Origin of the sequence: Neptunicoccus cionae (genome assembly GCF_014643735.1) — a bacterium.
In the GTDB taxonomy this organism is placed as follows: Bacteria; Pseudomonadota; Alphaproteobacteria; order Rhodobacterales; family Rhodobacteraceae; genus Amylibacter; species Amylibacter cionae.
Genome location: NZ_BMKA01000001.1, coordinates 745,706 through 861,048 on the forward strand (window position 1 = coordinate 745,706; position 115,343 = coordinate 861,048).

General features: G+C 56.7%; 90 protein-coding genes and 2 tRNA genes (2 of these 92 running past the window's edge). 58 read left to right on the forward strand and 34 right to left on the reverse strand.

What is annotated here, in order from left to right; genetic code table 11:
* Window positions 1-1,064, forward strand: partial view of a calcium-binding protein gene (locus IEX10_RS03315; protein WP_188670868.1) — the 3' portion only. Its footprint begins 271 nt before the window's first position; 1,064 of the gene's 1,335 nt are visible here — the last part of the coding sequence; its start codon lies off the left edge, out of view; it ends in the stop codon at window positions 1,062-1,064.
* 700 nt (window positions 1,065-1,764) lie between these two features.
* Window positions 1,765-2,418 carry a hypothetical protein gene (locus IEX10_RS03320; RefSeq protein ID WP_188670870.1) on the forward strand — a complete coding sequence of 218 codons (654 nt, stop codon included), beginning with the start codon at window positions 1,765-1,767 and terminating at the stop codon, window positions 2,416-2,418.
* Window positions 2,419-2,719: 301 nt separating this feature from the next.
* On the opposite strand, the gene IEX10_RS03325 is transcribed toward IEX10_RS03320, so the two are convergent.
* Window positions 2,720-2,796: transfer RNA gene (locus IEX10_RS03325), tRNA-Arg, on the reverse strand.
* Window positions 2,797-2,898: 102 nt separating this feature from the next.
* A complete protein-coding gene (locus IEX10_RS03330) occupies window positions 2,899-3,495 on the reverse strand; it encodes a response regulator transcription factor (RefSeq protein ID WP_188670872.1) in 597 nt (198 codons plus the stop codon).
* Between the two features lie 52 nt (window positions 3,496-3,547).
* On the opposite strand from IEX10_RS03330, the gene IEX10_RS03335 reads away from it, so the two are divergent.
* Both IEX10_RS03335 and IEX10_RS20090 read left to right on the forward strand, forming a co-directional pair.
* A complete protein-coding gene (locus IEX10_RS03335) occupies window positions 3,548-5,545 on the forward strand; it encodes a sensor histidine kinase (RefSeq protein WP_188670874.1) in 1,998 nt (665 codons plus the stop codon).
* A gap of 135 nt (window positions 5,546-5,680) precedes the next feature.
* Entirely contained in the window at window positions 5,681-10,372 is a 4,692-nt protein-coding gene (locus IEX10_RS20090) for a M10 family metallopeptidase C-terminal domain-containing protein (RefSeq protein WP_188670875.1), read from the forward strand.
* A gap of 272 nt (window positions 10,373-10,644) precedes the next feature.
* On the opposite strand, the gene IEX10_RS03345 is transcribed toward IEX10_RS20090, so the two are convergent.
* On the reverse strand, window positions 10,645-11,376 hold the full coding sequence (locus IEX10_RS03345) for a FadR/GntR family transcriptional regulator (protein ID WP_188670878.1): 732 nt from the start codon (window positions 11,374-11,376) through the stop codon (window positions 10,645-10,647).
* 296 nt (window positions 11,377-11,672) lie between these two features.
* Here IEX10_RS03345 and IEX10_RS03350 point away from each other — a divergent pair, with 296 nt between their 5' ends.
* From IEX10_RS03350 to acuI, 3 genes are read left to right on the forward strand one after another with little or no spacing between them, the layout of a single operon-like run.
* Window positions 11,673-12,179 (forward strand): DinB family protein, encoded by a 507-nt coding sequence (locus IEX10_RS03350; protein ID WP_229678410.1) that lies wholly within the window; start codon window positions 11,673-11,675, stop codon window positions 12,177-12,179.
* The gene (locus tag IEX10_RS03355) at window positions 12,179-13,282 is read left to right on the forward strand and encodes a dimethylsulfoniopropionate demethylase (protein ID WP_188670880.1); all 1,104 of its coding nucleotides are present in this window, start codon (window positions 12,179-12,181) and stop codon (window positions 13,280-13,282) included. Before IEX10_RS03350 ends, IEX10_RS03355 begins: the two co-directional genes overlap by 1 nt.
* Before the next feature lie 13 nt (window positions 13,283-13,295).
* Window positions 13,296-14,285: an acrylyl-CoA reductase (NADPH) gene (acuI, locus tag IEX10_RS03360; protein ID WP_188670882.1), complete on the forward strand. Its 990-nt coding sequence runs from the start codon at window positions 13,296-13,298 to the stop codon at window positions 14,283-14,285.
* Window positions 14,286-14,351: 66 nt separating this feature from the next.
* On the opposite strand, the gene IEX10_RS03365 is transcribed toward acuI, so the two are convergent.
* The gene (locus IEX10_RS03365) at window positions 14,352-14,729 is read right to left on the reverse strand and encodes a VOC family protein (protein WP_188670884.1); all 378 of its coding nucleotides are present in this window, start codon (window positions 14,727-14,729) and stop codon (window positions 14,352-14,354) included.
* A gap of 144 nt (window positions 14,730-14,873) precedes the next feature.
* On the opposite strand from IEX10_RS03365, the gene IEX10_RS03370 reads away from it, so the two are divergent.
* From IEX10_RS03370 to IEX10_RS03400, 7 genes are all read left to right on the forward strand, one after another.
* Window positions 14,874-16,097 carry an aminotransferase class V-fold PLP-dependent enzyme gene (locus IEX10_RS03370; RefSeq protein ID WP_188670887.1) on the forward strand — a complete coding sequence of 408 codons (1,224 nt, stop codon included), beginning with the start codon at window positions 14,874-14,876 and terminating at the stop codon, window positions 16,095-16,097.
* 34 nt (window positions 16,098-16,131) lie between these two features.
* Window positions 16,132-17,556, forward strand: a complete 1,425-nt coding sequence (locus IEX10_RS03375) for a cryptochrome/photolyase family protein (protein WP_188670889.1) — start codon at window positions 16,132-16,134, stop codon at window positions 17,554-17,556.
* 73 nt (window positions 17,557-17,629) lie between these two features.
* Complete coding sequence (locus IEX10_RS03380) at window positions 17,630-18,841, forward strand: SAM-dependent methyltransferase (protein ID WP_188670890.1); 1,212 nt, start codon at window positions 17,630-17,632, stop codon at window positions 18,839-18,841.
* Window positions 18,842-18,859: 18 nt separating this feature from the next.
* The gene (locus IEX10_RS03385) at window positions 18,860-19,300 is read left to right on the forward strand and encodes a TrgA family protein (RefSeq protein WP_188670892.1); all 441 of its coding nucleotides are present in this window, start codon (window positions 18,860-18,862) and stop codon (window positions 19,298-19,300) included.
* Between the two features lie 21 nt (window positions 19,301-19,321).
* Window positions 19,322-20,383 (forward strand): NUDIX domain-containing protein, encoded by a 1,062-nt coding sequence (locus IEX10_RS03390; protein ID WP_188670894.1) that lies wholly within the window; start codon window positions 19,322-19,324, stop codon window positions 20,381-20,383.
* Window positions 20,384-20,437: 54 nt separating this feature from the next.
* Window positions 20,438-21,472, forward strand: coding sequence for a cysteine synthase A (locus tag IEX10_RS03395; protein ID WP_188670896.1), 1,035 nt, complete (start codon window positions 20,438-20,440; stop codon window positions 21,470-21,472).
* 7 nt (window positions 21,473-21,479) lie between these two features.
* Entirely contained in the window at window positions 21,480-23,969 is a 2,490-nt protein-coding gene (locus IEX10_RS03400; RefSeq protein WP_188670898.1) for a DUF3772 domain-containing protein, read from the forward strand.
* On the opposite strand, the gene IEX10_RS03405 is transcribed toward IEX10_RS03400, so the two are convergent.
* The 3 genes from IEX10_RS03405 to IEX10_RS03415 all read right to left on the reverse strand — a co-directional run bounded on the left by IEX10_RS03405 (window position 23,966) and on the right by IEX10_RS03415 (window position 28,148).
* On the reverse strand, window positions 23,966-25,378 hold the full coding sequence (locus tag IEX10_RS03405; RefSeq protein WP_188670900.1) for a helix-turn-helix domain-containing protein: 1,413 nt from the start codon (window positions 25,376-25,378) through the stop codon (window positions 23,966-23,968). The genes IEX10_RS03400 and IEX10_RS03405 overlap by 4 nt on opposite strands.
* Before the next feature lie 73 nt (window positions 25,379-25,451).
* Complete coding sequence (locus tag IEX10_RS03410) at window positions 25,452-26,672, reverse strand: multidrug effflux MFS transporter (protein WP_229678411.1); 1,221 nt, start codon at window positions 26,670-26,672, stop codon at window positions 25,452-25,454.
* A 210-nt stretch (window positions 26,673-26,882) separates the two neighbouring features.
* Window positions 26,883-28,148, reverse strand: a complete 1,266-nt coding sequence (locus tag IEX10_RS03415) for a M10 family metallopeptidase (RefSeq protein ID WP_188670902.1) — start codon at window positions 28,146-28,148, stop codon at window positions 26,883-26,885.
* A 284-nt stretch (window positions 28,149-28,432) separates the two neighbouring features.
* On the opposite strand from IEX10_RS03415, the gene IEX10_RS03420 reads away from it, so the two are divergent.
* The 6 genes from IEX10_RS03420 (at window position 28,433) to IEX10_RS03440 (ending at window position 33,624) form a co-directional block, all read left to right on the forward strand.
* Window positions 28,433-29,917 carry an acyl-CoA carboxylase subunit beta gene (locus tag IEX10_RS03420; RefSeq protein ID WP_373287421.1) on the forward strand — a complete coding sequence of 495 codons (1,485 nt, stop codon included), beginning with the start codon at window positions 28,433-28,435 and terminating at the stop codon, window positions 29,915-29,917.
* A 12-nt stretch (window positions 29,918-29,929) separates the two neighbouring features.
* Window positions 29,930-30,361 carry a DUF6497 family protein gene (locus IEX10_RS03425; protein ID WP_188670906.1) on the forward strand — a complete coding sequence of 144 codons (432 nt, stop codon included), beginning with the start codon at window positions 29,930-29,932 and terminating at the stop codon, window positions 30,359-30,361.
* A gap of 193 nt (window positions 30,362-30,554) precedes the next feature.
* Window positions 30,555-30,677: a hypothetical protein gene (locus tag IEX10_RS20095; RefSeq protein ID WP_268237025.1), complete on the forward strand. Its 123-nt coding sequence runs from the start codon at window positions 30,555-30,557 to the stop codon at window positions 30,675-30,677.
* 72 nt (window positions 30,678-30,749) lie between these two features.
* A complete protein-coding gene (locus IEX10_RS03430; RefSeq protein ID WP_188670908.1) occupies window positions 30,750-31,115 on the forward strand; it encodes a hypothetical protein in 366 nt (121 codons plus the stop codon).
* Window positions 31,116-31,266: 151 nt separating this feature from the next.
* Window positions 31,267-31,482, forward strand: a complete 216-nt coding sequence (locus IEX10_RS03435; protein WP_101656568.1) for a YMGG-like glycine zipper-containing protein — start codon at window positions 31,267-31,269, stop codon at window positions 31,480-31,482.
* A gap of 141 nt (window positions 31,483-31,623) precedes the next feature.
* A complete protein-coding gene (locus IEX10_RS03440) occupies window positions 31,624-33,624 on the forward strand; it encodes an acetyl-CoA carboxylase biotin carboxylase subunit (RefSeq protein ID WP_188670910.1) in 2,001 nt (666 codons plus the stop codon).
* A 100-nt stretch (window positions 33,625-33,724) separates the two neighbouring features.
* Here IEX10_RS03440 and IEX10_RS03445 read toward each other — a convergent pair whose 3' ends face one another.
* A complete protein-coding gene (locus IEX10_RS03445) occupies window positions 33,725-34,129 on the reverse strand; it encodes a DUF4174 domain-containing protein (protein WP_188670912.1) in 405 nt (134 codons plus the stop codon).
* Between the two features lie 78 nt (window positions 34,130-34,207).
* Here IEX10_RS03445 and IEX10_RS03450 point away from each other — a divergent pair, with 78 nt between their 5' ends.
* From IEX10_RS03450 to IEX10_RS03480, 7 genes are all read left to right on the forward strand, one after another.
* A complete protein-coding gene (locus tag IEX10_RS03450) occupies window positions 34,208-35,785 on the forward strand; it encodes a DUF8728 domain-containing protein (RefSeq protein WP_188670914.1) in 1,578 nt (525 codons plus the stop codon).
* Between the two features lie 61 nt (window positions 35,786-35,846).
* The gene (gene scpA / locus IEX10_RS03455) at window positions 35,847-37,976 is read left to right on the forward strand and encodes a methylmalonyl-CoA mutase (RefSeq protein ID WP_188670916.1); all 2,130 of its coding nucleotides are present in this window, start codon (window positions 35,847-35,849) and stop codon (window positions 37,974-37,976) included.
* Between the two features lie 9 nt (window positions 37,977-37,985).
* A complete protein-coding gene (locus tag IEX10_RS03460; protein ID WP_188670918.1) occupies window positions 37,986-40,253 on the forward strand; it encodes an NADP-dependent malic enzyme in 2,268 nt (755 codons plus the stop codon).
* A 24-nt stretch (window positions 40,254-40,277) separates the two neighbouring features.
* Window positions 40,278-42,167 carry a propionyl-CoA synthetase gene (locus IEX10_RS03465; RefSeq protein WP_188670920.1) on the forward strand — a complete coding sequence of 630 codons (1,890 nt, stop codon included), beginning with the start codon at window positions 40,278-40,280 and terminating at the stop codon, window positions 42,165-42,167.
* 151 nt (window positions 42,168-42,318) lie between these two features.
* On the forward strand, window positions 42,319-43,665 hold the full coding sequence (locus IEX10_RS03470) for a sigma-54-dependent transcriptional regulator (protein ID WP_188670922.1): 1,347 nt from the start codon (window positions 42,319-42,321) through the stop codon (window positions 43,663-43,665).
* A 280-nt stretch (window positions 43,666-43,945) separates the two neighbouring features.
* Window positions 43,946-45,178, forward strand: coding sequence for an SPOR domain-containing protein (locus IEX10_RS03475; RefSeq protein WP_188670924.1), 1,233 nt, complete (start codon window positions 43,946-43,948; stop codon window positions 45,176-45,178).
* Between the two features lie 89 nt (window positions 45,179-45,267).
* Window positions 45,268-46,602, forward strand: a complete 1,335-nt coding sequence (locus IEX10_RS03480; RefSeq protein ID WP_188670926.1) for an 8-oxoguanine deaminase — start codon at window positions 45,268-45,270, stop codon at window positions 46,600-46,602.
* Here the strand turns inward: IEX10_RS03480 and guaD are convergent.
* Genes guaD through IEX10_RS03495 form a run of 3 tightly spaced genes read right to left on the reverse strand, consistent with a single transcriptional unit; the run spans window position 46,599 to window position 49,648 of the window.
* Window positions 46,599-47,894 (reverse strand): guanine deaminase, encoded by a 1,296-nt coding sequence (gene guaD, locus IEX10_RS03485; protein WP_188670928.1) that lies wholly within the window; start codon window positions 47,892-47,894, stop codon window positions 46,599-46,601. The genes IEX10_RS03480 and guaD overlap by 4 nt on opposite strands.
* Complete coding sequence (locus IEX10_RS03490) at window positions 47,881-48,270, reverse strand: DUF6165 family protein (protein WP_188670930.1); 390 nt, start codon at window positions 48,268-48,270, stop codon at window positions 47,881-47,883. The genes guaD and IEX10_RS03490 overlap by 14 nt, the downstream gene beginning before the upstream one ends.
* Window positions 48,263-49,648 carry a tetratricopeptide repeat protein gene (locus tag IEX10_RS03495; RefSeq protein WP_188670932.1) on the reverse strand — a complete coding sequence of 462 codons (1,386 nt, stop codon included), beginning with the start codon at window positions 49,646-49,648 and terminating at the stop codon, window positions 48,263-48,265. The genes IEX10_RS03490 and IEX10_RS03495 overlap by 8 nt, the downstream gene beginning before the upstream one ends.
* 148 nt (window positions 49,649-49,796) lie before the next feature.
* On the opposite strand from IEX10_RS03495, the gene mgtE reads away from it, so the two are divergent.
* Window positions 49,797-51,194, forward strand: coding sequence for a magnesium transporter (gene mgtE / locus IEX10_RS03500; RefSeq protein WP_188670934.1), 1,398 nt, complete (start codon window positions 49,797-49,799; stop codon window positions 51,192-51,194).
* Window positions 51,195-51,280: 86 nt separating this feature from the next.
* On the opposite strand, the gene IEX10_RS03505 is transcribed toward mgtE, so the two are convergent.
* From IEX10_RS03505 to rlmB, 5 genes are all read right to left on the reverse strand, one after another.
* Window positions 51,281-54,007, reverse strand: coding sequence for a hypothetical protein (locus tag IEX10_RS03505; protein WP_188670936.1), 2,727 nt, complete (start codon window positions 54,005-54,007; stop codon window positions 51,281-51,283).
* A 339-nt stretch (window positions 54,008-54,346) separates the two neighbouring features.
* Window positions 54,347-55,642 (reverse strand): O-acetylhomoserine aminocarboxypropyltransferase/cysteine synthase family protein, encoded by a 1,296-nt coding sequence (locus tag IEX10_RS03510; RefSeq protein ID WP_188670937.1) that lies wholly within the window; start codon window positions 55,640-55,642, stop codon window positions 54,347-54,349.
* 54 nt (window positions 55,643-55,696) lie between these two features.
* Window positions 55,697-56,173: a CoA-binding protein gene (locus IEX10_RS03515; RefSeq protein WP_188670939.1), complete on the reverse strand. Its 477-nt coding sequence runs from the start codon at window positions 56,171-56,173 to the stop codon at window positions 55,697-55,699.
* A 316-nt stretch (window positions 56,174-56,489) separates the two neighbouring features.
* Window positions 56,490-56,948, reverse strand: coding sequence for a YHS domain-containing (seleno)protein (locus tag IEX10_RS03520; RefSeq protein WP_188670942.1), 459 nt, complete (start codon window positions 56,946-56,948; stop codon window positions 56,490-56,492).
* A 129-nt stretch (window positions 56,949-57,077) separates the two neighbouring features.
* On the reverse strand, window positions 57,078-57,869 hold the full coding sequence (gene rlmB, locus IEX10_RS03525) for a 23S rRNA (guanosine(2251)-2'-O)-methyltransferase RlmB (RefSeq protein ID WP_188670943.1): 792 nt from the start codon (window positions 57,867-57,869) through the stop codon (window positions 57,078-57,080).
* A 143-nt stretch (window positions 57,870-58,012) separates the two neighbouring features.
* Between rlmB and IEX10_RS03530 the strand changes: the two genes are divergently transcribed.
* Window positions 58,013-58,096, forward strand: a tRNA-Tyr gene (locus tag IEX10_RS03530).
* A gap of 16 nt (window positions 58,097-58,112) precedes the next feature.
* On the opposite strand, the gene IEX10_RS03535 is transcribed toward IEX10_RS03530, so the two are convergent.
* From IEX10_RS03535 to IEX10_RS03545, 3 genes are all read right to left on the reverse strand, one after another.
* Window positions 58,113-58,580: a DUF305 domain-containing protein gene (locus tag IEX10_RS03535; protein WP_188670945.1), complete on the reverse strand. Its 468-nt coding sequence runs from the start codon at window positions 58,578-58,580 to the stop codon at window positions 58,113-58,115.
* Between the two features lie 85 nt (window positions 58,581-58,665).
* Complete coding sequence (locus tag IEX10_RS03540) at window positions 58,666-59,520, reverse strand: fumarylacetoacetate hydrolase family protein (protein ID WP_188670947.1); 855 nt, start codon at window positions 59,518-59,520, stop codon at window positions 58,666-58,668.
* A gap of 313 nt (window positions 59,521-59,833) precedes the next feature.
* Window positions 59,834-61,204 carry an aspartate aminotransferase family protein gene (locus tag IEX10_RS03545; RefSeq protein WP_188670949.1) on the reverse strand — a complete coding sequence of 457 codons (1,371 nt, stop codon included), beginning with the start codon at window positions 61,202-61,204 and terminating at the stop codon, window positions 59,834-59,836.
* Between the two features lie 103 nt (window positions 61,205-61,307).
* On the opposite strand from IEX10_RS03545, the gene IEX10_RS03550 reads away from it, so the two are divergent.
* The gene (locus IEX10_RS03550; protein WP_188670951.1) at window positions 61,308-61,787 is read left to right on the forward strand and encodes an Lrp/AsnC family transcriptional regulator; all 480 of its coding nucleotides are present in this window, start codon (window positions 61,308-61,310) and stop codon (window positions 61,785-61,787) included.
* A 6-nt stretch (window positions 61,788-61,793) separates the two neighbouring features.
* Here IEX10_RS03550 and IEX10_RS03555 read toward each other — a convergent pair whose 3' ends face one another.
* Window positions 61,794-62,900 carry a mandelate racemase/muconate lactonizing enzyme family protein gene (locus tag IEX10_RS03555; protein ID WP_188670953.1) on the reverse strand — a complete coding sequence of 369 codons (1,107 nt, stop codon included), beginning with the start codon at window positions 62,898-62,900 and terminating at the stop codon, window positions 61,794-61,796.
* 117 nt (window positions 62,901-63,017) lie between these two features.
* Between IEX10_RS03555 and pdxR the strand changes: the two genes are divergently transcribed.
* The 17 genes from pdxR (at window position 63,018) to IEX10_RS03640 (ending at window position 86,069) form a co-directional block, all read left to right on the forward strand.
* Complete coding sequence (gene pdxR / locus IEX10_RS03560) at window positions 63,018-64,499, forward strand: MocR-like pyridoxine biosynthesis transcription factor PdxR (protein WP_188670955.1); 1,482 nt, start codon at window positions 63,018-63,020, stop codon at window positions 64,497-64,499.
* Between the two features lie 127 nt (window positions 64,500-64,626).
* Window positions 64,627-65,703 (forward strand): extracellular solute-binding protein, encoded by a 1,077-nt coding sequence (locus IEX10_RS03565; RefSeq protein ID WP_188670956.1) that lies wholly within the window; start codon window positions 64,627-64,629, stop codon window positions 65,701-65,703.
* Between the two features lie 84 nt (window positions 65,704-65,787).
* A complete protein-coding gene (locus IEX10_RS03570; RefSeq protein WP_188670958.1) occupies window positions 65,788-66,918 on the forward strand; it encodes an ABC transporter ATP-binding protein in 1,131 nt (376 codons plus the stop codon).
* 9 nt (window positions 66,919-66,927) lie between these two features.
* Window positions 66,928-67,794 (forward strand): ABC transporter permease, encoded by an 867-nt coding sequence (locus tag IEX10_RS03575; RefSeq protein ID WP_188670960.1) that lies wholly within the window; start codon window positions 66,928-66,930, stop codon window positions 67,792-67,794.
* Window positions 67,795-67,810: 16 nt separating this feature from the next.
* Window positions 67,811-68,671, forward strand: a complete 861-nt coding sequence (locus IEX10_RS03580) for an ABC transporter permease (RefSeq protein ID WP_188670962.1) — start codon at window positions 67,811-67,813, stop codon at window positions 68,669-68,671.
* Window positions 68,672-68,683: 12 nt separating this feature from the next.
* The gene (locus IEX10_RS03585; RefSeq protein WP_188670964.1) at window positions 68,684-70,300 is read left to right on the forward strand and encodes a GMC family oxidoreductase; all 1,617 of its coding nucleotides are present in this window, start codon (window positions 68,684-68,686) and stop codon (window positions 70,298-70,300) included.
* A gap of 13 nt (window positions 70,301-70,313) precedes the next feature.
* A complete protein-coding gene (locus IEX10_RS03590) occupies window positions 70,314-71,600 on the forward strand; it encodes an NAD(P)/FAD-dependent oxidoreductase (RefSeq protein WP_188670967.1) in 1,287 nt (428 codons plus the stop codon).
* 123 nt (window positions 71,601-71,723) lie between these two features.
* A complete protein-coding gene (locus IEX10_RS03595) occupies window positions 71,724-72,884 on the forward strand; it encodes an HPP family protein (RefSeq protein ID WP_188670969.1) in 1,161 nt (386 codons plus the stop codon).
* A gap of 198 nt (window positions 72,885-73,082) precedes the next feature.
* Entirely contained in the window at window positions 73,083-74,894 is a 1,812-nt protein-coding gene (locus tag IEX10_RS03600; RefSeq protein WP_188670971.1) for an autotransporter assembly complex protein TamA, read from the forward strand.
* Window positions 74,891-78,565, forward strand: a complete 3,675-nt coding sequence (locus IEX10_RS03605) for a translocation/assembly module TamB domain-containing protein (protein ID WP_188670972.1) — start codon at window positions 74,891-74,893, stop codon at window positions 78,563-78,565. The genes IEX10_RS03600 and IEX10_RS03605 overlap by 4 nt, the downstream gene beginning before the upstream one ends.
* A 162-nt stretch (window positions 78,566-78,727) precedes the next feature.
* Entirely contained in the window at window positions 78,728-79,363 is a 636-nt protein-coding gene (locus IEX10_RS03610; RefSeq protein WP_229678412.1) for a helix-turn-helix domain-containing protein, read from the forward strand.
* Between the two features lie 73 nt (window positions 79,364-79,436).
* On the forward strand, window positions 79,437-81,026 hold the full coding sequence (locus tag IEX10_RS03615) for an ABC transporter substrate-binding protein (RefSeq protein ID WP_188670974.1): 1,590 nt from the start codon (window positions 79,437-79,439) through the stop codon (window positions 81,024-81,026).
* Between the two features lie 75 nt (window positions 81,027-81,101).
* The gene (locus IEX10_RS03620) at window positions 81,102-82,211 is read left to right on the forward strand and encodes a M24 family metallopeptidase (RefSeq protein WP_188670976.1); all 1,110 of its coding nucleotides are present in this window, start codon (window positions 81,102-81,104) and stop codon (window positions 82,209-82,211) included.
* A complete protein-coding gene (locus IEX10_RS03625; protein ID WP_188670978.1) occupies window positions 82,205-83,212 on the forward strand; it encodes an ABC transporter permease subunit in 1,008 nt (335 codons plus the stop codon). Before IEX10_RS03620 ends, IEX10_RS03625 begins: the two co-directional genes overlap by 7 nt.
* The gene (locus tag IEX10_RS03630) at window positions 83,212-84,123 is read left to right on the forward strand and encodes an ABC transporter permease subunit (RefSeq protein WP_188670980.1); all 912 of its coding nucleotides are present in this window, start codon (window positions 83,212-83,214) and stop codon (window positions 84,121-84,123) included. The genes IEX10_RS03625 and IEX10_RS03630 overlap by 1 nt, the downstream gene beginning before the upstream one ends.
* A gap of 3 nt (window positions 84,124-84,126) precedes the next feature.
* Entirely contained in the window at window positions 84,127-85,104 is a 978-nt protein-coding gene (locus IEX10_RS03635; protein ID WP_188670982.1) for an ABC transporter ATP-binding protein, read from the forward strand.
* On the forward strand, window positions 85,101-86,069 hold the full coding sequence (locus tag IEX10_RS03640; protein WP_188670984.1) for an ABC transporter ATP-binding protein: 969 nt from the start codon (window positions 85,101-85,103) through the stop codon (window positions 86,067-86,069). The genes IEX10_RS03635 and IEX10_RS03640 overlap by 4 nt, the downstream gene beginning before the upstream one ends.
* A 24-nt stretch (window positions 86,070-86,093) precedes the next feature.
* On the opposite strand, the gene IEX10_RS03645 is transcribed toward IEX10_RS03640, so the two are convergent.
* Complete coding sequence (locus IEX10_RS03645; protein ID WP_188670986.1) at window positions 86,094-86,378, reverse strand: hypothetical protein; 285 nt, start codon at window positions 86,376-86,378, stop codon at window positions 86,094-86,096.
* Here IEX10_RS03645 and IEX10_RS03650 point away from each other — a divergent pair.
* Genes IEX10_RS03650 through IEX10_RS03660 form a run of 4 tightly spaced genes read left to right on the forward strand, consistent with a single transcriptional unit; the run spans window position 86,357 to window position 96,401 of the window.
* Window positions 86,357-88,924 carry a type I polyketide synthase gene (locus tag IEX10_RS03650; protein WP_188670988.1) on the forward strand — a complete coding sequence of 856 codons (2,568 nt, stop codon included), beginning with the start codon at window positions 86,357-86,359 and terminating at the stop codon, window positions 88,922-88,924. The two genes, IEX10_RS03645 and IEX10_RS03650, sit on opposite strands and share 22 nt — an antisense overlap.
* Window positions 88,914-89,510 (forward strand): acyl carrier protein, encoded by a 597-nt coding sequence (locus IEX10_RS19945; RefSeq protein WP_229678413.1) that lies wholly within the window; start codon window positions 88,914-88,916, stop codon window positions 89,508-89,510. Before IEX10_RS03650 ends, IEX10_RS19945 begins: the two co-directional genes overlap by 11 nt.
* Window positions 89,398-93,672, forward strand: coding sequence for a non-ribosomal peptide synthetase (locus IEX10_RS03655; RefSeq protein WP_229678429.1), 4,275 nt, complete (start codon window positions 89,398-89,400; stop codon window positions 93,670-93,672). Before IEX10_RS19945 ends, IEX10_RS03655 begins: the two co-directional genes overlap by 113 nt.
* Complete coding sequence (locus IEX10_RS03660) at window positions 93,669-96,401, forward strand: condensation domain-containing protein (RefSeq protein ID WP_188670992.1); 2,733 nt, start codon at window positions 93,669-93,671, stop codon at window positions 96,399-96,401. The genes IEX10_RS03655 and IEX10_RS03660 overlap by 4 nt, the downstream gene beginning before the upstream one ends.
* A 29-nt stretch (window positions 96,402-96,430) precedes the next feature.
* On the opposite strand, the gene IEX10_RS03665 is transcribed toward IEX10_RS03660, so the two are convergent.
* Window positions 96,431-97,087 carry a 4'-phosphopantetheinyl transferase family protein gene (locus tag IEX10_RS03665; RefSeq protein ID WP_188670994.1) on the reverse strand — a complete coding sequence of 219 codons (657 nt, stop codon included), beginning with the start codon at window positions 97,085-97,087 and terminating at the stop codon, window positions 96,431-96,433.
* Between the two features lie 83 nt (window positions 97,088-97,170).
* Between IEX10_RS03665 and IEX10_RS03670 the strand changes: the two genes are divergently transcribed.
* Window positions 97,171-98,973 (forward strand): CocE/NonD family hydrolase, encoded by a 1,803-nt coding sequence (locus tag IEX10_RS03670; protein WP_188670996.1) that lies wholly within the window; start codon window positions 97,171-97,173, stop codon window positions 98,971-98,973.
* A gap of 6 nt (window positions 98,974-98,979) precedes the next feature.
* Here the strand turns inward: IEX10_RS03670 and IEX10_RS03675 are convergent, their stop codons facing one another.
* From IEX10_RS03675 to IEX10_RS03720, 10 genes are all read right to left on the reverse strand, one after another.
* Window positions 98,980-100,191: a glycosyltransferase gene (locus IEX10_RS03675; RefSeq protein ID WP_188670998.1), complete on the reverse strand. Its 1,212-nt coding sequence runs from the start codon at window positions 100,189-100,191 to the stop codon at window positions 98,980-98,982.
* On the reverse strand, window positions 100,181-100,996 hold the full coding sequence (locus tag IEX10_RS03680; protein WP_188671000.1) for a CpsD/CapB family tyrosine-protein kinase: 816 nt from the start codon (window positions 100,994-100,996) through the stop codon (window positions 100,181-100,183). The genes IEX10_RS03675 and IEX10_RS03680 overlap by 11 nt, the downstream gene beginning before the upstream one ends.
* On the reverse strand, window positions 100,966-101,208 hold the full coding sequence (locus IEX10_RS03685) for a GNVR domain-containing protein (protein ID WP_188671002.1): 243 nt from the start codon (window positions 101,206-101,208) through the stop codon (window positions 100,966-100,968). Before IEX10_RS03685 ends, IEX10_RS03680 begins: the two co-directional genes overlap by 31 nt.
* Window positions 101,205-102,131 carry a GumC family protein gene (locus IEX10_RS03690; protein ID WP_188671004.1) on the reverse strand — a complete coding sequence of 309 codons (927 nt, stop codon included), beginning with the start codon at window positions 102,129-102,131 and terminating at the stop codon, window positions 101,205-101,207. Before IEX10_RS03690 ends, IEX10_RS03685 begins: the two co-directional genes overlap by 4 nt.
* 284 nt (window positions 102,132-102,415) lie before the next feature.
* A complete protein-coding gene (locus tag IEX10_RS03695) occupies window positions 102,416-102,577 on the reverse strand; it encodes a hypothetical protein (protein WP_188671006.1) in 162 nt (53 codons plus the stop codon).
* A gap of 167 nt (window positions 102,578-102,744) precedes the next feature.
* Window positions 102,745-103,287: a hypothetical protein gene (locus tag IEX10_RS03700; protein ID WP_188671007.1), complete on the reverse strand. Its 543-nt coding sequence runs from the start codon at window positions 103,285-103,287 to the stop codon at window positions 102,745-102,747.
* A 5-nt stretch (window positions 103,288-103,292) separates the two neighbouring features.
* Entirely contained in the window at window positions 103,293-103,793 is a 501-nt protein-coding gene (locus tag IEX10_RS03705; protein ID WP_229678414.1) for a glycosyltransferase, read from the reverse strand.
* Complete coding sequence (locus IEX10_RS03710) at window positions 103,780-104,523, reverse strand: hypothetical protein (protein ID WP_188671011.1); 744 nt, start codon at window positions 104,521-104,523, stop codon at window positions 103,780-103,782. Before IEX10_RS03710 ends, IEX10_RS03705 begins: the two co-directional genes overlap by 14 nt.
* A gap of 113 nt (window positions 104,524-104,636) precedes the next feature.
* On the reverse strand, window positions 104,637-105,680 hold the full coding sequence (locus tag IEX10_RS03715) for a hypothetical protein (protein ID WP_188671013.1): 1,044 nt from the start codon (window positions 105,678-105,680) through the stop codon (window positions 104,637-104,639).
* 16 nt (window positions 105,681-105,696) lie between these two features.
* Window positions 105,697-106,269 carry a hypothetical protein gene (locus IEX10_RS03720; protein WP_188671015.1) on the reverse strand — a complete coding sequence of 191 codons (573 nt, stop codon included), beginning with the start codon at window positions 106,267-106,269 and terminating at the stop codon, window positions 105,697-105,699.
* Window positions 106,270-106,629: 360 nt separating this feature from the next.
* Between IEX10_RS03720 and IEX10_RS03725 the strand changes: the two genes are divergently transcribed.
* From IEX10_RS03725 to IEX10_RS03740, 4 genes are all read left to right on the forward strand, one after another.
* On the forward strand, window positions 106,630-108,984 hold the full coding sequence (locus tag IEX10_RS03725; protein WP_188671017.1) for a hypothetical protein: 2,355 nt from the start codon (window positions 106,630-106,632) through the stop codon (window positions 108,982-108,984).
* A 97-nt stretch (window positions 108,985-109,081) separates the two neighbouring features.
* Entirely contained in the window at window positions 109,082-109,900 is an 819-nt protein-coding gene (locus IEX10_RS03730) for a lytic murein transglycosylase (protein WP_188671019.1), read from the forward strand.
* An 86-nt stretch (window positions 109,901-109,986) separates the two neighbouring features.
* Complete coding sequence (gene ilvA / locus IEX10_RS03735) at window positions 109,987-111,234, forward strand: threonine ammonia-lyase IlvA (RefSeq protein WP_188671021.1); 1,248 nt, start codon at window positions 109,987-109,989, stop codon at window positions 111,232-111,234.
* A gap of 277 nt (window positions 111,235-111,511) precedes the next feature.
* Window positions 111,512-112,543, forward strand: a complete 1,032-nt coding sequence (locus tag IEX10_RS03740) for a histidine kinase dimerization/phosphoacceptor domain -containing protein (protein ID WP_188671023.1) — start codon at window positions 111,512-111,514, stop codon at window positions 112,541-112,543.
* 101 nt (window positions 112,544-112,644) lie between these two features.
* Here IEX10_RS03740 and IEX10_RS03745 read toward each other — a convergent pair whose 3' ends face one another.
* Window positions 112,645-112,854 (reverse strand): cold-shock protein, encoded by a 210-nt coding sequence (locus IEX10_RS03745; protein ID WP_101656517.1) that lies wholly within the window; start codon window positions 112,852-112,854, stop codon window positions 112,645-112,647.
* Between the two features lie 298 nt (window positions 112,855-113,152).
* Here IEX10_RS03745 and IEX10_RS03750 point away from each other — a divergent pair, with 298 nt between their 5' ends.
* Window positions 113,153-113,689, forward strand: coding sequence for a DUF992 domain-containing protein (locus tag IEX10_RS03750; RefSeq protein ID WP_188671025.1), 537 nt, complete (start codon window positions 113,153-113,155; stop codon window positions 113,687-113,689).
* A 189-nt stretch (window positions 113,690-113,878) separates the two neighbouring features.
* Window positions 113,879-115,039, forward strand: coding sequence for an acyl-CoA dehydrogenase family protein (locus IEX10_RS03755; RefSeq protein WP_188671027.1), 1,161 nt, complete (start codon window positions 113,879-113,881; stop codon window positions 115,037-115,039).
* Between the two features lie 69 nt (window positions 115,040-115,108).
* Here IEX10_RS03755 and IEX10_RS03760 read toward each other — a convergent pair whose 3' ends face one another.
* Window positions 115,109-115,343, reverse strand: the end of a protein-coding gene (locus IEX10_RS03760) for a M24 family metallopeptidase (protein ID WP_188671029.1). Its footprint extends 932 nt past the window's final position; only the last 235 of its 1,167 coding nucleotides appear in the window; its start codon lies off the right edge, out of view — the gene reads right to left on this strand; its stop codon occupies window positions 115,109-115,111.

Consider the following 115,343-nt stretch of genomic DNA (forward strand, 5'->3'; position numbering starts at 1 on the left):
AGAGTTCGAAAGTTGTGCTGGATGGCACGCAGGTCGACTACATTGAAGGCTGGGGCGGGGTGCATGACATCACGCTCGGGGATCAGCGCACCCGGTTAGTGAAGTTAGGGGGGGATGAGGTCAAAGTCACGCTCTCTGGCAGGATCGATACCCTTGATCTGGGAGGTGTTGATAACACCGTTACCATGAACGGTGACTCAGATATAAATTTCGCAAGGGTCTACACAGAAACCGGATTATCCAAGTTTAACATAAATGACGGCGGCGACATGCGTGTTCTTACCGCCAACGGTGGCGATGTAGAAATCAATATGGAGGGATCAGGTCGTATTCGAACCATCGAAGCTTTTGAGGGCACATTGGATATGACAACGGACGAGCGTTATGTCGCAAATCTGTTTGCATACGATTCTGTTTCCGTGATCCACATCGGCGCTGGTGGAATAGGGGCCGTGCAAATCGGCTCAGGCTCGGCCATGTCTCACGTCATTACCGCGCAAGGCCATATTAGCAATCTAGAATTCTTTGACGATGATGCGGTGAAAATGACCTTGGGTGACGGCGGCGCGGGAACCCTGCGGACAGCAAATGGCAATGATAAAGTTGTCGGCGGCAGCGGGTATATCGAGTTGATAAACACGCGCGATGGGAATGACGTTGTTGTGACAGGTAGCGGATATGTGGAAACGATCCGCACAGGCGAAGGCCGCGACAAGGTCAAACTGAACGGGGATACCGGTAGCATTAAACTTGGCGGTGGAAACGATAAGTTTTTCGGTGGATCCGGCGATGACTGGGTCATTGGTGGTGCTGGCAATGACCTGATGAAGGGCGGCGGCGGCGGAGATTACTTTGTATTTGGTGATGGCAGCGGCAACGACAAGCTGCGCGCGTTCAAAAGCGGCGATGATCTGATGTTAATCGCAGATCACGAAGGCGGGTTTGACACGCTTTCCATTGAGAAAGTCGGCAAACACAAAGTGATCGAGTATGACGGCGGCACGATCAAATTGCTCAAGCTTGGGAAAGCCGACATAGACGTCGACGATTTTTCGTTTATTTAAAGCGGCAATCTGGCGGCTTAGTGCCCTCTCTGACGAACCTGTTCGGACCCTATTTGCGGTTTCAGTGCAGTCTTTGCCTGAGATCTTGAAGGGTCCGTTCCCGGACGATATCGAACTGTTTGGATGTTATCGCCTTAAACTACCTAGTAAGGTGTTTAGGAGTATAGGGGTTGTTCACAGCGCTGGGTTGAAGGCGATTGTGCAATCTCATGCGCCGCTACTGTTATTTTGAAATTCACTTTTAGTTTGTTGGATTCAAACACAGGACTATTGGGAAGTTATGAAAACAAACGAAGACGTGAGCGATATTTTAGTGGATAATGACCTTCGAACCTTCAGAAGTGAACGTGGCTATGCGGCTTACCCCGGGTTTCGATAAGGACTATAATAGCTCCGGTGACGAGGCGGGCACCGTCACCATTGAACATGATCGCCCATTCTTTAGAGGCAATTCGAATTATATCGCATGGAAGCCAAAGAGTTAGATGAATGCAAAAGCGTTCATTTGATGGGTTTGCACAAATGGTAGCAATGTCCTAGGTATCTGACAATTGTTCAGACTAAAAAACCGTTCGCAAACTGACCGTGGAGTTATAGAAAAACTCGCAAATGAAGTGGTCACACTTAATCAGATAGTTTTTCGGCTTAGCTAAGCTGTACTAACTTTCAATCAACTCACTCAAAACGCATCGGATCGCTCATGAGAAAAGGCTACGAAGAAATCCTTCACAACGCAGCGCAGGAAGTTGATTATGTCGCGGACTTTTTAGAGGAACTTACTTTGGTTGAAGAAACTCGGAAACTGTGGCGCGCTTGGTCAGGAATTCTTGACCACTACGCGAAAGCGGTCTCTGCTATGCGGCGTGCGACCGACCAAGGCAAATCAAAAGGTTGGTCCGATAAATTTCTAGCCGATCAGAAAAACGATCCTGTTCTTCAATATGCGTTTCAGTCAAGGGATCATGCATCCCACGTTTTCGAAGGTAAAAGAGAAGCGAACCCACGGACGGTTTCTGTGGGGGGGCTAGTTTCCCTATCTGGGAATTCGAGCGTGACCCTTTCAAACAATGTTATGGTGGGGGCGGATGGGAGCACACGTAAGCTTCCCGATGGCACTCTGGACACGAAAGACGGGCGGTATGTGGGAGGTTCTATCCCTAAATGGGCCGTAAATGAGCGAGAGCATTTTGTGATATTAAAAGATGTGAAGACGCGGAGTGGTGTTTGGTCCATCCCAAATCCAAGCACGCATCCGTCAAAGCAGGCGATAGAAATTGCTGAACATATCAATGACTGGCTGAAAGCAAAGCTGAGTGAGGCCAACGAAATAGCGAAGTTGGAAAAACCAAGATAACAAGAGATTGTTTTTCTGCTAAGCTTTCATTTTTCACTAATGGTTGTGAACGACCATTCTAGCTGAACCATCGCGTCTGCTTAGGGCTGCGAGCGGCCGTGATCGCGAATCCCTTTCGCCTAGGTTCAAGGGCTACCTTAAGGTCGCAGCGCTGAGTGCAATCAAAAAAAACTTCCCCATCCAATCCGAAGAAACTAGAAAATTTATTTCATGATACCAATCGCTGGTAACATTTGCCGAACTGGTGGTTAACCGGCCAAAATTCCCGCTCACTCGAAACCCACCAAGTCATTGATTTTAATGGTGCACCCGACACGATTCGAACGTGTGGCCTCTGCCTTCGGAGGGCAGCGCTCTATCCAGCTGAGCTACGGGTGCCTGAGGTGGGGGTATAGGGGGTTCTGATCGCAGGTTCAATTGGGTTTTTCAGGGTTTGCCGGTTTTTTTGTTTGAGGCATATACACAGGCAAGGCAGGTGCCTCAAATGTCGATCAGACCTTCCCGCACAGCGCGGATTAGCAGGCTAGCGGTGGAGTTGACGCCGAGTTTTCGCATTAGAGCAGTTCGGTGGCTGTCCACAGTTTTGGGGCTGATATTCAGACGTTCGGCGGATTTGGCGTTGGTCAGACCCATTGCGATGCACTTTAGGACCTCTGTTTCCCGATTGGAGAGTCCTTTCGAAACATACGCCTTGCCTAACTGAAGCTCGGTCACGGGGCATGCAGCGAACTCTCCAGCCAGAACGCGCTTGAAACCGGCGCAGAGCAGGGCCGGATCGGTGCTTTTTTGGAACAACCCGTGCACACCGGCATCGCGGAGCCGATGCAAAAGATCAACGCTAGGCGATCCCGTGACCAGCGCCGTTCGCGTGCCGGGCGACCAGCGGGACACCTCTAGAAAAACCTCTAGCCCGTTAGCGTCTGGCATTGCGTAATCCAGCACTAGAAGGTCAGGAGCCAGTTTTCGCGCCAATCCTATCGCTTCAAGCCCACTTGTACTGGTGCCTACAACTTCAAAACTTTTATGATCATGCAACACTTGCACCAGACCACCCACAGTGATCGCATGATCGTCCACAATGAGAACTCTACTGGCTATAATCTTAAGGTTTCCCTAATCTGGGCCTATTATGGCCGGAAAAAACTATCGATTTTTTAGTATTCTTTGCTTGATCTTATCCTGCCTTTTTGCAGGTTCTATTGCTACAGCCGAGCCTAGCAAGCCTTTCCTGCTTTCAAAAGCCCCTTTGGAGGCGGCAATGGTAGGGCATGTCGATTATTATCTGGACCACGCCAGGGTCTTAGGGATCGCCGAGGTGACAAGCGATCCTGTGCAAGGAGCATTTGAACCTTTAAAATCCAAAACGGCGGAGTTCGGTTACACAAAAGCTGCGATTTGGTTGCGATTCAGTGTTAAATCCTTGCCGGGTGCACCACAGGATTGGAGGTTGCATTTTCGAGAGAATTTTCTTCAAGTATTGGAAATGTATCAACTTTCCCCCCAAGGAAAGCCCGTCGTGCTGGAGCGGCATCGACCGGATTCGCCATTCTCAGATCGCTCAATTCGATACCCGGAACTGGTCGTCGCATTTGATATTCCACAAGGAGAAACCCATCAATTTTATCTAAAGTATCGCTCTGGCGGATCAAGTCAGCTTTCGTTCACAATTCGATCCCAGCAAGAATTCGATACTCTCGCAGCGCGAAAAACTGCCAAGAATTTTATCTATTATGGCATGCTGTTGTTGCTGATCCTGATCGCATTCGCGGCCTTTTTTGCCACGCATCAGGTGATTTTCGCTGCTTACAGCACCTTCGCGACGTTCGGGTTGCTATTCATCATGCACGCAGACGGGAATGCCTTTCAGTATCTTTGGCCGAGTTTACCTTTATTTAACGGGTACTCCTCTATCCTGCTTGGGACGGGCTTGATCGCTTCTGGTGCCAATTTCACGCGGCTTTTCCTGTCGACCCGTGATCACCATCCGTGGTTGGACAAAGTTCTGCTTGCGTTAATTTTCGGCGTTCTGGCCCTCGTCGTGTCAACTGTCGTGGTGGATACACAGCCGGTGAAAAAGTTACTGGTGTTATTGGCGCTTTGCGCTGCAATCCTGTTCACCCTGTCCGGTGTGATAGCAGCGCGCAAACGGTTTAAGGAGGTCCGTTTTTTTGCAATAGCCTGGTTCGGGGCTGTTATTTCCAGCGGAATTATGACGTCTCGTCACTGGTTCGGGATAGAAATTTCGGAGGAAGTGCAATTCGATAGCATGCGCATCGTTTTTGTCATGGACGCGGCCCTGATGGGGGCGGCAATTCTGGACCGGTTTAATCAGTTGCGGCAAGCCCGTGCAGACGCGCTGCAGCTAAGCCTGAGCGAGGCTGAAAGGAACCTGAAAATTTCCCGTCGGTTGCGTGATCTTGAGACCCGTTACGCGATGGCGCTAAAATTCGCGGAAAGCTCTAACCAGCGGATCGCGGACACGGTACATGACATAAGGCAACCACTCCACGCGCTGCGTTTGAACATTCAACAGATGGTGGACGGGCAGGGCCGGGGCGCGCGGCGTGATACAGCTGGCCAGATTGAAGAGACATTTACCTACCTAGAAGAACTTGTGTCACAAAAGTTGAACATTAGCGTTGAGGAATGGGAGTTGGATGCTTCCAAACCGAAGCAAGAAACTGTTGCAATAGGGGAGGTCCTACGCAATGTGCATGAAATGTTTGCGCCGGATGCGGCTGCCAAGGGCGTTTCTCTTCGCTCTGTGCCAAGCCAAGCCCAGGTCGTGCTGCCACCGCTTGATTTGATGCGCATTGTGACAAACCTCGTATCTAATGGTATAAAGTACACTCCGAAAGGTAAGGTGCTTTTCGGGGTGCGGCGGCACAAAAGTGCTTTGTGGTTGCACGTATACGACAGGGGCAGCGGCCTGTCGCCAGAGGCGTTGAACCACATGAGGCTGCGCGCGGTGCGTGGAGATACAGCCATGAGTACTGAAGGGCACGGATTGGGGCTGTCTATCGTGCAATCGCTGGTCGAAAAGCACGGTTTGCGCTTGCGGACACGCCTTTTGAAGGGTGGCGGAAGTTGCGTTTCGGTCCTGCTGGAGCTCGCGCACATGCAATAAACTGCGAAAAATGGGGTGATCACCTGATACACGCCGAACTCGTTTAAGGTTAACCTAAGGGAAGGTGCGAAATTTCTGTGCCGGATTTTAGCTATTTAAACGGGGCATTGGCCCAAACGTATTAGGAGATGACCGATGGGTGCCGGAGCAGAGCTATTCGCCTTTGACGAAAATTTGGAAGAAACCCGGAAAAACGTGATCGAGGCCCGCTCTGAGGTGCGTGAAATCCGGAAGGATGTAAAACTCGCGCGGCAAGCGTTGGAATACGCGACTAAAATCGAAAAACAGGCGGATGATTTCGGCAAGCAAGTGGATGCCATGCTTTTGTCCGTCAAGATCATGGGTAATGCGGGGCCGCTGAAGTCGGTTGCCAAAGTCGCCAAAATTGTTTTGGAAAAAGTGAAATCGGTTTCAGACAAGCTGGAAGATAAAGCCCGTGATCTGCGGATCAAGATCGAAGACGGCGAGTATATCGAAAAACTCAAGAACGCGGAAAAGAAGCTCTCAGCACTTGAGACAAAGATGCTTAACGTGGCGATCAAAGTCTATGAGGTAGAGGCCTCCACAGCTGAGATGATCGACACCTTTGAAACAGTAGACGAGGTGGACGGGCCGGAATATGACACGCTCAAGCCGCTGTCGGACACTGCGGAGGTGTTTGTCGAACCGCTCAACGACGTGCTTGAGACGCTGAACGGAACTTATAACAGCTTGAAGGACGAATTGGACAATTTTACCACAGCGTTCAAGGTGGGGGGACTGAACGCATTGGTGGCTGTGGCAGGGAAGTTCCAGCAGGTTGCCGACAGCCTTTCGTTCCTAAAAAAACCGTTAGAGATCGTGTATTCCAAGTTGAAACCGATCGAACCTATCCTTGATGCAATAGGCTTTATTTTCAAGATCACGGTAGAGCCAGTGCTCAACTGGATTATGGACAAGACGGGCATTAACACATTGCTGGAAAAACTGGCTGACAAGATCTCCTCGGCATTGCCGGACGCGGATGCCTTGAACGGGTTAGAAGCCAAGATTGACGCTGTTTTTGAAAAGTTCGGAGAGCTTGGTAATCTGGTCACGCTGGACGGTTGGGATCTGGATCTGGACGGTTTTCTGGATGATTTTATCTCTCGCGTATTTGACGAATTTGGCAATGATCCGTCCGACCGCCTGATCCTTGGGACCGAAGGCGCGGATGATTTGCATGGCACGGACTCCGCGGATGTAATCAATGCGCGCGCTGGGAATGACACGGTGACAGCGGGTGCCGGGAACGATCTGATATTCGCTACACAGGGCAACGATACAATTTATGGAGGCGCCGGAGACAAGGACAGCCTGCGCTTTTCCGGTGGGCTGTCTGAATATTCCTTTTTCAGCACCGAGGATGGTGCAGGCATCGTCTTTTTCCATCAAAACCCTGCGAACGCGTATCTGACGCATGGTTACGAAACCGTTTATGGTGTGGAAGATTTTTATTTCGGGCTCGACCATTTCACCTTCACCGAGCTGATTGAGAACGTAAAAGTCGCAGAAAACGCGTTGTTGGAAGGTACTCCGGAGAACGATTTCCTGTACGGCGGCCGTTTTTCGACAACGATTTACGGATTTGAAAAGGACGACCGTATCACCGGTTCCGCCTTTGTTGATACGCTTTATGGTGGCCTTGGCGATGACGTTTTTGTTGCGAGCGGCGGGGCGGATCAGGTCTTTGGCGGCGCAGGCAATGATACATGGCTATTTGCTGTTGATCCAGATGGCAGTTCCACTGTTGTTGCCGATCTGGCCGAAGGCACCGCCTGGGACGGGCGCGCCCATGACACGTTAACTGGGATCGAAAACATCATTATGCGGGATTCTCGTACTGTCCGTCTGCGCGGCGACGAACTCGACAACCGTTTGGTTGGCAATGACGGTGATGACTACATTGATGGAAGAGAAGGGGATGACCGTATTTTCGGCGGCGACGGTAAGGACGTGCTGGTCGGCGGTCTTGGCCAGGACAGCCTTTTCGGAGGGGAGCATTTTGACCAATTGGTGGGCGGTGGCACACCGGTTGACGGACAGGGCGATTTCTTTGATGGCGGAGAAGGCAACGACTGGCTGACCTACACTCCAACGGCGATCCGGTATGGATCATTCGAGCGCGTGGACCCCCAGCCTGATACCGGTAGCTTGCGGATATACGGGGGAGAAGGACGGGTGGAGCATCTGGACACAGATGGCAGCCTTCTGGCATTCGATACATTTGTAAGCATTTCCAAAGTGACCGGGGGCGCGCAGGCTGATACACTTTACGGAGCATCGAGCCCTGACAATATGAGCGTTCAAATCGACGGGGGCGGGGGCGACGATGTTCTTTTCTCCAACGGTGCGCCGCTGGTTGCTGGCGGTGACGGGGATGATCTGATCCAGCTGACCATGCCTGATACCATCTATAACGGCACCAACTTTGATGGGGGCAGGGGATATGACACCCTGGACACCCGCATGTTGGACGAGGTGCGGTTTTACCTGCGCAAGGTCGGTTCTATCGGCTCTAGTTTCCGTGGTTTTGATGCCTCGGAAAGCAGTGAGTTGGGGGTAGAGGACGATCTGGCGGAAACCTATGCTTCCCAGTTGTTTAGTGGCACATTCAACGGGATTGAACGTCTGTACCTCGGCGATTTCGCGGATGAAGTGCAGCTGCTGGGCAACGAACGGATGACGATCTATGGCGGGGGTGGGAACGACATTTTAATCCGTGATCCTTCGACGGATGGATCAACCTTCGGCGTGCTTTATGGCGGCGCTGGCGACGATTACATGCGCCTTCGGGATTACGGCTACTTGTTTGGCGGCGGGGGTAAAGACACGATGGTGATTGCCTCCGGTGGCAGCGGCAATGACATGACGGTCGATGGCGGTGCGGATGATGACCTTATTCAGATCCAGCGCTTTCGGGGCGATATTCTGGGCGGCGACGGTTACGATCGCATGCACTTTGATCTGAGCAGCCATTCCACCGCGCCGCGTATCGTGAACGTCGATCTAGAAGCTGGAACGGTTCTCGCTGAAGGCGGAAGCAATGAGATCACGGCCACGGTTTCGGGCGTTGAGGAACTGATTGGGAATGATTTCGCCGACCGTTCCGACCGGTTTTATGGCACCTCCGGATCTGAACGGTTTGTCGGGCTTGACGGGAGCGACCTGCTCGACGGGCGTGGGGGTAACGACCAGCTTTTCGGCGGGTTAGGGATTGACCGGCTTTATGGCGGGGACGGGGATGACCTGCTGCACGGGGGCGGCGGGAATGATACGCTTTACGGCGGGGGCGGACGGGATACGGCGTCCTATGATACGGCCGTGCCGGACACGACGTCGGGGGATGTGAAAGCAGCCAATTTCGGTGCAATTACCGCCAATTTGGTGGATGGCACTGTGTCCGGGGCCCACGGCACCGACAGGCTTTTCGAGATCGAAAACCTGATTGGCACCAACCTTGGGGATACGATCACCGGTTCAGAGGAAAGCAACGGCTTCACTGGCGGCAATGGCGATGATTTGCTCTATGGTGCCGGGGGCGATGATATACTGAACGTCGGGCTGGGCAATGACACTGCCTATGGTGGCGCGGGCGACGATGTCTTCACGCTTGATGGTGGGAATAACAGCTTTTACGGTGGCGCAGGGGAAGACACGCTTGAATTGGGTTCGAATTCCGGCAGCATCCGGCTGACATTTGCTAGCGAAACATACGAGGCGATCCTGCGCGCCGACGTTCCGGTCTGGCAGGATACTGGCAGTAGCGAGCCGCGGATTTATAACGGAGTATCCCTGACACCGCAGGACATTCTGGAAACCGGCCATCCCTTTGCGAATGAAGCCGGTGATCTGACACGGGTGTTGCCCGCGCTCGACGAAGCAGAATCCGGCGCCTTCCAGATCAGGTTGGACAATATGCTCGTCCCTGCGGTGGACGGCGTGTTCCAAAGTATCGAGGCTGTCACAGGTGGCACTGGCAGAATCATCCTGGACCTGTGGCGGGCGGAGAGTGTTCAGACCTATGACGGGAGCGCAGGGCGCAAAGATACTCTCGATTTTGGCGCGTTCGAGACGGGACTATCCTATGATATGCGCAGCGGCGAGTCCGATAGCGCCTATCTGGCGGGGGATAAGCTGTCCGGCATCGACATAGTGAAGGGCAGCGGTTTTGCGGATCAATTCACCGGCGATCTCAGGGGGAATGAAATTTACGGGCGCGGTGGTGCGGATGTGCTTTTGGGGCTGAACGGTAAGGACGCGCTGTTTGGCAATGGCGGTGATGACAATCTGAGCGCTGGAAAAGGCAACGATCTGCTGCGCGGTGGCGGTGGTCGAGATGAACTGTCGGGCGGGAAAGGCGCGGATGTTCTGCGCGGAGAGAAGGGCCGCGATATGCTATTGGGCAACGGTGGCGCTGATCTTCTTGTCGGTGGCACCGGGGGGGACAAACTGCAAGGTGGGCTTGGGAAAGATGTTCTGATCGGCGGACTGGGGCGCGATGTGATGAGCGGTGGCAAGGGTGCGGATATATTCGCGTTCAAAGATATCGCGGACACCACGACATCTGCTGTGGATAAAATCACCGACTTCGGGCGCGGTCAGGATAGGATTGACCTCTCCGGGCTCGATGGCAGTTTTAACTTCCTTGGTAAGTCGGATTTTACCGGAAGGGCGCAAGAGGTGAATTTCTCAAGAAGCGACGGAGATTTGATTGTGAAGATCGACGCGGACGGGGACGGGGCGGCGGATATGAAGCTTGTCCTTGCCGGTTTTTCTGGATTGAACGGCGGGGACTTCATCCTTTAGTCCCTGTTACTAAAATTTGTATCTAAGTTCATGTACAGCCCTCTGATCGCTTGGTCAGGGGGCTTTGCTATGTCGGCATTCTGCCGCAGATGCGCTCTGACCCGGGGGGAAGTTACCAACTCCTTAATCCAGAAGCTTCATATTTGAAGCTTGATATAAGACGCATCTTATAAGACGCTTCATATATGCAGGGTGATAATTTCCGAGCACCTGCAAACGCAGTGAAAAAATAGAAGATTTTATGAGCCGTCACCTAACTTGGCGTATATTCGTTAACCGGTCTTGCAGCGCATGCGCGCCACTTCGCGGGCCAGCTCCAACGTGTGATCGGCCAGCTGCTCCAGCACTGCTTGGGTTGTCGCGTCGTCCTGCGCCTCTAACGCATCGGCGATCCGCGTGTGCAGCTCGACAATCTTCTCCCGTTTGCGTGCTGTAAAGGTGATCATATTCATCAACGGTTCAATCGCCTCGACTGCGCCAGCCAGTTGATAGGACATCACCGGATTGCCCGCTGCATCCACCAACGCGCGGTGAAAGGCCACGTCCGAGGCGCAAAAGCCCTCGTCGCTCAGACCAGGCTGGGATTGACGGTGGATTTCGGCCCGCATCGCTGCCAGTTGATCCGGTGTGCGGCGCTGGGCGGCAAGGGCAACACAGGCCTGCTCCATCGCAAACCGTGCTTCGCAAGCGGTTTCAAAGCTCACAGCGTTCATTGAAAGCAGCAGCGTAGAGGTCGTGATTTGCTGTCCATAGGCGTCTTCAAAGCTTAGCCGGTTCACAAAGGCCCCGCCGGATGCACCGCGCTGTGTGCGGATCAAGTTTTGTGCCGCCAACCGCTTCAAGGCTTCACGGACGGTCGGGCGCGAGACTTGAAATTGTTCGCATAAATCGCTCTCTGAAGGCAGGCGCTGGTCTACGATCAAGCTGCCCTCCATAATGCCATCCCGAATGGCCTGCGCAATCTGTGCTGAAAGTTCCTGTGCCTGGTCCAGTTCGTACTTCATCGCTTGCCTGTTTTCGCCTTTGTCCGATTGTCGGAATTAATTGTCTGACATATGGAGAAATTAATTGTCAGACATTTAAAACTCCCGTAGACGCAATGTACCCGAAAGCCGCGGTTTCACAAGGGTGGAGCAGCCAAATCCAGTCAGCAGGTGCGATGTGTTCGATCTTTTCCATCATCTGATCCGTCCGATCCATCGGCTGTTATTAAACGCGGCGAAGCCGCTCGGCGGTGTTCCGGTCCGTACTTACAATCCATGCAACCTATGACAGGTTTTTTCGTTCGGGGAGGGACGATATGGTAATGACAGTAGACTGGCTGCGCATGATGGCGCGCTATAATGAATGGCAGAATGGCTGGATGGTTCCGGCTGCTGCCACGCTGACAGATGCGCAGCGGCTGCAGGATCGGGGTGCGTTCTTCGGCTCGATCAGCGCTACGCTTTGTCATATTCTTTGGGCGGATACCCTTTGGATGTCCCGCTTTGACGGCGGGGCAGGTCCCACAGTGCCGGGCGCGCAAAGCACCGAATACCACAAGGATTGGGACAGCTTTTGCACGCAACGCAAACTGACGGACCAACGTATCGTGGATTGGGTCGCGGGCCTTTCGGACGGCGATATGTCTGGCTCCATCACGTGGTTCTCCGGTTTAAAGCAATCGGATATCTCGCAAGCTAAATCCCTGATTTACACCCATCTGTTCAACCACCAGACCCACCACCGCGGACAGGTGCACGCCATGCTGACCCAAGCTGGTGTGAAAACCGCTGATACAGATCTCGTCTTTATGGAGTCCGCCTAATGGCCCTATTGTCCCAATCCCGCCGCCTGCGTCGCACACCGTTTTCCGAAGGTGTCGAGGCCGCCGGTGTCAAAGCCTATACCATCTATAACCACATGCTGTTGCCCACGGTGTTCCGCTCGGTCACAGAAGATTACCACCACCTTAAGTCCGCCGTGCAAATCTGGGATGTGGCCTGTGAACGGCAGGTGGAACTGCGTGGTCCGGATGCGGCGCGGTTGATGCAGATGTTGACGCCCCGCGACCTGCGCACCATGAAGGAAGGCCAGTGTTTCTATGTGCCGATCGTGGATGAAACCGGCGGTATGCTGAACGATCCGGTGGCGGTAAAACTGGCCGAGGACCGCTGGTGGATTTCCATTGCCGACAGCGATCTTCTTTACTGGGTTAAGGGAATTGCGAACGGCTGGCGGCTGGATGTTCTGGTGGATGAACCGGATGTATCACCACTCGCCGTTCAGGGGCCGAAGGCGGACGAATTGATGGCGCGGGTCTTTGGGGACAGCGTTAAAGATGTGCGCTTCTTCCGCTATGGATTGTTCGAGTTTCAGGGCCGCAAGTTGGTAGTGGCGCGGTCCGGTTATTCCAAACAGGGGGGCTATGAAATCTATGTTGAAGGCAGCGACATCGGCATGCCGTTGTGGAACGCGCTGATGGAAGCGGGGCGCGATCTTGACGTGCACGCCGGATGCCCCAACCTCATTGAACGGATCGAAAGCGGGCTTCTGTCCTATGGCAATGACATGACGGATGACAACACACCCCATGAATGCGGGCTGGGACGGTTCTGCGATACCCATGACGCCATCGGTTGCATCGGGCGGGACGCGCTGCTGCGAGTGGCTAAAGAAGGGCCAGTGCAGCAGATACGCCCCATGGCGATAGAAGGCGCTGCGGTTCCAGGTTGTGATCGCTGGTGGCCGCTGCTGGCCGGAGAGAAAAGGGTCGGTCGGGTGTCCTCGGCTGCTTGGTCGCCGGATTTTGAGACGAACGTGGCCATTGCAATGGTGCGAATGACCCATTGGGACGCGGGCACTGCGCTGCGCGTCCAGACACCGGACGGGATGCGCGATGCAACCGTTCTGGAAGGTTTCTGGAATTAAAGAGGAGAATGATATGTTCAATGCACTGATCGTGGAAAAAGACGACGAGGGTAAAACCTCTGCCTCGGTACAACAAATCGGCGAAGACCGTCTGCCTGATGGCGAAGTCACCGTTGCGGTGGAATATTCCACTGTGAATTACAAGGATGGTTTGTGTCTTGGGCCGGGCGGGGGGCTGGTACGGAATTACCCGCATATTCCGGGCATCGACTTTGCCGGTACTGTCGAATCCTCGGATGATCCCCGCTACAAGGCTGGCGACAAGGTGGTTTTGACCGGTTGGCGCGTCGGTGAAGCTCATTGGGGCGGATATTCCCAGAAGGCCCGCGTCAAGGCGGATTGGCTGGTGCCATTGCCTGACGGGTTGGATGCAAAACAGGCTATGGCCGTCGGGACTGCGGGTTTCACTGCTATGCTGTCTGTTATGGCGCTGGAAGACCACGGTCTGACGCCGGGCAATGGTCCGGTTCTGGTAACGGGTGCTGCCGGTGGCGTGGGTTCTGTTGCGACAGCAATCCTTGCCAACCTCGGCTATGAGGTCGCGGCGGTTACGGGGCGTCCTGAAACCGAGGATTACCTTAAATCCCTTGGTGCGACCCAGATCGTCCCGCGTGCGGAATTGAACGAAACCACCAAACGCCCGCTTGAAGGCGAAACATGGTCCGGTTGTGTAGATGCGGTGGGCGGCGAAATGCTGGCGCGCGTACTGGGCCAGATGAAATACGGTGCGTCTGTTGCGGCGGTCGGTCTGGCGGGGGGCGCGAAACTGCCAGCCACGGTGATTCCGTTCCTGCTGCGCGGTGTGAACCTGCTTGGCATCGACAGCGTGATGCAGCCCTATGACAACCGCCTGCGCGCATGGGAGCGGGTGGCCAAAGACCTGCCGATGGACAAACTCGAAGCGATGATCCAGCCGGCAACTCTGTCCGATCTGCCCCAACTGGGCGAGGATATCCTCAAAGGTCAAGTTAAAGGCCGTGTTCTGGTTGACGTGAACGGCTGATCCGGAACAACAGTTCCATGATCGCAAAGCAATGGCCCCGTCGCATCTGACGGGGCCATTGGCGTTTTAGAGGCGCTCGAACATGCCGACAGAATTTCCGTCAGGGTCAAGCGTATAGGCAAAGCGGCCTGCGGGGATGGTGATCGGCTCTGACAGGACCTGACCGCCAGCCTCTGCCACGCGGCCCAGTGTTTGTTCCAGCCCGCCCTTCACAGCAAGATGGATCGTCGGGCCTGTGCCCCTTGGCGCTGGGGTTCCCGGATAAATGTGTCCGCTTGCCGCCGGTCCGTCGGCATCAACCGGAAAGGTGGCGGTGGGGTTTGGACCGGACTCGTCCAGCGTAAGATCGACCCCTGTGACGGCGCCGTAGTATTTTATCGCGCGGTCCATATCGGTGGTGGGAATTTCGGCCCAGACGAGCGCGTTTTCTGTAGTGGATGACATGGCAATTTCTCCTGTGTTTAATTGCTGGGTTAAGCATAGACCCATGCTCCTGACAGCAAGCGGCAACAACTTCGACGCGGTTCCAGCTTGACCCGCTGCACGGTCTACGGCACTGCTAAGGCTAAGGAATTTGGGAGCAAAAATATGACCTTGGACAATGATTTTATCCGCAGCCAGTTTCCGGCTTTTTCACAAGCCGCACTGGACGGGCAGGCTTTTTTTGAGAACGCGGGCGGGTCTTATACTTGCGGTCAGGTGATCGACCGGCTGACCCGATTTTATACTGAACGCAAAGTCCAGCCTTACGGCCCATACGAGGCTTCTGAACTGGCCGGAGCCGAGATGGACGAGGCTCGAAAACGTCTTGCCGGTATACTCGGGGTGGCCACGCATGAGCTGTCTTTTGGTCCGTCCACCACGCAGAATACCTATGTGTTGGCGCAGGCCTTTGGTCAATGGCTGAAGGAAGGGGATGCGATCATCGTCACCAATCAGGACCACGAGGCCAACACTGGTCCTTGGCGCCGTCTGGCCGATCGCGGAATTGAGGTGCGCGAATGGTGCGTTGACAGCGAAACCGGATCTTTGTCGTTGGACGATCTGGGCGCGCTTCTTGATGATAAGGTCAAACTGCTGTGCTTTCCTCATTGTTCAAACGTGGTTGGGGAAATCAATCCGGTGCGCGAAATCTGCGCAATCGCACGGGATGCTGGGATTTACACCTGCGTGGACGGGGTCAGCTATGCGCCCCACGGCCTGCCTAATGTCGGGGCGCTCGGGCCGGATGTCTATCTGTTCTCCAGCTACAAAACCTACGGTCCCCATCAAGGGATTATGGTGATGCGCGAAGGTCTGGGAATGGAGCTGCCCAATCAGGCCCACTATTTCAACGCAGATGTGCTGTACAAACGGTTCACGCCATCAGGACCGGACCACGCCCAAGTGGCGGCCTGTGCAGGGATCGCGGATTACATTGATGCGGTCTACGCCCATCACGGCGGTGTTGATGCCCGCGCTGCGACACGGGGCGAAGCCGTGCATGATCTGATGCGCAATTACGAAAGCGAGTTGTTGCAACCGCTTCTGGATTATTTGGGCGACAAGAACTCTGTACGTCTGATTGGCCCGCGCAACGCCTCGGCCAAGGCGCCGACGGTGGCGATGCGTTCACACAAAAGCGGGCTGCAACTTGCTGAAGAACTCGCCCCGATGGGTATCAACGCAGGCGGCGGCGATTTCTACGGCGTGCGCTGTTTGAAGGGGCTTGGAATTGATCCCGAACACGGCGTTTTGCGGGTCAGTTTCGTCCATTACACCTCAAAAGCCGAAGTCGATAAATTGATTGACGCTTTGGACCGCGTTTTGTGATCCATTTAGCAGGAATAAGCGTATTGTTTCTGCTATGAAAAAACCTGCTCCTACTCTGTGGTGGGTCAGACGCGATTTCCGTCTGGCCGACAACCCTGCGCTGGCCCATGCGATTGCATCGGGCGGGCCGGTCGTGCCTGTGTTCATCCATGACGATAGCGTCGCCAATCTGGGGGCCGCGCCGAAATGGCGGCTCGGGCTTGGGTTGGAAGCGCTCGCCGCCTCGCTGGAGGATGCGGGCAGCCGTCTGATCCTGCGCAAAGGGGATGCGCTGGACGTGCTGCGAGACCTTATTGCCCAAACCGGTGCAAAGTCCGTCACATGGTCCCACGCCTATGTTCCTGATGCGATCGAGCGGGATACCAAGGTTAAGGCAGCTTTAACAGATGACGGGATCGCCGCAGAAAGCTGCGCGGGGCATTTGCTGTTTGAACCGTGGCAGGTCGAGACAAAAGCTGGCGGATTTTACAAGGTCTACACCCCATTCTGGCGCGCCGCGCGGGATATTCCAGTGGCGGCCTGTCTGCCAGCTCCAACAGAAATAGCTGCCCCGCAGGACTGGCCCCACAGCGATAACCTTGCAGATTGGAAGCTGGGGGAAGCAATGAGCCGCGGCGCTGATGTAGTTCGCGCTTACGCCTGCGTCGGCGAAGCCGCAGCCGAGCAGCGCTTGGCCGATTTCCTTGATGGTCCGATTGAGGATTACCGCGAAGGGCGGGATTTCCCGTCGCGAAACGTGACTTCCGGCCTGTCAGAAAACCTTACCTACGGGGAAATTGCCCCGCGCCGGTTGTGGCATGCAGGACGGCAGGCGCTGGAACAGGGTGCAGCAGGGGCAGAACACTTTTTGAAAGAGGTTGTCTGGCGCGAGTTTGCCTATCACCTTGCCTACCACACCCCCCGTATGCTGACCCGAAGCTGGCGTGAGGAATGGGAGGATTTCAACTGGCGCGGCGACAATGACGACGCCGAAAAATGGCGGCGCGGCATGACCGGTGAACCGATGGTCGATGCCGCCATGCGCGAACTTTATACCACCGGCACCATGCACAACCGCTCACGGATGATTGCGGGGTCTTATCTGACGAAACACCTGCTGACGGATTGGCGTGTGGGGCAAGCGTGGTTTGAACAAACCCTGATCGACTGGGATCCGGCCTCTAACGCGATGGGCTGGCAATGGGTGGCGGGCAGCGGGCCGGATGCGTCACCGTTTTTCCGCGTCTTCAATCCCGAAACCCAAGCCGAAAAATTCGACGGGTCGCAGAACTACCGTGATCTCCACCTGAAAGGCGGGGAGGACGAGGAGGGGCGCAACCCTGCAGAGGATTTCTACCGTGCAATCCCGAAGTCGTGGAATATCACCGACAAAACCCCGCGACCGGATCGCATAATCTCTTTGAAAGAGGGCCGCGAGCGTGCGTTAGCCGCCTATAAAGGCGCAAAAGAACAAGGATAAAACCTTGGTTAACAAGAGGCTTGGCAGACAAAAAACCTTGGTTTAGGCTTTGTCTCAGAACAGGGAGAGTTGGATGCAGGGATTTACATCCACAGACGGTCAAAAGGATCTGCCGCGCTATTTTAGTGCGGCGTTTTCCCAGTTGAAGAAAATTCGCAACGGCAGTCTGGACATGGTTCTGCCGGACGGGCGCCTGTTCCAGATCAAAGCGCCCAACCCCGGACCTTATGCGCGCGTGGAAATTCACAACGACGACGTGTTTACCCGACTGGCGCGTGAAGGGGATATGGGGTTTAGCGATGCCTACCTAGAGGGCTGGTGGTCGTCCCCCGATTTGCAGGCGTTTCTGGATCTGGTTTTTGCCAATAACGAAGAGGTCGGCCACGGTTTTCCTGGTGGATTTGTGGTGCAATACTATGAACGGTTGCGCCACTGGTTGCGGGGGAATTCCAAAACACAGGCCCGCAAGAATATCTCTTATCACTACGATCTGGGGAATGATTTCTATTCCAAATGGCTCGATGAAACCATGACCTATTCCTCGGCTCTGTTTCTGACCGGCCAAGAGGATATGGCCAAAGCGCAGATCCAGAAATATGCGTCACTTTGTGATGAAATGGGCATGAAGGAAGGCGATCACCTGCTGGAAATCGGCTGTGGTTGGGGCGGTTTCGCTGAATATGCCGCGGGAACCCGTGGCGCGCGGATGACCTGTCTGACCATCTCGCAGGAGCAGCACGACTTTGCCAAGAAACGCATGTTTGAGGCGGGTCTGGCGGATCGTGTGGATGTGGTGATGCGCGATTACCGCGATGAAACCGGCAGCTATGACGGTATCGCCTCTATCGAGATGTTCGAGGCCGTGGGCGAGAAATACTGGCCAACCTATTTTAACGCGGTGCACGATCGCCTGAAACCGGGTGCGAATGCCAGCCTGCAGATCATTACAATCGCCAACGAACTGTTTCCAAAGTATCGAAAGACCGTTGATTTCATACAGAAACACGTCTTTCCGGGCGGGATGCTGCCAAGCCCAAACGCCCTGCGGACCGAGGTGGAGCGGGCAGGTCTGTCCTATCTGAAGTCAGTCGAATTCGGTGAGAGCTATTCCATTACCCTGCGCCGCTGGTATGAAACCTTTAACGCCGCTTGGCCCGACATCACGCAAATGGGGTTTGATCAACGGTTTAAGAATATGTGGGATTTCTATCTGACAAGTTGTGCATCCGGCTTTCACTATGGCACAACAGACGTGACGCAAGTGACCATTCAACGGCCAAAATAATAAAAAAAAGGGACTGAAATGCCGACAGCAGCAAAACTGATTGCGGGATTGGCGATGGCGATCACCGCAGCGGTGGCAGCCTATGTTTTCATACAAGAACACACCGAAATGCCAATCGGCTTGCGGTTCATGCTAGGCAACGGGCTGGTTGGCTTTTTTGCCGGCTGGTATGCGCTTGGCCGCAGCCCCGGCTACAGCAATCTGGCGGGCGCGATGAGCGGTCTACGCTCGTTGGTGTTACTGCTGGTGGGGGCGGGGATCGTCTTTGGCGGACGGTTTGTATTCTCCAATATCGGGCAGTTCCGGTCCCGCGATCCGGTGGAAATCCCACTCCTGTGGATAGAGACGACCTTTGAATATGTCGTGCTCGCCCTGACGCCCAGTGTCGGTATTACCTTGTTGATTGGCGGGTTAATCTCTGGCATTGCCACCTATCAGGCCAGCCAGCGCTGGCCGTAACACAGAACGAAAATTATCAGAATGCGTGTTTTCCTTTCCGACAGGGACGTTGCCCTTGCGTTGTGTCCCGATGCAGACTGGCAGGCGGATCGCTTGTCCGGCTACGATGTGGATGCCAGCGGTGCCTTGGTCGCCGGGGGTGGGACATGTGACGGGGTTTCTTCGCCATGCGCCGTCCCACTGGGCGAGCCATTCAAAAGCTATTTCAACGGCCTATCAGATGAAGTGAAACCCGCTGCGGGCGTCCACGGTCCGGTTTTGGCGGCTGTGTCCACTAGCACGCAACCAGCGGAATTTACGCCTTATGCCCGCCGTGTAGAGGCTTGCGTCGCGGCGGATGCGGCGCAAATACTTGCCGCGCCAACAGCGCATAATACCCCTGTTAACCGTGCAGGATTATTGATGCGGGCGCGTTCTTTTGTGCGGGCAGAGCGGTCGGACACGCGGGTGCCGGTCTCGCTGCGGCGTGGCTTTCGCCGCGACGCGGTGCAACAGGAAAGCCGCGCCTTGCCTTATGCGCGCTACTTTGATGTTGAAGACGTAAACCTGCGCCATCCCCGTTTTGACGGGGGCCTGTCGCCGGTGATCGAACGCACTGTGCTGCGGGCGGCGGATGCCGTGACGGTGTTGCCCTATGATCCGGTGCGCGATCAGGTTGTGGTGATCGAACAGTTCCGCCCTGCGGCCTATGTGCGGGGGGACTGCCATCCTTGGGTGCTTGAACCTGTGGCGGGTCGGTGCGACGGCGATGAACCCGTCGAAGAAGTCGCCCGTCGCGAGTTGGTAGAAGAGGCGGGTTTGACCCTGCTGGGGTTAGAGAAAATCGCCAACTACTACCCGTCACCCGGATGCCTGTCGGAATATCTTTTTACATTTTTGGGTCTGGTAGATTTGTCTAAAGCGCAAAGCGGCGTACATGGAGTGGCGAGCGAGGATGAGGATATCCAAACCCACATCCTTACCTTCGACGATGCTATGGCGCTTGTGGCCAGTGGAGAGGCAGATAATGGACCTTTGTTGCTTTCGCTGTACTGGCTTGGGGCGAACCGTGAACGATTGCGCAGAGAAGCAAGCGCCGCTTGAAACCGTTTGGGGCGGCGCGTATCAAGGAACGAAGCAGTCTTAAGGATACCTCTGATGACAATTTACCAAGACCTTCCCCATGCCGTTGGCAACACGCCCCTGATCCGCCTGAACAAAGCGTCGGAACTGACGGGCTGTGAGATACTGGGCAAAGCGGAGTTTATGAACCCGGGCCAGTCGGTGAAGGACCGTGCCGCGCTCAGCATCATCAAGGATGCGATGGCGCGGGGCGAATTGCGTCCGGGTGGCACCATCGTGGAAGGCACGGCCGGCAACACTGGCATCGGACTGGCGCTGGTGGGCGCTGCTCTCGGGTTTAAGACGGTGATCGTGATCCCCGAAACCCAAAGTCAGGAAAAGAAGGACATGATCCGTCTGGCTGGCGCTGAACTGGTGCAGGTTCCTGCAAAACCTTACCGCGATCCGAATAACTTTGTGAAATATTCGGCCCGTCTGGCGGAAGAACTTGCAAAAACCGAACCCAACGGCGCGATTTGGGCGAACCAGTTTGACAATGTGGCCAACAAACAGGCCCATATCGACACTACTGCGCCGGAAATCTGGGAGCAGACAAATGGCAAAGTCGACGGCTTTATCTGCGCCTGTGGTTCTGGCGGAACGCTAAGCGGTATGGCTGACGGTCTGCGTGCCCGAAGCAAGGACATCAAGATCGGTATCGCCGATCCGGACGGTGCGGCGCTGTATAACTATTTCGTAAATGGCGAACTGACTGCCGAGGGTGGGTCTATTGCTGAAGGCATCGGACAGGTGCGGATCACCAAGAACCTTGAAGGTTTGAAAGTGGATCACGCCTATAACATTCCGGACTCGGAAGGCATCGATATTGTCTTTGACCTGTTGCAGGAAGAGGGGCTGTGCATGGGGCTGTCCACCGGCATCAACATCGCGGGTGCGATCCGCATGGCCAAGGACATGGGGCCGGGGCACACAATCGTGACCGTGCTGTGTGATTACGGTACGCGCTATCAGGCTAAATTGTTCAATCCCGCTTTCCTGCGGGAAAAAGGCCTGCCAATTCCCCATTGGCTGGAGAAGAAACGAACCGACATCCCGACGGTATTCGAATAGGACCAAAATGAAGCGACTAATTTGGACTTTGATGCTGCTGGTGGCTTTGCCGCTGGCAGCTTTCGCACAATCTGTTGAAACTGCTTTTGACAAGGCTGCCTTTGAAAGCACGGTAGAGCGTGCGGAAGAAGTGTTGGAGAATGCAACCGCTTCGGACAAGGCACTAGAGGCGTTGCGCAAGCAGCTTGTGGACTTCCGCAGTGCCGCAACAGAGCTGAAAGACCAAGCGCAAACCAAGACCGGCCCGATCCAGGACCGGATTGATGCCCTTGGCGCACCGCCCGCAGAAGGTGAGACCGAAGCCGAAGATGTCGCAGCACTGCGGGAAAAGCTGAACAAAGAGCTGGATAAAGCCAAAGCACCGGTCAAAGCTGCAGAAGACCTTTTCAAACAGGCGGATGGGCTGATTTCCCAGATCGACGAGCTGATGCGCCATCGCAGCACGGCCCGTCTGGTCGCCCAAAATGACTCCCCCCTTGATCCCCGCGAGATCAGCGCGGCAGTTTCGGCGCTGGTCGCGTTCAATGTTAATTTGTGGGCTGAAATATCGGGCAACCTGTCCAATGAAAGCCGTGCCTCTATGCGGCTTACCAATTTGTTAATGGTGGCGATGTTGCTGGCGGTTGCGCTGGTGCTGTTGCTACGCTCTCGGGTGTGGTCGCGCCGCGTGCAGGAATCCTTTAGCCGCAACGCATCCCCACGCACGGCAGCCCTTTACGGTTTTATCGGATCGCTGTTCCAATTGATCTTGCCCGCGCTCGGCCTGTTTGTGCTGGTGCAGGCTTTGCTGCTGCTCGACCTGTTCGATTTGCGCGGCTATTTCATTTTGCGCAGTCTCGGATTTGCCGGTTTCTCGCTCTATTTTGCAAGTTGGCTGGCCCGCTCCCTGTTCGTCGCAACCTCCAATCAGGGGCCGTTGATCGAAATCGACGAGAGCCTGACTGGGCCTATGAAACGCTCTTTCCTTGCACTTGGCCTGATGTTCGCACTGCGGGCCATGCTGGATGCAGCGGCGGTTGGATCAGGACACAGCCCCGAATTTCTGGCCGCCATCCCAACGCTGACGTTTCCGCTGGTTATCGTGGGCGGGATCGCTCTGTTCCGCATCGGGCGGGTGCTGGCGAACGAGGCGCAGGTGGCTGGCAAACAGGAAGACGGCAATCCGTTTTTGGGCCGTGTCGCCACCATTATGGGCAATATCTGCGTGGCCGCAGGGGTGGCCGGGCCTGTCCTTGCCGCGTTCGGCTTTGACAGTGCGGGCAACCGCTTGGTGTTTTCCACTGCCGCATCGCTGCTGTTGATCACTGGCTTTTACATTTTCTTCCGCCTGATCGGATCGCTCACCGGATATACCGGCAACACGTCCACATCAGCAGGGGATGAGGAAGAAGCCCAACGATACGGCGCGCTGTTCCGTGTGGCTGTTGGCTTCATCATGATCTGTATCGCGCTGCCGTTGCTGGCCCTGATCTGGGGTGCACGATTGGTGGACCTGCAAGAGGTCTGGCTGATGGCGCGGGACGGGATTTCCTTTGGCGACAATCGGATTTCCCTGACCGATTTCCTAACGTTTGTGTTGGTGTTTTCCATCGGTTACACCATCACCCGCATCCTGCAATCCGCGCTGCGCACCACGGTTCTTCCCAACACGCGGCTTGATAGCGGCGGGCAGAATGCCATTGTCACTGGTACGGGCTATGTGGGTATATTTTTTGCGGCACTGGCCGCAATTACCGCCACGGGACTGGACCTGTCCAACCTTGCGATTGTCGCTGGTGCGCTTTCGGTTGGTATCGGTTTTGGCTTGCAAACCATCGTGTCGAACTTTGTCTCCGGTATCATCCTTCTGATTGAACGCCCGATCAAGGCAGGCGACTGGATCGAGGTTGGCACCTATTCCGGTTACGTGCGCAAAATTTCTGTGCGTTCTACCGAAGTGGAAACCTTTGACCGCGCCTCCGTCGTTATCCCGAACGCCGATCTGATTGCCGGCACCGTGACGAACTGGACCCACTCCAGCATGGCAGGGCGCGTGCGCGTGCCTGTTGGTGTGGCCTATGACAGTGACCCGCGACACGTTGAGAAAATCCTTCTGGAGGTGGCAGAGTCCCACCCGATGGTGCTGCTTGATCCGGGTCCGGCGATTATGTTTATGGGCTTCGGGGCTGACAGTCTCGATTTTGAAATCCGTGCGATCTTGCGGGATGTGAACTGGATGCTTTCCGCGAAATCGGACATGAACTTTGAGATATTCAAACGGTTCTCCGAAGAAGGTATCGAAATTCCGTTCGCACAGCGCGATGTCTATATCAAAAACCTAGACGAGCTGACCAAGGTCAAAAACTCTGCAAAGGACGATGATAAGACAGAGGAATCCAAAGAAGACACCAAGGCAGAGACCACGGACGCGCAGGAGCGAGAGCATTCCTCAGCGGCGAAGGACAATGAAGACGACAGCGTCAGTGACGACGGCGGCGATGCGCCCGGTAAGGTCTAGGTTTCACCGATGCTATAGGGCAAGGTAGCACGGCTGTTGGGGTCCACTTTCAAGTGGCGCTCCAACGGCGGAACAGAGCGCTGGTGGCAGTTGTGCCGCTCGCAGATCCGGCAGGAAATACCTATGGGTTCAAAGGCCTGCCGGTTGGTGACGTCCAGATCATCCGCGTAAACCATCGCGCCTGCGTGCCGGATTTCACAGCCCAAGCCAATGGCATAGCGCCGGATTGGCGCGCGAAAGCTACCGCCGGTTTTGGACACATCCCGCGCAAGGCTCAGGTACTGTAACCCGTCCGGTGTTTCAGCAAGCTGGCGCAGGAACTGCCCCGGCGTTTCAAACGCGCGGTGCACGTTCCACAGCGGGCAGGCGCCACCGAAGCGGGCGAATTGCAGCCGCGTCGCGGAATGGCGCTTGGTGATGGTTCCCGCCTGATCGACCCTTACAAAGAAGAAGGGTATCCCCTTCACCCCCGGCCTTTGCATCGTGGACAGCCGGTGCGCCACCTGTTCAATACTGGCATCAAAGAAATTCGCCAGCAGTTCCAGATCGTGCCGCGTTTCCTGCGCCACTTGCAAGAACCGGCCATAGGGCAGGGTGGCGGCACCGGCGAAATAATTGGCCAGCCCGATTTTACAAATGGCACGAGCCTCTGGCGTGTTGAAATTGGCGAAATCAAGGGTGGCTTCCAGCAGGTCGTCGTGATCCAGCAACGCGGTTTGGTGGGCGATCTGGAACAGTTTGGACGAGGTTTCCGCCTGTGCCGACAGGGTCAGCGTGCGGCTGGCCGGATCGTAATGGCGCAGCACGTCGGTATTCTTGGTGCGCAGGTGAATGTTGTGTTTTTCCGCCAGCCAGTCATGGGCCGCGCCAAGCGCGTTGGGGCCAGAAAGCTTCGCCTGTGTCGCATAGTTTTCCGCCACACGGTCGATGCTGTCGATGTAGTTGTCACAGTAATGGAAAAAGTCGCGGACTTGCTCCCACGGGGAGGGGGAAATGGCGCTGTCCTCGCGGCCCAGTGCCTCATCCAGCGAGGCAAGCCGTTCCTGCCCCTGACGATAGGCGCGGTGCAGGTCAAGGAAGGCGCGGGCAAGGGCGGGTGCATTAGAGGCGGTAAGCTGCATGTCCGCCAGCGGTGGCTGCGTGGTACTAAACACCGGATCGGCCAGCGCCTCGCGCATGTCGGCCACGATCCGTTCGGACTCCCCAACCGACAGCTGCGTGACATCAAACCCGAACTCTTGCGCAAGGGCCAGCACAACAGTGGTGCTGACGGGGCGGTGGTTGTTCTCCATCTGGTTCAGATAGGGCAGGGAAACGCCAAGTTTCGCGGCAAAATCCTTTTGGGTCAGCCCCTGTTTCTGGCGGGTCTCCCGCAAGGTCACACCTGCATAGAGTTTTTGCGCACGCATTTCAGCCCCTCACTTTGCTAATTAGCTGGGTGCAGCGTAATCTTTGCAAACTTCTGGCGCAAGCGGCTTAAACTCAGGCCGTTTTGCGGACCTGATATTCAACGCGGATCGAATAGAGCGCCGCCAGCAGGGCCAGCACGCCAGAGCCGAGGGTGAACAGGATAAGCGGCGTTGCGCCTGCTTCCTTGCTGAGGAAAGGCACAACAATCGCTGACAATGCCCCCCCGCCCAGCGTCATCATCGCGCCGCCAAGCCCCGCAGCCGTACCTGCCAGCCGTGGGTTGACCGACATCATTCCGGCTGAGGCGCTGGGAAGCACCATGCCGTTGCCGAGGCCGATAAAGATTGTGCAGCCAAAGAATGCCACCGGATGATCAAAGCCTGTGTTCACCAGCACCAGTGCCAGAAACATGCCGGCAACTGTGATGCCCGCCCCCAGAGTGATCATGCGGTAAAGCCCGACAAAGCTGGCAAAACGGCCCGAAATCAGACTGCCAGTGAAGTAACCTGCCGGTGCGAAGATGAAATAAAGACCCAACTCTCCGGGGCTAAGTCCGTAGACTACTGAGCCCACAAAGGGTGCGCCGCCGAGGAGGGCAAAGAAGCAGCCCGAAGCGAATGTGGTGGACAGGGAATACCCCCAGAACCGGCGCGAGGTCAGCAACTCTGGGTAGGTGCGCACCTGTGCGGCCATGCTGGTCGACGGCGTAAGGTTGGTTTCCCCCATATCGCGCCAGACCAGACCGAGCACGGCCAGCCCCAGAAATGTCAGCGTCCAGAAAGGCGCGCGCCAGCCGAACGCCTCCTGCAGGAAGCCGCCAATGGTCGGCCCCATCATGGGGGCAACAGACATCCCCATCGCGATATAGCCAAGGAGCGAGACCGCGTCCTTGCTGCCCGCAATGTCACGGGCAGCGGCGCGGGACAGCACGAAACTGGACACCACCAGCGCCTGAAAGGTGCGGGCCGTTAGCAGGATTGTCGTGTTTGGCGCATTGGCACAAACGACGGAGGCAATCACAAAAGCGCCCAACGTCCAAAGCGCAACCGGACGCCGCCCGAACCTGTCAGAGATCGGGCCGATGAACAGTTGCAGGATGCCGTTCATCAGCAAGAAACCCGACAACATGAACTGCACGGCCAGATAGCTGGCGTCGAAGTGCTCGGCTATTGCAGGCATGGAGGGGAGGAAAATGTTCATGGAAATCGCGCCGAGAGAGGCAAAAATGACCAGTGTGAACATCGTCGGTGGTGTCTTGGGGTCTAGAAAACGTGACTTGGGCAATACGGACATGCAAAGGGGGTTTCCTTTGGAGATACTGGAAAACACCGAGTCCGAGGACGCAAATACTGACCCGACACCGGCGGTTGATTCCTGACTATGCCGCTGGGTTGGAACTGTCCACGACAAATCCCCCGCAAGCTTACGCTACGGCGCGTCAGTTCGATTTTGCTGTCAGTCTGTGAAGGCCCCGCGCATGACTGCATGCGCGGGGTGAGGGGATCAGGCGATAAGAATGTCGTTGCTGAGTTCTGCGAGGGTTATGTCATCAACCCGCACGATCAATCCGTCAGAGAAGGTGAAGAAAGCGTTGCCGTTCTTTTCTGTGCCAAGTGCGAGCACATCATCCACGCTGGACACGTCTGCGTGATCAAACTTTAACTGGTCCACATCGTCTTTGAAGTCCAGCACTCTGTCCTTGCCGCCTTTGTTTTCAAACACGAAAGTATCAGCGCCGCCATTTCCTGTCAGCGTGTCCTTGCCTTTGTCACCGGAAATGCGGTCGTTGCCAGCGCCACCTGACAGGTCGTCCCGTCCTCGGCCGCCGTTGATTTTGTCCCGTCCAGCGCCACCGTCAATGTCGTCACCGCCACTGCCGCCTTTCAGTTTGTCCCTGCTCGCGCCGCCTAGAAGGTTATTCGCCGCGCTGTTGCCAACCAGCTTGTCCGTGCCATCGCCGCCAATCGCGTTTTCAATGACGGTATCATAAGCGATGACCACATCGTCAGTGGTTTCGAAACTGGAGAACCGGCCCTCTCGCAGGTCAAGTTTGACGCCACCGGACAGGGCGGAGCCGTCAAATGTGTCTATGCCACCCGCATCCCAAACCGCATCAATCGTCTCGGTGCGCGATCCGGTGTAAGTGGTATCGCCAAGCGCGGTTTCATCATTTGCGCCCCAGAGGTCCTGAAGGGCGAGGATGTCAAACAACATCATCGCATCACTGTCGAGACCGTTGTCGGGATTCTCGGTGTAGGACATCAGCGTGTATTTGTTGTTGTCGAACCCATCTGGCACTGTCGGTGAAGAAAACGAGTGTTTCAGTCCCATCGCGTGGCCAAGTTCATGCAGGATCAGATCCATCGTTGTGGAGATATCGATCGTGTTGTCATAAACAACATAGCTGTCATATCGGGTGATACTGTCCCCCGAACTTGACGCGGAATAGCCCCCCGTTCCAGCGGTTGAGCCGGGCAATGTGACAGAGCCGACATTCATATCAGGATCGTCTGACCCTGTGACTTCTACAAACTCCACGTTGATCAGGCTTTCCAGATGATCAAGTCCTTCGCGGAAGCTGGCTTCGGCGGCGGCGCTGAAATCTGACCATCCGTCATATGTAGCTGAGGTTGGAAGATCGACAGGCGCTGAGGTGCCTGCATATTGATAAGTAAACGTGTGGGCGGCGGCGTCAGTTGTATTGATCGCGTCTTTGCCCTTAAGGAATGTGAATTGCATCCCGTCGATAATTTCGGTTCTTGTGACCATGACATACCTGCGTGCTAAGGAGTTGTTTCTCTATAGCGTATTTTCGTACATCAAACGCAAAAAAATTAGAGCAGCGATTTTCGGCGTAGCTTTGCCTGAAGTTGGGCAGAGTTTGCTAATTTGCAATTTGATAGATTGGCTCGCTAATATATTTGCAAATATGCGAGGTTTTTCTTTCAGAGCGTCCCGACTTCGCGTATTCCGGTGCAAATTGCGCACCATTCGGAGGAACTGCCGTGAACACGATCCTGCAACAACTAGAAGACCGCCGCGAAGAAGCCCGCATGGGCGGAGGCCAGCGTCGCATTGATGCGCAACATGCCAAGGGCAAGCTGACTGCACGCGAACGGGTCGAGGTTCTGCTGGACGAAGGATCGTTTGAAGAATTTGATATGTTCAAGGCTCACCGCTGCACTGAATTCGGAATGCAGGAAACAACCATTCCGGGCGATGGTGTCATCACCGGCTGGGGCACGATTAACGGCCGTATGGTCTATGTGTTCTCACAGGACTTCACCGTATTTGGCGGATCACTATCGGAAACCCATGCGGAGAAAATCTGCAAAATTCAAGAGATGGCCGTGCGCAACGGTGCTCCGATCATTGGGTTGAACGATTCCGGCGGTGCGAGAATCCAAGAAGGCGTGGCTTCGCTGGCCGGTTATGCGGATGTGTTCCAGAACAACGTGCTGGCCTCCGGTGTGGTGCCACAGATCAGCGTAATCATGGGGCCATGCGCGGGTGGAGCGGTTTATTCCCCTGCGATGACCGACTTTATTTTCATGGTGCGCGACAGTTCCTACATGTTTGTCACGGGCCCTGATGTTGTGAAAACCGTTACCAATGAAGTCGTTACCGCAGAAGAGCTGGGCGGCGCGAAAACCCACACATCCAAATCGTCTGTCGCGGATGGCGCGTTTGAGGATGACATGGAGGCGCTGATGGAAGTGCGTCGCCTATTCGATTTTCTGCCGCTCAATAATCGCGAAAAGGCGCCGGTGCGTCCGTTCTTTGACGATGTGGCGCGGGATGAAATCTCGCTCGACACGCTAATCCCTGACAATCCGAACAAGCCCTACGATATGAAGGAGCTGATCGCCAAGATCGCGGATGAGGGTGATTTCTACGAGATTCAGGAAGACTTCGCCAAAAACATACTGACCGGCTTTGTCCGTATGGAAGGGCAGACCGTCGGCGTTGTGGCCAACCAGCCGATGGTTCTAGCAGGGTGTCTTGATATTGACAGCTCTCGCAAGGCGGCGCGGTTTGTCCGGTTCTGCGATGCGTTTGAAATTCCAATCCTGACACTGGTGGATGTGCCCGGCTTTCTGCCCGGTACAGGTCAGGAATATGGCGGCGTGATCAAGCACGGTGCGAAACTGCTGTTTGCCTACGGCGAAGCGACAGTGCCAAAAGTGACGGTGATCACCCGCAAGGCTTACGGCGGGGCGTATGACGTGATGGCGTCCAAACACCTACGGGGCGATTATAACTACGCTTGGCCCACTGCAGAGATCGCGGTGATGGGTGCCAAAGGCGCGGTTGAGATTCTGTATCGCTCTGAATTGGGCGATCCAGAGAAAATCGCCGCCCGTGTGGCTGATTATGAAGATCGTTTTGCCAACCCCTTTGTGGCAGCGGAAAAGGGGTTTATCGACGAAGTGATCAAACCACACAACACCCGCAAACGGGTTTGCCGTGCCTTTGCCTCCCTGCGGGGTAAAAAGCTGGAGAACCCTTGGAAGAAACACGACAATATTCCGTTGTAAGGGACGGTTCCGGTGGTTGATCCTCGTATAACCCGGATTGGCGCAGGCGCGCTTGCGACGGGGCTTTTGATGGCAACGCTGCTGGGGGCTACGGCTTCTCAGCAGGATGTGACCGAAATCGCCGTGCCTTCGGGGCAGCCTCTTTCCCTTTATGAAAGTCGGATTGTGGCACCGGAAAACAAGATCCTTTACCTCAGCTTTCTAGCCGAGGCCCTTGGCGGCGAATACGGGGTGACTTTTGATCGGGCCAGTATCGATATGGATACAGTCTGTGAAGAAATCGGCATTCCGATGGCTGGTAAGTTGATCGGCAACGGAACGCGGATCGACGAAATCGTGGTGCGCCTTATGGAACGGCCCATCGACTATGGCGCGGTAGACGAAACCGCAGCTCAATTTTTAAACGCTTACGACATAAGTGGTGGAACATGCGAATGGTTTTAACAGGCCCTACAGGGAACAGCGCGGCTATTGCGTCACAAAATGGCAGAAAATTGCAGAATTTCTACATAAATTCACATATTTGGTATGCGCCGCTGCGAATCTTTGCTAGCGTGCTGACAGGCTGCGTTTACGTGGCCGCGGTCGCCTGTCGTGGCCGGTTTCGAATAAACTATGACTGTCACAGGAGGACACTATGTCCACAAAACTTAAAATCGCATTGGTTGTCGTTGCAATGGGCGTTGCTGCCTGCGCACAACAAGAAGAGCCAGTTGTTGTACTGGACGTACAACCAGAGCCGGTTTCTTCTAAGTACTAAACCACTCGCCGGGCGGCGGTCTGCCGCCGCCCGCGCACTGTTTCCCCTGAACCTGAACCAGTGGGGGACAGTATGATTAAGCATCGTGGCTTCCCCAGCCGTTTGCCCGGGTCCGAATTCCAGTTCACTATACGCCGTCCCAACAAAAAAGGGGCTACGCCGATTAAAGCGCGCGAACGCTATGCGGACCGCCGCTTTGCCGACAGGCGCGCCGATGAAGCTTTCCTTGAAGCATTGTGGGAGTTCTTTGGCGAAGAACCGTTTGAGCGGGGCAATCTTGATGCCGGACGCATCAACTGGTTGTTCGGCCGCGAGGTTGTGGCCGCAGAAGATCCTTTCGATCCTGAAAGCTACGAAGCACTGCTGCGGATCAACAAGGGAAAGGCGATGGCCAATTTTCCCGACATTTTTGAAGATGATTACGGGGATTCGGCATGAATTTGCCTATAAAAACCGTGATTTGGCACCATTGCGCCGATGCAGCATCCCGTTTGAAAACAACAGTTTGTTTTGCCCGTTTACCGCGGTACCAATTCCCTGCACGAGACCTTTCGAGCAGGCTCGGGACGCAGATAAAAAGGGCAAAAACATGCGGAACCTTACAGTTTTTGCAGCACTCGCTGCGGTATTCGGATTGTCGGCCTGCAACAGCACGCTGGACCAACGCACCCAGAAACGCATCGGCACCGGTGCGGTTGTCGGGGCGGTTGGCACGGCTTTGCTGGACGGCAACCCGATCAAAGGCGCTATTGTCGGTGGCGTTGTTGGTGGCATCACCAGCAAAGACCGGCACGTTTGGGAATAACAGCTCTGTCGAGCGGTTAAACTCTTTCATTTCCCCTCTACTTGGCCCCCTCCGCATGTTCGGACGGGGCCTTTTTTCGTGCCTTGGCGGCACGGATACCCGCACGAAATTTCGCAACTGCCCAATCGAAGGTACAGCATAATGTTTAAGAAAATCCTGATCGCCAACCGTGGCGAAATCGCCTGCCGTGTTATCAAGACGGCCCGCAAAATGGGCATACAGACAGTTGCGATCTATTCCGATGCTGATGCGCAGGCGCTGCATGTGCAGATGGCGGATGAAGCGGTGCATATCGGACCGTCACCGGCGAACCAGTCCTATATCGTGATCGAAAAAGTCATGGATGCGATTCGCAAGACGGGTGCCGAAGCGGTGCATCCGGGCTACGGGTTCTTAAGTGAAAACAAACTCTTCGCCGAGGCGCTTGAAGCGGAAGGTGTTGCCTTCATCGGCCCGCCAGCAGGCGCAATTGAATCGATGGGCGACAAGATTACGTCCAAGAAGCTGGCGCAGGAAGCTGGCGTTTCGACTGTTCCGGGCTACATGGGATTGATCGAGGACGCGGATGAAGCCGTCAAGATTTCCAACGAAGTCGGCTATCCTGTGATGCTCAAAGCCTCTGCCGGTGGTGGCGGCAAGGGCATGCGGATTGCGTGGAACGATCAAGAAGCGCGCGAAGGGTTCCAATCCTCCAAGAACGAAGCGGCCAATTCCTTTGGTGATGACCGGATCTTTATCGAGAAATTTGTCACCCAACCGCGCCACATCGAAATTCAGGTGCTTGGGGACAAACACGGCAACTGTATTTACCTGAACGAGCGGGAATGTTCGATCCAGCGCCGCCAGCAAAAGGTTGTAGAAGAAGCGCCAAGCCCGTTTCTCGATGAAGAAACTCGCAAAGCGATGGGCGCGCAATCTGTCGCGCTGGCAAAGGCGGTGGACTACAGCTCTGCCGGTACGGTGGAATTTATCGTCGATGGGGACCGTAACTTCTATTTCCTTGAAATGAATACACGGTTGCAGGTGGAACACCCCGTAACCGAACTGATCACCGGCATTGATCTGGTGGAGCAGATGATCCGCGTGGCGTGGGGCGAAAAGCTGTCCATGAAGCAGGAAGACATCGGCATCAACGGTTGGGCGATTGAAAACCGGCTTTATGCGGAAGATCCGTATCGCAACTTCCTGCCGTCCATCGGTCGTCTGACCCGCTACCGCCCACCTGCTGAGAAATCCAAGTCCGATTACGTGGTGCGCAACGATACCGGCGTTTATGAGGGCGGCGAGATCAGCATGTATTACGATCCGATGATCGCAAAACTTTGTACTTGGGCGCCAACACGGGAAGAGGCGATTGACCGGATGCGCGTTGCGCTCGACAGTTTTGAGGTAGAGGGCATTGGCCACAACCTGCCGTTCCTGTCTGCCGTGATGGATCACGAACGCTTTGTGTCTGGCAACATCACCACTGCGTTTATCGAAGAAGAATACCCCGAAGGGTTTGAGGGCGCGACACTGAAACCTGCGGCCCTGCGCCAGATTGCGGCGGGCTGTGCGGCCATGTTCCGCGTTGCCGAAATCCGTCGCGCGCGGGTGTCTGGCCGGATCAGCAACCACAAACGCAAGGTGGGTAAGAAATGGGTCGTGACCTTGCAAGGCGAAAGCTTCGCGGTGAAGGTTAAGGCCGACGACAAGGGCTCAACTGTCAAGTTTGAGGACGGTGAAAAGCTGCGCGTCACATCGGATTGGCTGCCGGGGCAGAGCCTCGCCAAGATGAAAATCAACGGGGAAACCGTCGTTCTGAAGGTCGATCAGATCTCTGCTGGTTATCGTATCCGGTCCCGTGGTGCGGAGCTCAAAGTGCGGGTGCGCAGCCCGCGTAACGCCGAGCTGGCGCAGCTGATGCCGGAAAAACTGCCACCCGATACCTCTAAAATGCTGCTTTGCCCGATGCCGGGTCTGATCGTAGCGCTTGATGTGAAAGAGGGCGACGAAGTGCAGGAAGGCCAGCCGTTGTGTACGGTGGAAGCCATGAAAATGGAGAACGTGCTGCGGGCCGAAAAGAAAGGTGTCGTCAGCAAGGTTAACGCCGGAGTGGGTGAAAGCCTGATGGTGGACGACGTGATCATGGAATTCGAATAGGCGCTTTGCTGGGCCCTGCGATCATAGAACCGCACTTTGGTCCTGCCCATCACAGGGCAGGGCGCGGAGGTTCATGGGGTTCCCGCGTGGCGCAGGGGCGCTATCGTTCCCATCGTTGCCGGATTTCCTGCTGGCGCAGGGGCATTTTGTCGATGGAGCGGTTCAGCTCTCGCACGGTCCAGGGACGGGGCTTGCGCAGTTTGACCTGCCCGTCCTTGCCCACAATCGTCAGCTGGAACCCCTTTGGGCGCAACAGTTTGCGCAGTTCTGATGGGGTGGCGGCGTCGGTGTCGATCAGGACCACCACATCCCGCTCCTCCATCGCCTCGGGGTTTTCTGCCAGAAGTTCCATCTGGCGCACAAAGCGGGGGTCTTCGGGTGTATCGGCAAAGATCACCAGTGGCCGTTTGACCCAGAGATATTCTTCCAGAGGATTGGCCGCAGCCGGAAGCGCGCTGGCGGCAATACTCAGGCACAGGGCCAACACAAGGCGGGTTTTGTTCATGGAGTCTCCTATCGGACTATTATGTAAGGGTATTCCTGCGAATTGCGAGAGCCAATCGCGCAACGTCAGGGGGGGCGCATGACCCAAGCCCGCCGATTAACCGTTTTGGCCCTTCTCGGCGCGGTGCTGCCGGTGTGCCTGCTGGTGGCTTTGACCCTGATAAAGACCGGCGGCGTATGGGAATATGCGCTTGATGACGTGTATATCCATCTTGCCATGTCCGAACAGGTGGCCAAGGGCGCTTATGGGGTGAATGCAGGGGAGTCCGCTTCTGCGTCTTCGTCTATTCTGTATTCCTATCTGCTGGCGCCCTTTGCGGGATTTGATTGGCACGTCTATGTACCGCTGGCGATTGGTCTGTTGGCGCTTATGTGGGCGGCGGTTCTTTGGGCACGGTTGCTGACGGTTTCAGAAATCTGGACCGATCCTGTCTGGGACAAGGCGCTGTTGGCTCTGGCGCTGTTGGGTCCGGTTTTTCTGCATTTCCCTGCCATGTCACTGATCGGGATGGAGCATATGCTCCACGTTTGTATCGCGTTACTGGTGGCGTTGGGGCTGGTGCGTTTTGCGCAGGACGGGCGAATGCGCTGGTATCTGCTGGCGGCGATCCTGCTGAACCCATTGCTGCGCTTTGAAGGCATGGCGCTGGCGCTGTTTGCCTGTGGCGTGCTTGCCATTGGGGGCAGGGGCCGCATCGCGGTGCTAACCATCGTGGTGACAGCCCTGCCACTGGCGGCGCATTTTGTGAATATGAACGCGCTCGGGCTGGATATGTTGCCCAACTCGGTCAATGCCAAGGCTGTTGTGGTCGGGGGCGGTGCCGATGTGGTGGAAGGCGCGGGAAGCGACCGTTTGCTTGCCTTCAAGAATGGCCTGAAACTGTCACTGATTTCTCCGTCGGGGCGGATGTTGGTCGGTCTGATACTGTGCCTGTTTTTCCTGCTGCTGGCACAGCGCAAGACCTTCTCTCGCCTTCAGATCGCAATTGGCGCTACCGCTGTTCTGGCGGCGCTGGCGCATCTAATGCTGGGCGCTGTCCTGCCGTTTTACCGTTACGAGATTTACATCTGGGCCTATGGTGCAGCGGTCACGGTTTATCTGCTGGCGCAAATGCAGCCCGTAACGCCGACCGGACGACAGTTGCGCGCGGTTTTCCCCGTGGTCGCGCTGGTGATCGGTGGCTTGCACTACCCACTGACGACCCTTGAAAAGCTCCCCTCCGGCAGCGCTGCGATCCATGCGCAGCAGCGTCAGATGGGGCGGTTTGTGGATGATTACTGGCAGGCACCTGTGGCGGTGAACGACCTTGGCCATGTGGCCTATCGCAACCCCCATTACGTGCTGGACCTGTGGGGGCTGGCTTCGGCCCGCGCGCTAGAGGCACGTACCAGCCGGACAGATCCGCTCTGGGCGGACAAACTGGCGCAGGAATATGATGTGGGCGCGGCGATGATCTATCGTCACTGGCTGGCCGATCACCTCCCGCCAAACTGGGAGCCCGTCGCCCGCTTGAAACTGAACGTGCCGATTGGCACCTTGGGCGGCAATATCGTCACGATCTACGCCACCCGACCCGAAAGCCTTGAACGACTGGTGGATGCTTTGCGGGCTTTTGCCCCCACGCTGCCCGCTTCCGCCACACTTGAATTCCTGTAACGCAGGATCAACCGGATACACCGCGGTTCCGCCGCGACAGCAAAAAGAAGGAGCGCATAACATGAGCGCAGAGGACAAGAAGACTTGGGAAACGCTGGCAGAAAAAGAACTGCGCGGCAGACCGCTCGACAGTCTGACATGGGAGACCCCTGAAGGCATCAAGGTTAAACCGGTCTATACCGAAGACGACCTTGAGGGTCTGGACCATCTGGGCGGTGTGCCAGGGGTGAACCCTTACACACGCGGTCCACGGGCGACGATGTACACAGGCCGCCCTTGGACGATCCGCCAGTATGCAGGGTTTTCTACGGCTGAGGAATCCAATGAATTTTACCGTCAGGCGCTGAAGGGCGGGCAGCAGGGGGTTTCTGTTGCGTTCGATCTGGCCACCCACCGTGGTTATGACAGTGATCACGAACGGGTTGTGGGCGATGTGGGCAAAGCCGGTGTGGCGATTGATTCCGTTGAGGATATGAAAATCCTGTTCGACGGCATCCCGTTGGATCAGATTTCCGTGTCGATGACCATGAACGGCGCGGTGATCCCTGTGCTGGCCTCATTCATCGTTGCAGGGGAAGAGCAGGGCCATGACCGCAAGGTTCTGTCCGGCACGATCCAGAACGACATCCTGAAAGAATTCATGGTGCGCAACACCTATATCTATCCGCCAGAGCCTTCCATGCGGATCGTTGCGGATATTATCGAATTTACGGCGACCGACATGCCGAAGTTCAACTCGATCTCGATTTCGGGCTATCACATGCAGGAAGCGGGCGCCAATCTGGTGCAGGAACTGGCGTTTACGCTAGCGGACGGTAAGGAATACGTGAAAACCGCGATTGCCAAGGGCATGGATGTAGACGCCTTCGCGGGCCGTTTGTCCTTCTTCTTTGCGATTGGCATGAACTTCTTCATGGAAATCGCCAAGCTGCGGGCTGCGCGTCTGCTTTGGGCGGAAATCATGGCAGAGTTTGAACCAAAGAAGCCCGGTTCCTCTATGCTGCGCACCCACTGCCAGACCTCTGGCGTGTCCTTGCAGGAACAAGACCCCTACAACAACGTGGTGCGCACCGCCTATGAAGCGATGAGCGCGGTTCTGGGCGGCACTCAAAGCCTGCACACCAACTCTTTCGACGAGGCGATTGCCTTGCCGACCGAGGAATCCTCGCGGCTGGCACGCAACACGCAGCTAATCCTGCAAAACGAAACCGGCGTGACCAATGTGGTCGATCCGCTGGCGGGGTCGTACTACATTGAGAACCTCACCAACGAGCTGGCCAATGAGGCGCGCAAGATCATCCGCGAAGTGGATGAAATGGGCGGCATGACCAAGGCTGTGGCCTCCGGTATGCCCAAGCTGCGGATCGAAGAAGCCGCCGCGCGGCGTCAGGCTGCGGTGGATAAGGGTGACGAGGTTGTGGTCGGTCTGAACAAGTTCACCCTTGATAAACAGCCCGAAATCAACATCCGCGACATCGACAATTCCGCCGTGAGGGACAGCCAGATTGCACGGCTTGAGAAAATCCGCGCCACGCGGGATGCAGATGCCTGCGCACAGGCGCTGATGCTGCTGGAGCAGGGCGCAAGCACGGGCGAGGGCAACTTACTGGCACTGGCGGTTGAAGCTGCCCGCGCACGCGCCACGGTGGGGGAAATTTCAGACGCAATGGAAGCCGCCTTCGGGCGCCATAGAGCAGAGGTAAAAACGTTGGCTGGGGTATACGGTGCCGCCTATGAAGGCGATGAAGGGTTCGCACAAATTCAGGCAGATGTGGATGCGTTTGCCAAGGAAGAGGGCCGCCGCCCGCGTATGCTGGTGGTGAAAATGGGGCAGGACGGTCACGACCGCGGCGCCAAAGTGATCGCAACAGCCTTTGCTGACATCGGCTTTGACGTGGACGTAGGCCCGCTGTTCCAAACCCCCGCAGAGGCCGCGCGGGATGCAATCGACAACGATGTGCATGTGATCGGCATTTCTTCTCAGGCTGCGGGGCATAAAACGCTGGCACCCCAGTTGGTTCAGGCGCTAAAAGACCAGAAAGCAGAGGACATCATTGTGATTTGCGGCGGGGTTATCCCGCAGCAGGATTATGATTTCCTTTATAAATCAGGGGTGAAGGCGATCTTTGGACCAGGAACGAACATTCCCTCCGCAGCACGCGACATCCTTGAACTGATAAAATCCAGTTAAGGAGCCCCCATGGTCGATACGCCCAAAACCCGCGCCCTGAATTATCACCAGCACCCCAAACCGGGCAAATTGGAGATCAGGGCCACCAAGCCTATGGGCAACCAGCGAGATCTATCGCTGGCCTATAGTCCGGGCGTGGCTGAGGCGTGTCTTGAGATCAAGGAAGACCGCAGTGCCGCCGAACTCTACACCACCCGTGGCAATCTTGTCGGGGTGGTCAGCAACGGTTCGGCTGTGCTGGGGCTGGGCAATATCGGGGCGCTGGCGTCTAAGCCTGTGATGGAAGGCAAGGCGGTTCTGTTCAAGAAATTCGCCAATATTGATTGCTTTGACATCGAACTGGATGAAACCGACCCTGAAAAACTGGCGGAAATTGTCTGCGCGATGGAACCGACCTTCGGCGCGATCAATCTTGAAGACATTAAGGCACCGGATTGTTTTATTGTCGAAAAAATCTGCCGTGAGCGGATGAATATCCCCGTTTTCCACGATGACCAGCACGGCACGGCCATTGTTGTGGGCGCAGCCGCGACCAACGCGATAGAGGTCGCCGGTAAGCGGTTTGAGGACATTAAGATCGTCTCGACTGGGGGCGGTGCAGCGGGGATTGCCTGTCTGAACATGCTCGTCAAACTCGGGGTGAAGCGCGAGAATATCTGGCTCTGCGACATTCACGGGCTGGTTTATGAAGGCCGAGCCGAGGACATGAACCCGCAGAAAGCTGCCTTTGCCCAAGCCAGCGACTTGCGCACACTGGATGACGTGATCGAGGGTGCCGATATGTTCCTTGGTCTCTCTGGTCCGGGTGTGCTGAAGCCTGATATGGTCAAACGGATGACGGCGCAGCCGATCATCTTTGCGCTGGCCAATCCGACACCGGAGATCATGCCCGATGCGGCCAAAGCTGTGGCACCGGATGCGATTATTGCGACAGGGCGTTCGGATTATCCAAATCAGGTGAATAACGTCCTGTGCTTCCCGTTCATATTTCGCGGTGCATTGGACGTGGGCGCTACGGAAATCAACGACGCCATGCAAATCGGCTGTGTCAAAGGCATTGCAGAACTGGCCCGCGCCACCAGCAGTGCGGAGGCCGCTGCCGCCTATCAGGGCGAGAAAATGACCTTCGGGCCGGATTACCTGATCCCCAAACCCTTTGATCCGCGTCTGATGGGCATCGTGGCCAGTGCCGTAGCCAAGGCCGCAATGGAAAGCGGTGTTGCCAAGCGTCCTGTGGCCGATATTGAGGATTATAAGGCTGATCTGGATCGCTCCGTCTTCAAATCCGCCTTCATTATGCGCCCTGTGTTCGAACTCGCCCGCAATACCGTGCGCCGTTTGATCTTTGCCGAAGGGGAAAGCGAACGGGTGCTGCGGGCGGTGGGCGCGATGATGGAGGAGGGCGTGGATCGTCCGATCCTGATCGGGCGTCCAGAAGTGATCAAGAAACGGATTGCCCGTTCTGGCCTGCGCATCCAACCTGATGTGGATTTTGACGTGGTAAACCCCGAAAGCGACAGCCGCTATCGCGATTACTGGAAAACCTATTACGATCTGATGAAACGGCGCGGGGTGACGCCGGATCTGGCCAAGGCGATCATGCGCACCAACACCACGGCCATTGGCGCGGTGGCTGTGCACCGTGGAGAGGCCGACAGCCTGATCTGCGGCACTTTCGGCCAGTATCTGTGGCATCTGAAATACGTCAGCGAAATTCTGGGACGGGGGGATTTGCACCCCGTCGGCGCGCTATCCCTGATGATCCAGCAAAGCGGTGCGTTGTTCGTGGCAGATACCCAAGTTAACCCAGAACCGACTGCGGATCAGATTGCCCAGACGGTGATATCTGCTGCGCGTCATGTAAAACGCTTCGGTGTCGAACCCAAAGTGGCGCTGCTGTCCCATTCCCAGTTCGGGAATCTGGATACGCAAAGCGGACGCCGGATGCGCGGTGCGCTGGATATCCTCGACACGCTTGATCTTGATTTCCAGTACGAGGGCGAGATGCACGCGGACAGTGCGCTCGATCCCGAGGTGCGCGCACGCATCATGCCCGACAGCCGGATGGAGGGCGCGGCCAACACGCTGGTTTTCGCCAACACCGACGCCGCAAGTGCTGTGCGCAACGTGTTAAAGACCCGTGCAGGGGGGCTGGAGGTTGGCCCGATCCTGATGGGGATGGGCAATAAGGCCCATATCGTGACCCCGTCGATCACGCCGCGGGGCTTGTTGAATATTGCTGCACTGGCCGGAACGTCGGTGCATTCTTACGATTAATAGGGACGAACGGGAGGAGTTATCATGGGGTACAAAGAGGTCTACGCAGATTGGCAGGCCGATCCAGAGGCATTCTGGATGGAGGCTGCCAAATCTATTGACTGGATTGTAGAGCCGACAAAGGCGCTGCATGACGAAAATGCACCCCTGTACGAATGGTTCTCTGATGGTGTGGTCAACACCTGTTACAATGCGGTGGACCGGCACGTGGAAAACGGGCGCGGCGATCAGGACGCAATCATCTATGACAGCCCGATCACTGGCGCGAAAAGCCGGATTTCCTATGCCGAGTTGCAGACCCGCGTTGCCCGCCTAGGTGGAGCCCTGCTGGAGCAAGGGATCATTAAAGGTGATCGAGTGATCATCTATATGTCGATGACCCCCGAAGCGATTATCGCCATGCTGGCTTGTGCGCGGATTGGTGCGATCCATTCGGTGGTATTTGGCGGATTTGCTGCCAGCGAACTTGCCACACGGATCAATGACGCCACCCCCAAAGCAGTCATTGCCAGCAGTTGCGGGATCGAACCGGGTCGGGTCATCGCCTATAAACCGCTTCTGGACGAGGCGATTGAAATGGCCGACCACAAGCCCGAGACCTGCATCATCTTCCAGCGCGAACAGGCTGAGGCAACACTGGAACCGGGCCGTGATCACGATTGGAATGATGTGCAGGCCGATGTCACACCCGCGCCCTGCGTTCCGGTAAAGGGCAATGATCCCGTCTATGTGCTTTATACCTCCGGCACCACGGGCCAGCCCAAGGGCGTTGTGCGTCACACCGGCGGGCATCTGGTGGCGTTGAACTGGACCATGAAAAACGTCTACGGCGTTGATCCGGGCGATGTGTTCTGGGCTGCATCGGATGTGGGCTGGGTCGTGGGGCATTCCTACATTTGTTACGCCCCGCTGATCCACGGCAACACGACAGTGGTGTTTGAAGGCAAGCCGGTGGGCACGCCTGATGCGGGCACATTCTGGCGGGTGATGCAGGATTACAAAGTGCGCGCCATGTTCACCGCACCGACTGCATTCCGTGCAATAAAACGGGAAGACCCCAAGGGGGAGTATCGGAAGAAATATGACTTATCGAACCTAGACACCCTGTTTCTGGCCGGTGAACGTGCCGATCCTGACACTATCCTGTGGGCGCAGGACCAACTGGGGATTCCGGTTATTGACCACTGGTGGCAGACTGAAACCGGTTATCCGATGGTGGGCAACCCGATGGGGATCGAAGCCCTGCCAGTCAAAGTGGGCTCTCCGACGGTTCCGATGCCGGGGTATGATGTGCGCATCCTAAGCGACGAGGGCGAAGAGATGCCCGCCGGAGAACTGGGCGCGATTGCCGTGAAACTGCCACTTCCCCCAGGGACATTGCCAACGTTGTGGAACGCCGAAGGGCGCTATCGCTCGGCCTATCTTCAGACGTTTGAGGGATACTACGAAACCGGTGATGCGGGTATGAAGGACGAGGACGGATACCTTTATATCATGGCGCGCACGGATGATGTGATCAACGTGGCGGGGCATCGCCTGTCTACCGGTGCAATGGAAGAAATCCTTGCCGGACATCCCGACGTAGCTGAATGCGCGGTGATCGGTGTAGCCGATCCGCTGAAGGGGCAATTGCCCCTTGGCATCTTGTGCCTTACATCCGGCGTGGACCGCCCGCACGACGAAATTGTGAAGGAATGTATCCAACTGGTCCGCAACAAGATCGGTCCGGTTGCAGCCTTCAAGCTGGCCTGCGTGGTAGACCGCTTGCCTAAGACCCGTTCAGGAAAAATCCTGCGCGCCACGATGGCCAAGATCGCAGACGGCGAAGAATTCAAAACACCCGCAACGATCGACGATCCAGCCATTATTGACGAAATCGCAACGTCATTTAAAACGCTTGGCTACCCTGGGTAGCTTGAAGGCTGGTCTTAACAGGTTAATATGATCTATACTTAGCGCGCATCCTTTTTGGTGTGCGGGCGCATCGCAAGATAAGAAGATTAACGTGTTTAAGCTCCGTTTCAGCCATATCCCAAAACCGCCCCAATCGGGGCCGGAATAACCTATGGTGGGCCGGATTCTAATCGTCGAGGGTAGCGAGCAACTTCTCAGTTCTTGTGTCCGGCAGTTGGAACAGCGCGGCTATGCCGTCGATCTGGCCCACAGCTTGCCCAAGGCAGCGGCGCTTTTTGCGACCAGTGGCCATGCCATAGTGATCATCGATCTTTTGATGGCAGAGCAGGGCGTGAAGCCGGTGATCGGCGGTATGCTGGGCGCCAGACCGGATACGCGCATCATTGTCACCACCGCGAGCGGGTCGATGAAACAAGCGTCCGATGCGATGAAGCTTGGCGCATTTGATTTCGTCGTGAAACCGTTCGATTGCCACCGTCTTGTGCATATCGTGGATAATGCCGCAAAGATGCCGGATGCCGGTCAGGTCAAGGAAGAAACCGCTGGATTAGCGCGGGGCTTTATGGCGATGGATGCCAGTGTCAAACGGGTCGTCGCCCAGATCGCACCGTCTTTGGCACCCGTGCTGATTACGGGCCCTAAGGGTGTGATGAAAGAAGCCTGCGCCCGCCTGATCCACAATAGTTCCTTTTTACGGGACGGGGATTTTGTCGCGTTGGACTGCGAAAAGGGCAGGGCGGGTGACCTGCTTGACCGCCTGCCAAGTGACCTGATGCGGACAGGCGGGACGGTGTTTCTCAACGATATTTGCGATCTTCCCTTGAAAATTCAGACCCAGCTTCTGTGGTATTTGCAAACCGGACTTATAAAGGATGCTGACGGTGCGGCCCACAGACCGGATATCCGGATCATTTGTGGCACGTCTCTGGAACCCGAAGCTGCAATGGCGGCGGGTCGTCTGCGCGAAGATTTGTACTACCGGCTTTCTGTGGCCTCCATCGCGTTGCCGGGCCTGAACGACGGGCGGTTTTCGATAAGCGTGCTGGCGAAAGAACTGTTTGGCGCCTACATCCGCGCCAGTGGACGCGACGATAGTGTTCTCGGTGCCGAGATTTGCGACATGTTCGAGCAATACAGTTGGCCGGGACAACATGCTGAGATGCTCAGGCTTTTACGCAGCGTTGCAGACACGGCTCCGGCAGGGGAGGTTACGCCGGACCATCTGCCCCGCAGCTTTGTCAAATCCTTCCGCGAAGATCAGGCCGCCACTGCCCGTAGTCAGCAAAAAGCAGGCGTTGGATCGCTAAACCAGACGGACATCTATGAGGCGGCACTGCGGGCGTTGATACGGGACGGGCTGACGCTCTCTGAGATTGAAAAAGCCGTGGTCGAAGTGACGATCCGCCATTATCAGGGGTCCATCCCGCGTGCGGCTGCCCATCTTGGGGTGTCACCCTCAACACTCTATCGCAAACTGGAAAATTGGGCCAGAACCTAGGCTCGGAGCGTTCGGATTTTCTACAATTTTCTGAGATCTGTGACCGGCCGATAAAAGGCAAGGGACAGAGGAGGTTGGGTAATTCTCTTCAAGTAAACGGTCCTAGTCGCGCGCCCCAAACTGTGGGGTCTGGCGCTGTATCACCACGAAATATAGCGACAATCGGCCTAAATTGCTTTACATTGTGTCCTAAAAAAGGCACGTTCAGTGCAAAAAAGGCAGGTAAAGAATGTATCCAAAAGGGCTTGAGGTGCGTGATATAATCAAAATGGCGGCAGGCATGGCAACCGGATTCGCGGTTGTTTTCACACTATCCGATCCGGCAGAGGCACAGTCCTTGCGCAAGATCACGGCACCCGCCGAAAATCCCCCGCAATCCTTCACCGGAAAACAATATGTAGACAGCCGCGGCTGCGTCTTTATCCGTGCCGGATTTGGCGGTCGGGTCACTTGGGTGCCCCGCGTCAACCGCAAGCGCAAGGTGTATTGTTCGTCGAACAACCGTCCTTCCTTGTCCGGCAGCCAACTTGCCGCGCTTGAACAGGCGAAACCTGTGCCAACTGGCAACAAGGTGGTTGATCTTTCCTTGCCCGAAACCGCAGCAGCCAAGCCGGTGCGCAAGGTTGTGAAAATCGCGCCGAAGAAGGTTGCAGTGGCCAAGCCAGCGCCCAAAGCTAAACCCAAATCCACGGCCAAGGTGGTTGTGAAGCCTCGTCCGGTGAAGGTTGCAGCGGTAACACCTGCGATGACCCGCACCAATTTGTCCCAACGGGGGCCGCAAACGGTTCACCCCGGCGATCTGGTTCGCTCCGCGCGGGATCGGGCTGAAAACGCTGGCCTGAACACTCAGGCCGTGGCACGTCCGGTGCAGAAAACAGTTGTAAAGATAGCTCCCGCACAGCGCGTTGTGACCGTCTATAAAACAACCCCTGCCCAAAAAGTACATCCGGGTGATCTGGTGCGCCAGCAGAAGCAGCGCCGCCTGCAAGCCGCGGCGGCTGCCAATGCCAGTGTTTACGCCAAGCCAGCCGCGCCGGTGCGCAAAGTGACCAAAGCGCAGGTGGTCGATCAGGTCCACGGCCTGCAGACCGCCGGTGTTATCATCGACCCTGACGTGACCGCCAAGGGCGATGCGCAGATGGAGATGGTCTGGACCAACACAGTGCCACGCCGTCTGATCCAGCGGAAGGTTCGGGTCCGTCAAGTTGCGGTTAAAACCTCTACGGTCAAGGCGATCAAATCTTCTAAATCCTACAGCCAGCCGCAAAAACAGGCGCGCAGCACCGGCAAACGGTACGTGCAGATCGGCACATTCGGAGATACAAAGAATGCACGCCGCACGATTTCACGGTTTCAGGCGGGTGGATTGCCCGTTGGCAGCCGTACAATCGCGCGCAACGGCAAGAAATTGAAAGTTGTTCTGTTGGGGCCGTTCAACAGCACGGCGCAGATGCAATCTGCGCTGCGCTCTGCACGGGGTGCCGGATTTAGTGACGCGTTCTACGCGAATTAAGCCCAAGCACTGCTCTCTCCAATTTCCCGACTTTTCAATCATATCAGCGGCACAAGCCGCTGATTTTACTTTAGATTGGAGAGTTAGACATGACACGTCTTGTAATCAAAAACATCGACCATCTGGTCACTATGAACGCCAGCCGCGCCGAACTGGCTGGCGTTGATCTGGCGGTTGAAAACGGAGTGGTTGCTGAAATCGGCACCAACCTTACGGGCGGTAATACGCTCAATGCCAAGGGCTGCGTTGTGACGCCCGGACTGGTGAATACGCATCATCATCTGTTCCAGACATTAACGCGGGCTGTTCCGGGCGGGCAGGATGCGCTGCTGTTTGGCTGGCTGCAAACGCTCTACCCGATTTGGGCGCGGATGGGGCCGGAGGAGATGTTTACATCGGCACAAGTGGGGCTGGCGGAACTGGCGCTGTCGGGCTGCACGCTCAGCTCCGATCATCAGTATATCTTCCCTAATGGCTCCAAACTTGATGACGCAATAGAGGCCGCCCGCAGCATTGGCGTGCGCTTTCACGCGGCCCGTGGTTCCATGAGTATCGGGGAGAGTGACGGCGGCCTGCCACCGGATCATCTGGTGGAGCGTGAAGCCGATATTCTGAACGACTGTATCCGCGTTGCCGACCGCTATCACGACGGTGCGGACGGGTCCATGTTGCGGGTGGTTATGGCGCCCTGTTCGCCGTTTTCGGTCAGTACGGGCCTGATGAAAGACAGCGCAGCGCTTGCGCGGGACAAAGGCGTCATGTTGCACACCCATCTGGCGGAAAACGACGAGGATATTGCCTATAGTCAGGAAAAATTCGGCTGCCGCCCCGGACAATATGCCGAGGATATGGGCTGGACCGGTGCGGATGTATGGCACGCCCATTGCGTGAAGTTGGATGCGCAAGAGATTGATTTATTTGCAAGAACTGGAACTGGCGTTGCCCATTGTCCCTGCTCGAACTGCCGTCTTGGCTCTGGCATCGCGCCTGTGCGCCAGATGCGGGACGCGGGTGTGCGAGTCGGGCTGGGTGTGGACGGATCGGCGTCCAATGATGCAGGGCATCTACTGGATGAGGCGCGGCAGGCGATGTTGTTGCAGCGCGTGCAAAACGGTGCGGATGCAATGGCCGCGCGGGAGGCCTTGGAGATCGCCACACTCGGCGGGGCGCAGGTTTTGGGGCGGACCGATTGCGGGTCTTTGGAGGTTGGCAAAAGGGCCGATTTCGCGATCTGGGATATGTCCGGCCTTGCGGCTGCGGGCAACTGGGATCCGGTCGCGGCGCTGGTTCTGACCGGCCCCCACAATGTGCGTGACCTTTATGTTGAAGGGCGTGCGGTGGTGCAGGGCGGGCAGATGGTTAACCTGGACCTGCGCGAAGTTATCACCCGCCAGAACCGTCTGGCGGCGCGGTTGGCAGGTTAACCCCCGCGCATATCCCTGCCGTTGACCCAGACGCCGGAAATAGCGCGGTCGTCGCCCATCATTATGGTAGGGAATACCGCTTCCCAGATGTCGTCCGCCCGTTTGCTACGCTGCGCGATCGCAGGGGTGGAGGACAGGTCCAGCGCGATCAGATCGGCCTCCATCCCTGTTGCGAGGTTTCCGATTTTATCTTGCAGGCCCAGTGCCTTGGATGATCCCACAGTCGCGAGATAAAGCAGTTGCGCGGGATGCAGCGGCGTGCCGCGTAACTGGCCAACCTCATAGGCGGAGGCCATGGTTCGCAGCATCGAGAAGGAAGAACCGCCCCCTGTGTCTGTCGCCAGCCCCACCGGAATGCCCCGCTGGTGCAGGCCGGTCACGTCACACAGGCCAGAGCCGATAAAGGTGTTGGATGTCGGGCAGTGGCCCACGCGTACGCCTGTATCTGACATGCGGTCAATCTCACGCGGGGTGAGGTGGATGGCATGCCCCATAACCGCGCCTTCGCCGACCAGCCCGTGCTGTTCGTACACATCAAGATAATCGCGCGCGTGTGGGAACAAATCTTTGACCCATGCGATTTCTTCGTGCTGTTCGGACAGATGGGTTTGCATCAGGCAGTCTGGTCGCTCTGACCAGAGCGCACCGAGGGCCGAAAGTTGTTCGCCGCTTGATGTAGGCGCAAAGCGGGGCGTGATGATATAGCTCAGGCGGTCCACCCCGTGCCAGCGGTCAATCAGCGCCTTGCTGTCGTCATAGGCAGATCGGGCCGTGTCGCGCAGACCGTCCGGCGCATTGCGGTCCATGCAGGTCTTCCCGCCGAGCATCCGCATACCCCGTGCCTGTGCCGCCGTGAAATAGGCATCGACGCTTTCGGGGTGAATGGTGCAATAACTCGCCGCTGTTGTGGTGCCATTGGTTAGTGCTAAATCGCAATAAACTTCAGCAATTTCAGTGGCGTAATCCACATCTTTGAAACGGGTTTCTTCCGGAAAAGTGTAGCTGTTCAACCAGTCGATCAGCCGCTTGCCCCAACTGGCGATTATACCGGTTTGGGGATAGTGGACGTGGCTGTCTACAAAGCCGGCCATTAGCAGCGCATCGCCTTGATCAGTCACCTTCGCTTGCGGGTGGCCATTACGCAGGGTGTCTGCATCGCCCACGTCGATGATTTTGCCATCCCGCACAGCCACCGCCCCGTGGCGGTTATGGCTTGCGGCGTCGGGGCCGTCCTGAAACGGATCACCGGTGAAACAAAGTGTTTGACCGAGGATCAGTTCAGTAGTCGGCATAGGATTTCTCTTCGACAATACGCGACCCGAGTACCTGATTTATCTGCTTTTTATAATCCGCCCGTTTGTCATTGGTGACATAGACTGCACGGGCGAGGCGGATGAATTCCTCGCCAAAATCACCGGCACGTTCGCATTCGCGGATGTCGTCTTCGATGTCCCATAGCTCACGGTTCACGTTCAATAGCCGGATGTTAAGAACGGTCACTTCCTCGGTTTTCGGGATGTGTTTGTCGGCAACTGCGAACAGGGCTTCGTGTTCGACCTTCACATTTGCCCGCTTCTCGGGGTCTTCGATTTTGTCCAGCTTGATCGCCAGAATGGTCAGTTTGTCCAGCAGTTCCCCCGGCGAGATCGGGGTCAGTATGTCATCCATGTCGGTTTACCAATTCTTCCAACTCCGTGTGGAGGTTTGCAAATACACTGTCCCAATCACCCGATTTTTTCTGCCGGATCAACCGCATAGAGGGATACCAAGGGGTGTGGTCTTCAAATGGTTCATAAAGCCAGTAGGCTTCGGAATGCAACAGGTTCCAAACCTTTGCGCCAAGCGATCCGGCGACATGGGCAATGGCGCTGTCCATCGTGATGACAAGGTCCAACTGCTGGATCAGCGCGGCGCTGTCGGCAAAGTCGCGGTCGCTTCCAGCCGCATCCAGTATCACACAAGATGTTCCATCCTCGTGATAAGCCTGCGTCAGTGACCCCTTGTAAAGCGAGAACATTTGCAGATTGGGAATATCCGCAAGTTGCAGGAACTGCTGGTGGCTGAAAGAGCGTTTGTGGTTAGCGCGGTAGGTCACAGAACCGGACCAAAGCACACCAACCTTAAAATTGTCCTTAAACGGCGCAAGAAGGGCAGTTGCCCGTTCCTGCGAGTCCTTTGGAATGGTCAACGTCGTCGGGGCTGGGAGCGTGTCTAAGGTTGTGCCAAGATAACGGGGCAAATCCATCATCGGCGCCCAGTAATCACATCCTTCAAGGTCTGCTGTGCTTTGTGCGAAACGGGTAACACCGGCCAGCCCCTTAAACACGCGGTGCAGCGGTTGTTTGGCGGACAGACGCACATCTGCGCCCATGTCGGCTACACCTTTGAGAAAGCGCGCCATTAGAATTGTATCACCAAAGCCTTGTTCGGGTGTCACCAGAAGCGTTTTTCCGGCCAGATCCTGTCCTGTCCATTTTGGCATCGGCAAATCCGGCAGCGATATTTCATCCCCCTCCCAGCGCCAGTCAAATTCCGCAAATCCGGCAGGGTATTCCCCAAGTGCCAAAAGCGCGAAGGAAAGCTGTATATGCAGTTCCGGATCGTCAGGATGAACCCGTATCGCCTTTTGCAACTCAGCCTTTGCCTCTGCATAGCGGCCAAGAGCGCGCAGGTATTTGCCCAGCGATGACCAGTTCTCGGCGTTGGACGGCTTCATCGCCAGCGCCTTACGCCGCAATCCCAACGCTTTGTCCGGCTCACCCGCATCGAAATGGGCATTGGCGGCATTGTTTACAACACTGTCGCTCTCGGGGTGTAATTGAAGTGCTTTTTGCTGGCAGACCACAGCCATCGTATAGTTCTTTTGACTGCGAAACAAAGCGCCGAGATTGGACCAGATCGGACCGTCCTTGGGGTGGCGAGAAAGATAAGTGCGGTAAAGATCCCGCGCTGTGGCAAGATCGCCCTTCTGGTGATGGGTAATCGCACCATCCCGCAGATCGGACAGGGTTTTAAACTGGAGTTTTTGCGGTTTTTGTTCTGTCATAATGTAGTGTTACGCCAATGGAATAGATCGGAAGCAAACTTTACAGTAGACGGGATTTTCCGATCAGGCAAACCACAGGATTAACCAGAATTGCGGTTGTTGCAAAACAGGCGAGCGGGTAGAAGAAAAACAAAAGCAGGGGGCTAATATGCAGGATCAAATCACACCGGATGACGCCTTTGGGGGCCCCGATGCCGGCGATGGGGCCTATGCGCTTGATACGGTTGCGATTGATGCCATTCTTGAATCGGTGGAAGCGGGTGACCAGTCCCGACTGATAGAACTGCTCGCGCCGCTGCATTCTGCCGATATTGCTGACGTTCTGGAACAGATTTCCGGTGCCGAACGGGAAGCTTTGCTAGGGCTTTGGGGAACAGAATTCGACGGTGATGTGCTGTCGGAACTGGACGAAAATCTGCGGGCCGATCTGATCGAAACCCTTCCGGCTGACGTGATGAGCTCGGCCTTGAAGGATCTGGAATCAGACGACGTGGTCGATCTGGTCGAAGATCTGGAACAGCTCCAGCAAACCCGCGTTCTGGATGCGCTGGAGCAGGCGGATCGTGTTGTCGTCGAACAATCCTTGCAATACCCCGAGGAAAGTGCCGGTCGCCTGATGCAACGGGAGCTGGTGATGGCACCGGCCCACTGGACCGTGGGCGATGCGATTGACCATCTGCGCAGCGAAAACGATCTGCCGTACCGCTTTTATGTGGTGGTGATCGTCGATCCCAAAATGCAGCCCATCGGCAAAGTGGCCCTGTCCGATCTGATGTCGAGCCCGCGGGACACCATGCTCGCCACCATCATGGACGAGCATTTTCACGTTATTCCCGTCACGCAGACGCAGGAAGATGTGGCCTATGCCTTTAATCAGTACCACATGGTTTCCGCCCCCGTGGTGGACGAAGAGGGGCGTCTGGTCGGGGTAATTACCATTGATGACGCGATGTTGGTGCTTGATGAAGAAGCCGAAGAAGACCTTCGGCTTTTGAACGGTGTCGGCGACGAGAGCCTGACCGACAGTGTTCTTGACACCACACGCCAGCGGTTCCCGTGGCTTGGGGTAAATCTGATCACAGCCGTGCTGGCGTCTGTGGTGATTTCACAGTTTTCCGACACGATCGAAGCCATCGTTGCCCTTGCTGTGCTGATGCCGATTGTGGCGTCGATGGGGGGGAATGCGGGCACGCAAACTCTGACGGTTGCCGTGCGCGCGCTGGCGACGAAGGATTTGACTGCGTCCAACGCGATGCGGGTGATCCGGCGGGAGGTCATGGTTGGCCTGCTGAACGGTCTGGTGTTCGCGGTGATTATCGGTGTCGTCGGGGTGGTCTGGTTCGGTTCTGCTATGTTGGGCGTGGTGCTCGGGCTGGCCATGATCGCCAACCTGCTGATCGCGGGCATGGCGGGCATTTTGATCCCGATCACGCTGACCAAACTGAAAATCGACCCCGCACTTGCATCGGGTGCATTCGTGACAACGGTCACGGATGTGGTCGGCTTTTTCGCCTTCCTTGGGTTGGCCGCCGTGATGTTGACCTGAGCCTGCAAGGCCCTGATATCCCATTAAAAAGCCGCCGGAACTCTCGTTCTTGGCGGCTTTTGCATTTTAAGATGTGCGGCGGGGTCCTATGGTATCTTCAAAACCTGATCGCGGCTGCCTTTTTTGATACGCAAACTGTCCGCGCCGATGGCAGAGACTCGCCAACCGCCGAGGCTGTCGCCTGCTTTCACTTTCACATAGCGCCCCGTTGAGGTCCGTACCAGAGCGCGCCGCGCACTCGGGGTGCCGAAGACGCCCACAAGGCTAAGACGGGAGCTGCGGAATTTAGACCGCTCTGTCGCGGCGTTTGCCACACTGGTGCGGGTCGGTGTCGGTGGGGCTTTCACGGTGCCAACAGCCGCTTTGGGCGTCTGCGCCGTGGTTTTGGTGTTGCCACCGGTGGCACGGGGTTCGGCTGCAGCGACACGTTTCACCACACGGTCCAGACGGGCAGGGCGCGCCTTGGGCTGGGGGCTTTGATCAATCGCAAAACGCGAAGCGCTGGCAATCGTGTTTTGTGGCTGGGTAGAGGCCACAAGTATTTCCGCCTCTGGTTCGGGCTCCGGCTCTGGCGCAATAACACGCAGGGCACTTGGCCGCGAACGGGACTTTTTGCCTGCAAGTGCAGGATCAGCCAAAGCCACAAGCCCATCCATTTCAAACGGTGTCAAAACGCGCAGGTTCGTCGGGCGGTTGCGTGCCTTCACGCCTGCTAAGGCCGGATCGGCCAAAGCGGTCAACGTCGGGGCTTCCGGCTGCTCCACTGTATCAACGACCGCGTCCTCAGTGGCTTCATCTGTGGCGGGGTTTTCGGGGGTTGCAACCTCAAGGTCTTCGGCCAGATCCGTCGGGCGGACCAGCGGGCGCAGGGCTGGATTGGCCAACGCCAGCGAGGTCGCACTTTCGATCGCTTCTTGCGCTTCGGTCCGCGCAATAGCTGCTGTTTCAGCGTCTACATCTGCCTCATCGGCGATTTCTGCCACGGTGGTTTCCAGCGTTGGCGCGTCGCTTTCAGTTTCGGCAGCGGGCGTCGCAATCACTTCTGACACAGGCGCGGGTTCGGGCGATGTTACAGCGACTTGATCCGGCACATCCAAAGTTGCGGGACGCAGTTTGGCGCGCAACGGGCGCAGGGCCGGATCTGCCAGCTGCGCGATGGTTGGTGGACCGAATGCCGGACCCGGTTCTGGAACGTCCAGATCGGACGGGCGCACCCGTGCGCGGTAGGGGCGGAGTGCGGGATCAGCCAGATCCAATATGGTCTGGGGGGTGGTCTCTTGCGGTGCTGTATTCTCGGCCAACAGAGCCTCAGCCGCGGGTTCTTCTACGGCCGTTTCGGGAACATCCAGCGTGTCAGGGCGCAGACGCGGCGTAAAGCCGGTCAGTGGATCAGCAGGGATCGCCGAGCCCGGACGATCCGGCGGTGTCTGCGCCGGTTTTCCAGCGAAGATCATGATGTATTCCGGTCCGGGCGTGCCCTCTTTGGTGGGCGTCAGTGTGCCCGGTTCAGCCGTAATAGTTGACGGCGGGCGGACTGGACGGGCAGCCGGTTTTTGTGCGGCATCCGGTACAGGGGCGGCATCACGATCGACCGCGGGCAGGTTGCCCAGAAGGATCGGATCGAAAGACCGGCTTGGCAGGGTCAAAGCGGCGAGGCGGACCGGCGTTTCCGGTTCCGTTGGTGCATAAATCGCAAGCGCCATATCGCTTTGAATGATCTCGACGATTTCATCGTTTACCGCAACTTCGGGCAAATCACGACGGGCTTCGGCAATTTGCAAGCTGCTGGTTTTGACAAGTTTCGAATCTCCGACCACCGCGGGGGAAACTGATTCTTCGGTTTGCAGGCGGATAATATAGGGACGGTCTGTCGCGGTATTGCGCGGCACGGCCTTAGTGGAAAGTTCAGGATAAGTCGTTTGGGCAGGCGCGTTCAGCGCAATCCGCACAAACGGCAGATTGGGCGCAATGTCTTGCAGGGCAAGCTGCTGTGTGGTGTCTGCAACTTCGGATTCATCTTCGACTTCGGGCTTATCTGCCACTGCTTCTTCCTGAGGCTCAGGAGTGGAGACAGCTTCGCTCGGGGCAGCGGTGTTAGCATCTAAGGACAAAGCGGCGGTCTGTTGACCGGTGTCACCAGAGACTTCGGTGCCGGTGGATTGTTCCACTGCAGCCACAGCAGGAGGCGCATCATAGCCGCTGGCGTCCGAGGTAATCTGCGAATAGCCGAAATACCCGATTGCCAGCCCGACAGAGGCCGCTGCAACCCAAGGGGCAAACCACAGGGGTTTGGATGCAACTGTCTGATCTGTAAGGTAAAATCGTGGCTCTCGGTGAAATTCCCGCTCGCTGTATTCGGTCGTGAAGTAAAGCGTGTCAAAGCCGTGGGTTTTGGCGAAATCCTCGGCCTCTTGCAGGGTTTGGCGGGCCACGATTCCGACGGGGGCCATGTTGCCAAAGCCCTTTTCGCCCATGTCAAAAACAATTTCATCCATCGGCAGCGGCGAGATTTTTTCAATCTGGCGCAGGCCATGCCGTTCTGCTGCCTCGTCCTCGAAAACGCCAAGACTAACCTTGGAGAGCATCACCTCGGAGCGGGGGACCCGTACCACAGTGCGGCGTTGACGGGCATTGCCTGCACCATTGCTGAGTGCTTGATCCCGCAGCGCACGCACCTGCGCCGACAGGTCCGGCGCGTCCAGCGGGACATGACCAAGCACGGTCCAGCCGCCACCGCCAGCGCGATGCCACAGAGCAACGCCCTCGTTCGACAGATCGAGTGCGAAATTCGGTTTGGTTTCACCCATCATCATAAAATTCTCTCTATCCACATCGCGGATATACCATCACCGGCGTTCATTGCTACAGTTTTGCTGGGCTAAGCCCTTAGTGTAGCAGATTTTTGCCGGAATTGGAACTATCTGCCGGATCAGGCGGCGGGATCCTGCGTTTTTAAGTTTCGCCTCCCATGAGCGTTAGGAAATTTCCCAAGCTTCGGGCGGCGGTGTCTAGGTCTTTAAATGTATTTCGTATCAAAAGGATTAAATTTCAAGCTGCGCTGCAGTTTAACTCCGCGATTCCATCGGAGATGACGGAATCGGCTCTTAAACTGAAGGTACTGGCGCCCGCATTATACGGACGCCAGAGTTTTATCAGGCTGCGGTCGCCTTGTTGAGCGCTTGATCCAGATCAGCGAGCAGATCTTCCACTGTTTCAATCCCGATAGACAGGCGCACTGTGTCCGGTGCGGCACCAGCGGCTTCCTGCTGTTCCTCGGTCAACTGGCGGTGCGTGGTAGAGGCAGGGTGGATGATCAACGAACGTGTGTCGCCAAGGTTGGCCACGTGGCTGAAGATTTCCAGATTATCCACCAGCTTGATGCAGGCGTCATAACCGCCCTTCACCGCGCAAGTGAACAGGGCACCAGCGCCTTTAGGGTACAATTTGCCCGCACGCTCGGCATAGGGGGAAGACTCCAGACCAGCATAGGTGACTTTCTCGATCCGGTCGTCTTTTTCCAGCCATGCAGCGATCTTTTTGGCGTTCGCGACGTGGCGGTCCATGCGCAGGGACAGGGTTTCAATCCCAAGCAACGTGTAATGTGCCCCTTGCGGGTTCATCGTCATGCCCAGATCGCGCAGGCCGATGGCAATGCCGTGGAAAGTGAAGGCCAGCTCGCCAAATGTCTCATGGAATTTTAGCCCGTGATAGGCCGGTTCCGGCGCGCTCAGGGATGGGAACTTATCGCTTTGGGACCAGTCGAATTTGCCGCTGTCCACAACGCAACCACCTGTAACTGTTCCTGAACCTGTCAGGTATTTGGTAGTAGAGTGAACAACCAGCGTTGCGCCCATTTCAATCGGGCGGCACAGGTACGGCGTTGCTGAGGTGTTGTCCACGATCAGGGGCAGGCCGGCTTTATCCGCAATCGCGGCAATCGCCGGAATATCGGTTACATAACCGCCCGGATTGGACACGCTTTCGCAGAACACCGCGCGGGTGTCGTCGTCAATTGCGGCTGCAACAGCATCCGTATCGTCGAAATCAACGAATGTCGCGGACCAGCCAAAACGCTTGATGGTCTGGCTGAACTGGGTGATCGACCCACCGTAAAGGCGTGTAGACACAACAACATTGCACCCCGGACCCATCAGCGGGAACAGGGACATGATTTGCGCCGCGTGACCCGAGGAACAGCAAACAGCCCCGACACCGCCTTCAAGGGTGGCGATACGTTCTTGCAGAACTGCCACGGTCGGGTTGGTCAAACGGGAATAAATGTAGCCCACTTCTTGCAGGTTAAACAGGGCTGCGGCGTGGTCGGCATCGCGAAAGACATAAGAAGTACTTTGATAAATCGGAGTTTGCCGTGCGCCGGTTGCGGGATCAGGGCGCGCACCTGCGTGTACTTGTAGCGTGTCAAAGCCGTAGTTAGGTCCGTCTGTCATTGTTTCCTCCGTAATCGAACAATTTGGCGCAGAGTATGCTTAATCCGCTGCTGTTCACAACCGTGAAGAAATGATTCCCGTGTTAAAACCGCCTTTGCGCAATTCACCGAAAAGCCGTTGGTATTCGATCTTGGGGCAGCGGTTCTGGATCACAGTAACGCCAGCGGCTTCGGCCTCTGCTGCGGCCTCTGCGTGACATACGCCGATTTGCATCCAGATGGTTTGCAGCGCTGGCAGCAGGGACAGGCTTTGCGTGACAATGGGCGGCACAGCCTCGGAGCGGCGGAAGATATCCACCATATCGACAGTCTCATCCGTCAGTTCAGACAGATCGCCCCGCACAATTTCCCCAAGCAGTTCCTCACCGGCATAGACCGGATTGACCGGAATCACCCGATAGCCCCGCAGCCCCATGTAGCGCGCCACATAATGGGACGGGCGGATCGGATTGGTGGAAACACCAATGCAGGCAATGACTTTGGTGCGTTTCAGCACGGTGCGCAAAAGATCGTCGGAGTAGTTTTCATTCATGGCAAGACCATAACGTCGGCGCGGTTGTGGCTCTACCTTAAAAACGACAGCGTTTAAAATGACAGGGTAGGGTCCGCCGCTGTTCCGCTCAAAAAAAGCGCCCGAAACAGAAATGCTTCAGGCGCAAGGTGTGGAACGAGGGACAGTAGTCAGAGACGGGGAGTTCCATTCTACCCGTCCAGTGATTTTATATTTAGGGCGGTTTGTTCAAGAGTTAAGGTTTTGTAATATAATTGTGATCACGTTGATGTTACACGCCCCGTCACTTGACGGTTTAATGGTGGAAAAACCATTGTTGGGGACGGGGCGCAGGGCGTCAGTTTTCCAACGGGGCGGGCCAGTGGCCATCGGCCTTTTTGATATAGCCCGGAATGTCCGCCTGCCACTTGGTCCGCACTTCAAGATTGAAGTTCAAGTACAGTTTGCCATCCACGATGGTCCAGGCCTCTGGCTCGGTGGGTGCAACATAACCGCGTGCCATCGCAAAGGCACAGTAACCGCCATATTGGGGGGCATATTTTTCAGGATCGGAGGAAAAGGTTGCGGCGTTTTCGGCGCTTGCAAACAGCCATGTAGAGCCGTTCCAATCAACCGAATGGGCGCGAGATCCTGCCACCGGCTTGCCTAGAGAAAAATACGCCACAGTATCTGTGCCATCAATCGCGATCGAATCTTCGGTGTATACTGGTGGACTCTTGGCGGCGGCCATTGGGGCGACCAGTGTCACAGCGCTTGCGCTGAAAAGCGCAAGGATCGCACGGCGGTTAAGTTTCATGTGGGTCTCCTAAAGTTTGAACTCCAGAAGATGCTAGCGGTTAAATTCGGCCCGCTCTATAGCCGACACGGCGATTTGAGGGCGCGTTATCTTTCGTGGGGCATCCGTGATCGCCCCGTTACCGAACCGTTACCGCAAGCGCGCGGCTTCATAAAGACCGACTGCCGCTGCGTTTGACACGTTGAGCGAACCGAAACCGCCAGCAAAGCGGATTTTAGCAATGATGTCACAGCTTTCACGGGTCAGCTGCCGCAAGCCCGGACCTTCCGCCCCAAGCGCAAGAGCCACGGGCATCTGTGCGGATTTCGTCAGCTCTTCCGCCAGATCGGCATCCCCCAGTCCGTCCAGACCAATGATGAAGTACCCCATCTCTTTAAGCGCCTTCATCGAAGTCGCAAGGTTTTGCACCCGGAGGTAAGGCTGACGTTCCAGCGCACCTGAAGCCGTTTTTGCCAGCGCGCCGGTTTCAGGCGCAGAATGGCGATGGGGGGCTATTACCGCGCGGGCGCCAAAAACCTCGGCAGAGCGCAAAATTGCGCCGATGTTATGGGGATCGCTTACGCGGTCGAGCAGCAAAACCACGGGGTTTTCGCCCCGTGGCGCACAGCGTTCAGACAGGCTGCCCCAGATCAGCGGGTCCACTTCAAGTGCGGCCCCCTGATGCACGGATTGCGCATCCAGCGGGGCCGAAAATTTGCGCGGGTCTTGCACGTCCGGTTCGATATTGCCTGCTGCAACAGCGTCTTCCAGTTTCGCCAGCGCATTCGGCGTCAAGATCAGCTTGTGCTTCACCCGCGCGGGGTTCATCAAAGCATCGCGCACCGCATGCAGACCGAACAGCCAGACCGTTGCCGGAGTTTCACCGCGTTTTTCCCGCTCTTTTTCAACAACCCATGTGGGTTTCTTGGGTTTTCTGGCCATGATCCGCTGCCCTTGCTCTCGTGTTTATCCCGTGTCGCAGATGCTTAAAGCCACTGCAAGAGCTACGGGATGAACAAGAAGAAAGATTGATGCAAGATTAGTGGTTGACGCCACCCAAGCGCATCGCTAAATCGGGCGGCGTTGGGCGACGTGCTGCAAGGTGCGGCAGCGGACTGTAACTCCGCCGAGGTGACTCATGCCTGGTTCGATTCCAGGGTCGCCCACCATTTTTCTGGTCCCCGTTTAACGGGCTTCCAGATCCGCGATGAGGGCTTTCATCTCTCCGATTTCACGACGTTGTGCTTCAATAATGGAGTTGGCCAGTTCCTGTACACGGGGATCGGTGATTTCCGCACGTTCACTGGTCAAAATCGCGATGGAGTGATGGGGAATCATCGCCTTCATCCAGCTAACGTCCTGCACCGTTTCTTGCGAGCGCACGAGCCAGAGCGCAACTGCGAAGACCAGTGCTGATCCGACGTAGATCGCTGTATTCACAGACTTATTGTTATACATGCCAAGCATGAACGTCAGCATGACAACGGCCATAACTGCGCCCATGACGAAGGTCATGTAGAATCGTGTTTCACTAAAAAACAGATGGTCCACGGCATAAGTGTTCAGGTACATTAACCCGAACATGATCGCTGTAGATGTGCCAATCATGGCGAAGAAACGGCCATAGGCGCTGTTTTGGTTGTTATCGTTCATCATTCCCTCCGTTGAAGTGATTATAAAGTCACAACAAGATTCCAGTGCGGGAGGGTTCCAAGATTTTTTAAAAAATTTGACAGCGTTATTCTTCGTCGATCACCGGATTGGCGCAGATGCCGATGCCTTCTATTTCCACCTCAATCACTTCGCCCGGTTTCAGAAAACGGGGCGGCGTGCGGGCATATCCAACGCCAGGTGGCGTGCCCATTGCAATCATGTCGCCCGGATTCAATGTGGCAAATTCAGAAATGGTCGCGATGGCTTTGTTAACCGGCCACATCATTTCCGATGTATTGGCGCTTTGCAGGATTTCTGTGCCGACACGGGATTCGATTTTCAACCCGCTGGCGCCTGTCGGGAGATCATCTGCCGTAACCACATAGGGGCCAACCGCGCCGGTGTTGTCAAAGTTCTTGCCGGGCGTCCATTGCGGGGTCTTGCGCTGGAAATCCCGAACCGACCCATCGTTAAACACCGTATACCCGAACACATGATCAAGCGCGTCATCCGGCGAGATATGCCGCCCGCCTTTGCCAATAACCACCATCAGTTCCGCTTCGTAGTCAAGCTTGGTCGAGCTTTTAGGGCGTACCATCGGCGCGCCGGACGGCATCAGGGACTCAAGTCCGCGCATGAACAGGGCAGGGTAGGTCGGCATATCATGTCCGCCTTCACTGGCGTGGTCGGCATAATTCAGCCCCAGACAAATCGTCTTACCCGGACGTTCAATAGGCAGTGCTGGAAGAATGTCTTCAATCGCAACCTTATCCGATCCGGCGATCCGCGCGGAAAGACTGGCGAGCAGTTCAGGATTGGTCAGGAGTGATCTAAGATCAGAGCCGACCGCGCTGGATAAAAGGGAGAGATTGGTGGCTGCATCGTCATTGACCGCAAAGACGGAGTTCCGTCCAGCATGTTTCCCAACCAATAATTTCACGCGTGTATCCCTGTCGCCTGTCGTTGCGTTCCTGTCGTAAGGCGATACCCCACTCCGATGCAACTGTTTCCCAGTGCAGTGCGATGGAATGGCAAAATTCGTGCTAATACGTCCCTACTGGGAAGAGTTTAAGCGGGTTTTGCAGATCATGCGCTGTCGAATTTTGCAAAGGTGTTGTTGCGTTTTTGAAGATTCGTTGCGGGCGCGGCAGCATTAGTGCGGTCTGAGGGGCGCGGTTTCCCCCGGCTTTTACAGCAAAGAGGCGCAGACGGTCAGACCGCTGCGCCTCTTGTTCGATTGATAGAAGAAGGGATTAACCCAGCACTTCCTTGACGGCTTCAACGGTTACGCCAACCACATGATCGACCTCGGCTTCGGTGATGCACAGGGGGGGCGCAAAGCCGATGATGTCCCCTTGGGGCATGGCGCGGGCGATGACATCGCGGCTGGCCATCGCAGCCGAGATCGACGGGCCAATCTTGCGAGAAGCGTCAAAAAAGCCGAGCGGTTCTGTCGTGTCGGCAAATTCCACAGCGCACATCAGGCCTTCGCCGCGCACTTCGGCCACATTTGGGTGATCCGCCAGCGCTTCGGTAAGGGCTTTCTGCAGGTAGGGACCGGTTTTGCCAGAGTTCTCTACCAGCCCCATTTCGTCGATTAGGTTCAGGTTGGCCACACCCGCAGCGGCACCAATCGGGTGCGCGGAATAGGTCCAGCCGTGGCCGATAGGCCCGTTTTCATCGGTACCGTTTTCCAGCACTTTCCAAACCTTATCCGACACGATGGAACCGGACAGCGGCGCGTAGGCAGAGGTCAGGCCTTTCGCGATGGTGATGATGTCCGCCTCAATCCCGTAATGGTCCGAACCGAACATGCTGCCCAAACGGCCAAAGCCTGTAACCACTTCATCCGCGATCAGCAGGATGTCGTATTTCTTCAGAACCGCCTGAATCGCCTCCCAGTATCCTTCGGGCGGAGGCACAATGCCACCGGTGCCAAGAACGGGTTCACCGATAAAGGCGGCAACCGTGTCCGGTCCTTCGGCGAGGATCAACTCTTCCAGTTTGGCCGCACAATCCGCCGCAAACTCAGCCGGGCTCATCGCAGTATCTTTGCGGCGCAGGTAATAGGGCGCTTCGGTGTGGATGACTTGGGACAGGGGCAGGTCGAACTTGTTGTGGAACAGTTCCAGACCGGTCAGCGAACCTGTCATCAGGCCGGACCCGTGATAGCCGCGCCAGCGCGAGATGATCTTTTTCTTTTCAGTGCGGCCAAGGATGTTGTTGTAATACCAAACCAGTTTGATGTTGGTTTCATTGGCGTCCGAACCGCTTTGCCCGAAATAGACTTTGGACATATTGTCCGGTGCGCGGTCCAAAATCATCTTGGACAGGGTGATCGAGGCTTCGGTGCCATGGCCTACATAGGAATGGTAATAGGCCAGTTCGTGGGCCTGCTTTGAGATCGCCTCAGCGATTTCAGTGCGCCCGTAGCCTACGTTTACGCAATAAAGCCCCGCAAAAGCGTCCAGCATCCGGCGGCCGTCGCGATCCGTGATATGCACGCCGTCGCCGCTGCTGATCACCCGTGTCGGGGTTTCGCCCCGTGCGTGTTGCGCAAGATGGGTGGAGGGATGGAAGAAATTCTCGCGGTCCCATTCGGCCAGTTGGTCATTGTTCAGCATAGCTACGCCCTTTCTTTTGTGTTGCGCGCAGCATAGCAACGCTGCGTGACGAAACGATGCAAATCGGGTAGTATCGCGCCTAATTTATGCAAGGATTAACCATATGGCTGCCAAATCCCCCACATTGGACGATTTTGACCGCAAAATTCTGCATGAGGTTCAGCAGAACAATCAGTTGACCTCGACTCAACTGGGGGAACGGATCGGCCTGTCGCCCACCTCTGCCCAGCGCAGGTTGAACCGGCTGCGCAAGGATAAGGTGATCAAGGGGGATATCTCGATCATCTCCGGTGCGGATGTGGGGCGCACGTTAACCATGATTGTGTCTGTTCAGCTTGAACGGGACCGCTCTGACATTATCGACCACTTCAAGAAAGACGTGCGCAACGAACCCATCGTGATGAGCGCGTATTACGTCACGGGCGACAGTGACTTTGTGCTGATCATCAGCGCCCGTGATATTAAGGAATATGAAGGGTTTACCCGCAAATTCCTCTATGACAATCCTGACATTAAAGGGTTCAAAACCACGGTGGTGATGGACCAGATCAAAACGTCCTTTTACGTCCCCCCATGGGAGTGATCGGCCCTAGGCGTCCAGTTCGGATTTGCGATAGTCGGCCTTGTCGAGCCATTCGGGATTAACCTCTATCCCCCAGCCCGGTGCATCCGTGACGGTGGCCTTGCCATCGCGGATTTCATAGGGGTCGTGGGTGAACAGAATCTCCTGCCACGGGTAGTAATCCAGCCCCTCAATGGAAAACTCCAGATATTTGCCCGCATTGGGAATGGCCCGCAGCAGGTGCATCGTAAATAGCGTAACCAGCGACAGGTTGGCCGCATGAGGTGTGACCGGAATCCCCGCATCCGCAGCCATTTTCGCAACCCGCATGGTGCGGGACATGCCGCCAAGGTACAGCACGTCGGGTTGCACAATATCCACGATCCGCCCGTCAATCATTTGCTGCCAGTTGGCCATCATACAGTCCTGCTCGCCCCCGGTAATATCCAGATCGAGCGCATCTGTGACCTCTTTCGTCTGCGCGAATTCCCAATAGGGGCAGGGCTCCTCGTAATGGGAAATTCCGTTGTCGATCAGCATCTTGCCCACCTCAATTGCCCGTTTGGGCGAATAGCAGGAGTTGGCATCCACCAGCAGTGCCACATCACCGCCCATGGCGCGGCGCATGGTAGGGACGATTTCCTCGGTGCGGCCTTCCCATTCGTCGCGATCGCGGCCCACTTCGGCGCCGATGCGGAATTTAAAGGCGTCAAAACCCTTTTCATCCCGCAGTCTGACCAGACGGTCTGCTTCGTCTTTAGGCGTTATATCCCGCTTCATGGATGACCCGTAGGCGCGGATCGCGCCGGGGCTGCCGCCGAGCAGGGTGCAAACCGGTTTGCCTTCCACCTTGCCGCGCAAATCCCAAAGGGCTGTGTCCAGCCCGCCCATGGCGCGGCGCAGGTAAGATCCGGGGAATTTGTGCTCGCGGTCCCGCACGAAATCCAGAATGCCATCCACGTCATAGGCGTCCTTGCCCAGCGCATAGGGCGCCACCTGCCGGTGCAGCACTTGGGCTGTAATGTCCGCGTAATAAGGCGCGACCTGACCCCAGCCTTGCGCGCCTGTGTCCGTGGTCACGCGGGTAAAGCTGACAAATTCGGTGCTGAAGGTTTCGATGGACTGGATTTTCATTGGGGGACTCCGGTAGGTAGGTCGCTTGGGTAATCTGCGGCATTGACCATAGTTGAAATTGGACCTTACAGTAGGTCCATTCCGATAATAGTAGCGGTCCAATGGGGGAGATGTAAGGTGAAGCAACAGGCGGGTGCCTTGCTGTCCTCTATCCGTATCGAGCGGGGATCGGATCGTAAGATCAGTGTGCAGCTGTATATGGGCCTGCGTGAGATCATCCTGACCGGCGGTCTGGAAGCGGGGAAGCGATTGCCGGCCAGTCGGACGCTGGCCAAGGAGATCGGCGTGTCGCGTACCACGGTGATTGATGCGATCGACCGGCTGGTGTCTGAAGGAATGCTGGTGTCCCGCGTGGGGGCGGGAACCTACGTCAGTGACGTGCTCGCCCCGCCACAAACCAATGCGCAACAGCGCGATGCACCAAAGGACGAGCAGGCAGAGCCGCAACTTTCCCATAGGTTCACCGTCGCGCTGGACAGTTTCGCACCGCGCCAACGATTGCCCCATAAAAGTCAGGCGTTCATAACTGCACTCCCCGCGCTAGAGGCTTTCCCGATGACCCATTGGGCGCGGATCTCGGCGCGCCATCTGCGGGGCAATCGGGACGAGATGATGGGCTACGGTCCGCCGCAAGGGTTGGATCGGCTGCGGCGTTCCATTGCAAGCCACCTGAACGCGGCGCGGGGGATCAGGTGCAGACCGGAGCAGATTTTCATCACCAGCGGGGCGCAGCAGGCATTTTCGGTGATCGGGCGCGTTTTGCTGAACAACGGGGATAAGGTCTGGTACGAAAACCCCGGCGCGATCGGCGCTGGCAATGCGCTGGTGGCGAATGGCGCAAGACTGGTGCCGGTGCCGGTGGACGGGGACGGGCTGGATGTGGAGCAGGGATTGCAGCTTGCGCCGGATTTCCGGTTGGCCTTCGTCACCCCGTCCCACCAGCAACCCCTTGGCCATGTTATGTCCCTGCCACGGCGTCTGGCGCTGTTGGAAGCGGCCAAAGCGGCCAATGCGATGATCGTCGAGGATGACTATGACGGAGAGTTCCATTTCTCGGATCGGGTGCAGCCTGCTTTGAAAAGCATAGATACGCAGGACCGTGTGATCTATGTGGGGACGTTTTCCAAAACTCTTTTCCCTTCGGTGCGGCTGGGGTTCATCCTATCGCCCGGCAGTCTGGTGCCGGTGTTTGATCAGGTGTTCACCAGCTGGATCAGCGGCCCGTCCACTGCAACGCAGGCGATTGTCTCGGATTTCATGGATGAGGGCCAGTTCGCCACCCATATCCGCATGATGCGCAGGCTTTATAAGGCGCGTTATGATGTTCTGATAGAGGCCGCAAATTCGCTTCCGTCTTCGATACGGGTGCAGCAAACACGCAGCGGGTTTCATACCACGGCCTATCTCGACCCTTGTGTGGACGCGGGTGCGTTGGTTGAGCAGGCCAAGGGACGTAACGTAATTACCGCCCCCTTGGCGCGGTACTGTCTAGCCCCTGTTGAGCAAAACGCACTTGTGCTGGGATTTGGCAGTGCGAAGCCGGATGGTATTCAGGCGGGGCTCAAAATTTTATCTGGATTGCCCGCTCTTGATATATAACTCTGTTACAAATTGGTCTGATAAGAATTCCGCAATGGATATGAGTCGCAGTCCAATGCCTTTCTAAGGTTCAAATGCGGCTGACTAGAACCCGGCGCTGCTGCGTCGATACTTCAGGGAGTAAAAAATGAAACATAAAACAAAAATAACCGGTCTCATGGCGGCGATGCTGCTGACCACGGCCTCTTTCGCACAGGCTGAAACATTGCGCCTGCTGACTTGGGGGTCTTACGCACCCGAGGAGCTGGTTCAAAAGTTTGAAGAGCGCTATCCCGATATTGACGTGGAAGTGACTTTCTCGAACAACGAGGAAATGATCGCCAAACTGCGCGCAACTGGCGGGGCGGGCTTTGATCTTGCACAGCCAAGCCACGACCGCATCCACGCCGCGCAGATGGAATATGACATCTACAAGCCGCTGGACCTGTCCAAGATTGACACATCCGTCATGGAAGCCTCCCATCTGGAGGGCGTGAAGGCCAACACCACGATTGATGGCGAAGTTTATGCGGTTCCACACCAGTGGGGCACATCCGGTCTGATGGCCAACAAAGCTGTGGCACCTGACTTTAAGGGCTGGGGTGATCTGTGTGATCCGCAGTATCAGGGCAAAACATCCATGCGCCTGAAACGTACCATTCTGCTGGGCACTGCGTTTTCCATGGGGCATGATCCATTTGCGGCTTACTCCGACCTGGATAAATACCAGCAAATTCTAGACGAAGTGGCCGAGAAGCTGATCGAATGTAAAGCCAATATCAAAGCCTATTGGAAGGGCGGCGACGATCTGTCAGCCATGATGCTTTCGGGTGAAATTGTAGCCTCCGAGACATGGGATTCCACTGCGTATAAACTTTACGGTCAAAACAAGGATATCGTGTTTGTGCCGCCGGCAACCGGTGCGCTGGCTTGGATCGACACATTTGCACTGCCGCGCAAGGGCAAGGCTGATGACGCGGCCTACAAATGGATCAACTTCGTGCTGGAGCCTGAAAACGTGACAATCATGTCCGGCAGCACCGGCGCGATTGCGGCTGTAAAGGGTGGGCTGGAACTGCTCCCCGAAGACAAGCGCAATGCTGTGACTGCGGCCTTTACAGATGCCGACATCGCCAACCTGAAGTTCTTTGCCAACATCCCCGCAGGTGTCGAGGATATGGAAGGCAAAACGCTTGAGAAGATCAAAGCGGCCACTGGCGGCTAAACTATCTGTTCATAGGGGCGGCGTTTCATATGACGCCGCCCTTTTTCTATCTGCTTTGCCCCCCCCTGACCACTGGATTTTCGAATGAACACTGCCACACTGACCGATTCGGCCCTTGAAACTGCATATGATCTGGAATGCAGCAACATCCACAAATCCTTTGGATCAGTCCGCGCCGTGGACGATGTTTCATTCACGATCCCAAAAGGGTCCTTCTTTTCCATCCTCGGGCCTTCTGGCTGTGGCAAGACAACCCTGATGCGAATGATTGCGGGGTTCGAAGATCCCACGTCAGGCGATATTCAGATTAAGGGCAAATCGGTTCTGAACACGCCGCCCAACAAGCGAAACGTGAAGATGGTGTTCCAGCATCTTGCGTTGTTCCCGATGATGAATGTCTATGAAAATATCGCATACGGGCTGCGCTGTGTTGGGACGGACAAGGCTGAGATTGACCGTAAGGTTAAGGACGTTCTCGACCGGATTGCATTGCCGGATGTGGCAAACCGCGAAATTCACCAGCTTTCGGGCGGCCAGAAACAGCGGATCGCGATTGCGCGCTGTATGGTTATGGACCCTGATGTGCTGCTGCTGGATGAACCGCTCGGCGCGCTGGACCTAAAGCTGCGCGAGGCGATGAAGATTGAACTGAAGCTGCTACAACACCAGTTCAATACCACCTTTATCTATATCACCCACGACCAGTCCGAAGCCTTGGTTATGTCTGATCACGTCGCCATTATGAACGAAGGCCGCTTTGAGCAGATCGGCCGTCCCGAGGATCTGTACCACAATCCGCAAACGTCTTTCGTGGCGGGGTTTGTCGGGGATTCCAACCGCTGGGCGGGCCGCGTTGTGGCAGAGGACGCCAGCGGCTTTAGGTTGGAAACCGACGCGGGGCTGGTGATGACCAGCGTTCGCGCTGTCGGGCAGCGCATCAGCGCTGGGCAGAATGTCTCTATCTTTGTGCGGCCCGAGTTTATCAAGGCCCGCAAAACTTCCACCCCGAGTGCTGACGGTGGCGAAAACAGCCTGCAAGGGCGCGTGGATTCCGTTCTGTTCAACGGTGCCAACAGCCGCGTTCTGGTGCGCGGTCCGGTGGGCGAATTGATCGAAGCGGATGTGGTTGTCACAGGGGGCGCGGACGATCTGCGGGCTGGTGATGATGTGACGCTCGAATGGTCTGCTGCGCAAACTATGTGTTTTGCGGCGTAAGGGAACGATATGCAATCTGACATCAAACGCCTTTCGCTGATCCTGCTTTTTGCGCCTTTTGCGCTGTGGATTGCCTTGCTGATTATCCTGCCTCATATGGGGATGGTTGTGCTGTCCCTGCGCGAAAAAGTAGCGCCACGGGTCTATGAATTCGGGTTCGGAAATTACATTGATTTCATAAACGAGCCGATTTACTGGAACACACTGCTGCGCACGGGCTCCATGTCTATACTGGTGACATTTCTGGCGCTGTTGATCGGCTTTCCCATCGCTTATTACATCGCCAAAATTGCCGGCAAACGGTCCCGCGGGGCCTTGTTCCTGCTGTGCCTGATCCCGCTGTGGGTCAGCGATCTGATCCGCGCTTTCGGCTGGATCTTGCTGCTGCGCGAAACCGGCGTGATTTCCACATTCCTGATCCGCATCGGCCTGATCGACCAGCCGATCGAGTTTCTTTACAATGACATTACGGTCGTCATCGGGCTGGTTTACACCGTGATCCTGTTCATGATTGTCCCGCTTGTTTCAACCCTTGACGGGATGGACAACGCTATGATCGAGGCGGGGTATAATCTGGGCGGCAACGGCTTCACCGTGCTGCGCCGGATCATCGTGCCTTACGCCATGCCCGGTATCGTGTCGGGGTGTATCGTGGTGTTTATGATGACCGCAGGCAGTTATCTGACGCCGATCTTGTTGGGTGGCAAGAATTCGAGCTGGTTCACTGAACAAATCTATGACCAGTTTATCACCCGCTTCAACTGGGAGAGCGGCGCTGCCTTTGGCTTTTTGCTGCTGGCCTTTACCTCTGTTGTTGTGTGGATCGGTTTGCGCCTGACAGGGCAAACGCTGGCCAACACTGTAGCGAAAAGCTGAAGGGGAGGGATCAGACATGGCATCATCAACCAAAAATCAGGCCTTCCTGTTCGGCTACCGCGCTTATATGGCGGCGTTCTTTATCTTTCTGGCGGCTCCTCTGGTAGCGGCGGGCAGCTTTGCCTTTAACGATTCCCTGTTTCCGGCGCTGCCATGGCAGGGATTTACTCTGGACTGGTTCTTTAACGATAGCGAACCAAAACTTGGCATGTTCCACGACCGCCGCCTGCTGCGGGGGCTGTATTATTCGGGCATCATCGGCGTCATGGTTTCGCTGCTGGCGGTTTTTGTCGGCACCACCAATGCGTTCCTGTTTGTGCGCGGCAACTTTCCGGCCAAGAACTTTTTCTACATCCTGATGATCCTGCCGCTGGTTATTCCGGGCGTGATCCTTGGTATTTCCATTCTGGTCATGGCCAGCAACATTGCCAACGGGGTGGAAGACAGGTTCAATCTGGAACTGGAGTTCCTGCGGCCCGGTATTCTGCTGGTGGTTTTCGGCCAGTTCAGTTTTGTGACCACGATCACTTCGCTGGTGATCACCGCACGGCTGAAAAAATTTGATACCTCACTGGAAGAGGCCGCCCTGAACCTCGGGGCGAGCCGCGCACAGGTCTTGCGGACTGTGACGCTGCCGTTCCTGCGTCCCGCGATGATCGCAGCGGGGATCGTGGCGTTTCTGGTGTCGTTTGAGAATTTCAACACCACGCTGTTCCTTGTCGGGTCTGAATCGCCGCTAACCATCACGATGTATGACCGGATGGCCAAAGTCGGCTCTACCCCTGTGCTGAATGCTGTGTCATTCTTCCTGATCGTTGGGTCCGGTTTGCTGGCGCTGATCAGTGTTGTGATCCAGCGAGACCCCAAGTCCGAATAAGAGAGTACATCAATGGATCAGGTGGATTTTATCGTCGTGGGCGCAGGCTCGGCGGGATGTGTGTTGGCCAACCGGCTGAGCGAGAACGGCAAGTATAAGGTACTACTGCTGGAGGCGGGCGGTAGTGATCTTAACTTCTGGATCTGGCTGCCCATTGGCTATGGCAAGACCTTCTATAAGCGCAGTGTCAACTGGATGTATGAAACAGAGCCGAATCCGGAGCTGAACAACCGCGTGTCTTATTGGCCGCGCGGCAAGGTTATGGGCGGCTCCAGTTCGATCAATGCGATGGTCTATATTCGCGGACAGGCGCAGGATTTCGACGGCTGGAAGGATATGGGCAATCCGGGTTGGGGCTGGTCCGATGTGCTGCCCTATTTCAAAAAGGCAGAGACCAACGATCGTGGCGGCGATGACTTTCGCGGCGATTCCGGCCCGCTGCACGTGGGGACGATGGACCGTTTCCTCCATCCGATCTGTCAGAATTACATCACGGCAGGCGAACAGATCCAGATACCGCGCAATGCCGATTTCAATGGCGCCAGTCAGGAAGGTCTTGGCACCTATCAGAACACAGCGCGTGGCGGGATGCGTATGTCCACGGCGCGTGCCTATATCCGTCCTGCCCGCAAACGGCGCAACTTGCGGGTGGAAAAACGCGCGCTGGCCCAGCGGGTGCTGTTTGAAGATGGCCGCGCTGTGGGTGTGGAATACAGCCAGAATGGCAAGGTAAAACAGGCCTTCGCAGGGCGAGAGGTGATCCTGTCTGCCGGTGCGATCAATTCGCCCCAACTGCTCCAACTTTCCGGTATCGGCCCGGCGGCGCTGCTGAAATCCAAGGGGATTGAGGTGGTAAAAGACGTGGCCGGAGTCGGCCAGAATCTGCAAGACCATCTGGGGATTGATTTCCTCTTCCGCTCTAAGGTGCCGACTCTGAACAATCAGCTTCATTCGTGGCACGGCAAGTTGCTGCAAGGGATGCGTTATGTGCTAACGCGCGGCGGGCCGCTGTCGCTCGGGGTTAATCAGGGGGGCGGGTTTATCCGCTCCCGTCCGGGGCTGGACCGTCCCAACATGCAGGTGTTCTTCTCGCCGGTCAGCTACACGAAGGCGCCTCCGGGCAAGCGTCCTTTGATGAACCCCGATCCCTTCGCGGGGTTTCTGCTCGGCACCCAGCCTATGCACCCGACCAGTCGGGGCCATCTGGCAATCCGCTCCAGTGATCCCGCTCAGGCTCCTGAAATTCATCCCAATTACCTGTCAACGGAACTCGACATGCAGGAAATGCTGGAAGGCATGTATTTTATGCGCAAGCTGGCTGCCGCGCCTGCTTTTCAGGAAATCATCGAATCCGAAATCGCGCCCGGTGCAGATGCGCAGGACGATGCCGCCTTTATCGAATACATCCGCGAAAAGGTCGGCACAGTGTTCCACCCAGTCGGCACCTGCAAAATGGGGCCGGACACACAGACCGATGTGGTGGATGCGCGGCTGAAATTGCATGGTATCGAAGGGCTGCGGGTGGTGGATGCGTCGATCTTCCCCACGGTGACATCGGGCAACACCAATGCTCCTGCTATTATGGTGGGCGAAAAGGGTGCGGATCTGATTTTGCAGGACCATTTATAAAGACGGTGGCATCATGTTTACAGATGATTTCAAACAAACCCCTTACTGGTGGGAAGCCGCCCCGATCGCGGAGCGCACGCCAGACGATTTACCCCAGAAGAAGGTCGATGTTGCGATCATCGGGTCTGGGTACACCGGTCTGCAAGCGGCTGTTCAATGCGCGCGGGCAGGGCGCTCTACTGTGGTGCTGGAGGCCGAAGCGCTCGGCCATGGGGCCAGCACCCGCAACGGAGGACAGATTTCTACCTCGGTGAAGTTCGGGCTGGAAAAGCTGACCAAGCGCTACGGGCGCGAAATCGCTGAAGGTATCCTGCAAGAAGGTCAAGCCTCGCGCGATTATGTGGAACGGTTCATTCAGGACGAGGGCATCGCGTGTCACTTCAACGCGGCAGGCCGGTTTGACGGTGCCCACAGCCCGCGCCACTATGACAAGATGGCCAAGCAGGTGGCCGCGGGCAGCTATCTGAACACCGGCGCTTATATGGTGCCCAAAGCGGATATGCCGGCTGAACTGGGGACAGAGGCCTATCACGGAGGTATGGTTTACCCCCGCCACGCCAATCTTCATCCGGCACTCTATCACAAGGGATTGCTTCGCGTGGCACAGCAGGCCGGGGGGCAGGTCCATTCCCATTGCGCCGTAACAGGGCTAAAACGGCAGAACGGCGGCTTCTTGTTGAACACCGTAAAGGGGCCGGTAGAGGCCGCGCGGGTGATCCTTGCCACCAACGGATATACAGGGGGCATATCCCCGTGGCAGCAGCGCCGCCTGATCCCGATCGGGTCTTACATCATCGCCACCGAAGAACTGCCCGAAGCCCTGATCGACCGTCTGATGCCCACGGATCGCAACATCTGTGACAGTCGCAAGCTGGTCTATTACTACCGCCGCTCCCCTGATCGCAAACGCATCCTGTTTGGCGGGCGGGTGTCCTTGCAAGAGGCCGACCCGAAAATCAGCGGACCCCGTTTGCACCGCGAAATGGTGCATCTGTTCCCCGAACTCGCCTCCACCAAAATCAGCCACAGTTGGACCGGCATGGTGGGCTACACCTTTGACACGCTGATGCATGCGGGGCAGGACGACGGGCTGTTTTATGCAATGGGGTACTGCGGGTCAGGCGTTGGCATGTCGAGCTATATGGGGATGCGCATCGGACAACAGGCGGTCGATGACCCGCGCGGCATGACCGCCTTTAACAAGATCCCCTTTCCGACACGCCCCTTTTATCAAGGCAACCCGTGGTTTCTGGCGCCGTCTGTCATGGCCTACCGTCTTTGGGACAAGACGGGGCTATAAAGCCGGTGGTGCTGTCGGTGTCAGCGCTTTACGTTGGGTAATCCGTGGTTGTGCCTGCGCACAGGGGCGATATACCTCGGGTCCGACGCCCAACGGGGCAATGGTTGAAAGGGCGGTTTCCCGATGCAGATCAGACAGTATCTGGGCCATATGTGGCGCGGGCTTGGTCCTGCCAACAGCGGCGTGCCACCAGCCGAGATCGCCCGCGCCAGCTTTGGCGCAATGCTCGGGCTTGGGCTGGTGGGGGGGATGATCCCCTTTCTTGATCCGCGATTGGGACTGTTCATGATCGCCCCCTTCGGGGCCAGTGCGGTTTTGCTGTTTGGGGTGCCAAACGCGCCGCTGGCCCAGCCTTGGGCGGCGGTTGTGGGGAACACGGTCTCTGCCATCGTTGGCGTTGCTGTCTGCCTAAGCGTGGAAGACCCGACCTTGCGGGTGGGGCTGGCGGTTGCGCTGGCGCTGGTTGGGATGATGGTCACGCGGTCTGTGCATCCGCCGGGCGGGGCTGTGGCGATGACCGCAGCACTCAACCCTGAAGTGATCCTTGAAACCGGCTTTTTCTTTGCGCTATCCCCAGTGGCGTTGGGCACGGCTGTGCTGGTTTTAGGGGCGATGATCTATGCCCCTCTGACCAAACGCCACTATCCGTTCCGCCAGTTTGACGATTCCAATGAGCGCGGCACCCAAGACCCCCCCGCGGCTGAGCGTCTGGGACTGAGCGAAGACGACCTCACCGCGATCCTGCAACAATACCGTCAGTCCTTGAACCTTGGGGTGGAGGATCTTGCCCGCCTGATCGGGGCCGCCGAGATGCAGGCCGCGGGGCAGCGCAGCGGACCGATGACGGCAGAGGACATCATGTCTCGGGATCTGGTCACGGTGGGACCCGAGATGCGTGTGGGCAAGGTTGCGGATCTGTTTCGCAAGCACGGGTTTACGACCCTTCCGGTGATCGACAAAAACGATAAGTACCTTGGCGTGATCTTCCAGATTCACCTGATCCGCCGCGCCCGTGAGGATGCCTTGCGACTGAACCGCCGCTTCGGGGCCACCATGCAACGCCTGTTGACGCCGCGCCGCCCCGAGGCTGTCAGGGCAAGGCACATCATGGCCACAGGTTTACCGCTCGTATCGCCGGAAACCCGTCTCGGCACGTTATTGCCGATCCTAGGGGACGGAGGTCATGACGCGGTTCCGGTGGTTGCAGACGGCCGTTTGGTCGGTATCGTCGCGCGCAACGACCTGATTACAGCGCTGGCGCGGGAAAGTCTTCGAAAGAACTAAACGGGCGGAACAGTAAACCCGCAGCAAGGGTTGATCACACCAGCGTGATGGATTGCATCTCAAACTGGTGGTGTAACATTCCAGACAGGTCCTGTAAGATTCGGACCAAAGTGCCTTGCGCACAGCGGAGCGCCGCTTGACGGATCGCCCGAGAGTAACAGATCAGATGGGGGCAGTACTGAAGTGACGGGGCATACCTTGGGTAAATTTGTAAAGACGACCACATGGGCGGGCGCTTTTGCGGCTGTCTTGGGCGCGGGATTGACTGCGTCGGCGGAAACCTTTGATCTGCGGATTGTTGTGGGGCAAGAGGATGATGACCTAGCCGAAACGCTGCAAAATGCGTCCCTCTTGGTGGAACTGCAATCCCGCGAAAACGTTGCAATTCAAGACATCATCGCCTCTGCCCGCGCTGATTATGAACGCATCGTTACGGCGCTATACGGTGAAGCCCGCTATGCGCCGGTGGTCGAGATTAAGATCGACGGTCGCGAAGCCAGCAGCCTTTCGCCGTTCTACTCTCCGAAATCGGTGCAGAATGTAGAAATCCGCGTTAAATACGGCCCTCTGTTCCGGTTTGGTCGCGCTGATGTTGCCCCTGTGGCCCCCGGAAGCGAACTGCCTGAAGAATTTGCCACCGGAGCACCGGCGCGGGTCGGGGTGTTGCAAGACACGGTCGATGCAGGGATCACCGGCTGGAGAGCGGTTGGTCACGCCAAAGCCGAACTGGGCGGCCAAAGCGTCACCGCGCGCCATGCGCAACAGCAGATAGACGCGGGTATCCGTCTTGCTCCCGGGCCGCAGTTGAAATTCGGGCGCCTCTTGGTCAGCGGAAACGAGGCCGTGCGCACAGAACGCATCCACGACATTGCCGGTTTCCCGTCCGGCCACGTATTTTCGCCCGAAGAATTAAAGCGGGTTTCCACACGCCTGCGGCGCACAGGGGCTTTCCGCGTAGTGGCCCTGAACGAAGCCGAACGGATCGGACCTGACAACACCCTTGATGTGACCGCGCAACTGGTGGAATCCCCGCCGCGCCGGTTCGGGTTTGGCGCTGAAATCTCTTCGGAAGACGGGCTTGGTCTGTCAAGTTACTGGCTGCACCGCAACTTGTTTGGCGGGGCGGAAAGACTGCGTCTTGATGGTGAAATATCCGGTATTGGCGGCGAAACCGGCGGCACTGATTACACCGTTACCCTGCGATTTGATCGGCCCGCGACGTTTAACGAGGACACCGATTTTTACGTCGAAAGCGAAGCAGAGCGTCTGAACGAAGAAACCTACACCACTGAATCATTCGAGCTTGGCGCGGGGATCACGCGCTATGCCTCTGACAATCGGGAATACTCTTTCGGGTTGGGTTATCGGTTTGCAGATGTCGAGGATGCTTTTGGCCCCCGACGCTATTCCCTGCTGATGGCACCGGCCACGGCCACGTTTGATTATCGTGACAATCCGCTTGATGCCAAAGAGGGGTATTACGCCAAGGCAGAGTTCACACCGTTTTACGCGTTAAGCGGTACGGACAGCGGTGCGCTTGGCAGGCTCGATTTGCGGGCCTACAAAACCGTCGGCTCGGCTGAGCGGGTGACGTTTGCTCTGCGCGGGCAGCTTGGCACGCTGAGTGGACCGGAGTTGTCTACTGCACCAAGCGACTTCCTGTTCTATTCGGGCGGGGGCGGCACTGTGCGCGGGCAAGGTTATCAATCTCTGGGCGTCGATCTGGGCGGTGGCATCACCGTTGGGGGGCGTTCGTTTTTGGGGATTTCTGCGGAAACCCGCGTCAAGATCACCGACACAATCGCCGCGGTCGGGTTCTATGATGCAGGTTACATCGGACGGGAAAGTTTCCCAGACGGATCATCCGGCAACTGGCAATCAGGGGCGGGTCTTGGCTTGCGGTACAATACCGGATTTGGCCCGTTGCGTTTGGACGTGGCTGTGCCCGTCAGTGGACCGGGAGACAATAGCGGCGTTGAATTTTACATCGGAATAGGACAATCGTTTTGAATTTGCGCTCCATTCGCACCGCTTTAACCTGTCTGTTGATGCTCTTTGCCCTGCCGGTTTTGGCGCAGGATGACGCAACGCCTGCGGAGGAAACGGAGCAGGAGGAATCTGACAAAGGTTTCCTGACCGAACTGCTTCAGGATTCCCTCGGAGGAGAGGGGCGCGTGGTTTCGATCAACGGATTTAGCGGCGCGCTCAGCAGTACGGCGACTATGGACAGCATCACCATTGCGGATAACACCGGTGTGTGGCTGACGATGGAAGGGCTGACCATGCAGTGGAACCGCAGCGCCCTGTTGCGCGGTCGCGTAGACATTGAACTGCTGGCCGCCGATATGATCCGGCTGGACCGCCTGCCGGTCACACCTGACACTGGGCTGCCCGATGCCGAGGCGCAACCCTTTGCCTTGCCGGAACTGCCGGTTTCGGTAAGCGTTGGGGAATTGCGGGCGCAAGAGATTTTTCTGGGCAACAGTATTCTTGGCACAGAAATGGCCCTGACGCTGGAGGCTTCGGCGCAGCTGGCGGATAATGTGGCCGATGTGAACCTGCGGGCGCAGCGGATTGACGGGCAGGAAGGCGCTTTCAGAGTTGTTGCCGGATACTCCGGTGCCACGCAGGAACTGTCGCTCGATATTGCCCTTGAAGAAGGTGAGGGCGGGATTGCAGCGCGGCTGCTCGATCTGCCGGGGCTGCCCTCGGTAGAGCTGGCCGTGCAGGGCGCCGGAACGCTTGATGATCTGGAAACCGACGTGCGGATCGCAACCGACGGGGCGGAACGCCTGACCGGTGAAATCCGTCTTACCAGCGAACAGGCAACCCCGGTGGACGGTACCCAAGCAGATGCAGATGCGAGCGCCGAAGTCACCCGTGGTTTTGAGGCAGACATCAGCGGCGACATCACCGCGCTGTTCGCCCCGCAGTATCACGACTTTTTCGGCGATTCTGTGCGGTTGCGGGCTACAGGGCAGAAGTTGCCCGATGGTACGCTGGAACTGGCAGAACTGGACCTTGAAACCAACGAACTGTCGTTGGAAGGCTCCACCACACTCAATCCGCAATACTGGCCGACCAAATTCGATCTGAACGCGGTTCTGGCAGGGGAAAAATCTGTTGTGCTGCCCATACCGGGGGTTGAAACCCGGGTGGATCGCGTGGCGCTCAACCTGACATACGACCGCGCAGCAGGCAGCAATTGGAGCGGTGATTTCAGCATCCAAGAACTGGTTCGTGACGGCATCCGCATCGGTACAGTTGATCTGGATGCTGCGGGGATTTTGCGTGATGACATTGGCACGGTAGGGCAGGTAACGGCTGATCTTAATCTGGATGCCGGTGATTTCGACTTTAACGATCCTGCACTGGCGCAGGCATTGGGGACTTTTGTTAAGGGCGGTCTCAGCCTGAATTACACTGAAGGCGAACCGCTGGAGCTGACACAGATGAACTTGCGCACCGGATCCGCCGTGCTGACAGGCGCGGCCACGGTGAACTCTCTGGAAGATGCCTTTGAAACCCTGCTGGATGCGCGGCTGGTGGCGGATGACCTGTCAAAGTTCTCTGGCCTTGCCGGTCAGGACATAAGCGGGGCAGCTGCGGTGAACCTGAAGGGTACGGTAGCGCTTGGCGGTTTCTTTGATCTTGACCTATCCGGGGAACTGGACAACCTCGCGATCAATCAGGCCGAGGCAGATAAACTGCTGCGTGGGAAATCCACCTTTGCGGTAGAGGCCAAACGGGATGAGACCGGAACGCAGTTGCGTCAGGCAAAGTTGGAAAATGATCAGATGACGCTGGCTGCCAACGGGCGTTTGGCGGCAGATGATGCAGAGTTTACTTATGCGTTGAGACTGGAGAATGCCGCGATGTTTGATCCGCGATTGCCGGGTCCAGCGACAGTGAACGGTACGGCTGTGCTTGATCAAACCGGCTGGAGTGTTGACCTGAAAGCTGCCGGTCCTATCGGCGCCGAAGCCGAGGTTTCAGGCCTTGTGACAGGCCCGCAAGCTGCGGTCGAGTTCCTTTTTAGCGTACCTAATATCAACCCGCTGGTGCCTGCCTACAGGGGACCGTTGCAGGTAGAAGGACGCGCGGCCCAATCCGATAAGGGCTGGCGCATCCAGACAGAGATCGACGGTCCTTACGGGCTGGATGCGACGCTTGCGGGGCTTGCGACCGGTGAAACACCGATGTTAACCTACACCGCAAGCCTGCCGGACATCAGCCCGATCGTGCCAAAGATCAGCGGGCCGGTCACGGCCAGCGGCACCGCAAAGCAGTTAGGCGAGATCTGGCAGGTAGACACGGGTTTGACCGGACCGGGTGGTATGCGTGCGCGGGTCGCGGGCGATGTGGCAACGGATGGCACGCTCGACCTTGCAACGAGCGGCGTCGTGCCTCTTGCGATTGCGGACCCCTTCATTGCACCGCGCAGTCTGAACGGGCAGGCCAGCTTTGATCTGACAGTGCGTGGACCGGCGGATGTATCCTCGGTTTCGGGGCGGATAACAGCGCAAAACGTCCGGCTTGCAGCGCCTGCATTACAGCTTTCGCTGACGGGGATTGACGCAAATATTGGCCTGAGCGGTGGACGCGCGACCGTTTCGGTAACGGGCGGGATCTCATCGGGGGGGCAATTGTCGGTTAACGGGGGTGTGAATCTGACTGGTAACTTGCAAGCCGATCTGTCCATCGCGCTGCAATCCATCGCTCTGGTCGACCCCGAGCTTTACAACACAACAGTGAACGGTGCCTTGACCGTCAGCGGCCCGCTTAGCGGTGGGGCGTTGATTTCAGGCGGAATCGACTTGGGCGAAACCCAAATCAAGGTTCCAACAGCAGGGGCTGTCGGGTTTTCCATCATCCCCGATATTGTTCACGTCCGTGAAAGCGCTGCCGTGCGCAGAACCCGTGCCAAGGCTGGCCTGACGGGCAGCAGCGGTTCTGGCAGTGGCAATTCGGGGGGATCGTCCTCCGGAGCGTTTCGGCTGGATATACGGGTGCGCGCGCCTTCGCAGATATTTGTGCGGGGACGGGGGCTTGATGCCGAACTTGGCGGGCAGGTGCGCCTGACAGGGACCACAACCAATGTAATTTCGGCTGGGCGGTTTGAACTGATCCGCGGGCGGCTCGATCTGTTGACCCAACGCTTTGATCTCGACGAAGGCAGCGTTCAGATGCAAGGGGATCTTGACCCCTACATCCGCTTCGTTGCCACCACCGAGACCAGCACAGGCACCGCATCAATTATTGTTCAAGGGCAGGCGTCTGATCCCGAAGTGACCTTTGAATCCGATCCGGAAGCGCCGGAAGACGAAGTTCTGGCGCAAATCATCTTCGGGCGAGATATTTCGCAGCTTTCGGCATTTCAGGCGTTGCAACTGGTTAACGCTGTTCGAACCCTTGCCGGAAAAGGCGGCGAAAGTGTCATATCCAAACTGCGCCGTGGTCTGGGTGTGGATGATTTGGACATTGTGACCGATGATGAAGGCAACACCAGTGGTCGGGTCGGTAAATACCTTTCGGACAATATCTACACCGATGTTACCGCTGGTCAGGCTGGCAGTTCGGTATCGCTGAACATCGACCTCACGCCCTCTGTCACGGCGCGGGGCAGTGTCGCCAGCGATGGCGAAAGCAAGCTCGGAATATTTTTCGAGCGGGATTACTGAACATAGTCACAAACTAGAGGTTTAGGCAGGCCGCTCGGTCCGCCTAAGCCGTTGTGAAGTATAATTATTTTCTGACAATAATTTTTATTGTTGACGCAAAATTTATTTCTGCGCACCCTACGCGCCAACATCAGCGCAGACTGGTGCCAATGGGAGGATTCTGTGTCAGCAGCACACAAGAAAGATGTGAATGGTCTCGGGGCCAGAATGCGCCGTCAGAGACAACGACGCTCTATGACGTTGCAGCAGCTCGGTGCGGCCAGCGGCGTGTCTGTTGGCTATCTCAGTCAGGTGGAACGGGACCGCGCCACGCCGACACTTGGGACCCTGTCGCAGATCGCGCAGGCATTGGGGCAGTCGGTCGATTATTTCATTCGCACGCCCGAAGTCGCCGAGAGTTTTACCCGTGACGGTACGCGCCCGCGTTTTTCGGTTGCTGGATCGTCGGTTGAATACGAACAGATCGGGGTGAACCTGCCCGGTCACGAAATGACGTCTTTTGTGCTGAACGTGCCGCCCGGTTACGAATCCGAACTGATCCAGCATGTGGGTGAGGAGATCATTTACATTCTGGATGGTGAAATCGTGCAGCGGGTTGGCGGACGGGAATACACCATGACCCGAGGCGACAGCTTGCATTATCTTGGTGAAAAGCCCCATGGTTGGGCCAATACCTCAGAACATCCCGCGCGGATCCTATGGGTCGGGCGGATGCAGTATCAAAAATCCGGAGAGCTATCTCAGGGTGATACGGAACACGGTGCACAAGTTGCAGAACTTGTCCCGATGCGCCCCTAGCAGGGCGAAACCCGCAGACAGAAACATCTGCTGCCAATACATCAAAACCAAACCAACGGAGAATAACGAAACAATGACACTTAAAACCACACTGGCTTCGAGCCTCTTGCTTGCCTCGCTGGGAAGCGGCGCATTTGCACAATCACTGGTCTACTGTTCGGAAGGTTCCCCAGAAGGCTTTGACCCAGCACTTTACACAGCGGGCACCACATTCGATGCGTCGAGCCAACCGCTTTACAACCGTCTGGCGGAATTCAAAACCGGCACCACGGAAACCGTACCGGGCCTTGCTGAAAGCTGGGAAGTTTCCGAGGACGGCAAGACCGTTACCTTCAAGCTGCGCAAAGGTGTGAAGTTTCACTCCAACGACCAGTTCACCCCGACACGGGATTTCAACGCAGATGATGTGATCTTCACATTTGATCGTCAGGGCAACGAAGAGAACGCCTATAACAAAGTGTCCGGCGGCACTTGGGAATACTATGGCGGCATGTCCATGCCGGACCTGATCGAGAGCATCGAAAAGGTTGACGATCACACGGTTGTATTCAACCTGACCCGTCCTGAAGCACCGTTTGTTGCCAACATGGCGATGGACTTTGCATCTATCGTGTCCAAGGAATACGCTGATGCGATGATGGAAGCGGGCACACCGGAAATGCTGAACCAAGCGCCAATCGGCACGGGTCCTTTCTCTTTCCAAGCCTACCAGAAAGACGCGGTCATCCGCTATCTGCGCAACGACGATTACTGGGGCAACAAAGCCAAGGTTGATTCCCTGATCTTCGCAATCACTCCGGATGCTTCTGTTCGTTTCCAGAAGGTTCAGGCTGGCGAATGTCACGTCATGGCCTATCCAAACCCTGCGGATGTGGAGTCGATGAAAAGCGACGAAAACATCGTTGTGATGGAGCAGGAAGGCCTGAACGTTGGCTACCTTGCTTACAACACGCAAGTGGCCCCATACGACAACCCCAAGGTGCGTAAAGCCCTGAACATGGCGATCGACAAACAATCCATCATCGACGTTGTGTTCCAAGGTTCCGGCCAGATCGCCAAGAACCCGATCCCGCCAACCATGTGGTCCTACAACAACGATATTCAGGACGATTCCCACGATCCAGAAGCAGCCAAAGCGATGCTGGAAGCTGAAGGCGTGACCGATCTGTCCATGAAAATCTGGGCGATGCCGGTTCAGCGTCCCTACAACCCGAACGCGCGGCGCATGGCCGAGCTGATGCAGGAAGATTTCTCTAAAGTCGGCGTAGACGTGGAAATCGTGTCCTATGAATGGGGTGAATATCTGTCCCGTTCCAAAGAGCTAGACCGCGACGGCGCGATTCTGCTGGGTTGGACAGGTGACAATGGTGATCCGGACAACTTCCTCGCAGTTCTGCTGGGTTGTGACGGCGTTGGCAAATCCAACCGCGCACAATGGTGTAACGAAGAGTTCGACGCTCTGATCCAGAAAGCCAAGAGCGAGTCTTCCCAAGAAGAGCGCGCCAAGCTGTACGAACAAGCGCAGGAAGTCTTCAAGGACCAAGCTCCTTGGGCAACCATTGCGCACTCTGTTGTGTACATGCCAATGCGCCCAGAAGTGGAAGGCTACGTGGTTCACCCGCTAGGCAGCCACATCTTCAACGAAGTCGGATTGTCCAAGTAATAATCCACGACACAGGGGGCGGCATCAAGATGCCGCCCCCACTCCTTTCACCTCCAGTCGACGAGTGACCGACACGTGACACATACCCTGACAGACCGCCTTGCCCCTTATGCCGCCGTTGCGGCCGACCTTGGCGTTGACGCCGTGGCCCTTGTGCCCGGACCAAATTTTACCCGCGCGGTAGAGCACAGTTTCATGAGCCACGAGAGGCCGTTTGTACTGGTGATCCCTGCGAAAGGCGCCCCTGCGGCGCTGGTGCCCAATCTTGAGCTTGGCAGCTGGACGATGGTCGGCTTTGAAGGCGCTGTGTTCGACTGGCGTGACCAGACAGGATATGCAGACGCATTTGCAGCGTTGATGGCGCATCTGAAGATTTCCTCTATCGGTGTGGAAGGACAAGTCATGCGCGTCTTTGTCCACCACGCGCTGAAGCAGGCACAGTCTGACCTGCAAATCGTAGATGCAGAGCGCGAAATTTCGGCGCTGCGCATGGTCAAAACCGAAAAAGACGTCGCCGCCCTGCAACTGGCGATCCGGATTTCCGAACGCGCACTGCACCGTACGCTCGACACCGTGAAACTGGGTCAGAGCGAAAAAGAGATCGAGCAGATGCTGATCCAGATGCTGTTTGCCGAAGGGGCGGACGATCTGTCGTTTACCCCTATCGTGGCAGCAGGTGACAACTCTGCTCGGCCCCACGCTCACGCCCGCGCTGATTATGCGGTGAAGGCAGGGGATGCGCTGCTGATCGACTTTGGCGCTTACAAGGACGGCTTTGCGGCCGACATCACCCGCACGGTTTTCCTTGATCACGTCACGGACGAGGGCAGGGAGGTTTATGATACCGTTCTAAAAGCCAACCTCGCCGGTCTGGACGTCACACGCGCTGGCGTCACAGCCCATGAAATCGACGATGCAGTGATCGGTGTGCTGGAAGCGTCCCCCTATGCAGACCGCATCCGCACCAAAACCGGACACGGGCTGGGGCGCAGCGTGCATGAAGCGCCTTATATCGTGCGGGGCAACCATATGAGTTTACCTGCGGGAACCGTTTACACCAATGAACCGGGGCTTTACCAGCTCGGCAACTTTGGTGTGCGTATCGAAGATGACGTTCTGATTACGCAGGACGGTTACAAATTGCTGACCCATTTCCCTAAAGAACTGATGGTGCTTCCGTGCTAAACTATGTCCTCAGCCGACTACTAACATTTGTGCCGACGTTTCTCGGCGTGACCCTCATTTCCTTTGCGTTCATCCGCGTTCTGCCCGGCGATCCGATCATCGTGATGGCCGGAGAGCGGGGCGTCAGTCAGGAAAGATATGACCAGCTTGCCGCGCAATTCGGTTTTGACAGACCAATGTATGTGCAGTTCTGGGACTATTTTACCGGCGTGTTGCAAGGGGATCTTGGCAACAGTTTCGTGACCAAGAAGCCCGTCTGGGATGAGTTTTTTACCCTGTTTCCGGCCACGCTGGAACTGTCGCTCTGTGCGATGATACTGGCGATTATACTAGGACTTCCGGCGGGTGTGATTGCGGCGGTGAACCGTGGCAAATTCTTTGACCGCGCGCTGATGTCCACGGCACTGGTTGGCTACTCCATGCCGATCTTCTGGTGGGCCTTGCTGCTGATCATCGTATTTTCCGGCAACCTTGGCTGGACGCCTGTGTCTGGGCGGATTGATCTGTTGTACTACTTCCCCGATCCCACAGGTTTCATGCTGATCGACAGTCTGGCATCCGGTCAGAAGGGGGCCTTCTGGTCTGCGATCCGCCACCTGATCCTGCCAACCATCGTGCTTGGCACCATTCCGCTGGCGGTGATTGCACGGCAAACCCGTTCCGCCATGCTGGAGGTTCTGGGCGAGGATTATGTCCGCACCGCACGGGCCAAAGGCATGTCGCCGGGGCGGATCAATTCGATCCACGCCCTGCGCAATGCGCTTATTCCGGTGATCACCGTGATCGGCCTGTCGGTTGGCACTTTGCTGGCAGGCGCGATCCTGACCGAGACCATCTTTAGTTGGCCGGGTATCGGCAAGTGGATGGTGGATAGCATCTTCCGCCGCGACTATCCGGTGGTGCAGGGCGGCCTGCTTTTGATCGCTGTGATGGTGATGATCGTAAACCTGACGGTAGATATGCTCTACGGTCTGATTAACCCGAAAATCAGGAAACGGTAATGACTGACGCTTCTTCAACACAGACAGCCAGCGCCATCGGTGAGGAACGTCCTTCCCGCTTGAAAGAATTCTGGTTCTACTTCCGCGAAAACCGTGGTGCCGTCATCGGCCTGTGGATTTTCGCGATCTTTGCCTTCCTCGCCCTGTTCGGGCCGTGGATTGCCCCCCATGACGCAACCGAGCAGTTCCGCACCAACGCGCTGCAACCGCCGTTCTGGCAAGAGGGCGGCAGCACCGAGTTCCTGCTTGGCACTGATCCGCTGGGGCGCGATATGCTGTCCCGCCTGATCGTTGGGGCGCGGTTCTCTTTCTTTGTGGGGATTGTTGTGGTCAGCGTTGCCGCCTCGGGCGGTATCCTGATCGGCCTGCTGGCGGGTTTCGCGCCCAAATGGGTCGACACGATCATCATGCGGATCATGGATATTATTCTGGCCTTCCCATCGCTGCTGCTGGCCCTTGTGCTGGTAGCGATCCTTGGTCCGTCCCTGATCAATGCGATGATTGCCATCGCGATTGTGCTGCAACCCCACTACGTGCGCCTGACCCGTGCTAGCGTGATGTCCGAGCGGCAGAAAGATTATGTCACATCGGCCCGTGTGGTCGGGGCAGGGACGCTGCGCCTGATGTTCGTCACCGTACTGCCGAACTGTCTGTCACCGATCATCGTGCAAGCGGCGCTGTCGTTTTCCACGGCGATCCTTGATGCCGCTGCCCTTGGCTTTCTGGGGATGGGGGCACAGCCGCCTACGCCGGAATGGGGCACCATGCTGGCCGAAGCGCGCGAGTTTATCCTGCGCGCATGGTGGGTTGTCACCTTCCCCGGCCTTGCCATCCTTGTCACCGTTCTGGCGATCAACCTGCTGGGCGACGGGCTGCGCGATGCACTTGATCCCAAACTGAAACGGAGCTGAGCCATGTCACTGTTACGCATTCGAAACCTCAGCGTCGATTTTGCAACCGCATCGGGCAAGTTCCGCGCGGTGGACGGGGTCGATCAGGACGTTAATACCGGAGAGATCCTTGCGATTGTGGGGGAAAGTGGCTCGGGTAAATCCGTGTCCATGCTGGCGATGATGGGGCTGCTGCCCTGGACCGCCACTGTGACAGCGGATGAAATGACCTTTGACGGCCACGACCTTCTGACCATCAGCAAGCGGGAACGCCGCCGTGTGGTGGGCAAGGATTTGGCGATGATCTTTCAAGAGCCGATGTCTTCGCTGAACCCGTGCTTCACTGTGGGCTGGCAGATCAAGGAAACCCTGCGCGTGCATCTGGGGCTAAGCCGAAAGGCCTGCCACGCCCGCGCGGTGGAGCTGTTCGAACAGGTCGGCATCCCCGATCCCGAACGCCGCCTGTCGGCCTTTCCTCATCAGATGTCTGGCGGGATGAACCAGCGGGTGATGATCGCGATGGCGATTGCCTGTAAACCCAAACTGCTGATTGCGGATGAACCGACGACCGCGCTGGATGTAACCATTCAGGCGCAGATTCTGGATTTGTTGACCAGTCTGCGGGACGACAATGGTATGGGGTTGGTGCTGATCACCCACGATATGGGCGTTGTGGCGGAAACCGCCGAGCGTGTCAGCGTGCAATATGCAGGCCAAAAGATCGAAGAGCAGCCGGTGCTGCCCCTGTTCCAAAGCCCGCATCATCCCTATACGGCGGCCCTGCTAGACGCGCTGCCCGAACGCGCAACGGAAAAGCACCTGCCCACCATTCCGGGCATGGTGCCGGGCCAGTTCGACCGCCCCGCCGGTTGCCTGTTTTCCCCGCGCTGCAAATTCGCCAACTCCAAATGCAAAGCCGAGCAACCCGCCCCCCAAGGGCCGGACCTTGGTCACGCGCGGTGTTTCTACCCGCTTAACACGGACGAAAGGATCGCATCATGAGCACTGCACCTGTGATGAAGGCCGAGGCGCTTCAGCGTCACTATGAAGTCAGCGGCGGACTGCTGCGAAAGCCCAACATCCTCAAAGCGGTGGGCGGCGTGGATTTCGCGCTTTACCCCGGCAAAACTCTCGCCGTTGTGGGGGAAAGCGGCTGTGGCAAGTCAACGCTTGCCCGTCTTGTCACCATGATCGAGGAACCGACTTCGGGCAGCCTGACGCTAGACGGGAAACCTGTGGTGTCATCCGATTGGGCCAGCCTGCGCAAATCTGTGCAGATTGTGTTTCAAGACCCTTATGGATCGCTCAACCCGCGCCAGCGGATCGGGCAGATTTTGCAGGAACCCCTGATCATCAATCGCCCCGATATTTCCAAAGCGGAACGGGAAGCCAAAGCGCGGGAAATCCTGTCGCTGGTGGGGCTTCGCCCTGAACATTATGACCGCTACCCCCATATGTTTTCCGGCGGGCAACGCCAGCGTGTGGCGATTGCACGGGCGTTGATGCTGGACCCGAAGGTTCTGGTGCTGGACGAACCTGTTTCCGCGCTTGACCTGTCAATCCAGTCCTCGGTTCTGAACCTGCTGGTGGATTTGCAGGAAAAGATGCAACTGGCCTATCTGTTCATCAGCCACGACCTGAGCGTCGTGCGCCACGTGGCGGATGAGGTAATCGTGATGTATCTGGGCCGCGCGGTTGAGCGGGGCAGCAAGGACGACCTGTTCGAGGCGCCAAAGCACCCCTACACAAACGCGCTGCTGTCTGCGACGCCGCAGGCGGATCCGGCAAATAAGAAGCGCCAGATCAAGCTGAAAGGGGAGCTGCCGTCACCGCTCGCCGTGCCGGAGGGCTGTCCCTTTGCGCCGCGCTGCTGGAAGACGCAGGACCGCTGCCGCGCAGAACGGCCGGAGCTGGGCGTTACCTCCCACACAGCGGCGTGCTTCTTTCCTGAAAACGCAGACGCGTAACCGCTGCCCCAAAAAGGTGCGGGATCAGGGGGCTTCCTGATCCTGCCCGTTGCCTTTGAAATAGGCCTTCGCCGCCTGACGCAAGTTCGGGTCAAACAGGTAAAGGGCTGCAGCATAAATGACGATCGTTGGCAGCGATGCGGCCAGCACGCGCAGCAGATCGGGCAGCCCGTCAAACCACGCAAGGTCGCGTAGGACCACCAGAACTACAGTTGCGAGCACCAGTGGCGCAATAATAAAACGGCTGTGACGGGCAAACCCCTGCCACGCCACCGCGCCGTATTTCTGTGTCAGAGCTGTTTGAAACACCGCAACTGGGCGCATTGGCCCGCAAGCTGGCCGAACAGGGCGCGACTTACGGGCGGGCGGTAGATTCCAAGCCGTCAGAAACAGAACGTGAGGTATCGGACCAAGACATCGCAATTGTCGGCCTGTCCGGTCGGTTTCCACAGTCAGATTCTGTAGACGGGTTTTGGGACAGCCTGTGTCAGGGGCGCGATCTGATCTCGCGGTTCGATCGGTCTGAAATGGAGGACGCCGTATCGCCAGCGGACCGCGCCAAGGCGAATTATCGCACGGCCCGTCCGGTTTTAAACGATGTGGATATGTTCGACGCCAAGTACTTTGGCATTCTGCCCAAAGAGGCCGCTCTGATGGACCCGCAAGCTCGGGTGTTCCTTGAAATTTGCGTTCATGCACTGGAAGATGCAGGCCTTGATCCGCAGCGCACGGAAGCGGCAATCGGTGTCTTTGCAGGGGCCAGTTACAGCACTTATATGCTGGCCAATATCCTGACCGACAGCGCGGCGCTGACGGATTTCACCTCGCAGTTCCAGCTTGGCAATTATGCGGCGTTCACCGGCAATATCGGCGACAGTCTGGCGACACGGGTGGCGTATAAGTTGGATCTGAAAGGTCCGGCAATTTCGATGGGAACGGCGTGTTCAACCTCGCTGACCGCGATTTCGCAGGCCTGTGTGTCTTTGCGCGCGGGGCAATCGGATGTGGCCTTGGCGGGGGGCGTCTCGATCACCTTCCCCCAGAAAAGGGGCTATTTCAGTCAGGACGGCGGCATGGCGTCGGAGGATGGCACCTGCCGCCCGTTCGATGCGGCTGCCAATGGCACGGTGTTTGGTCACGGGGCTGGTGTTGTGGTGCTGAAACGCCTGTCGGACGCGCTGGTAGCAGGGGACCGGATTTACGCAACCATTCGCGGTGTCGGGATCAACAACGACGGGGCAGACAAGCTCGCCTATACCGCGCCATCTGTGAACGGTCAGGCCGAGGCGATCCGGCGCGCCCACCGCGATGCAGGTATTGATGCGGCCACTATTTCCTATGTGGAGTGTCATGGCACCGCGACGCCGCTTGGTGATCCCATTGAAATTCGCGGTCTCAGCACGGCGTTCGGTCCCCAAACGGCCAACCGTTGTGCGCTTGGTTCGGTCAAAGGGAATATCGGGCATCTCGGCGCGGCGGCGGGTGTGGTCGGGGTGATCAAGACGGCCCTGATGCTGCACCACAAAAAGATCCTGCCGGTGGCAAATTTCACCAGCACCAATCCCGATATTGATTTTGAAGGCGGACCTTTCTTTGTGCCCGCAGGCTTGCAGGACTGGAGATGTGACGGGCCACGGCGCGCGGGGATCAGTTCTTTCGGGATCGGCGGAACCAACGCCCATCTGGTTCTGGAAGAGGCACCGACGACAGGGCAACAGCCTGATGTCACTGCCCCGCAAATCCTGCCTCTGTCTGCCAAATCGCCCGAGGCTTTGGCTGAAATGGCTGCAGGGCTGGCGCAGGCCTTGGAAGCTGATGCACCGCCACAACTATCTGATGCGGCCTTTACCTTGCAAGAAGGACGCAGCCGCTTTGACTATCGCGCTGCCGTGGTTGCCCGTACCACTGAGGAGGCCGCGGCTGCGCTGCGCAAATTGCCCGCTGTGAAAACCCGCACGCCTTTGGATGCGCCGGGGGTTTTGTTCATGTTCGCAGGGCAGGGATCGCAGTATCCCGGTATGGGGCGCGGGCTTTATGAAACCGCGCCAGAGTTCACCCGTTGCATTGATCAGGGCGCAGAGATTTTGCAGCCGTTGATCGGGCGCGACATTACCGAAATTCTCTGCCTCGCGGACGTGTCGGATGAAACCGCCGCGCAGGCCTTGCGCGATACCCGTCTGACGCAGCCTGCGTTGTTCCTGATCCAATACGCCAATGCACGCCTGTGGCAATCACGCGGCGTGCATCCGGCTGCGATGATCGGCCATTCTGTGGGTGAATCTGCCGCTGCCGCGATTGCCGGCGTGTTTGATTTTGAAACCGGCCTGAAGATGATCGCGAAACGGGGCCAGTTGATGCAGGATCAGCCTGCGGGCGGGATGTTGTCTGTGCGTGCGACGCGCGACGATCTGGAACCGTTCCTAACCGATGGTCTGGACCTCGCTGCGCAGAACGCGCCGACGCTGCAGGTTGTTGCAGGGCCGGACAGCGCCCTTGATACGTTGAAGGACAGGCTCGATGCGGCGGGGCTGGCGTCAAGCCGGTTGCACACATCCCATGCCTTCCATTCGGCAATGATGGATCCGGTCGCAGAGGCTCTGGCCTCTGAATTCGCCGCTTTCCAGTTTAACGCACCCCGAATCCCTTACGTGTCCTGCGTCACAGGGGACTGGATCACCCCCGCTCAGGCGGTTGATCCGGCTTATTGGGCGGCGCAGGCACGAGCTTGCGTGAATTTTAAGGCGGGCATCCGCACCGCCACACAGGATAAGTCTGCCGTATTGCTGGAGGTGGGCGCAGGGCGCACGCTTTCCGCCTTTGCCGCGCAGACTTTGGAGCGCTGGCGTGCCGCTTGATTTTGCGGATGCCGGACCACGGGGCGTGCGCCGTGTCTCGCTGCCGGGCTATGCGTTCCAGCGCAAACGGCACTGGGTGACACCTGAACCGGTGCAAACCCTTGCCGCCCCACAATCCACAGCAGCCCAACCGACTGCCCCCCTGAGTGAAACAGTAAAGAGTGATCCGGTCATGACCATGAATGCAAACGTTTCCCCTGTTCCGCGCACCGAGCGTTTGCGTGGCGAGCTTATGGCCCTGTTGTCGGACCTTTCGGGGGAGGATCTTGGCCTTGATGAAGTGGATGTGACCTATCTGGAACTGGGTTTTGATTCACTTTTTCTGGGGCAGGTGTCACAGGCGTTATTGCAAAAATATGATGTAACCCTGACCTTCCGCAGCTTACTGACGGAATTCCGGCAATCGCCGATCTGGCGGGCAAACCGCCTTCGGCCACTCGCCCGAATTTGTGAGCCGTGCGGTAAAGGCGCAAATGGAGCGGGGCTATCCCATCGGCCCGCAATCCGAGATCGCAGGGGCCGTGGCGGAACGGTTCGCTCGTATGGTGGAGCACGAGCGTGTTACATTCTGCAACTCCGGTTCTGACGCGGTGATGGCCGCCATGCGATTGGCGCGATCCGTGACGGGGCGCGATAAGGTTGTGATCTTTGAAAATGATTACCACGGCCAGTTTGACGAGGTGCTGATCAAGGGCAACGCCCGTGGCAGTGCGCCTACGGCTTTGCCACTGGCGTCTGGTATTCCGCGCAGTAGCCTGTCCAATATGGTGGTGCTGCCGTATGGGGCCGAAACATCGCTCGACTGGATCAAAGAGAACGCCAAAGACATCGCGGCGGTCATTGTTGAACCGATCCAAAGCCGTCACCCCGAGATGCAACCCATTGAATTTGTGCGAGCTTTGCGTGAATTGACCAAGAACTCCGGTACAGCGCTGGTGTTTGACGAAGTGGTCACAGGGTTCCGCACACATGCCAAAGGTGTGCAGGGTGAATGGGGTATTCAGGGTGATATGGCCACCTATGGCAAGGTTGTCGGTGGCGGTATGCCCGTTGGCGTGCTTGCAGGGGACGCGCGCTTTCTTGATGCGCTTGATGGCGGGTACTGGAGCTATGGCGATGACAGCAAACCGGAAGTCGCGCCGACCTATGTGGCAGGGACTTTCGTGCGTCATCCACTGGTACTGGCGGCGGTTGATGCCACGCTGGAGCATATGGAGAACCACGGCGAGCGTTTGTGGAAAGACACTGCCGCGCGGGCGATCGGTTTGCGCAAACGGATGAACGCATTTCTGGTCAGTCGCGGTCTGCCAGAGCTGGTTACGGGCCATTCCAGCTGGATCGTCCTTAATGTCACCGGCTTTGATCCCCGCGCGACGCTGCTTTATCCGCTGATGCGCTTTGACGGGGTCCATCTGATGGACGGGTTCTGCGGCTTCCTGACAACCGAACACAGCGACGCCGAAGTCAACGCCGTGGCGGAAAGCTTTGAGCGTGCGGTGCGGACCTTGCAAGAGCAGGACATCCTGATCGGCGAGGGGAGGGTCACCGAGGTTCCCTTGGCTGTGCCTGCTAGACTCGCTGGGGACGAGACCTTCCCCCTGACCGAAAGCCAGCGCGAAATCTGGATGACTAACCAGCTCGGGGATAGTGCTTCGTTGTGTTTCAACGAAGGGGCTGTGCTGGATCTGGAGGGGCCGCTGGATGATGCGGCGCTAAGCTTTGCGCTTGACCAGATTATTGCGCGTCATGATGCTTTGCGTGCGGTGTTTGATGCGTCAGGCAACCATTTCACGGTGCAGGCGCCATTCCATTTGCAGATAGAGGTCACAACTGCACCGAAAGGGGCATTTAATGAAACCCTTGCGCGGGTTGCCGATGAAGAGGCCCGTTATCCCTTTGATCTGACGGCACAGCCTGCTTTCCGCGCGCGGTTAGTTCAGGACGGGCAAGATAAGCACGGGCTGGTGCTGACCGCCCATCACATCATCTGTGACGGCTGGTCCCATAACATCCTGTTTGAGGAACTCGCCGCCCTTTACCGCGCGCAAACCGGTGGAGCGGCCGCAGATTTGCCAGAGCCTGCGTCTTTCGCAGCCCACGCCCGCCGCGTGCAGAATATGGCGCCACGGTCCGAAACCCGCGCTTTCTGGGCGTCGCAATATCAGGATATTCCGTTCCTGCCTGAATTGCCTTGTGACCGACCACGCCCCCAACGGCGCAGCTTTGCCGGTGCAACGCTGACACGGTTCATATCCTCTGATCTGATGATTGCGGCGCGTAAGGCCGGGGCAAAACAGCGATGTACCTTGTTTGGCACCCTGTTCGGCGCGTTGCAAATCACGCTTGGGCGGCTGTCTGGCAGTAATGATGTGGTGATTGGTGTTCCCACCGGCGGCCAGGCCCAGCTTGAGAACCCGACCATGATCGGCCATGCGGTGAACCTGCTTCCGATCCGTGCCACAATCGATCCCGCGGCTACTGTTGCTGATCATCTCAAACGGGTGAGCGGAGCAGTCATGGATGCGTTTGATCATCAGGATTACACCTTTGGGACGCTGGTGCAGGACCTTAACGTGCCACGCGCGTTGAACCGTTTGCCGCTCACGGAAATCCAGTTCAATCTTGAGAGCCTGCCGGAGGATCTGGATATGGGTGCTGTGCAGGTGAAGCTGGCCCCGAACAAGAAGGCCGGATCGAATTTTGATATGTTCTTTAACGTGGTGGAATCCAAGGACGGGCTGCGGCTCGACGTGGATTACAACTGCGATGTCTTTGAAGCGGGCACGATAGAACGCTGGATCGGCCATTTCGAGCACGTGCTTTGCAGCATTGCGACAGATACCGCGCTAGCGGTGCGGGATCTGGACCTGAGCACACCAATTGCGGGCGGTGCAGTAGATCAAAGCTACGCGGATTACGACCGCAGCGCCATGATCCAGACGTTGGTGGATCGTACTGCGGCGGTATCTCCCGATGCGATTGCGCTGGAGGACGGCACACGTCAGCTTAGCTACCGCGCATTGCAACAGAACAGCGATGCGCTGGCGGCCCATATTCAGACGCAGGTCGCCGGAACGGGTCAGCGGATCGGTCTGGTGATGGGGCGTTCTGTCGATATGGTTGTCGGGTTGCTCGCGATACTGAAGGCGGGGCATACCTATCTGCCGCTTGACCCGACCCAACCCGAAGCGCGACTGAAGCTGATCCTTGAAACCGCCAAAGCGGCCGCTGTTTTGACCGATACGCCCGCGCAACTGGGTTACGCATCAGCGGCTGGTGCGGTTTTGATTGATGCGGCGTCTGCTACGGCGGGGGCTGTGCCTGCACAGGTGTCCCATGATCCCGAAGCCAGCGCCTATATTATCTTTACGTCAGGGACGACTGGCACGCCGAAAGGGGTGGAAATTCCGCACCGTGCTGTCGTGAATTTCCTGAACTCTATGGCGCAAAAGCCTGGTTTGGTGGCAGAGGATACACTGCTGTCCGTGACAACGGTGATGTTTGATATTGCGGTGCTGGAATTGTTCCTGCCGCTCAGCGTGGGCGCAAAATGCGTCATTGCCAGCAAGGAACAGGTTCTGGACGGTTTCGCGTTGGTGGATCGTTTGCAGCAGGGCGATATTACAGTCATGCAAGCAACGCCGACGCTGTGGGATATGGTGCTGGATGCGGGATTCGCGCCCCAAGCGGGCATGAAGGTGTTGGCAGGTGGGGAGCCTTTGCCAAAAGATTTGGCCGCGCGTTTGATGGCGCAAGGGGCAGAGCTGTGGAACATGTATGGCCCAACCGAAACCACCATCTGGTCTGCGGTTGAAAAGGTAGCCGCAGACGAACCGATCACTATCGGCCACGCTATTGCCAACACCAGCCTTGTGATCCTTGATGCAAACGATAAACAAGTGCCGGTTGGCGTCACCGGGGAGTTGAATATCGGGGGGGACGGGTTGGCCAAAGGCTATCTCGATCGCGCTGACCTGACTGGGAAGGCATTTCGGAATGTGACCGTGAAGGGCACGTCAGAGCGGCTCTACCGGACAGGGGATCTTGCGCGCCAGACTGCTGCTGGCACGATTGAGGTGCTCGGGCGGATTGATACACAGGTGAAGCTGCGCGGCTTCCGCATCGAACTGGGCGAGATCGAAAGCCGCCTTCGCGGTCTGGACGGTATCCACAAAGCGGCCGTGGACGTGAAGACCCGCGCCAGCGGGGACCGACAGCTTGTCGCCTACATCGTCGCGGACGGTGGTGCGACGCCGGATGTCGGTGAAATGCGCCAAGGCCTCGCTGCGGTGTTGCCAAACTATATGGTGCCGCAGGCCTATGTGTCGCTGGACGCCTTGCCCCAGACCGCCAACGGCAAACTGGACCGCAAGTCGCTGCCGGACCCTGATACCGCGCCAGAGATCACGTCTGAACCAGTGGCGCGTGCTGTAACGGAGGCCAAAACCCCGACTGAAGAACAGATCCGCAATATCTGGGAGAACGTGCTGGGGCGTGGGAATATCTCGACCACGGACACGCTTTTTGACCTTGGCGTTGATTCCCTCATGGTGTTCCGCATCGCGGCCCGTCTAGCCGAGGCGGGGTTGAACCTGCAAGCCAAACACTTGCTTGATCACCCAACCATCGCAGCGCTTGCCGCTTTTGCCGACAGCGCGAGTAAGGCGGATGCGCCCAAGGTTCCTGCCGCGCTATCTTTAAAAGACTGCCGCTATGGCGCACGTCGAACCGTGGGGATCGTACAATGAATGTAATCAACTCGCAGTTTGATCCGGAACAGGTGGTGGCGGAATTTCCACTGTCTACGACACAGCAGCAGTTCTGGTTTCTCGACCAGATTCATCCGGGCAATCTAGCTCTGAATGTTGCGGTCAATTGGGAAGTGCAGGGCGTTGTTTGTGCAACCTCGCTAGAGCGCGCCTACCGTTTGGTCATCGCGCGGCACGAAGTTTTGCGCACGCGGTTTGTAGAAAAGGACGGTGCCCCTGTGCAGCAGGTGCTTGACCATGCCGATTTCGATCTAGAGGTGCGGGACATCACCGATTTGCGCGGATCAGCGCAAGAAGCGCGGCTGGCAGAGATCGCCGCAGAGGTATCCCGTTACCCGTTTGATCTGTCCAACACCGGACTGATCCGTGCGACACTTGTGATGACGGGGCCAGATCGGGCCCGTCTGATGACGGTTGTGCATCACAGCATTTATGATGGGTATTCCATCGGTGTTATGGGACGTGAAATTGGCACCAGCGCCGCTGCTTTTGCCGCCGGCAAAACGCCGGACCTGCCGGACCTGCCGCTGCAATATGGCGATTTCAGCTTGTGGCAGCGGCAGTACCTTGCTTCTGGTGTCTTGGACGAGGACACGGCTTACTGGCGTGAGCAGATGAAGGACGCGCTCTATTTTGAAGTGCCCACCGATTTTCCCCGCCCCAAGGCCCGCAACACCGAGATTTCCTATCTTAATGTCGCCTTGCAGGATGATTTTGCCGAAGCGATAGACCGAGTGGCCAAAGCCAACAAGACTTCCCCGTTTGTTGTGGGGGCTGCTGTCACCTCGGCGGCGTTGCACCGTGTAACAGGGGCCGAAGAGGTTCTGTTTGGCACACCCATTGCAGGCCGTCAGGATGTGGAACTGGAACCGCTGATCGGTCCGTTCATTAACCATCAGGTGTTACGTCTGCCGACCCGTGCGTCCGATAGTCTGAAAACCCATATCGCTCAGACCAAAACCGTTGTGGAAGGGGCGCTGGTCCATCAGAACCTGCCATTTTCGAAGCTGGTAGAGGTGGTGAACCCTGTGCGGGATGCCTCTCGTGCGCCGCTTATTTCTATGAACTTCAAACTGCAGCATGTGTTTATGGAGGATGAGACCTACGGCGCTTTCGCTATGGTTTCCAAGCCGACTTTCACGCCAGGCGCTGCGCGTGATCTGGATATTGTGATTATGGGGCGGCCCTCTGGCTGGCGGTTGAATATCGAATACGCACCGAACCTTTATAAACCTGAAACGATTAAAGCACTGCTGGAGATGATCAAGCAAAGCTTTGCCCATGTGTTTGAAACCGGAAACCTGACCCTTGGGAGCCTGCCGCTGGTGCAGGCCAAAGCACCCGCCAAGAAATCGGCGCAAGCGTCAGACGATCCGATTGCGCTGGCTCTGCAATCCCATCCCTTTGTTGCAAATGCAGTGACCGTCCAGCAAACCCGAGGCCACTGGGGGTATGTGACGGCCAATCCGTCCCCGTTGATGGCGTTGGAAACCCTGCCGCAAATATTGATGCAGCATCTGTGCGACCAAGGCGTGGGCACACCGCTGGCAGGTATCAGCGTGCTGACCGCGCTGCCAGATGATCCCGCCACGCTGCCCGCAACGGGGCAAGTGGTTGCATTGCCTGCCAAACCGGCCAAGCCAGCCAACCCGCAGGGTGATCTGGAACAGGGTATCATGTCCATCTGGCAGGAGCTGCTGGAACACCGGACCATTCCCACGGACCGCAGCTTCTTTGAACTGGGGGGGCATTCCCTTCTGGCTGTGCGCATGGTGGCGCGCATTCGCAAGGAATGGAATGTCAGTCTCGGGGTGGCGGCGATCTATGAAACGCCGACGATTAAAGAACTGGTGGCCCATCTCGCCCCGCAAATCGCTCCGAGCGCTGAAGCTGTTGAAACCGATTGGCGGGTAGAACCGATCCGCACCGACGGGGAGGGGCAGCAGATTATTGCGATCAACGACATCAGCCTGATCCTGAACGCCTCGGAGCATTTCAGCGAAAGCCGCCCCTCGGTGTGCGTGCGCTTGTTTGACGGCCAGCGTGGCATCGACCAATCAGAACGCAGCTTTCTGGAGATCGCCGCGGAATACGCCAAAGTGATAGAAGCGCATCAGCCCCAAGGTCCGTATCTGCTGTTCGGGGCCTGCGTCCACGGCAATATTGCACTGGAGGCAGCACGTCATTTGCAGGCCAAAGGGCATGAAATCGCGGGGGTGGTGATCAAGGACTGCTGGGAGCCGGGCTATGCCGCTGGTATCCACGCAGATAAAACCCAGCGTCGGCGCGAAAAGCTGTATGCGCTGGGCAACCGGATGCGGCAGGTGCGTAAGAAACGGATGTCTCTGGCAGCAATGCTTGGCAGTTACCGGATTGTGCGCAAATCCGGTGTGCTGACGCTCGCCACACGGCTTGGCCTGATGGATCGTGTGCGGGCGACGGATATGACAGCAGAACAGGAAGGCTTTGTGGAATACATCTCGCAAGCGCGGAACGTGTACCGACCCGAACCGCTCGGCTTTCCGATCTTGCATGTGGTGACGCGGATCACGCCGACCAGTAAGGGATTTCTGCCCTCTATCGGTTGGGAAAAGATCGCGGGGGCCAATCTGCGGACTGTTTCGATTGATGATGTTTCGGTTGTGAAGGGCCAGATCAGCGGCACGGACGAACTGGCGCAACAGATCGAGGGCTTCCTTGCCCGTTAGGTAGATCGCGCAAGGTGTAGGGGCCGTGTTCAGCGGCGGGTAACTGTAACAGGGCGTGCGTGGCTGAACACCGCAATTGCGCCCACCAAATCCGGTGCGAAATCGAGATGATGCAGGCTCAGACTGTCCACACAAGCCGGATCGGGCGTATAGCGAAGCAGTTGGGGCGGCGTGTCCGGTGTCAGGGTGACATCAAAACTGTCCAGCTCTACCGAAAGACCCTCTCCACGGGCTTTCAGGACGGCCTCTTTGCGGGTCCAGCAGCGGAAAAAACCGTCCGCAAACCGCGTTGGGCCCAAGGCTTCAAGTTCCTCTCGCTCTCGCAGGGAAAAGAACCGCTCCGCAAGGTCGGTCTCTACGGGACGGTAGTGCTGGATGTCGAGCCCGAGATCGCAGCCCCGTGTAACCGCAAGCGCGGCTTGGTTTTCCGAATGACTGAGGTTGAAAAACACATCCCCCGCCAGTGCCGGTTTGCCGTTGGGGCCATAGTCAAACGCCAACCCGCTGGCCGGTTTGCCAGTGTATTGGGACAGAATGTGCCGCAGAGTCGCGCGACCCACGGCATAGCGGTTCTGATGCAAAGGCTGCACAAACCTGCGCGCACGCTGTTGTTCGCCGCTGCTCAGAACCGACAGGTCGACATCCTGCCGTGCATCCAGATCCCAGACCCAAAGATCGATATTCACTTCCAAACCGGTATTGCCCTGCCGTTTCTGTCACTCGGGCGACACTGGCACAACTGCCCCCACAGGTCGAGAGGTGTAACCCCATGTTGAAATCCCTCCTGATCCGGCTGGCAGCTCTTTTATGTGTTATCGGCGCTGCGCTGGTCTTTACAGAACAGGGACGCGCAGTTTTGCGGCCTGTGAAGCAGATGCTGGACTTCCGCGCCTTTGCGGCCGAACTGCCGGTCGCGACCAAGGTGAAGGAGCATCAGGTGGCAATGCCCGATGGGGTGACGCTGGCCACGGATGTCTACCTGCCTGAAGGTGGTGCTGCGCAAAAGCCGGTGGTGCTGGTGCGGCTGCCCTATGGCAAGCGGGTCTACGGCGAGGCGTTGCATTGGGTGCGCCTGTTCAGCGCCAATGACTACGCTGTTGTGGTGCAGGACATGCGCGGGCGGTATGGATCGGGCGGAGTGTTTGCGCCCTATCCGAACGAACGGGGCGACGGGGTGGCCACGCTCGACTGGATTTTGGCGCAGGAATGGGCGCAGCCTGTTGTGGGCACGATCGGGTGCTCTGCGCTGGGCGAAACGCAGGTCTTGCTGGCCGCAGAACGCCATCCCGCCCACCGCGCCATGATCCCGATGGGGGCGGGCGGTGCAATCGGAACCGCGCAGGGCGCCTACGGGTTTTACGGCTTCTTTGAGGGGGGTATCCTGAACCTTGCCTCCGGTTTTGGCTGGTTTCAGGGGCAGGGCGGTAAGACAGGCGATCTGATGCAGGCCCCGCCTTTGGACTACACAGAAGCGCTGAAAACCCTGCCGGTGATCGGGGCCGTCGCCCGTTACCGCGCGGATGCCACCGATTTCGAAGAGCTTTTGCGCGGCGTTGATGATCCCGAGATTCATAACACTTGGGGGTATATCTCGGATCGGGACCGGTTCGATGTGCCAACCCTGATGGTGGACACGTGGTATGACTATGGCATCGGGTTCAGCTTTCAACTGTTGGACATGATCCGCAAGGGTAACCCCGAAAGCCGCTTCCTGATTGCTCCGGCGACCCATTGCGACATGGCTGGACCCCTTTCCAGCGGGGCGGTCGGCGATGTGCCTGTAAACCCGCAACAGAAGGTCGATCTGGACGGGATTTATCTGTCGTTTATGAACGCGCATCTGAAGGGGCAGGCGGAAGCGCCCCAGCCGACTTTTCAGTCCTATGTGTTGAACCGCGATGACTGGCTTGGGTCGTCAATCTGGCCGCCGCGTGCTGCCGAGCGGAAGCGGTTTTACCTGCGGGGTAAAGCATTGTCCGAAATGCCTTCTTCAGCGACAGATACCCGAATATTTCATTCCGATCCTTCTAATCCGGTGCCAACCATTGGCGGGGCGATTTGCTGCACCGGCGATCCGGAATCCCGCGCCGGTCCGCTGGATCAATCCCCGCTGGAATCGCGGGACGATCTGCTGATTTACACCGGTGAATCCCTCACCCAACCGCTTGATATTGCAGGGCCGTTAAGGGCTGTGTTGCATGTATCCACGGATGTGCGGGACACCGATCTGGTGGTGCGGTTGACGGATGTGAGTCCGGATGGAAAATCGGTTTTGATACAAGAGGGCGCCTTGCGCCTGCGGTATCGCAACGGTTTTGATACGCCTGAACTGATGCAAACGGATCAGATTTACCGCGCCGAGGTTTCCCTGCGCCACATCGCCTATCGCCTTAAATCCGGTCATCAATTGCGCTTGCACGTGGCGGGCAGCAGCTTTCCGCGCCTTGCCAGACACATGAACACCGGCGGTGATCCCTACCGCGAAAGCGATCCGCAAATCGCGCGGATCACCCTGCACAGTGGCGCGGGGGGCGAAAGTTTCGTGGACCTGTTTACCCTGCCAGCGCCCTAGGTGACCCTAACGCGGGGCAAAGCCAAGGTCGGAAAGGTTCCGCGCGATACCCGCCTGAAATGCAGCCTCATCGAACTTTGCGGCGTGACGGGTCAGGGCCTGCGGGTCCAGATCGTCCAGTTTCTCGGCCTCAAAGGTTTTCACAGCCTCCACCAACCCGTCCACCGAACAGTCCTGAAACAGCAGGCCGGTTTGGCGATCCACCACAGTATCGAGCGCCCCACCGCGGCCATAGGCGATCACAGGACGGCCCGAGGCCATGGCCTCTACCGGAATAATCCCGAAATCCTCTTCTCCTGGAAAAATCAAAGCCTTACAGCGGGCCATATGGTCCTTCAGTACTGGAAACGGCACTTTGCCCAGGAATGTCACATTGTCCGGCGCGCTGCGGGCGAGTTTCTTCCACGTCTTATCCGGCCCACCGATCACAACCAGCGGTTTGTTAAGACGGCGGAACGCTTCTATTGCGATGTCAGGGCGCTTGTAGGCCGCCAGCTCTCCGGCCCAGAGATAGATGTCACCGCGATCGCTGGCAGGAACCGGTGCGAAATCCTCTACGGCGACGGGGGGATGCACCACAGATGCATCGCGGCGCCAGTATTTGCGGATACGGGCGGCGACGTGGTTTGAATTGGCCACAAATCCGTCCACCCGCGCCGCACTGGTTACATCCCAAGACCGTAGCCCATGGGCCAGATGGGGCATCAACGTACGAGTAATCAGCCCCGCGCCATTGCGGTAGGTGTGGTACTGATCCCAAAGATACCGCATCGGCGAATGGCAGTAGCACAGGTGCGGCGCTTCGGGCGGCGCGATGACGCCTTTGGCAGGGCCAGCCTCGCTTGAGATCACCAGATCATATCCGGTCAGGTCTATCTCTTCCAATGCGCGGGGCATAAAGGGCAGGTACTTCTGATACATCTTTGCCGCCATTGGCAGACGCGACACAGAAGTGGTTTTGACGCTATGCCCGTTGATCAGATCGCTGATGGTTTCGGGCGTGTAGACATGGGTGAAAATATCCGCCTGCGGGTACATCCGGCATAGGGATTCCAGAACCTTTTCGCCACCCCGCATCCCCACCAGCCAGTAGTGGATGATCGCCACGCGCGGCTGCGACCCCGTACTGTGCAATCGGGCAGGGGCAGACAACGCTGCTGCCGTGCCACGGGACAGGTCCGCCTGTTCGCGAAGTGGTGTGAAACGGTTATTCTTCATAGGCGTAGCCCCCGACAAATTCTCTGAAATATTCTTTCGGGTCCACCATGTTGAACACCAGACCGCTTGGCCGCGCGCGGGCATCCCCAAGCATCCCGAGCGCCTTTTTAACCGCCTGTTTCGGCGTTTCATTCCAGCGCACGACAAACACCAGACTGTCCACAGCACGCGCCAGCATCAGCCCGTCCGCAACAGCCAGAACCGGTGGAGAGTCGATGATAATCACATCATAACTCTGCTCTAGCAAGGACATGATTTCCGCCAGCTTGTCTTGCCCCAACGCATCTACAGTCTGGGCATGGGCCCCGTTGGACGTGAGGATATCAAACGGCATATGGGTGTCCGAATAAATCGCCTGATCCAGATCGCACGCCTGTTCAAGATAATCCGACAGACCGTAATCCATATCCCAACCAAATTGCTGCGCCAGACCGGAACGGCGCAGGTCACAATCTACAAGGATCACCGATTTTCCGGTCTTCGCAATCATGGCCGCAAGGTTCAGCGTGGTGGTGGTTTTGCCTTCATCCGGTGTCGAAGATGTCACCAGAATTTTCTGCGTCTTTCCCGCAGGCAGTTGAAGCAGAACCGAAGTTCGCAACTGGCGGATGCGTTCCGCGTATTCACTGTTTGGCGCGTACATCACGTCTAGATAGCTGTCGACCGGATTATCCCAGTCGCCCGCTTGCAAGGATGCCAGCACCGGCAGGCCGGTGTCCGCTTCGATATCATCCTCGCTGCGGTAACTTTTGGATACAAACCCCAGATAAAACGTCACGCCAAAGCCGACCGCCATGCCCAACATGGCCCCAGAACCGCGATCAGTTTGGGTTTCGGTGCGGACGGAGTCCCCGGTACAGTGGCCTGTTCAATGATCCGCGCATCCGCCTTTTGCAACTGTTCCTGACTGCGGGTTTCTGTCAGCCGGTTCAGCAGCTGTTCATAGGCCAGCCGCGCAGAGTTCACCTTGCGTTGAAGTTCCTCCTGATCCAGTTCGTTGGTGGAAATGGCAATCATCCGTTGCTGCATTTGTTCCATGTTGGACTGGATCGATCGTTCGCGGGCCTGTGCCAGTTGCACCTCGCCTCGGCCATGGTGCGATCTGTCTGCGCTTCGGACAGTTTCGTGGTCAATTCGAATATTTGTTGCGAGATCGCTTGTAAGCTGGTGCCATCCGCCTGCAAATTGGCCATCCGCCTGCGCACACCTGCGGCCTGTGCCTCTTCCAGTTCGGCGCGCAGGATTTTCAGACGTTCCTCAATCCATGCCGTGGCCTGTTTGGCGACATTCTGGCGGTTTTCCAGTTGTTGTTCGATGTATTTTTCCGCAATCGTCTGCGCCAGCAGTGCCGAGAGCTGCGGGCTTTCGGTTTTGGCGGTGATGCTAATCACAAAAGACTTGCCTTCGCGCCGCACCGACAGGTTTTTGCGGATGACGTAGACCAGATATTCGATCTTGCTGCGCAGTGCCTGTTCCAATGTTGGAGGTTCGGGCGTCTTCATCAAACCGAAATCCCGCGCCACGGATTTTACACGGTCCTTCAGCCCCGGTGGCTGGTTCGCAGGATCAAGGATCGCGAGGCGTTCAAAGCCGATCTCGGCAATCACCTTTTCAATCAGCAGGTTCGACTGGATCACCGCCGCTTCGGACAGGACAAGCTGGTCATTGATGTCGAGGTCGGAAACAACGTCCTCGCCGATTGTCACCTGACTTTCGCGCGGGTCGAGCATGACCTTGGATTGCGCGCTGTAGGTCGGGGTAATCTGGGAGACCAGAACAAAGGCCAGAATGCCAAAGAACAGAGTGCAAAGAATGATCAGAATGCGCCGCCGCCAGATCATCCGCGCAAGATGTTTCAGGTCGACCATATCCCGATCATCTGCCCCAATCCGCTTCATCGGGAAGAAACCGTCCTCAAATGGGGGCTTGCGATTGTACATGACAATCTCGTACTCGTTAATCAAAACAACTTACGCGGAAACACCACCTATGATGTGCCTTCGGAAAAGGTTTGTGTCAAACTTTCCCATATTTTTAAGGGCTATTGTTGCGCCGTGACCGTCTAAGGGATGACCCGTTGCGCGATTGCCCCGTTTCGCTCAACAATGGGGGAGGCCGCCCGTTTTTGTTTAATACGTGACTCTAAAGCCGCACCGCGGGCGAGTCCTGATGTCTAGCCCGCGAGGACAAAGAAGAAAATCTCCAGATCCGGTGTCGGCGTTGTTTATAGGGCCGAAATTACCAGTGCAAGGCAAGCGGTTTTCAGGCTGTGCAACACGGCGGTGTTCTGGACTGAACCGTCCTTGATCCGCGCACGTGACAGCGCACCCAGAAACAGCAGGTAAAGCGCGGTGCCGACCAGCCCGATGCTGCCCAGACAGGCCAAAAACCGAACAGACCATGCGTATAGAACCCGAGAGACGAGGCTTCGGGAAAACCGCCGATAATCCGCTTGAGCCCGGCCATTTTATGATCCACCAGCATGGAATAATTGGCTGTGCGGATCGGCTCCAGCAATTCAGGCGCGCCAATCGCGAAGGTCAGAACATCAACCTAGCCGAGCATGAAATTCACCACCGTCGCGGCGATCATCGCATTGAGAACTTTGTCAAAATCCGGTTTCGTCCGAAACAGTGTTGCCACTGCAAAGAAGGCCAGAACGTCCAGCATCAACCGAAACAACTGGGTGATATTTCCAGTGGTCGGGCGCAGGAAAACGGAGATAATCTCGGTCTTGTTGTCCGCACGGGAAATACCGAAAACCTCTGTCTGATAGGCAAAGAGACGCGGGAAAATTAGGGTGGTGACAATGCAGTAAATTGTCAGCAGCAACAGATAAAAACCGGGCTGTCCGGGCCGCATTGTACCTACAGTCCGCGCCGGACCGTTTGAACCAGAGAACACCAGCGCGAACAGCACCAACCCACCCAGATCAATGATCCCGATAGAGGCACCGCCCACCGCAGGCATATTGAACGCCGCCGCCGCGCCAAAGGGGGACATGATGAAAAACCAGTGCAGGCCCTGTTGCGGCCCTTGTTTCATCAGCATCACCACCAGAAGCAGGGCGAGAAGGGTGCTCGGGACGAGCTGCATTGCAGTCAGGCGGCCCTATTAACCAACGTGTTATACATGGACAGCAGGCTATCGCCCCAACCCTGCGGTGTCATCGCAAAGGGGTTTTCATTGGCAAAGGCCGTTTCACTGATCCTGCGCACATCTTGCGCCGGCATCTCTTTCATTTCGGTTAACGTGCGTGCAAAATCGGTCGGGTCAAGCACATTACAAGCCAAGCCTAGACCACGGTTTGTGATTTCCTCCGCCAAAAAGGCCGTGTGGGGCAGGATCACTGGAAGACCGCTTTGCTGTGCTTCAATGGCGACCATTCCAAAGGGTTCGGCATAAAGACTGGGCATCACAACGGCGCGGGCTTCCTGCAACAAAACCGCAAGCCGAGGGGCATCGCACCAACTTTCCTGCCGCACCTCTGGAAACTCGGCTCGGAACATCTGCGACAGCGGTCCTTCCCCCACGGTCACTAGCGGCACATCTGCCGCACGCGCGGCGCGAGCCAGTTCGATAATGCCCTTATCCGGTTCCATCCGGCTCACGAAATAAAAGGCGCTGTTCTCCTCGGCTTTTACGCGCGATGCCGTGAAGGGGTGGCGGATTGCGCAGTGTTTTCAGAGTCATAGCGCCGCATCCGAAAGTCGACAGACGGTGCTGCATCTTGGGGTGGATCGCCACCACCGCACCCCATTTGTGCTTGTCTGTCAGAACGTGGCGAAGACCGGTTTGCCGCAACACGCGCCAGCCCTTTTGGACATAAGATCGTTTGTCGCATTGGGTCGCAAGACAGGCCGGACCCAGTGGCGTGCGATCACAGGATATGCGCTTTTGAAAGTCATAAAACACCCCGTTTGGACAGGCAAGAAACTGGTCGTGGGAATGGATCACCACACGGGGCGCCACAGATTTCAATGCGCTAAAAATACTCGGCGACAGGATCAGGGACCAGGCGTGAACGTGATAAATTGTGTCGTCTGTATCGCGTTCGCGGATCAATCGTTCCAGCGCGGATTTGGCCCTGATGTTGTAAAGCCCGCTCGCCATCGCGTGTAGCTTTCCCTGTTCCAACAATGGTTTACCGCCCACCGAAACAATATCCACGCCGAGATCGGAAATCGCCGTGTGGCGCGCATCATCGCCACAAAACAGGGTGACAGGGACGTCCCGCGCGCGAAACAGTTTGGCAGAAAGCAATGCCAGTGCCGTGGCCCCACCTCGTGCAAGACTAAAGTCGTTAATAATGACCCCCCGCGCGCAATTCATGAACTGTTTACCTTTGGTGCTTAGAAATGATTTACCCCAGATTAGGCAACAAGAGAGGCGGAATTATGAGGGTATTTTGACATTAACGATTAGGGTGCCAGACTGTGGTAATTCTATTTGGTGCGTAACAATTCCGACGTAGGGAAAATATCTGCCGAAAGGCGGATGCGGTGTTCGGTGTAGTCGACCCAAGGAGTGTCGTTGGGACTGATACTGAAACGCAGTCTGTCACCCCGTTTAAAAAAAATGTGGCGATCCTTGATATGCAGCTCGGTCTTGACCTGCTGCTCCATGATCGGGGTGTCGTTGACAAGGATGACAAGGCCTATCCCGTCTTCGCTTTTGCTGCTGACCTTCCAGCGGGCATCTATTGAAACGGCTACGTCGTATGGCGCTGTGTAGCTTTGCACGACGCTTACATCGCTGCCGTCCTTTTGGGTCGGCACAAGGAACTCTGCTGCCAGCCGCAGATCAGGGAAATCCGCGTGGCCGAGGTAGGGCACCCAAGGCACGCCCTGACGCTCTTGTCCGGGCATGGTTTGAAAGGTCTGTTCGGTTCCATTGTGGAGGATGCTGTTCTGCCAGACCGATTTGGCCGGCAAAGCCCCCAGTTTTGGATAATCCAACTGGTGAAAGCTATCAGCGAGAAGGCGCTGCGGTGTGAGCGTTATATCTCGTGCCATCTGCAAAGGTTCACTGGATATAATAACTAGCGGGGCAATGGGGGAGAGGGACAGGTTCCCCTGATCGAGGAGCAGTCCGGTTGCCGTAAACGCCGTAAGGGCGGGCGGGATGCCAATCTCGCGGGGCTCTCCCCAGATCACCAGTTTACGCTGATCAAACAGGCAGCCGTAGGTAAAAGGATCCGGCTGGATCGGCTCTACCGGAAGACCGGAAAATTCCGTCTGTGCAAACCCGAAGGCACGTCCGGTCGGAGTGGGCCTGCCAGCATCGTCGACAACCGGCACCAACCCGTCGCCCCGTGGGTGCATCGGATACCAGACCGCGCGATCCACGCCGGACAGAGCCATCTGACAATAGTTGCGCAGCAGGAAACCGGGGGCGTTTTCTGCGTCTAATGTGCCAAATTCGGTGATCTCGATCGGGATGGTCTTTGCTTCGGGAAGGCGGCGCAGCACATTGATTTGACGCTGCAAATGTTCTGCGGGTGTGTCATATGTGTGCAGCGCCAGCGCATCGGTGTACGCCGCAGCGCCCTTGGCGTAGGTCTATCGCAAGATAGCCGACTGGGATGGAATGAACCTCGCCGCCGACAATGCGGATGTCGGGGTTTTGCGCTTTGACATTTTCATACACAGATTTCAGCAACGCCAAATAGTAACCCGCCCGCGCACCAAGATGGGGTGTGCGCACGGGGCCGCTGACAAAATCATTTCCGTTAAACTCATTCCCGACTTCAACAGAACGGATGTTGGGATATTGCGCAACGGTGCGGGCTGCGTAACGCCCGAAGGCGGCTACCGCTGCGTCCGTATGTGCGGTTTCTCCACCGTCATAGGCCGGGTGGTAGGCGTTAATAAAAAGGCTCATATCCAGTGCGCGCGCGCAAAATCCCGGGATAGGCACCGCGCCACCCGCGATAATCAAACCGTCCATCGTCTTTTTCAACCACGGACCAGTGCACGGTGTCGCGAAAGTCACGTACGGGGATTTCGGCAGTCCCGTCCAGAATATCCGGCCGCCAACCCTGACTGAAATTTGCAGCATCACCAAGATCAGGGCCAACCTTAGGCTGCGCGATGCATTGATTGCCAAATGCCCCAAGGAGCAGTGCAGCAGCCTATCGTTTCATCTGATACATTAAAGTGTTCCCAAGATGCCCAGTGCCCTGAAAGTGCGCCGCACACGATACCGGCAATTTTAAATTTGCGCGAAATTGTGCTATTTCCAACCGTTTACCCCGAAAAAATGCGTAAAATTGGGCTGTTTTCAATTTTTAACGACTTTGTTTGGCCGCAATTCTGCCCAGTTTGTCCTGCATTTCGGGCGGATGGGACAGGCGCGGAATAGTGCTGTGTCCGGATGCCAGAGTAACCGTCGAACCGGACGTTCGGCGTGTCAGTAATGTAAAAGGATTTGTGTGCGATGACTTCCGAAGTGAACATGATCAACTTGCAGGTGATAGCAGCGGATCAAATCGCGATAGATCGGGCGACGATTGATAAAGACACCGGAAAATCCGTTTATGAACTGAATGTTGCGGAAAATTCTAAACATTACACGTGGCAAAGTGAATACCAGACAATCCCGATGGGTATGGACGGTGAACCGCGCCAGTTTGCGCAAAAGCTGCGGGAATCCCTGCCGGAAGTGAACAACCTGCGGATGCTGTTTAACGAGTTCTCTTTTGACGAAAACGGTAATCTTCATCCCGAATATCAGGCATTTCTGGAAGAATCAGTGGCGCAAGGGTTTGAGATTACTTTTGTGTTAGGAAGCGGCGATGCGCAAAATATCGGCAACGGTGGCTCGCCTTGGGGGCATGAAAGCCTGACCAACACACAAGCCTACGCGGCGTTGGAAGAAAACTTCAAAGATCTGAAATCCGGCTGGTCATCGCTATTGGACTGGCTGGACAAACAGCCCGAGATTGCGGATGCGGTCTATGGGTTGGAACTGGCCAACGAACCGGCTGGCTATCGCCGCAGCATCAAGGAAAACGGTGATGGGGAAGGGTATGTCTACGCCGATTTTGTAAAGCTATACGCGGATCACATGATCGAATTGTCCGACTTGATCCAAGACCAATCAGACGCGCGGGTGTTGGTCGGGGGCTGGGGCTACTCTGGCGATTTCTCCACGCTGGCAAACACCGAAGTGAACGCTAAAACCGAACTATCAGCGTTGGATTACATCTCTCAGTCGGTAGGGGATGCGTTGATCTGGTCGGCCCATTTGTACCCCGGTTGGGTCGGCACCAACGCCGCCACGTCCACAGAAGAACTGACCGAAATGTTGGAAACCCATTTCGCGCTGCTTGAAGGCGATGATGTTCTGATCACCGAAACGAATGCGACCGGTCTGGTCGACGACTACAGCGGCGGTAATAATGTGGTCGATCTGTTTGTGACAATGTATGAATGGTTCGCAAACAATGACATCGGCATCGGCTGGTTCCCCGGAGCCGAGGCAGGTGGTTCCAATTTCGTGGTGATCGATCAGGACGGCTCGCTGCGGTTTTTGCACCAACACTCTTACGCGCACGGGATGAATGCCTTTTCCCAAGGGGAGACAAATGCGGCTCTGGCTGGGGATGACCGGATCAATGTGACGCTGATCGAAGGACGCCTGCGCAACGAAACCTACGAAAGCGACTACGAAGAGGCTGCGTTTGACACGGAGGAACTGCTCGGCTCTGCTTTCGGCTACGAAGGGGATGACAAGCTGATCGGTACGAAGTTGTCGAACGATTTTCTTTATGGGGGATTTGGAAATGACACGCTGATCGGTAAGGCCGGGGACGATTTTCTGTTCGGACAGCAAGGGAACGATGTTCTAAAGGCGTCTAACGGTGTGGATCACATGTTTGGTGGATCCGGCAATGACCGCTTGTATGGTGCTCGTGGCTATGACCAGTTTCATGGTGGCAGCGGCAACGACGTTTTTGTCAGCAACGGCAAGGGGCAGGACCTTATCAGCGATTTTGATACGTCCGAAGACCGGATTGATCTGGCCGGCCGACTGTCAGGCTGGGCAGAAATTTCGGCCAACATAACCAAGGTCGATGCGGACGGCGACGGGGCGTGGGACGATTTGCAAATCTCCCTTGGTGGAAGCAAATCGCTGACTTTGTTGGACGTGTCCCAAGCGGAACTCTCAGCCGAGCATTTTATCGGGGCAAAACCGGCTGACGGGGTCATTTCCGGTACAATCAGTCACGATCTGATCGGCAGCGGCGGTTACGAAGACTCCCAAGGGGAAGCGGTCTCGGGCGGGGATGACATTGTTTTCGGGCTGAGCGGTGACGACACGATCTACGGCTATAAGGGCGGCGATGAAATCTACGGCGGCAAAGGGGCGGACATCATCTCGGCGGGCTCTGGCAGTGACTTCGTTGAAGGCGCCAAAGGTGCGGACAGTGTTAACGGCGGCAATGGCGGAGATATGTTGTTTGGCGGCGACGGGCGTGATCGACTGATCGGGGGCAAAGGCAGTGACACCCTAGAGGGCGGTACGGGTAATGATGTTCTAAAAGGTGGCGGCGGGGCGGACAGTTTTGTTTTTTCCAATGGTGATGGACAAGATACCGTGAAAGATTTCAACGTCGTAAAGGATGGTATTCACCTTGCAGACGTCGCGTCCTATACTATCCTTGAAACCTCCGCTGGTGTTGAAATCCATTATAACGACACGGACACGGTTCTTTTGAAGGGCGTCTTCGCAAACACAGATGCGGATTTGCAAACACTAGAAGAAGCGATTTACCTCGACCTTGCTTAGGGGCGGGTTGTCGATCGGGGCGCCACCCGTCACGAAAAACTTGCCCGTTTTCCTGCAAGGACTATTATGGAGACATAGACCGAAAGGAAATGTTTTCATGAATTTACGCGCTTTTACCAACACGTCCCTGCGTTGCGCAGTTTTTGGATTGGCCCTAGGAGCCGCAGCACCTGCATTGGCCGCTTCATGTGGCAACACCAGTGCGGGATTTAATGCGTGGAAGGCGGAATTTGCCCGTGAAGCACAGAAAGCAGGCGTAAAACAACGCGGTTTGCAGGCTTTAGCAGCAGCGCGTTATGCCAGTTCAACCATAGCGGCGGATCGCAACCAAAAGTCATTCCGCTATTCGCTCGACAAATTTATGAAAATTCGCGGTGCCAACACGATCGTCAGTCAGGGTCGGCGGCGCAAGGCTGCAAACCCGCAGGTGTTCTCTGCGCTGGAGCGGATTTACGGGGTGCCTGCGGGGGTGATCATCGCCATTCACGGCATGGAAACGGGGTTTGGTGGCTTCATGGGGAAATCCAATGTCGTCTCGGCAATCACAACACTGACGTATGATTGTCGTCGGTCAGAGTTTTTCAAACCCCATGCCATCGGTGCGCTGAAACTGGTAGATCGCGGTGCAATCACTGCTAATACCAAAGGGGCGAAACACGGGGAGCTGGGGCACACGCAATTCCTGCCTGGCAATGCCCTGACCTACGGGGTTGACGGAAATGGCGACGGGCGGGTTGATTTTTACAACCAGACCGACGCGCTGGCTTCTACCGCGAATTTCCTGCGTCAAAAGGGGTGGCGTCCGGGGCAGGGGTATCAGCCCGGCCAGCCGAATTTTGCGGTGATCAAGCAATGGAACGCGGCGACCGTCTATCAAAAGGCCATTGCGATAATGGCCTCGCGGATCGATCAATAGGCGCATCAGGCTCAACAAAGGGTGAACTGCTCTGGTCCTGTACGGCCTGTTACGCTAGGAAGCGGACAGGATAAAGGACAGCTATCATGAGCGATTTTCGGGACGCGGCACAGCAGGCCTGCGCACAGATGCGCAGCCTGTTTGCACAAACACCCTTGCAACATAATGCGCATCTGTCAGCGAAATACGGGGCGGATATTTACCTAAAGCGGGAAGATCTTTCGCCGGTGCGTTCCTACAAAATTCGCGGCGCGTTTAACGCCTTGCGCAAAGCACTTGCCGTGAAGCCCGAACAAAAGACATTTGTCTGTGCAAGCGCTGGAAATCACGCTCAGGGCATGGCTTTCGTATGTCGCCACTTCGACGTGCAGGGTGTAATCTTTATGCCAGTGACCACGCCTGCCCAAAAGGTTGAAAAGACACGAATTTTTGGCGGTGATAACGTCGAGATCATCCTAAGTGGTGACTATTTTGACGACACGCTGGCGCAGGCCCAAGCCTATTGCGCCGAAAAAGCCGCCCATTTCCTATCCCCGTTTGACGATGAGGATGTCATCGAAGGGCAGGCCTCTGTTGCGGTAGAGATCGCGCAAGAAATGCCGATGCGTCCCGATCTTGTGGTCTTGCCGGTGGGTGGAGGTGGTCTGTCTGCGGGGATCACGCGCTATTACAGTGGTATGCCGGATGCGCCTGAATTGCTGTTCACCGAACCTGCTGGCGGGGCGAGCCTGAAGGCCGCCTTACAGGAGGGGGCGCAAGTGACCCTGCCAAAGGTGAACAATTTTGTGGATGGTGCAGCGGTTGCGCGGATCGGGGACCGGAACTTTGCTCTACTGAAACATTGTTCGCCGGATCAGGTCTTTCCCGTTTCAGAAGACCGGCTTTGCACCACGATGATAGAGATGTTGAATATCGAAGGGATTGTGCTGGAACCGGCAGGCGCTTTGTCTATCGACGTTCTGGCGGATATTGCGGATCAAATCAAAGGCAAGACGGTTGTTTGCGTCAGCTCCGGTGGCAATTTTGACTTTGAGCGGTTGCCAGAAGTGAAAGAACGGGCGCAAAAATTCCTAGGCTTAAAGAAGTATTTTATCCTGCGGTTGCCACAAAGACCCGGTGCGTTGAAGGATTTCCTCGGTCTGCTTGGCCCAAAAGACGACATCGCACGGTTTGAGTATCTGAAGAAATCGGCACGCAATTTCGGGACTGTGTTGATCGGGATTGAAACCGATGCCCCCGAAAATTTCATCGAACTGGATCGCCGCATCAGCAGCGAAGGGTTTGATTTGCGGGACATTACCAACGATGCCGCGATTGCGGAATTCCTGATTTAACGCACGCACCTGAACGATTTACACGCCAGCTTTGACGCCGCCGAACACCCCGCAGGGCGGGGCACAAGATTTGTGTCGCTACGCAAAGCTGGTAATCTGCATCGCTCTTCCCTAAAGGTGTTAATACATATGGCAAGTTTGAACCATTATCCTACATGATCTAGCACCCTGCGTACCGGCGCTGCCCCAGCCTTAATCTCTGCCAAGGAACAAGCCGATTATACCCCCTAAGTATTCCAAAGAAGAAAAACGTCTTGAAACGCTTCGTGGCTACGAAGTGCTCGACACTGAGGCCGAGGTCGATTTCAACGATATTGCAGAGCTGGCCTCAAACATCTGTGATGTGCCGGTTTCTCTGATCAGTCTCGTCGATGGTGACCGTCAATGGTTTAAAGCGCGCGTGGGGTTTGCGCCTGAAGAAACGCCTTTGGACCAGTCGGTGTGCGCCCATGCGATCCTTGAAGAAGGGTTTCTGGAGGTCGAGGATATGTCAGCCGATCCACGCACGCTCGACAATCCGCTACATACAGGCGATCCGCGGGTGAATTTCTATGCGGGGGCCAATCTGGTGGCACCGAACGGGATGCCGATCGGGACGCTTTGTGTCTTGGATACAAAGCCACGCAAATTAACCGAATTTCAGCGCCAAGCTCTTCGAACCCTGTCAAAACAGGTCGTGACCCAGCTTGAATTGCGCAAGAAACTGCGCACCGAGGCGGCTTTGCGCAGTGAAATGGATCACCGCGTCAAAAATTCGCTCCAGACGATTGCTTCCATCACCCGCGTCGCCTCACGTAAGATTACAGACCCCCAGTCCCTTGAGGTGCTCCGCCTGATCGAGCGTCGGATCGGTTCTGTCGCGTCGCTCCATAGCGAACTCATGGGGCGGGGGGGCAGCAATCACGTAGAGGCGCGGTGCTATCTTGAAAGGGTCGCTACTCTGTTAAAGGATGTAGCGCCGGACCATGTTACAGTGAAAGTAGAAAGCGTTGAATCGCCCCTTGATGCGCAAAAAGCATCGGCCATTGGTATGATCGCGAGCGAGTTTCTCGCCAATTCCATTAAACACGCCTTTCCCGGAAATCGCTCCGGTCAGGTTGATATTATCCTCGAACGGATCGACGAAATACATCTGAAACTGACCTGTCGCGATGACGGGATCGGGCGCGGTAATGCGGCATCTGCGGAAACACGCGATACAGGTCTGGGAGAGATGTTGATGTCAGCGGCCGCGGCCCAACTTGGCAGCCGGTTGTCGGAAACTTCGAATGATGGGGGCACGATACAGAGTGTCGAGTTCGTGGGCTAAACGGTAACTGTTCGCCAAAAACTGAACACATCAAAAAACGCCCGCAAGTCAGACTTGCGGGCGTTTGAAATCAGTAGGACGGTCGATGCCGCCCAAGCGATTTAGTTTTGCATCGCCAGTTGGCCAGCGGAGGATTTACCGTCGCGGCCTTGTTCGATTTCGTATGTTACTTTGTCGTTGTCGTTCAGGCCGGACAGACCTGCGCGCTCAACTGCGGAAATGTGTACAAACACATCTGCGCCACCGGCTTCAGGCTCGATAAAGCCAAAACCTTTAGTTGCGTTAAACCATTTTACGGTGCCATTAGCCATCGTAATTCTCCTAATTGTATACCACCCACGGAATGTGGTGGCTTGGTGCAGTCGGGTCTCTAGTCGGTACCGGCGTCTGCAACAAAGAAGAAGAACGGAACGTGTGAAAGACGGCTCACAACGCCTTTATGTCACAGAGTCTCTTGCAAGGAAAGCATTTAAAAATCGAGCCTCCCCATCGGAGGATTTCCGCTGGTCGCTGTTGGCACGGATTTCTTTCTGAGAAAGTCTGGAACCTTTCAGCATGGCGCACGTTACCTCGCTGTAGCAGATAACTTGCAACAAAAAAGGAAATAAAATGACACGCACATTCGCTAAAACAGCCACCGCAACCCTGATCGCCGCAGCCATGCCGCTCGTTGCCGTTGCCGACGGCGGGACCGCAGAAGAGTCGACCAAAACCGAACTGCAGGCCCCGATGAACTGGGATAACAAGGTTCAAGTGGGTGAGCTGATTTGTGAACAGGAAGACCGCGAAAACCTGATCGTGTTCTCCAAAGCCAAGTTCGATTGTTCCTATACTTCCGCTGAAACAGGCAATGTGGAACATTACGTAGGCACAGCGACCAAAGTTGGCGTCGATCTGACAGCCCAGAAGGTCGAGACAATGGTATGGTACGTATTTGCACCGACCTCGGGTCTGGAAGCTGGCGGTCTGGAAGGTAACTTCATCGGCGCGACAGCAGATGCCTCTATTGGCGCTGGCGGCGGTGGCCATGTGCTGGTCGGTGGTCTTGACCGCTCCTTCGCTCTGCAACCGGCTGCATTTTCCGGTACAACAGGTATCGGCGCCTCCATCGGTGTAGAGAAATTCAACCTTGATTACGCTGGATAACCTCCCATCCGGGTAATCGAACCCTCCCCAAAGCCCGCAGCTCCGTGCTGCGGGCTTTTCTTATGGCGCAGCGTCATTCGCGGCAGGGTAGTGCCGTTTGGCGCAAATATGTAGCCAGTTGCCAGCCAGCGGTGCTACACACGCTATGCTGCGAGAGACTGCGGCGAACCCTGATCAACCGAGGACCCTATGGCGCTAGACACTGAAACTTTCGACCTTTTGAAATCCACGTTGCAGCGGTTCGTGCGCGAACGGCTGGTGCCCCGCGAGGACGAGGTCGCCGAGACCAACACCATTCCCGAAGACATACGCGCCGAGATGCGCGAACTGGGCTTGTTCGGCCTGTCTATCCCCGAAGAATTCGGCGGGTTGGGGCTCGACATGGAAGAAGAGGTCAATCTGGCGTTTGAGCTGGGCCGGACCTCTCCGGCGTTTCGCTCATTGCTCGGGACAAACAACGGGATCGGCTCACAGGGGCTGATCATGGACGGGACCGAGGCGCAAAAGCAGCATTATCTGCCAAAGCTTGCCAGTGGCGAGATGATCGCCTCTTTCGCCCTGACCGAGGCCGAAGCCGGTTCGGACGCCCGTTCCTTGCGGACGTCGGCAAAGCGGGACGGGGATGGTTTTATTCTGAACGGGACCAAGCGTTACATCACAAACGCGCCCCACGCCGGATTGTTCACCGTATTTGCCCGCACAGAGGATCCGGACAATCCCGAGGGCAGCATCACCGCCTTTCTGGTTGAAGCAGGCACGCCGGGACTAAGCATCGGGTCCGTGGATAAAAAAATGGGGCAGCAGGGATCGCTGACCAGCGATGTGGTGTTTGAGGACTGCCGCGTTCCCGCATCCGCCGTTCTTGGTGAAAAGACGGGGCAGGGGTTCCGCACGGCCATGAAGGTCCTAGATCGCGGCCGGCTGCATATATCGGCAGTTTGTGTCGGCGCCGCAGAGCGGTTGATCGCGGACAGTCTGGATTACGCGATGGAGCGCAAGCAGTTCGGCCAGCCGATTGCCGAGTTCCAACTGGTGCAGGCCATGCTGGCGGACAGCCGCGCCGAGGCTTTTGCCGCCCGTTGTATGGTGCTCGAAACAGCCCGCGCCAAGGACCGCGCCGAGGTGGTTACCACGGATGCGGCCTGTTGCAAGATGTACGCCAGCGAAATGGTCGGTCGGGTTGCGGACCGCGCAGTGCAAATCCACGGCGGTGCGGGCTATATGTCCGAATACGCAATCGAACGCTTCTACCGCGATGTGCGGCTGTTCCGGATTTACGAGGGCACGACCCAAATCCAGCAGCTTGTGATTGCGCGCAATATGATCAAGCAGCGCAAATCAGAGTTGTGATCCTTAAAGCGGGGGCATTCTGCCCCCGCGCCCCCTGAGGATATTTGACCCAAAAAGAGCATGCGACTGTCAGCTGTTCCCGATGGTCCAGCCACGGCCTTCGGTGCCAAATAGTTCATAGCCTTCGTCTTTTACGCAGAGCGTGTCTTCAAGTTTGATAAAGCCGCGCGTGGGGTGGAGCATTGTGGTTTCCACCGACAGGATCATGTTTGTGCGCAATGGCTTATCCGCATCGCGGTTTTCGTAGGCGACGGGGTGGTTTGTCATCAGGAACGGGGCTTCGTGGCTGATCAGCCCCATCCCG

Excerpts from the sequence above, each read along its gene's own strand:
- IEX10_RS03320 (WP_188670870.1), top strand. The coding sequence starts at position 1,765 with ATGAGAAAAGGCTACGAAGAAATCCTTCACAACGCAGCGCAGGAAGTT.
- IEX10_RS03335 (WP_188670874.1), top strand. The coding sequence starts at position 3,548 with ATGGCCGGAAAAAACTATCGATTTTTTAGTATTCTTTGCTTGATCTTA.
- IEX10_RS20090 (WP_188670875.1), top strand. The coding sequence starts at position 5,681 with ATGGGTGCCGGAGCAGAGCTATTCGCCTTTGACGAAAATTTGGAAGAA.
- IEX10_RS03345 (WP_188670878.1), bottom strand. The coding sequence starts at position 11,376 with ATGAAGTACGAACTGGACCAGGCACAGGAACTTTCAGCACAGATTGCG.
- IEX10_RS03350 (WP_229678410.1), top strand. The coding sequence starts at position 11,673 with ATGGTAATGACAGTAGACTGGCTGCGCATGATGGCGCGCTATAATGAA.
- IEX10_RS03355 (WP_188670880.1), top strand. The coding sequence starts at position 12,179 with ATGGCCCTATTGTCCCAATCCCGCCGCCTGCGTCGCACACCGTTTTCC.
- acuI (WP_188670882.1), top strand. The coding sequence starts at position 13,296 with ATGTTCAATGCACTGATCGTGGAAAAAGACGACGAGGGTAAAACCTCT.
- IEX10_RS03365 (WP_188670884.1), bottom strand. The coding sequence starts at position 14,729 with ATGTCATCCACTACAGAAAACGCGCTCGTCTGGGCCGAAATTCCCACC.
- IEX10_RS03370 (WP_188670887.1), top strand. The coding sequence starts at position 14,874 with ATGACCTTGGACAATGATTTTATCCGCAGCCAGTTTCCGGCTTTTTCA.
- IEX10_RS03375 (WP_188670889.1), top strand. The coding sequence starts at position 16,132 with ATGAAAAAACCTGCTCCTACTCTGTGGTGGGTCAGACGCGATTTCCGT.
- IEX10_RS03380 (WP_188670890.1), top strand. The coding sequence starts at position 17,630 with ATGCAGGGATTTACATCCACAGACGGTCAAAAGGATCTGCCGCGCTAT.
- IEX10_RS03385 (WP_188670892.1), top strand. The coding sequence starts at position 18,860 with ATGCCGACAGCAGCAAAACTGATTGCGGGATTGGCGATGGCGATCACC.
- IEX10_RS03390 (WP_188670894.1), top strand. The coding sequence starts at position 19,322 with ATGCGTGTTTTCCTTTCCGACAGGGACGTTGCCCTTGCGTTGTGTCCC.
- IEX10_RS03395 (WP_188670896.1), top strand. The coding sequence starts at position 20,438 with ATGACAATTTACCAAGACCTTCCCCATGCCGTTGGCAACACGCCCCTG.
- IEX10_RS03400 (WP_188670898.1), top strand. The coding sequence starts at position 21,480 with ATGAAGCGACTAATTTGGACTTTGATGCTGCTGGTGGCTTTGCCGCTG.
- IEX10_RS03405 (WP_188670900.1), bottom strand. The coding sequence starts at position 25,378 with ATGCGTGCGCAAAAACTCTATGCAGGTGTGACCTTGCGGGAGACCCGC.
- IEX10_RS03410 (WP_229678411.1), bottom strand. The coding sequence starts at position 26,672 with ATGTCCGTATTGCCCAAGTCACGTTTTCTAGACCCCAAGACACCACCG.
- IEX10_RS03415 (WP_188670902.1), bottom strand. The coding sequence starts at position 28,148 with ATGGTCACAAGAACCGAAATTATCGACGGGATGCAATTCACATTCCTT.
- IEX10_RS03420 (WP_373287421.1), top strand. The coding sequence starts at position 28,433 with ATGGGCGGAGGCCAGCGTCGCATTGATGCGCAACATGCCAAGGGCAAG.
- IEX10_RS20095 (WP_268237025.1), top strand. The coding sequence starts at position 30,555 with ATGTCCACAAAACTTAAAATCGCATTGGTTGTCGTTGCAATGGGCGTT.
- IEX10_RS03430 (WP_188670908.1), top strand. The coding sequence starts at position 30,750 with ATGATTAAGCATCGTGGCTTCCCCAGCCGTTTGCCCGGGTCCGAATTC.
- IEX10_RS03435 (WP_101656568.1), top strand. The coding sequence starts at position 31,267 with ATGCGGAACCTTACAGTTTTTGCAGCACTCGCTGCGGTATTCGGATTG.
- IEX10_RS03440 (WP_188670910.1), top strand. The coding sequence starts at position 31,624 with ATGTTTAAGAAAATCCTGATCGCCAACCGTGGCGAAATCGCCTGCCGT.
- IEX10_RS03445 (WP_188670912.1), bottom strand. The coding sequence starts at position 34,129 with ATGAACAAAACCCGCCTTGTGTTGGCCCTGTGCCTGAGTATTGCCGCC.
- IEX10_RS03450 (WP_188670914.1), top strand. The coding sequence starts at position 34,208 with ATGACCCAAGCCCGCCGATTAACCGTTTTGGCCCTTCTCGGCGCGGTG.
- scpA (WP_188670916.1), top strand. The coding sequence starts at position 35,847 with ATGAGCGCAGAGGACAAGAAGACTTGGGAAACGCTGGCAGAAAAAGAA.
- IEX10_RS03460 (WP_188670918.1), top strand. The coding sequence starts at position 37,986 with ATGGTCGATACGCCCAAAACCCGCGCCCTGAATTATCACCAGCACCCC.
- IEX10_RS03465 (WP_188670920.1), top strand. The coding sequence starts at position 40,278 with ATGGGGTACAAAGAGGTCTACGCAGATTGGCAGGCCGATCCAGAGGCA.
- IEX10_RS03470 (WP_188670922.1), top strand. The coding sequence starts at position 42,319 with ATGGTGGGCCGGATTCTAATCGTCGAGGGTAGCGAGCAACTTCTCAGT.
- IEX10_RS03475 (WP_188670924.1), top strand. The coding sequence starts at position 43,946 with ATGGCAACCGGATTCGCGGTTGTTTTCACACTATCCGATCCGGCAGAG.
- IEX10_RS03480 (WP_188670926.1), top strand. The coding sequence starts at position 45,268 with ATGACACGTCTTGTAATCAAAAACATCGACCATCTGGTCACTATGAAC.
- guaD (WP_188670928.1), bottom strand. The coding sequence starts at position 47,894 with ATGCCGACTACTGAACTGATCCTCGGTCAAACACTTTGTTTCACCGGT.
- IEX10_RS03490 (WP_188670930.1), bottom strand. The coding sequence starts at position 48,270 with ATGGATGACATACTGACCCCGATCTCGCCGGGGGAACTGCTGGACAAA.
- IEX10_RS03495 (WP_188670932.1), bottom strand. The coding sequence starts at position 49,648 with ATGACAGAACAAAAACCGCAAAAACTCCAGTTTAAAACCCTGTCCGAT.
- mgtE (WP_188670934.1), top strand. The coding sequence starts at position 49,797 with ATGCAGGATCAAATCACACCGGATGACGCCTTTGGGGGCCCCGATGCC.
- IEX10_RS03505 (WP_188670936.1), bottom strand. The coding sequence starts at position 54,007 with ATGATGATGGGTGAAACCAAACCGAATTTCGCACTCGATCTGTCGAAC.
- IEX10_RS03510 (WP_188670937.1), bottom strand. The coding sequence starts at position 55,642 with ATGACAGACGGACCTAACTACGGCTTTGACACGCTACAAGTACACGCA.
- IEX10_RS03515 (WP_188670939.1), bottom strand. The coding sequence starts at position 56,173 with ATGAATGAAAACTACTCCGACGATCTTTTGCGCACCGTGCTGAAACGC.
- IEX10_RS03520 (WP_188670942.1), bottom strand. The coding sequence starts at position 56,948 with ATGAAACTTAACCGCCGTGCGATCCTTGCGCTTTTCAGCGCAAGCGCT.
- rlmB (WP_188670943.1), bottom strand. The coding sequence starts at position 57,869 with ATGGCCAGAAAACCCAAGAAACCCACATGGGTTGTTGAAAAAGAGCGG.
- IEX10_RS03535 (WP_188670945.1), bottom strand. The coding sequence starts at position 58,580 with ATGAACGATAACAACCAAAACAGCGCCTATGGCCGTTTCTTCGCCATG.
- IEX10_RS03545 (WP_188670949.1), bottom strand. The coding sequence starts at position 61,204 with ATGCTGAACAATGACCAACTGGCCGAATGGGACCGCGAGAATTTCTTC.
- IEX10_RS03550 (WP_188670951.1), top strand. The coding sequence starts at position 61,308 with ATGGCTGCCAAATCCCCCACATTGGACGATTTTGACCGCAAAATTCTG.
- IEX10_RS03555 (WP_188670953.1), bottom strand. The coding sequence starts at position 62,900 with ATGAAAATCCAGTCCATCGAAACCTTCAGCACCGAATTTGTCAGCTTT.
- IEX10_RS03565 (WP_188670956.1), top strand. The coding sequence starts at position 64,627 with ATGAAACATAAAACAAAAATAACCGGTCTCATGGCGGCGATGCTGCTG.
- IEX10_RS03570 (WP_188670958.1), top strand. The coding sequence starts at position 65,788 with ATGAACACTGCCACACTGACCGATTCGGCCCTTGAAACTGCATATGAT.
- IEX10_RS03575 (WP_188670960.1), top strand. The coding sequence starts at position 66,928 with ATGCAATCTGACATCAAACGCCTTTCGCTGATCCTGCTTTTTGCGCCT.
- IEX10_RS03580 (WP_188670962.1), top strand. The coding sequence starts at position 67,811 with ATGGCATCATCAACCAAAAATCAGGCCTTCCTGTTCGGCTACCGCGCT.
- IEX10_RS03585 (WP_188670964.1), top strand. The coding sequence starts at position 68,684 with ATGGATCAGGTGGATTTTATCGTCGTGGGCGCAGGCTCGGCGGGATGT.
- IEX10_RS03590 (WP_188670967.1), top strand. The coding sequence starts at position 70,314 with ATGTTTACAGATGATTTCAAACAAACCCCTTACTGGTGGGAAGCCGCC.
- IEX10_RS03595 (WP_188670969.1), top strand. The coding sequence starts at position 71,724 with ATGCAGATCAGACAGTATCTGGGCCATATGTGGCGCGGGCTTGGTCCT.
- IEX10_RS03615 (WP_188670974.1), top strand. The coding sequence starts at position 79,437 with ATGACACTTAAAACCACACTGGCTTCGAGCCTCTTGCTTGCCTCGCTG.
- IEX10_RS03630 (WP_188670980.1), top strand. The coding sequence starts at position 83,212 with ATGACTGACGCTTCTTCAACACAGACAGCCAGCGCCATCGGTGAGGAA.
- IEX10_RS03635 (WP_188670982.1), top strand. The coding sequence starts at position 84,127 with ATGTCACTGTTACGCATTCGAAACCTCAGCGTCGATTTTGCAACCGCA.
- IEX10_RS03640 (WP_188670984.1), top strand. The coding sequence starts at position 85,101 with ATGAGCACTGCACCTGTGATGAAGGCCGAGGCGCTTCAGCGTCACTAT.
- IEX10_RS03655 (WP_229678429.1), top strand. The coding sequence starts at position 89,398 with ATGGAGCGGGGCTATCCCATCGGCCCGCAATCCGAGATCGCAGGGGCC.
- IEX10_RS03660 (WP_188670992.1), top strand. The coding sequence starts at position 93,669 with ATGAATGTAATCAACTCGCAGTTTGATCCGGAACAGGTGGTGGCGGAA.
- IEX10_RS03670 (WP_188670996.1), top strand. The coding sequence starts at position 97,171 with ATGTTGAAATCCCTCCTGATCCGGCTGGCAGCTCTTTTATGTGTTATC.
- IEX10_RS03675 (WP_188670998.1), bottom strand. The coding sequence starts at position 100,191 with ATGAAGAATAACCGTTTCACACCACTTCGCGAACAGGCGGACCTGTCC.
- IEX10_RS03680 (WP_188671000.1), bottom strand. The coding sequence starts at position 100,996 with ATGTTGGGCATGGCGGTCGGCTTTGGCGTGACGTTTTATCTGGGGTTT.
- IEX10_RS03685 (WP_188671002.1), bottom strand. The coding sequence starts at position 101,208 with ATGATTGCCATTTCCACCAACGAACTGGATCAGGAGGAACTTCAACGC.
- IEX10_RS03690 (WP_188671004.1), bottom strand. The coding sequence starts at position 102,131 with ATGTACAATCGCAAGCCCCCATTTGAGGACGGTTTCTTCCCGATGAAG.
- IEX10_RS03700 (WP_188671007.1), bottom strand. The coding sequence starts at position 103,287 with ATGCAGCTCGTCCCGAGCACCCTTCTCGCCCTGCTTCTGGTGGTGATG.
- IEX10_RS03705 (WP_229678414.1), bottom strand. The coding sequence starts at position 103,793 with ATGGAACCGGATAAGGGCATTATCGAACTGGCTCGCGCCGCGCGTGCG.
- IEX10_RS03710 (WP_188671011.1), bottom strand. The coding sequence starts at position 104,523 with ATGAATTGCGCGCGGGGGGTCATTATTAACGACTTTAGTCTTGCACGA.
- IEX10_RS03725 (WP_188671017.1), top strand. The coding sequence starts at position 106,630 with ATGACTTCCGAAGTGAACATGATCAACTTGCAGGTGATAGCAGCGGAT.
- IEX10_RS03730 (WP_188671019.1), top strand. The coding sequence starts at position 109,082 with ATGAATTTACGCGCTTTTACCAACACGTCCCTGCGTTGCGCAGTTTTT.
- ilvA (WP_188671021.1), top strand. The coding sequence starts at position 109,987 with ATGAGCGATTTTCGGGACGCGGCACAGCAGGCCTGCGCACAGATGCGC.
- IEX10_RS03745 (WP_101656517.1), bottom strand. The coding sequence starts at position 112,854 with ATGGCTAATGGCACCGTAAAATGGTTTAACGCAACTAAAGGTTTTGGC.
- IEX10_RS03750 (WP_188671025.1), top strand. The coding sequence starts at position 113,153 with ATGACACGCACATTCGCTAAAACAGCCACCGCAACCCTGATCGCCGCA.
- IEX10_RS03755 (WP_188671027.1), top strand. The coding sequence starts at position 113,879 with ATGGCGCTAGACACTGAAACTTTCGACCTTTTGAAATCCACGTTGCAG.